At 70.9% G+C, this 115343-nt stretch carries 100 protein-coding genes (2 of these 100 only partly in view); 50 read left to right on the plus strand and 50 right to left on the minus strand.

From position 1 onward, the window contains the following. The 3 genes in view from ACWF7A_RS09430 to ACWF7A_RS09440 are tightly spaced (at most 16 nt apart) and all read left to right on the plus strand, a layout consistent with a single transcriptional unit that may run on beyond the window. Positions 1-863: the 3' portion of a cation:proton antiporter gene (locus tag ACWF7A_RS09430; protein ID WP_452249968.1), read on the plus strand. Its footprint begins 316 nt before the window's first position; 863 of the gene's 1179 nt are visible here — the last part of the coding sequence; the start codon falls outside the window, past its left edge; the stop codon is at positions 861-863. Then, positions 860-1162 (plus strand): hypothetical protein, encoded by a 303-nt coding sequence (locus ACWF7A_RS09435; RefSeq protein WP_452249969.1) that lies wholly within the window; start codon positions 860-862, stop codon positions 1160-1162. The genes ACWF7A_RS09430 and ACWF7A_RS09435 overlap by 4 nt, the downstream gene beginning before the upstream one ends. Positions 1163-1178: 16 nt before the next feature. After that, complete coding sequence (locus tag ACWF7A_RS09440; protein WP_452249970.1) at positions 1179-1343, plus strand: hypothetical protein; 165 nt, start codon at positions 1179-1181, stop codon at positions 1341-1343. Here the strand turns inward: ACWF7A_RS09440 and ACWF7A_RS09445 are convergent. Genes ACWF7A_RS09445 through ACWF7A_RS09455 form a run of 3 tightly spaced genes read right to left on the minus strand, consistent with a single transcriptional unit; the run spans position 1325 to position 5388 of the window. After that, the gene (locus ACWF7A_RS09445; protein ID WP_452249971.1) at positions 1325-2668 is read right to left on the minus strand and encodes a carboxyl transferase domain-containing protein; all 1344 of its coding nucleotides are present in this window, start codon (positions 2666-2668) and stop codon (positions 1325-1327) included. The two genes, ACWF7A_RS09440 and ACWF7A_RS09445, sit on opposite strands and share 19 nt — an antisense overlap. Continuing rightward, positions 2652-4058 carry an acyl-CoA synthetase gene (locus ACWF7A_RS09450; protein WP_452249972.1) on the minus strand — a complete coding sequence of 469 codons (1407 nt, stop codon included), beginning with the start codon at positions 4056-4058 and terminating at the stop codon, positions 2652-2654. Before ACWF7A_RS09450 ends, ACWF7A_RS09445 begins: the two co-directional genes overlap by 17 nt. 4 nt (positions 4059-4062) lie before the next feature. Continuing rightward, positions 4063-5388: an SLC13 family permease gene (locus tag ACWF7A_RS09455; protein ID WP_452249973.1), complete on the minus strand. Its 1326-nt coding sequence runs from the start codon at positions 5386-5388 to the stop codon at positions 4063-4065. A gap of 148 nt (positions 5389-5536) precedes the next feature. On the opposite strand from ACWF7A_RS09455, the gene ACWF7A_RS09460 reads away from it, so the two are divergent. Then, positions 5537-6238: a FadR/GntR family transcriptional regulator gene (locus ACWF7A_RS09460; RefSeq protein WP_452249974.1), complete on the plus strand. Its 702-nt coding sequence runs from the start codon at positions 5537-5539 to the stop codon at positions 6236-6238. On the opposite strand, the gene ACWF7A_RS09465 is transcribed toward ACWF7A_RS09460, so the two are convergent. Both ACWF7A_RS09465 and ACWF7A_RS09470 read right to left on the minus strand, forming a co-directional pair. After that, entirely contained in the window at positions 6216-9200 is a 2985-nt protein-coding gene (locus ACWF7A_RS09465) for a TIM-barrel domain-containing protein (protein ID WP_452249975.1), read from the minus strand. The two genes, ACWF7A_RS09460 and ACWF7A_RS09465, sit on opposite strands and share 23 nt — an antisense overlap. Positions 9201-9296: 96 nt before the next feature. Beyond that, positions 9297-9902 (minus strand): dihydrofolate reductase family protein, encoded by a 606-nt coding sequence (locus tag ACWF7A_RS09470; protein WP_452249976.1) that lies wholly within the window; start codon positions 9900-9902, stop codon positions 9297-9299. A 75-nt stretch (positions 9903-9977) separates the two neighbouring features. On the opposite strand from ACWF7A_RS09470, the gene ACWF7A_RS09475 reads away from it, so the two are divergent. Beyond that, the gene (locus ACWF7A_RS09475) at positions 9978-10841 is read left to right on the plus strand and encodes a LysR family transcriptional regulator (protein ID WP_452249977.1); all 864 of its coding nucleotides are present in this window, start codon (positions 9978-9980) and stop codon (positions 10839-10841) included. Here the strand turns inward: ACWF7A_RS09475 and ACWF7A_RS09480 are convergent. Further along, positions 10831-11319 carry a DUF1062 domain-containing protein gene (locus ACWF7A_RS09480; protein WP_452249978.1) on the minus strand — a complete coding sequence of 163 codons (489 nt, stop codon included), beginning with the start codon at positions 11317-11319 and terminating at the stop codon, positions 10831-10833. The two genes, ACWF7A_RS09475 and ACWF7A_RS09480, sit on opposite strands and share 11 nt — an antisense overlap. A gap of 187 nt (positions 11320-11506) precedes the next feature. Next, positions 11507-13441, minus strand: coding sequence for an FAD-dependent oxidoreductase (locus ACWF7A_RS09485; RefSeq protein WP_452249979.1), 1935 nt, complete (start codon positions 13439-13441; stop codon positions 11507-11509). 323 nt (positions 13442-13764) lie between these two features. Here ACWF7A_RS09485 and ACWF7A_RS09490 point away from each other — a divergent pair, with 323 nt between their 5' ends. Next, entirely contained in the window at positions 13765-15279 is a 1515-nt protein-coding gene (locus ACWF7A_RS09490; RefSeq protein ID WP_452249980.1) for a GMC oxidoreductase, read from the plus strand. An 18-nt stretch (positions 15280-15297) separates the two neighbouring features. On the opposite strand, the gene ACWF7A_RS09495 is transcribed toward ACWF7A_RS09490, so the two are convergent. From ACWF7A_RS09495 to ACWF7A_RS09505, 3 genes are all read right to left on the minus strand, one after another. Beyond that, the gene (locus tag ACWF7A_RS09495) at positions 15298-15777 is read right to left on the minus strand and encodes a carboxymuconolactone decarboxylase family protein (protein ID WP_452249981.1); all 480 of its coding nucleotides are present in this window, start codon (positions 15775-15777) and stop codon (positions 15298-15300) included. Next, positions 15774-16853 (minus strand): NAD(P)H-dependent amine dehydrogenase family protein, encoded by a 1080-nt coding sequence (locus ACWF7A_RS09500; RefSeq protein WP_452249982.1) that lies wholly within the window; start codon positions 16851-16853, stop codon positions 15774-15776. The genes ACWF7A_RS09495 and ACWF7A_RS09500 overlap by 4 nt, the downstream gene beginning before the upstream one ends. 67 nt (positions 16854-16920) lie before the next feature. Then, a complete protein-coding gene (locus ACWF7A_RS09505; RefSeq protein ID WP_452249983.1) occupies positions 16921-18579 on the minus strand; it encodes a discoidin domain-containing protein in 1659 nt (552 codons plus the stop codon). Between the two features lie 273 nt (positions 18580-18852). On the opposite strand from ACWF7A_RS09505, the gene ACWF7A_RS09510 reads away from it, so the two are divergent. Next, complete coding sequence (locus tag ACWF7A_RS09510) at positions 18853-19104, plus strand: hypothetical protein (RefSeq protein WP_452249984.1); 252 nt, start codon at positions 18853-18855, stop codon at positions 19102-19104. After that, positions 19101-19304: a cold-shock protein gene (locus ACWF7A_RS09515; protein WP_452249985.1), complete on the plus strand. Its 204-nt coding sequence runs from the start codon at positions 19101-19103 to the stop codon at positions 19302-19304. The genes ACWF7A_RS09510 and ACWF7A_RS09515 overlap by 4 nt, the downstream gene beginning before the upstream one ends. Positions 19305-19353: 49 nt before the next feature. Here the strand turns inward: ACWF7A_RS09515 and dinB are convergent, their stop codons facing one another. From dinB to ACWF7A_RS09530, 3 genes are read right to left on the minus strand one after another with little or no spacing between them, the layout of a single operon-like run. Further along, positions 19354-20544, minus strand: coding sequence for a DNA polymerase IV (gene dinB / locus ACWF7A_RS09520; protein WP_452249986.1), 1191 nt, complete (start codon positions 20542-20544; stop codon positions 19354-19356). A gap of 30 nt (positions 20545-20574) precedes the next feature. Beyond that, entirely contained in the window at positions 20575-21537 is a 963-nt protein-coding gene (locus ACWF7A_RS09525; protein ID WP_452249987.1) for a serine hydrolase domain-containing protein, read from the minus strand. Between the two features lie 9 nt (positions 21538-21546). Further along, the gene (locus ACWF7A_RS09530; RefSeq protein WP_452249988.1) at positions 21547-22875 is read right to left on the minus strand and encodes an MFS transporter; all 1329 of its coding nucleotides are present in this window, start codon (positions 22873-22875) and stop codon (positions 21547-21549) included. A 167-nt stretch (positions 22876-23042) separates the two neighbouring features. Between ACWF7A_RS09530 and ACWF7A_RS09535 the strand changes: the two genes are divergently transcribed. After that, positions 23043-24623 (plus strand): phospholipid carrier-dependent glycosyltransferase, encoded by a 1581-nt coding sequence (locus ACWF7A_RS09535; protein ID WP_452249989.1) that lies wholly within the window; start codon positions 23043-23045, stop codon positions 24621-24623. A 131-nt stretch (positions 24624-24754) separates the two neighbouring features. Beyond that, on the plus strand, positions 24755-26560 hold the full coding sequence (locus ACWF7A_RS09540) for a trypsin-like serine protease (protein WP_452249990.1): 1806 nt from the start codon (positions 24755-24757) through the stop codon (positions 26558-26560). Between the two features lie 75 nt (positions 26561-26635). Here the strand turns inward: ACWF7A_RS09540 and ACWF7A_RS09545 are convergent, their stop codons facing one another. Together ACWF7A_RS09545 and ACWF7A_RS09550 are read right to left on the minus strand one after the other, a co-directional pair. Next, positions 26636-28168 carry a S8 family serine peptidase gene (locus ACWF7A_RS09545; RefSeq protein WP_452249991.1) on the minus strand — a complete coding sequence of 511 codons (1533 nt, stop codon included), beginning with the start codon at positions 28166-28168 and terminating at the stop codon, positions 26636-26638. A 21-nt stretch (positions 28169-28189) separates the two neighbouring features. Then, on the minus strand, positions 28190-29752 hold the full coding sequence (locus ACWF7A_RS09550) for a S8 family serine peptidase (protein WP_452249992.1): 1563 nt from the start codon (positions 29750-29752) through the stop codon (positions 28190-28192). Between the two features lie 135 nt (positions 29753-29887). Here ACWF7A_RS09550 and ACWF7A_RS09555 point away from each other — a divergent pair, with 135 nt between their 5' ends. Next, positions 29888-32785 (plus strand): ATP-binding protein, encoded by a 2898-nt coding sequence (locus tag ACWF7A_RS09555; protein WP_452249993.1) that lies wholly within the window; start codon positions 29888-29890, stop codon positions 32783-32785. Here ACWF7A_RS09555 and ACWF7A_RS09560 read toward each other — a convergent pair. The 3 genes from ACWF7A_RS09560 to ACWF7A_RS09570 form a co-directional block, all read right to left on the minus strand. After that, positions 32762-33094 carry a hypothetical protein gene (locus ACWF7A_RS09560; RefSeq protein ID WP_452249994.1) on the minus strand — a complete coding sequence of 111 codons (333 nt, stop codon included), beginning with the start codon at positions 33092-33094 and terminating at the stop codon, positions 32762-32764. The genes ACWF7A_RS09555 and ACWF7A_RS09560 overlap by 24 nt on opposite strands. Before the next feature lie 66 nt (positions 33095-33160). After that, positions 33161-33772, minus strand: coding sequence for a TetR/AcrR family transcriptional regulator (locus ACWF7A_RS09565; protein ID WP_452249995.1), 612 nt, complete (start codon positions 33770-33772; stop codon positions 33161-33163). Positions 33773-33777: 5 nt separating this feature from the next. Further along, on the minus strand, positions 33778-35073 hold the full coding sequence (locus tag ACWF7A_RS09570; protein ID WP_452249996.1) for an MFS transporter: 1296 nt from the start codon (positions 35071-35073) through the stop codon (positions 33778-33780). A 63-nt stretch (positions 35074-35136) separates the two neighbouring features. Here ACWF7A_RS09570 and ACWF7A_RS09575 point away from each other — a divergent pair, with 63 nt between their 5' ends. Then, positions 35137-35907, plus strand: coding sequence for an SDR family NAD(P)-dependent oxidoreductase (locus ACWF7A_RS09575; RefSeq protein WP_452249997.1), 771 nt, complete (start codon positions 35137-35139; stop codon positions 35905-35907). Here ACWF7A_RS09575 and ACWF7A_RS09580 read toward each other — a convergent pair whose 3' ends face one another. Beyond that, a complete protein-coding gene (locus ACWF7A_RS09580; RefSeq protein ID WP_452249998.1) occupies positions 35908-36225 on the minus strand; it encodes a bifunctional 3-phenylpropionate/cinnamic acid dioxygenase ferredoxin subunit in 318 nt (105 codons plus the stop codon). A gap of 114 nt (positions 36226-36339) precedes the next feature. Here ACWF7A_RS09580 and ACWF7A_RS09585 point away from each other — a divergent pair, with 114 nt between their 5' ends. The 7 genes from ACWF7A_RS09585 to ACWF7A_RS09615 all read left to right on the plus strand — a co-directional run bounded on the left by ACWF7A_RS09585 (position 36340) and on the right by ACWF7A_RS09615 (position 45196). Next, positions 36340-37122 (plus strand): IclR family transcriptional regulator, encoded by a 783-nt coding sequence (locus tag ACWF7A_RS09585; protein WP_452249999.1) that lies wholly within the window; start codon positions 36340-36342, stop codon positions 37120-37122. 181 nt (positions 37123-37303) lie between these two features. Further along, positions 37304-38584, plus strand: a complete 1281-nt coding sequence (gene glyA, locus ACWF7A_RS09590) for a serine hydroxymethyltransferase (RefSeq protein WP_452250000.1) — start codon at positions 37304-37306, stop codon at positions 38582-38584. A gap of 14 nt (positions 38585-38598) precedes the next feature. After that, positions 38599-39684 carry an S-(hydroxymethyl)mycothiol dehydrogenase gene (locus ACWF7A_RS09595; RefSeq protein WP_452250001.1) on the plus strand — a complete coding sequence of 362 codons (1086 nt, stop codon included), beginning with the start codon at positions 38599-38601 and terminating at the stop codon, positions 39682-39684. After that, entirely contained in the window at positions 39681-42128 is a 2448-nt protein-coding gene (locus ACWF7A_RS09600; RefSeq protein WP_452250002.1) for a GcvT family protein, read from the plus strand. Before ACWF7A_RS09595 ends, ACWF7A_RS09600 begins: the two co-directional genes overlap by 4 nt. Beyond that, positions 42125-42418 (plus strand): hypothetical protein, encoded by a 294-nt coding sequence (locus ACWF7A_RS09605; RefSeq protein ID WP_452250003.1) that lies wholly within the window; start codon positions 42125-42127, stop codon positions 42416-42418. Before ACWF7A_RS09600 ends, ACWF7A_RS09605 begins: the two co-directional genes overlap by 4 nt. 15 nt (positions 42419-42433) lie before the next feature. Continuing rightward, a complete protein-coding gene (locus ACWF7A_RS09610) occupies positions 42434-43564 on the plus strand; it encodes an aromatic ring-hydroxylating oxygenase subunit alpha (protein WP_452250004.1) in 1131 nt (376 codons plus the stop codon). A 90-nt stretch (positions 43565-43654) separates the two neighbouring features. Next, positions 43655-45196, plus strand: a complete 1542-nt coding sequence (locus ACWF7A_RS09615; protein ID WP_452250005.1) for a BCCT family transporter — start codon at positions 43655-43657, stop codon at positions 45194-45196. On the opposite strand, the gene ACWF7A_RS09620 is transcribed toward ACWF7A_RS09615, so the two are convergent. Beyond that, on the minus strand, positions 45193-45852 hold the full coding sequence (locus ACWF7A_RS09620; protein WP_452250006.1) for a GntR family transcriptional regulator: 660 nt from the start codon (positions 45850-45852) through the stop codon (positions 45193-45195). The genes ACWF7A_RS09615 and ACWF7A_RS09620 overlap by 4 nt on opposite strands. 65 nt (positions 45853-45917) lie before the next feature. Between ACWF7A_RS09620 and ACWF7A_RS09625 the strand changes: the two genes are divergently transcribed. Genes ACWF7A_RS09625 through purU form a run of 5 tightly spaced genes read left to right on the plus strand, consistent with a single transcriptional unit; the run spans position 45918 to position 51664 of the window. Beyond that, a complete protein-coding gene (locus tag ACWF7A_RS09625; protein ID WP_452250007.1) occupies positions 45918-47150 on the plus strand; it encodes a sarcosine oxidase subunit beta family protein in 1233 nt (410 codons plus the stop codon). A gap of 9 nt (positions 47151-47159) precedes the next feature. Next, complete coding sequence (locus ACWF7A_RS09630; protein WP_452250008.1) at positions 47160-47441, plus strand: sarcosine oxidase subunit delta; 282 nt, start codon at positions 47160-47162, stop codon at positions 47439-47441. After that, positions 47438-50254: a 2Fe-2S iron-sulfur cluster-binding protein gene (locus tag ACWF7A_RS09635; RefSeq protein WP_452250009.1), complete on the plus strand. Its 2817-nt coding sequence runs from the start codon at positions 47438-47440 to the stop codon at positions 50252-50254. Before ACWF7A_RS09630 ends, ACWF7A_RS09635 begins: the two co-directional genes overlap by 4 nt. After that, on the plus strand, positions 50244-50822 hold the full coding sequence (locus ACWF7A_RS09640; protein WP_452250010.1) for a sarcosine oxidase subunit gamma: 579 nt from the start codon (positions 50244-50246) through the stop codon (positions 50820-50822). The genes ACWF7A_RS09635 and ACWF7A_RS09640 overlap by 11 nt, the downstream gene beginning before the upstream one ends. Further along, complete coding sequence (gene purU, locus ACWF7A_RS09645; RefSeq protein ID WP_452250011.1) at positions 50822-51664, plus strand: formyltetrahydrofolate deformylase; 843 nt, start codon at positions 50822-50824, stop codon at positions 51662-51664. Before ACWF7A_RS09640 ends, purU begins: the two co-directional genes overlap by 1 nt. Here purU and ACWF7A_RS09650 read toward each other — a convergent pair. Beyond that, a complete protein-coding gene (locus ACWF7A_RS09650; protein WP_452250158.1) occupies positions 51661-52287 on the minus strand; it encodes a class I SAM-dependent DNA methyltransferase in 627 nt (208 codons plus the stop codon). The genes purU and ACWF7A_RS09650 overlap by 4 nt on opposite strands. 68 nt (positions 52288-52355) lie before the next feature. On the opposite strand from ACWF7A_RS09650, the gene ACWF7A_RS09655 reads away from it, so the two are divergent. Then, on the plus strand, positions 52356-53642 hold the full coding sequence (locus ACWF7A_RS09655) for an MFS transporter (protein ID WP_452250012.1): 1287 nt from the start codon (positions 52356-52358) through the stop codon (positions 53640-53642). 122 nt (positions 53643-53764) lie between these two features. Next, entirely contained in the window at positions 53765-55774 is a 2010-nt protein-coding gene (locus ACWF7A_RS09660; protein ID WP_452250013.1) for a fibronectin type III domain-containing protein, read from the plus strand. A gap of 31 nt (positions 55775-55805) precedes the next feature. Here the strand turns inward: ACWF7A_RS09660 and ACWF7A_RS09665 are convergent, their stop codons facing one another. Next, positions 55806-56675: an XRE family transcriptional regulator gene (locus ACWF7A_RS09665; protein ID WP_452250014.1), complete on the minus strand. Its 870-nt coding sequence runs from the start codon at positions 56673-56675 to the stop codon at positions 55806-55808. Positions 56676-56872: 197 nt separating this feature from the next. Here ACWF7A_RS09665 and ACWF7A_RS09670 point away from each other — a divergent pair, with 197 nt between their 5' ends. Together ACWF7A_RS09670 and ACWF7A_RS09675 are read left to right on the plus strand one after the other, a co-directional pair. After that, positions 56873-59152 carry a M28 family peptidase gene (locus ACWF7A_RS09670; RefSeq protein WP_452250015.1) on the plus strand — a complete coding sequence of 760 codons (2280 nt, stop codon included), beginning with the start codon at positions 56873-56875 and terminating at the stop codon, positions 59150-59152. Positions 59153-59227: 75 nt separating this feature from the next. Next, complete coding sequence (locus ACWF7A_RS09675; protein ID WP_452250016.1) at positions 59228-59668, plus strand: GNAT family N-acetyltransferase; 441 nt, start codon at positions 59228-59230, stop codon at positions 59666-59668. Here the strand turns inward: ACWF7A_RS09675 and ACWF7A_RS09680 are convergent. Next, on the minus strand, positions 59614-60885 hold the full coding sequence (locus ACWF7A_RS09680; protein WP_452250017.1) for a cation:proton antiporter: 1272 nt from the start codon (positions 60883-60885) through the stop codon (positions 59614-59616). The two genes, ACWF7A_RS09675 and ACWF7A_RS09680, sit on opposite strands and share 55 nt — an antisense overlap. A gap of 149 nt (positions 60886-61034) precedes the next feature. Between ACWF7A_RS09680 and ACWF7A_RS09685 the strand changes: the two genes are divergently transcribed. After that, on the plus strand, positions 61035-61937 hold the full coding sequence (locus tag ACWF7A_RS09685) for a S1 family peptidase (protein WP_452250018.1): 903 nt from the start codon (positions 61035-61037) through the stop codon (positions 61935-61937). 3 nt (positions 61938-61940) lie between these two features. Here the strand turns inward: ACWF7A_RS09685 and ACWF7A_RS09690 are convergent, their stop codons facing one another. Beyond that, positions 61941-62675: a zf-HC2 domain-containing protein gene (locus tag ACWF7A_RS09690; RefSeq protein WP_452250019.1), complete on the minus strand. Its 735-nt coding sequence runs from the start codon at positions 62673-62675 to the stop codon at positions 61941-61943. A gap of 67 nt (positions 62676-62742) precedes the next feature. On the opposite strand from ACWF7A_RS09690, the gene sigC reads away from it, so the two are divergent. From sigC to ACWF7A_RS09705, 3 genes are all read left to right on the plus strand, one after another. After that, positions 62743-63321, plus strand: a complete 579-nt coding sequence (gene sigC / locus ACWF7A_RS09695) for an RNA polymerase sigma factor SigC (RefSeq protein ID WP_452250159.1) — start codon at positions 62743-62745, stop codon at positions 63319-63321. Positions 63322-63463: 142 nt separating this feature from the next. After that, a complete protein-coding gene (locus ACWF7A_RS09700; protein WP_452250020.1) occupies positions 63464-64582 on the plus strand; it encodes an MFS transporter in 1119 nt (372 codons plus the stop codon). After that, complete coding sequence (locus tag ACWF7A_RS09705; protein ID WP_452250021.1) at positions 64567-65406, plus strand: hypothetical protein; 840 nt, start codon at positions 64567-64569, stop codon at positions 65404-65406. The genes ACWF7A_RS09700 and ACWF7A_RS09705 overlap by 16 nt, the downstream gene beginning before the upstream one ends. Here the strand turns inward: ACWF7A_RS09705 and ACWF7A_RS09710 are convergent. After that, positions 65387-66469, minus strand: coding sequence for an acyl-CoA dehydrogenase family protein (locus tag ACWF7A_RS09710; protein ID WP_452250022.1), 1083 nt, complete (start codon positions 66467-66469; stop codon positions 65387-65389). The two genes, ACWF7A_RS09705 and ACWF7A_RS09710, sit on opposite strands and share 20 nt — an antisense overlap. Positions 66470-66554: 85 nt before the next feature. On the opposite strand from ACWF7A_RS09710, the gene ACWF7A_RS09715 reads away from it, so the two are divergent. Together ACWF7A_RS09715 and ACWF7A_RS09720 are read left to right on the plus strand one after the other, a co-directional pair. Beyond that, a complete protein-coding gene (locus tag ACWF7A_RS09715) occupies positions 66555-68168 on the plus strand; it encodes a CoA transferase (RefSeq protein WP_452250023.1) in 1614 nt (537 codons plus the stop codon). Further along, positions 68165-69661 (plus strand): class I adenylate-forming enzyme family protein, encoded by a 1497-nt coding sequence (locus ACWF7A_RS09720; protein WP_452250024.1) that lies wholly within the window; start codon positions 68165-68167, stop codon positions 69659-69661. Before ACWF7A_RS09715 ends, ACWF7A_RS09720 begins: the two co-directional genes overlap by 4 nt. Here the strand turns inward: ACWF7A_RS09720 and ACWF7A_RS09725 are convergent. From ACWF7A_RS09725 to ACWF7A_RS09745, 5 genes are all read right to left on the minus strand, one after another. Then, complete coding sequence (locus ACWF7A_RS09725; RefSeq protein ID WP_452250025.1) at positions 69642-70397, minus strand: metal ABC transporter solute-binding protein, Zn/Mn family; 756 nt, start codon at positions 70395-70397, stop codon at positions 69642-69644. The two genes, ACWF7A_RS09720 and ACWF7A_RS09725, sit on opposite strands and share 20 nt — an antisense overlap. Further along, a complete protein-coding gene (locus tag ACWF7A_RS09730) occupies positions 70373-71200 on the minus strand; it encodes a metal ABC transporter permease (RefSeq protein WP_452250026.1) in 828 nt (275 codons plus the stop codon). The genes ACWF7A_RS09725 and ACWF7A_RS09730 overlap by 25 nt, the downstream gene beginning before the upstream one ends. After that, positions 71197-71448: a hypothetical protein gene (locus ACWF7A_RS09735; protein ID WP_452250027.1), complete on the minus strand. Its 252-nt coding sequence runs from the start codon at positions 71446-71448 to the stop codon at positions 71197-71199. Before ACWF7A_RS09735 ends, ACWF7A_RS09730 begins: the two co-directional genes overlap by 4 nt. Beyond that, positions 71445-72086, minus strand: a complete 642-nt coding sequence (locus tag ACWF7A_RS09740) for a metal ABC transporter ATP-binding protein (protein ID WP_452250028.1) — start codon at positions 72084-72086, stop codon at positions 71445-71447. Before ACWF7A_RS09740 ends, ACWF7A_RS09735 begins: the two co-directional genes overlap by 4 nt. 123 nt (positions 72087-72209) lie before the next feature. Continuing rightward, positions 72210-73640, minus strand: a complete 1431-nt coding sequence (locus ACWF7A_RS09745) for an FAD-binding oxidoreductase (protein ID WP_452250029.1) — start codon at positions 73638-73640, stop codon at positions 72210-72212. Positions 73641-73745: 105 nt separating this feature from the next. Here ACWF7A_RS09745 and ACWF7A_RS09750 point away from each other — a divergent pair, with 105 nt between their 5' ends. Then, positions 73746-75113 (plus strand): alpha/beta fold hydrolase, encoded by a 1368-nt coding sequence (locus tag ACWF7A_RS09750; protein WP_452250030.1) that lies wholly within the window; start codon positions 73746-73748, stop codon positions 75111-75113. Here ACWF7A_RS09750 and ACWF7A_RS09755 read toward each other — a convergent pair. The 8 genes from ACWF7A_RS09755 to ACWF7A_RS09790 form a co-directional block, all read right to left on the minus strand. Then, positions 75086-75973 (minus strand): quinone oxidoreductase family protein, encoded by an 888-nt coding sequence (locus ACWF7A_RS09755; protein ID WP_452250031.1) that lies wholly within the window; start codon positions 75971-75973, stop codon positions 75086-75088. The two genes, ACWF7A_RS09750 and ACWF7A_RS09755, sit on opposite strands and share 28 nt — an antisense overlap. After that, positions 75958-76824, minus strand: a complete 867-nt coding sequence (locus ACWF7A_RS09760; protein WP_452250032.1) for a dioxygenase family protein — start codon at positions 76822-76824, stop codon at positions 75958-75960. The genes ACWF7A_RS09755 and ACWF7A_RS09760 overlap by 16 nt, the downstream gene beginning before the upstream one ends. Positions 76825-76827: 3 nt before the next feature. After that, complete coding sequence (locus tag ACWF7A_RS09765) at positions 76828-77592, minus strand: citryl-CoA lyase (RefSeq protein ID WP_452250033.1); 765 nt, start codon at positions 77590-77592, stop codon at positions 76828-76830. After that, the gene (locus tag ACWF7A_RS09770; protein WP_452250034.1) at positions 77579-78715 is read right to left on the minus strand and encodes a CaiB/BaiF CoA transferase family protein; all 1137 of its coding nucleotides are present in this window, start codon (positions 78713-78715) and stop codon (positions 77579-77581) included. The genes ACWF7A_RS09765 and ACWF7A_RS09770 overlap by 14 nt, the downstream gene beginning before the upstream one ends. Then, entirely contained in the window at positions 78715-80133 is a 1419-nt protein-coding gene (locus ACWF7A_RS09775; RefSeq protein WP_452250035.1) for an amidohydrolase family protein, read from the minus strand. The genes ACWF7A_RS09770 and ACWF7A_RS09775 overlap by 1 nt, the downstream gene beginning before the upstream one ends. Before the next feature lie 74 nt (positions 80134-80207). Further along, positions 80208-81014 (minus strand): IclR family transcriptional regulator domain-containing protein, encoded by an 807-nt coding sequence (locus ACWF7A_RS09780; protein WP_452250036.1) that lies wholly within the window; start codon positions 81012-81014, stop codon positions 80208-80210. Positions 81015-81041: 27 nt separating this feature from the next. Beyond that, positions 81042-83510 carry an excinuclease ABC subunit UvrA gene (locus tag ACWF7A_RS09785; protein WP_452250037.1) on the minus strand — a complete coding sequence of 823 codons (2469 nt, stop codon included), beginning with the start codon at positions 83508-83510 and terminating at the stop codon, positions 81042-81044. A gap of 119 nt (positions 83511-83629) precedes the next feature. Continuing rightward, the gene (locus tag ACWF7A_RS09790; RefSeq protein WP_452250038.1) at positions 83630-84601 is read right to left on the minus strand and encodes a TerC/Alx family metal homeostasis membrane protein; all 972 of its coding nucleotides are present in this window, start codon (positions 84599-84601) and stop codon (positions 83630-83632) included. Positions 84602-84809: 208 nt separating this feature from the next. Here ACWF7A_RS09790 and ACWF7A_RS09795 point away from each other — a divergent pair, with 208 nt between their 5' ends. The 5 genes from ACWF7A_RS09795 to ACWF7A_RS09815 all read left to right on the plus strand — a co-directional run bounded on the left by ACWF7A_RS09795 (position 84810) and on the right by ACWF7A_RS09815 (position 89738). Further along, positions 84810-85799 carry a helix-turn-helix domain-containing protein gene (locus ACWF7A_RS09795; RefSeq protein ID WP_452250039.1) on the plus strand — a complete coding sequence of 330 codons (990 nt, stop codon included), beginning with the start codon at positions 84810-84812 and terminating at the stop codon, positions 85797-85799. A 67-nt stretch (positions 85800-85866) separates the two neighbouring features. Continuing rightward, the gene (locus ACWF7A_RS09800) at positions 85867-86694 is read left to right on the plus strand and encodes a CPBP family intramembrane glutamic endopeptidase (protein ID WP_452250040.1); all 828 of its coding nucleotides are present in this window, start codon (positions 85867-85869) and stop codon (positions 86692-86694) included. Further along, entirely contained in the window at positions 86691-87815 is a 1125-nt protein-coding gene (locus ACWF7A_RS09805; protein ID WP_452250041.1) for a sensor histidine kinase, read from the plus strand. The genes ACWF7A_RS09800 and ACWF7A_RS09805 overlap by 4 nt, the downstream gene beginning before the upstream one ends. Continuing rightward, the gene (locus tag ACWF7A_RS09810) at positions 87812-88468 is read left to right on the plus strand and encodes a response regulator (protein WP_452250042.1); all 657 of its coding nucleotides are present in this window, start codon (positions 87812-87814) and stop codon (positions 88466-88468) included. Before ACWF7A_RS09805 ends, ACWF7A_RS09810 begins: the two co-directional genes overlap by 4 nt. Before the next feature lie 61 nt (positions 88469-88529). Next, entirely contained in the window at positions 88530-89738 is a 1209-nt protein-coding gene (locus ACWF7A_RS09815; protein WP_452250043.1) for a GDSL-type esterase/lipase family protein, read from the plus strand. Here ACWF7A_RS09815 and ACWF7A_RS09820 read toward each other — a convergent pair. The 6 genes from ACWF7A_RS09820 to ACWF7A_RS09845 all read right to left on the minus strand — a co-directional run bounded on the left by ACWF7A_RS09820 (position 89735) and on the right by ACWF7A_RS09845 (position 95130). After that, positions 89735-90298 carry a hypothetical protein gene (locus ACWF7A_RS09820; RefSeq protein WP_452250044.1) on the minus strand — a complete coding sequence of 188 codons (564 nt, stop codon included), beginning with the start codon at positions 90296-90298 and terminating at the stop codon, positions 89735-89737. The genes ACWF7A_RS09815 and ACWF7A_RS09820 overlap by 4 nt on opposite strands. Continuing rightward, the gene (locus ACWF7A_RS09825; protein WP_452250045.1) at positions 90298-91647 is read right to left on the minus strand and encodes a hypothetical protein; all 1350 of its coding nucleotides are present in this window, start codon (positions 91645-91647) and stop codon (positions 90298-90300) included. The genes ACWF7A_RS09820 and ACWF7A_RS09825 overlap by 1 nt, the downstream gene beginning before the upstream one ends. Further along, positions 91644-92396, minus strand: a complete 753-nt coding sequence (locus tag ACWF7A_RS09830; protein WP_452250046.1) for an ABC transporter ATP-binding protein — start codon at positions 92394-92396, stop codon at positions 91644-91646. The genes ACWF7A_RS09825 and ACWF7A_RS09830 overlap by 4 nt, the downstream gene beginning before the upstream one ends. A gap of 79 nt (positions 92397-92475) precedes the next feature. Further along, positions 92476-93234 carry an ABC transporter ATP-binding protein gene (locus tag ACWF7A_RS09835; RefSeq protein WP_452250047.1) on the minus strand — a complete coding sequence of 253 codons (759 nt, stop codon included), beginning with the start codon at positions 93232-93234 and terminating at the stop codon, positions 92476-92478. Continuing rightward, on the minus strand, positions 93234-94019 hold the full coding sequence (locus ACWF7A_RS09840) for a zf-HC2 domain-containing protein (protein WP_452250048.1): 786 nt from the start codon (positions 94017-94019) through the stop codon (positions 93234-93236). The genes ACWF7A_RS09835 and ACWF7A_RS09840 overlap by 1 nt, the downstream gene beginning before the upstream one ends. A 562-nt stretch (positions 94020-94581) precedes the next feature. After that, positions 94582-95130, minus strand: a complete 549-nt coding sequence (locus ACWF7A_RS09845) for an RNA polymerase sigma factor (protein WP_452250160.1) — start codon at positions 95128-95130, stop codon at positions 94582-94584. A gap of 119 nt (positions 95131-95249) precedes the next feature. Here ACWF7A_RS09845 and ACWF7A_RS09850 point away from each other — a divergent pair, with 119 nt between their 5' ends. Next, positions 95250-95879, plus strand: a complete 630-nt coding sequence (locus ACWF7A_RS09850) for an 8-oxoguanine DNA glycosylase OGG fold protein (RefSeq protein ID WP_452250049.1) — start codon at positions 95250-95252, stop codon at positions 95877-95879. On the opposite strand, the gene ACWF7A_RS09855 is transcribed toward ACWF7A_RS09850, so the two are convergent. Continuing rightward, positions 95876-97021 carry a helix-turn-helix domain-containing protein gene (locus ACWF7A_RS09855; protein WP_452250050.1) on the minus strand — a complete coding sequence of 382 codons (1146 nt, stop codon included), beginning with the start codon at positions 97019-97021 and terminating at the stop codon, positions 95876-95878. The genes ACWF7A_RS09850 and ACWF7A_RS09855 overlap by 4 nt on opposite strands. Positions 97022-97107: 86 nt before the next feature. On the opposite strand from ACWF7A_RS09855, the gene ACWF7A_RS09860 reads away from it, so the two are divergent. The 4 genes from ACWF7A_RS09860 to lgt all read left to right on the plus strand — a co-directional run bounded on the left by ACWF7A_RS09860 (position 97108) and on the right by lgt (position 102294). Next, the gene (locus ACWF7A_RS09860; protein ID WP_452250051.1) at positions 97108-98175 is read left to right on the plus strand and encodes a ferredoxin reductase; all 1068 of its coding nucleotides are present in this window, start codon (positions 97108-97110) and stop codon (positions 98173-98175) included. 72 nt (positions 98176-98247) lie between these two features. Next, on the plus strand, positions 98248-99369 hold the full coding sequence (locus ACWF7A_RS09865) for a fatty acid desaturase family protein (protein WP_452250052.1): 1122 nt from the start codon (positions 98248-98250) through the stop codon (positions 99367-99369). 123 nt (positions 99370-99492) lie between these two features. Next, positions 99493-101277 (plus strand): CocE/NonD family hydrolase, encoded by a 1785-nt coding sequence (locus tag ACWF7A_RS09870; RefSeq protein WP_452250053.1) that lies wholly within the window; start codon positions 99493-99495, stop codon positions 101275-101277. Positions 101278-101379: 102 nt separating this feature from the next. Then, a complete protein-coding gene (gene lgt / locus ACWF7A_RS09875) occupies positions 101380-102294 on the plus strand; it encodes a prolipoprotein diacylglyceryl transferase (protein ID WP_452250054.1) in 915 nt (304 codons plus the stop codon). On the opposite strand, the gene ACWF7A_RS09880 is transcribed toward lgt, so the two are convergent. Continuing rightward, positions 102215-105808 carry a discoidin domain-containing protein gene (locus ACWF7A_RS09880; RefSeq protein WP_452250055.1) on the minus strand — a complete coding sequence of 1198 codons (3594 nt, stop codon included), beginning with the start codon at positions 105806-105808 and terminating at the stop codon, positions 102215-102217. The genes lgt and ACWF7A_RS09880 overlap by 80 nt on opposite strands. Before the next feature lie 273 nt (positions 105809-106081). Here ACWF7A_RS09880 and ACWF7A_RS09885 point away from each other — a divergent pair, with 273 nt between their 5' ends. After that, positions 106082-106783, plus strand: a complete 702-nt coding sequence (locus ACWF7A_RS09885) for a class I SAM-dependent methyltransferase (protein WP_452250056.1) — start codon at positions 106082-106084, stop codon at positions 106781-106783. Here the strand turns inward: ACWF7A_RS09885 and ACWF7A_RS09890 are convergent. Next, positions 106771-107277, minus strand: coding sequence for a YceI family protein (locus ACWF7A_RS09890; protein WP_452250057.1), 507 nt, complete (start codon positions 107275-107277; stop codon positions 106771-106773). The genes ACWF7A_RS09885 and ACWF7A_RS09890 overlap by 13 nt on opposite strands. After that, the gene (locus ACWF7A_RS09895) at positions 107274-107594 is read right to left on the minus strand and encodes a hypothetical protein (protein ID WP_452250058.1); all 321 of its coding nucleotides are present in this window, start codon (positions 107592-107594) and stop codon (positions 107274-107276) included. The genes ACWF7A_RS09890 and ACWF7A_RS09895 overlap by 4 nt, the downstream gene beginning before the upstream one ends. A 109-nt stretch (positions 107595-107703) precedes the next feature. Between ACWF7A_RS09895 and ACWF7A_RS09900 the strand changes: the two genes are divergently transcribed. After that, positions 107704-110400, plus strand: a complete 2697-nt coding sequence (locus ACWF7A_RS09900) for an ATP-binding protein (RefSeq protein ID WP_452250059.1) — start codon at positions 107704-107706, stop codon at positions 110398-110400. On the opposite strand, the gene ACWF7A_RS09905 is transcribed toward ACWF7A_RS09900, so the two are convergent. Both ACWF7A_RS09905 and ACWF7A_RS09910 read right to left on the minus strand, forming a co-directional pair. After that, the gene (locus ACWF7A_RS09905) at positions 110384-111040 is read right to left on the minus strand and encodes a response regulator (RefSeq protein WP_452250060.1); all 657 of its coding nucleotides are present in this window, start codon (positions 111038-111040) and stop codon (positions 110384-110386) included. The genes ACWF7A_RS09900 and ACWF7A_RS09905 overlap by 17 nt on opposite strands. Further along, positions 111037-111822, minus strand: coding sequence for a sensor histidine kinase (locus ACWF7A_RS09910; RefSeq protein WP_452250061.1), 786 nt, complete (start codon positions 111820-111822; stop codon positions 111037-111039). The genes ACWF7A_RS09905 and ACWF7A_RS09910 overlap by 4 nt, the downstream gene beginning before the upstream one ends. 137 nt (positions 111823-111959) lie before the next feature. Between ACWF7A_RS09910 and ACWF7A_RS09915 the strand changes: the two genes are divergently transcribed. The 3 genes in view from ACWF7A_RS09915 to ACWF7A_RS09925 are tightly spaced (at most 10 nt apart) and all read left to right on the plus strand, a layout consistent with a single transcriptional unit that may run on beyond the window. Continuing rightward, positions 111960-112652, plus strand: a complete 693-nt coding sequence (locus tag ACWF7A_RS09915) for an ABC transporter ATP-binding protein (protein ID WP_452250062.1) — start codon at positions 111960-111962, stop codon at positions 112650-112652. Next, positions 112649-114940, plus strand: coding sequence for an FtsX-like permease family protein (locus tag ACWF7A_RS09920; protein ID WP_452250063.1), 2292 nt, complete (start codon positions 112649-112651; stop codon positions 114938-114940). Before ACWF7A_RS09915 ends, ACWF7A_RS09920 begins: the two co-directional genes overlap by 4 nt. Before the next feature lie 10 nt (positions 114941-114950). Then, a protein-coding gene (locus tag ACWF7A_RS09925) for a penicillin acylase family protein (protein ID WP_452250064.1) crosses the window boundary here: on the plus strand, positions 114951-115343 show its start. 1788 nt of this gene lie beyond the right edge of the window; 393 of the gene's 2181 nt are visible here — the first part of the coding sequence; its start codon is at positions 114951-114953; the stop codon falls past the right edge of the window.

Raw genomic sequence — 115343 nt, forward strand, 5'->3', positions numbered from 1 at the left:
TCGTCGCGTTGATGCTCGGCTGGGGCACGGTCGGTGCGCTCGCGATGGCGGGCGTCACGTACATCTCGTCGTCCGGCATCATCGCGAAGGTCCTCGGCGACCTCGGCCGCCTGGGCAACCGCGAGACGCCGGTGATCCTCTCGGTGCTGGTGTTCGAGGACCTGGCGATGGCCGTCTACCTGCCGGTCCTCACCGCCGTGCTCGCGGGCGTCAGCTTCGTCGGCGGTCTCACGTCCGTCGGCATCTCGCTGCTCGCGATCACCATCGTCCTGGTGGTGGCGCTGAAGTACGGCCGCGTCATCTCGGCCATCGTGGACAGTCCCGACCACGAGGTCTTCCTGCTCAAGCTCCTCGGCTCCGCACTGCTGGTCGCGGGCATCGCCTCTGAGCTGCAGGTGTCCGCCGCGGTCGGCGCGTTCCTGCTCGGCATCGCGATCTCCGGCTCGACGGCCGAGAACGCGACGCGCCTGCTGGAACCGCTGCGGGACCTGTTCGCCGCGATGTTCTTCGTGGTGTTCGGCCTGAACACCGACCCGCGCTCGATCCCGCCCGTGCTGGGCATGGCGGTGCTGCTGGCCGTGATCACCACCGTCACCAAGGTCGCGACGGGCTGGTGGGCGGCACGCCGTCAGGGCATCGGGCCGATGGGCCGGGCCAGAACGGGTGCCGCACTGGTGGCGCGCGGCGAGTTCTCCATCGTCATCGCCGGCCTCGCGGTCGCCTCCGGGCACGTGAGCGAGCAGCTGGCCGCGCTCGCCACCGCGTACGTGCTGCTGATGGCGATCATCGGCCCGATCGCGGCGCGCTACGTGGAACCGGTCGGCGAGTTCTTCCTGCGCCGCAAGCAGGCAGCCGCTCAGTGAGGTGGCCGGCGCTCCTGCTGGCCCTGCTGCTGGCGTTCGTCGGCACGAGCACCCGCGACACCACCGCCGACCAGCCGGGATCGGGGCTGAACGCCCCGGTCTCGGCCGTCCACGTGCACGTCACGGGGTCGCCGGACGCCTGCTGGGCACTGCCCGGCGCGCCGACCGGCCCCCGCCCGCCCCAGGGCAGGGCCGCGGTCCTCGTGGCCGCTGCCCAGGACGCCGAGGGAACGACCGAAGGTCACCGGTCGAGCCGGGCACCGCCGCGTCTGGCGGCTCCCGACTCCACGTACTCCTGACCTCGAGGACCCTCACATGTCGTATGTCGTTCTTGTGCTGCTCGTCGCGTCCGTGCTCATCGGTGTCGGCGCGCTGGCGGCGATGGTGCAGAAGAAAGAGCCGTTCTACGGCGTCGTCGGGCTCGTGACGATCTGCGTCCCGAGTTCGCTTCTGGCGTTCCTCTACATCGCTGTGGCCTGATCGGCGGACTGGTCGAGCTGGGCGATTCCCCGCGCCACGCCCAGCTCGACCAGGTCCTGCGGCCGCAGCCGCAGTTCGCCGGCCGTCTGCCGGGCCCGCGCCGGGTCCCGCTTGAGGATCGCCGTAGCCAGCTCCGGTGAGATCACCGCGAGGTAGCTGTCCGGCGTCACCCACATCCGGTCCGGCGCGGCGAACGCGAGCGCGCCACCGGACCCGCCCTCACCGATCAGCAGCGTCGTCACCGGCACGTCGACCTCGGCGATCGCGGTGAACAGGTCGGCGATCGCCGCTCCCACCCCGGCCTTCTCGGCCGCCGCGTCGTTGGCCGCGCCCGGAGTGTCGACGAGCGTCAGCACCGGGATCCCCAGCCGGTCCGCCAGCCGCACGAGCCGTGCCGCCGTCCGGAACCCGGCCGGTCTCGTCGCCGTGCCGCACTGCGCCGCGTAGGCGACGGTCCGGCCGCCGCGAAGCCCGAACCCGCACAGCACACCGGGATCGACCCCGCCGGCGCGGTCGCCGTTGATCGGCTCGCGCCAGTCGAAGTAGGCCTCGAGGTACTGCTTCGCGCGCGGCCGCCCGAGCGCGCGAGCGTTCACCACCGCGTCCCAGCCCGTCGCCGGCATCGTCGCCCGCCCCAGTGCGCCTGGCACCTCAGCGGTGTCACCGGGCGTGGTGAGCAGCCGCAGCCAGCGTTCCAGCGCGCCGCGCAGCTCGTCGGACGCCAGCAGCTGGTCGACCAGCCCGGCCGCGAACTGCTGCGTCACCGAGTACCCCGGTGGCCGCACCCGTGACCCGGCGAACCCGACCTGGGCACCCCGCAGCCCGAGCACGACGTCGGCACCCGCGCCGAGCGTGGCCCAGCCGCCCCCGGTGGTGGGGTCGCGCAGCACGGCGACGTGCGGCAGCCCGGCGGCGCGCGTCAACGTGATCTGACGGGCGATGCGGGGCAGCTGCATCAACGCGAGCGTGCCCTCCTGCATGCGGCTGCCCCCGGTCGCGACCAGGGACACGACCGCCAACCGGTGCTCACGGGCGTGGACGAAGGCCTGCTCGATCCGGGCTCCGGTGCGGGTGCCGAGCGACCCGCCGAGGAAGCCGAACTCGAACGCCACCAGCACGGCCCGCACACCGCCGATCTCCGCGACCCCGCACACGACGGACTCGTGTTCGCCGGTCAGCTCGGCCGCGCGGGAGAGCTGGGCGCCGTACCCGCGCCAGCCGAGCGGTCCGTCCACATCGGACAGAGCCGACCCGTCCGGCAGCTCCGCGAACGACGACGCCACCCTTCCGATCAGGTCGCGGGCCGTCTCACGTCCGCAGGGCACGTTTCATCACCTTGCCCATGTCGTTGCGCGGCAACGACTCCACGAACCGCACCAGCCGCGGCCGCTTGTGGGGCGTGAGCAGGCGGGCCACGTGGTCGGCCAGGTCGCCGGGGGAGGGCTCGGCACCGGCGGGCACCACCCAGGCGACGATCCGCTCGCCCAGGTCGTCGTCGGGCTCGCCGGTCACCGCCACCTCCTTGACGCCGGGGTGTTCGAGCAGGGCGTTCTCGATCTCGCCGGCGCCGATCTTGTAGCCGCCGCTCTTGATGATGTCCGTGGCCTTGCGCCCGACGATGCGGTAGTAGCCGTCCTCGTCGCGCGTGCCGACGTCGCCGGTGCGGAACCAGCCGTCCGCGAACGCCTCCGCGGTGGCGTCGGGCCGGTTGAGGTACTCGGTGAACAGGTTCGGACCGCGCACCTGGATCTCGCCGATCGCGCCGACCTCGTTCAGCGTGACGCCGGCGTCGTCGACCAGCCGCACCTCGACGCCCGGCAGCGGCAGGCCGACCGCGCCCGGCCTGCGGTCGCCGTCCGCGCGGACGCTCGTGTTCATCAGCGTCTCGGTCATGCCGTACCGCTCGACCACGCGCTGCCCGGTCGCGGCGGCGATCCGCTCGTGGTCGCGCACCGGCAACGCCGCCGAGCCCGACACCAGCAGCCGCGCCTTGCCCAGCGCGGACGCGAGCGCCGCATCGGAGCCGACCTCCTCGGCGATCCGGTGGTACATGGTCGGGACGCCGAACATCATCGTGCCGTCCCCGTCGAGCGCCTCCACGACCTGTGCCGTGGAGAATTTGCCCAGGTGGTGCACCGTGCCCCCGCGCCGCAACGGGCCCAGCACGCCGAGGATCAACCCGTGCACGTGGAACAACGGCAGCGCGTGCACCAGCACGTCCTCCGCGGTCCACTCCCAGGCCTGCGCGACCGCGTCCAAAGTGGATGTGATCGCGCGGCGCGGCAGCACGACGCCCTTCGGCGCCCCGGTCGTGCCCGAGGTGTAGACGATCAGCGCGGGAGCCTCGTCGCCGGGCTCGGCGAAGGGTTCCCCCTCGCCACCGTCGAGCGTGACGTCCCGGCGCGGCACGGAGTCCAGGCCCGCCGGCAGCTCGACGCCCGGAGCCGCGAGGACGTTCGCGGGCGCGCTGTCCGCGACGATGTGCGCGAGCTCGCGCTCGCCGACCTTGGGGTTGAGCGGCACGGCGGGCACCCCGGCGAGCAGGGCCGCGACCACCGCGACGCACGTCTCCAGTGAGGGCGTGGCCCACACCGCGACTCGGGAGAGGCCGGACAGCTGCCGCGCCAGCGTTCCGGCGCAGGCGGCGAGCTCGGCGTGGGTGAGGGAGCGGTCGCCGAAGCGGAGGGCGACGCGGTCGGACTGCAAGGCGAACATCAACTCACCAGATTCCCGGGACGACGAGGGCGAGCCACACCAGCGGCGGCGCTGCCGCGACCATGATCCCGCCGTAGACCATCAGTTGCTTGAAGAACTTGTCTCGGTCGACGTCCTGAGCGCCGGCCAGCACCAGGGCGCCGTTGGTCGAGAACGGGCTCACGTCGACCACGGTCGCCGACACCGCCAGAGCCGCGATCAAGCCGATCGCGCTGACCTCGCCCTGCAGCAGGAACGGCACGGCCAGCGGGATGAGCGCGCCCATGATGCCGACCGACGAGGCGAACGCCGACACGATCGCGCCGATGTAGCAGATCAGCAGGGCGGCGAGCAGGGGAGCGCCGACACCGGCGACCGAGTCGCCCGCCCACTTGATCGTGCCCATCGTCTGCAGCACGGCGACGTAGGTGAGGATGCCGCAGATCAGCAGCACGGTCGGCCAGGTGATCTGGTTGATCGCCTGCTTCGAGGTCTCCGGCCACACGACGCTGAGCAGCACGGCGACGGTGATGGCGGCGAGGCCGACGTCGAGGTCGAACACCAGCGCCGCCACGACGAGCGCCGCGAGGCCGATCAGGGTGGCGAGCCGGGGAGCGGTGAGCGTGACGCGCTCCTCGGGCCCGGTGCCGTCACCCGCGTCACCGCTGCCACCCGCGTCGCCGCTGCCACCTGTGGCGGTGTCTCCACCGCCGACCTTCACCAACGCGTCCGCGCCCATCGGCTGCCGCGCGAGCTTCATCCCGCCCAGCACCACGAACACCACCACGGCGATCAGCAGGTTCACGATCAGGCTGGCCAGGAACAGCACGATCTCGTTGCCCGGCAGACCTTCCTTGTCGACGATGCCGTTGACGATCGTGCCGTAGATGCTGATCGGCGAGAAGCCGCCGGCCTGCGCGCCGTGCACGACCATCACGCCCATGAGCAGCGGGTTGATCCTGTACTTGGAGGCGAAGCCCATCGCGATGGGCGCCACGATCGCGACCGCCGCCGGGCTCACCGCGCCGATCGCCGTCAGCACACCGGTGATCGCGAACATCACCCACGGCATCAGCGCGATCCGCCCGCCGACCAGCCGGATCGCCATGTGCACCAGCCAGTCCGTGGTGCCGTTGGCGCGGGCGATGGCGAACAGGAAGGTCACCCCGACCAGCACGACGAACAACGAGCCGGGGAAGCCTTTGAAGATGTCGTCGGCCTTCATGTCCGCGACCAGCGTGCCGACCCCGAAGGCGGCGGCGAAGGCGAGCGCACCCATGTTGATCGACCTGGTCGTGGCGATGACGAACACCACGACCAGCACGAGTATCGAGATCAGTTCGGCGGACATGCAGGGCTCCCGTCGTTGGGGCTGTCCGAGTGGCGGCCCGAGTGAAGTGACTCAGTGGCCGAGTGGCTCAGCCACTTTCCGCCCACGGTCCAGCCGCTGTCAAGAGGTGGCATAGTGGCTGAGCCACTTGACCGGTTATCCTGGGAAGATGTCCGAGGCACTGCGGCCGATGGTGAAGTCCCGCCTGTACGAGCAGGTGCTCGAACGGCTGCGCGCGCACGTCACCGAGGCCGGTCTTCGCTCGGGGGACAGGCTGCCCGCCGAACGCGACCTGGCCGCGAGCCTCGGCGTCAGCCGCGCGTCGGTCAAGCAGGCGATCGTGGTCCTGGAGGTCCAGGGCCTGGTCGAGGCCCGGCACGGCGGCGGCACCTACCTGGTGCGCGACACCCTCGACGTCGAGCCGGTCGAGCAGCTCGTCGAACGCCGCAAGCGCCTCCCCGAGGTGCTGGAGGCCCGCGAGGCGCTCGAGACCAAGCTCGCCGAGCTCGCCGCCGAACGCCGCACGGACGCCGAGCTGGAGACGATCCGCGAGGCGCTGGACTTCATGCGCGACGAGATCGCCGGCGGCGACAACGGCGTGGAAGGGGATCGCCGCTTCCACGCCGCCGTCACCGCCGCCGCGCACAGCTCGCTGCTGGCCGACTTCATGAAGACCATCGCCGGTCAGATCACCGAGAGCCGCACCGAGTCGCTGCGCCAGCCGGGGCGCCCGTCCCGGTCACTGGCGCAGCACACGGCGATCTACGAGGCCATCGTCGCGGGCGACGCGAAGAAGGCCGCCGCGGCGATGCGCAAGCACGTCCGGACCGTCGCGAAGGTCCGGCTGCTCACCTGGGTGCCCGAAGACTGATCACCGGCCATCCCGAGCTCTGGACGGTCCGGCTGGAGCCGTCGCGTTCGTGCACCACGACCGTCCACTTCCGCTTGGACAGCGAGGACGACTGCACGATCAGGACGTCACCGGCCTGCTTGATCCGGGTGCGCTTCCCCTTGTCCTCGTACAACGTGAACTCGCCCTTGGCGCCCGCCGTCACGTGCACGGTCAGCGCGTCGGCCGGGTTCTTCGCGTCGTTCTGGACGTCGGCACTGCGCTCGACGAGCATGCCGCCCGACCTCATGAACACGGGCATGGTGTCGAGGCCCGCGCTGACGGTCGCCCAGGTGTTGCCCTGGTGGACCTGGCCGGTGAAGTAGTCGGTCCACTGGCCCGGCGGGAACCAGACCCTCGTCGAGCCGACGTCACCGGGCGTCGTGATCGGCGCGACCAGCAGGTCGGGTCCGAGCAGGAACTGACTGTCCACTGTGGTGTAGGCCTCGGGGCTGCCCGGGTACTCGAGCCACGCCGGCCGCTGGAGCGGCACACCGGTCCGCTGAGCCTGCTCGGCCAGCGAGTAGATGTACGGCACGAGCCGTTCCCGCAGGTTCAGGAACTTCGTCGCCGACGCCTGCGCGGCCGGACCGTACTGCCACGGCAACCGGTCGCTGTGGTTGCTGTGCAGCCGCGTGATCGGCTGGAACGCGCCCAGCTGCACCCACCGGGCGTACATGTCGTCCGGCATCTTGGTGGTGTAGCGGACCTGGCCGTTGTCGAGGTACGTCTCCGAGCCGCGCAGCCCGGTGGTGTCGTTGTGGCCACCGATGTCGTGGCTGATGTTCGACATCCCGGTCGACACGCCCTCGGCGGACGTGTAACCGATGGTCGCCTTGAGCGTGCCCCACGTCGACGAGGTGTCACCGGTGAAGTGCAGGGTGGTGCGCTTCTCCGCCCACGGACCGGTCGGCAACGGCCCGGAGCCGCTGTACCCGCCCGCCTGCAACGACCCGAACCCGCGCGAGAACGCGAACGCGCCCATCTTCGAGTACTGCTCGTTGATCCACGAGTCCGCGGCCACGCCGCGCAGCGAGGAACCCGAACCGTCGCAACACCAGTCGAGCCACCAGAAGTCGGTCGGCATCTTGCGGTGCAGCTCGACGTAGGCCCGCAGCTGGTCCGGGTCGCCCCAGTCGAACACGTAGCAGTTCGTGCAGGAACCCTTGGCCAGCTTGCCCTTCGCGGTGGCCTGGGCCTGCGCGAAGTCCGGGTCGTCGCCCTGGATGCTCGGGTGGATGTTGAGCGTGCTGTGCAGGCCCTCGCCGTGCGCCCAGTCGAGGAACCCCTGCGGGTCCGGGAACTTCTGCTGGTCCATCCGCCAGCCGTTCCACAGGTTGTGGCCCTTGAAGTCGGTGTCGACCACCAGGACGTCCAGCGGCACACCGTGCTGCCGGAACGCGGGCAGGATCCGGTCGCGGAAGTCGGCCGCGGTCCGGTCGATGTACTCGGAGTACCAGACGCCGTAAGCCCAGCGCGGCAACAGCTTCGGCCCGCCGGTCAGCGCTGTCAGGTCACCGAGCGCCGCCTTGTGGTTCGTGCCGTAGCCGAACACGTAGCCGTCCTGGTACGGCTGCGCGCCCCGGTCCACGCGCGGGGTCCCGTTGCGCAGAGCCGAAGGGGTGTCGTCCAGCAGGTACCAGCCGTCGCGGTACATCAGGCCGGGCGTCAGCTGCGGGTCGCCGTTGTTGCCGGTGTACCCGTCGAGCGAACGCCGGTAGCCGCCGAGTGCCAGGTGCTGCACGGAGTTGTTGATCCCGACGGTGTCCAGGTTGACGTGGCACCCCGCGTCCGGGCAGGTGACCGTGAGGTCGGACGTGCCCGCGGGCAGGGACACCTGCGCCGTCGCCGTGGCCCACGTGTCCCAGTTCGCCGTGACGGGCAGTGTGACCGGCTGCCCGTTGACCAGCACCGTCCGGGCCTCGTGCCTGCCGTCGCCGCCGACACCGTTGGCGTAGCGCAGCACCACGGGATGAGTGCCCGCCGCCGGCACGCTCGTCACCCGCTGCGTCAGCCTGGTGCCGCCGACCAGTTCCGCGACGAACCCGGTGCCCGCGAACCCCGCGTGGTCGACCGCGATCTTGGCCGCGCCGCCCACCACGCCGTCCTCGGCCTCGCACGTCGTGCCGAACCGGCAGTCGTCCACGGCCCTGGTGCCGGGATAGGCCTGGCCCGCGGTCAGCAGGGCAAGGCTGTCAACGTTGACGTTGCCCGAGTCGCCTCCACGCCGCGTGAGCGCGATGCGGTGCTCACCGGCCGAGAGGTCGACCTCGGTCTCGACCTGCTTCCAGTCGTTCCACCCCGCGGTCGCGGGGAGGGTGATCTGACGGGCGGCCTGCCCGTCGACGGCGAGCCCGAGCGTGCGGTTCTCGTGCCTGCCGTCGCCGCCCTGCCCGTTCGCGTACCTCACGACCACCCGGTGCCTGCCCGCGCTCGCCGCGCGCACCGTCGCCGTGATCCCGTTGTTGGTGTAGGAGAACCCGGCGATGAACCCGGCACCGGAGTGACCGGGGTGGTCGGCCGCCACGAGCACGCCCTCCCGCGCCTGGTCCTCGGCCTCGCAGAGCTGCCCGGTCGCACAGACCACCCGCCGCCACGGGGACGCGGTCGTGCCACCGGTCTTGACCTCCAGGTTGTCCGCGCGGAACGGCCCGGAGCCCACGCGGTACCGCAGGGTCATGGCCGACGTGGTGATCGTCAGCCAGCCGTCCCGGACGGCGGATGTGTACGCCGTGCGCGGGAAGGTGCGGTTTACAACGTTGTAAGTCGCCTGGTCCTCAAAGCGCTGGTTTCCGGCGAACTCGGAGCGCACCAGGGTGGGGGAGAGGATCTGGAACCTGGCCTGCCCGGAGACGACCGTGCCGTTGGGCTGGGCGGTCGCGGGTACGGGGAGGGCCAGGCTCAGGAGGGCTAGCAGAGGGACGATCGTCGTGCGTTTCCGCATTCGTGCTCCTCGTCTGACGCCGTCGGCTTCCGAGGTGTTCAGGTAGCTGAACCTTCCTCACCTTGGCGTGACGTTGTGGAGCGATCAAGACGCCAATCAGCGCACCACGCGATACGTCACATGCGTGAAGCCGTGGCCCGAGCGCGACGACACCTGCTCCAGTGCCAGCCCGGGAACGCCGTCGAAGAGCCGCGTCCCGGCGCCGAGCGTGACCGGCACGATCCGCAGCCGCAGCTCGTCGATCAGGCCCGCGGCCAGGTACTGGTTGACGGTCGACGCGCCGCCGTGGATCGAGATGGTGCCGTCGCCGGGCACCTCGCGGGCGCGCTCGAACGCCGACGCGGCGCCCTCGGTCACGAAGTGGAACGTGGTGCCGCCCTCCATCGGCTGCGGCTCGCGCGGGTGGTGGGTGAGCACGAAGACCGGCCCGTGGTAGGGCGGGTTGTCGCCCCACCAGCCGTTCCACGGACGGTCCCACGAGCCGCGGACCGGGCCGAACATGTTGCGCCCCATGATGAACGCCTTCGTCTCGGCCAGGCGGTCCCTCTGCCACCTCTGCTCGTCGGCGTCCTCCATCCACGCGTGCAGCACGCTGCCCCAGCCGTCGCCGCCGTCGTCCCCGAACGGACGGTCCTCGGTCTGGCCGAGCCCCGCCGCGTAGCCGTCGAGGGAGATCGAGAGATCGCACGTCACCTTGGTCATGTCCCCAGCGTGACCCCGCCGGATCCATGACGTCCAATGCCAAAAAGACAGCTCATTCATTGATATCGTTGATGAATGCTCAGCCTGGTGCACCTCGAGGTGCTGGCGGCGGTGGCCCGGTGCGGTTCGGTGACCGAGGCCGCGAAGCAGTTGCACTACTCCCAGCCGTCGGTGAGCCACCACCTGGCGAGGCTGGAGGCGGCCACGGGTGTGCGGCTCGTCCAGCGCGTCGGCCGGGGCATCCGCCTCACTCCGGAAGGGCTGCTGCTGGCCGGAAGGGCGGCGGAGATCGTGGGCCGGGTGGACGCGGCGGCTGAGGAACTGGCCGCCCACGCCGGGCTGCGGGCGGGACGCGTGAGGGTGGCGGCCAACGCCTCCGCCGCCGCCACGATCGTCCCTCGGGCGGCCAGAAGGCTGGCCGACGAGCACCCCGGGCTGGAGCTGAGCCTGGTCGAACGGCACCCCGCCGAGGCGATGGAGCTGGTGCGCCACGGCGAGGTCGAGATCGCACTGGTGTTCCGCCACGCCGGCACGCCGCCCGAGGAAGGCTTCCGGTTCGTCCACCTCGGCGACGACCCGATCCACCTGATCAGCAGGCGGCCGGACGACAGCCTCGCGCACCACCGGGAGTCGGCCTGGATCGGCGGCTGCGACGCCTGCCGGGCAGAGCTGGAGACCGTGTGCCGCAGTGAGGGGTTCGCGCCGCGGATCGTCTCGCACAGCGACGACATGGTGGTCGTGCAGGCTCTCGTGGCGGCCGGTGCCGGTGTCGCGATCCTCGCGGGGCTCGGGTTGCAGGCGCATCGGCGGCCCGACGTGGACGCCAGCGAGATCACCGGCTTCCACCGCGAGATCCACGCCGTGACGTACGGCGACCCGCCCGATCCTCCGGGCGTGGCCGCCGTGCTCACCGCGCTCGTTCAGTCGTTCAGCGCTTGAACGTGAAGGTGAAGTCGCCGGACACCTTGCCGGCCAACCGGATCGCCGACACGACCTTGCCGTCGGCGATCAGCCGTTCGACCTCGCCGCGGGTGAGGCCGAACCCGTCCGCGATCAGCCGGATCGGCCTGATCGGGATCCGCGCCTCGAACCGCACCGCCACGTCGGCCACCTCCAGGTCGAGGTGAGCCGACCCGCCGGTGTCGAGCCGCCACGCGCCCTCCCAGTCGAGGGCGACGTGGTTGCGGCGCTGCAGAACGGCGTCCTGCAGCAGTTCCGCGACCAGTGACGAGTCGTTGTCGTGCAGGCGGTCCAGCAGCGCGGGCCGGATGGTGCGGACGTGGGCCCGCTCGAAGATCGTGAGCTTGGCCGTGTCCCCGCAGCCCGCGCAGAGCACGAGCAGCCAGGCGTCGAGGACCTTGTGGTTGGCGTTGACCCGGAACTTGCCGCTCGCCCGGAAGCGGTCGGCGGCGCACACGTGGCAACGACGGTGGACAAGGGGAAGGCAGGTGGGCACGACGGCCCAGGTGTTGAGCACAGAGGTACACCGTTCGGTGAGAAATCCGCAGCAAAGGGAGCGCGACGCTCAGAGAGCGACGCGCAACGAAGACCAGCGCTTGGGAGAACTCACGCGATGTACAACGGCACGTCCCAGCCTCGACGACTCAGTCGGGCAGGAAGGTAACGGCCTGCGGCGGCACGACTCCACTCAATTTCGGCAGGGGCGCCACCCCGAGCACGGTCTCCAGCTGCTCCCACCGCGTCACGAGGTCCGAGAGCATCAGCATCATCACGTCCGGGAAGGCGTACAGGAAGCTCTGATAGCGGTAGTGGTCGAGGTAGAACACCGCCACGTCGTCGGTCAGCGCCGTCACCGAGGTGGTGCGGGCGTTGAAGAACAGGTCGTAGTGGCCGAGCAGCCCGCCGCGGCCGAGCACCGACCGCGCGTAGATCCCGCCGAAGTCGACCTCGACCCGGCCGGAGGCGACCAGGAACACGCCGTGCGCCTCGTCGTCCTCGCGGAACAGCGTGTCGCCCGCCGTGTAGGGGATCTCGTCGAACATCGACGCGAGCGTCTCCAGTTCGGCGTCCGCGAGCGCGCCGAACAACCGCACGCCGTGGGGGTCGACGCTCTCCCGCAGACACGCCACCCGTTCGGTCAGCTCGCGTTCGGTGATGTGGTTCATCCGCATCCGCACGAACCGCAGCATCCGGTCGGTGTTGCGGGACTGGGCGCGGGACTTCCCGGCGCTGGGCGGGGTGTAGAGGTCGGACCGGCCGCTGATCCGGGCGGCCTCCCGGCGGCCGGACTCGTAGGCGCTGTGCACGCAGCCCCAGTGGTACGGGTTCGTCCCCTCGCCGGCGAAGAACAGCCCGTCCCCGACCGGTTCGGCGAGCGTCGCGACGTCCTTGGACGACGAGCCGACGCCGATGCAGGTGTACGAGCCCAGCGCGTACGGATCGGACGACCACGTGGTGCGCGAGACGCCGGACGGAGCGGGCGAGTCCTCCCCGAAGAGGTCCTGGACGACCTCCGTCGCGTACTCGGAGACGGCCTCCGGGGACCAGGTCTCCATCTCACGGCCGAGGGAGGCGCCGAGCAACATCACCAGGATCGGCTTGCCGTGCGACTTCCACATGCTGATGACGACAGTGGGGTAGCGGTCCGTGTCGCGGCAGAGGTAGCCGAACACGTACTGGTCGCGCGGCCAGAACGGCTCGTCGTAGTGCAGGGCGATCTTGTTGAGCGTGCCGAAGCCGAGCCGGGTGATCGCGGACCGCTTGTCCGGCGGTAGCGGCGGCACGAACTCCACCGTGCCCGCCTTCAGCACCCCCAGCGGCAGCGTGACGAGCACCTTGTCCGCCTCGAACACGCCGCGGTTCGTGGTGACGCGACCGGCCTCGACGCGCGTGACCACGTGGCCGAGCCGGACGTCGAGCCCTTCGGCCAGAGCGTCCACAACGGACTGGTAGCCCTGGTGCAACGTGCTGTCGCCGTAGCCGTAGACGAGATAGCCCTCTTCCCAGTGCTTCAGGGAGAGCTTGTCCGGGTCCTCCGCCGCGTCCTCGCGCAGGATCACGTTCAGGTGGTACCGGACGGCCTGTTCGTCCTCCGCGGACAGTCCGCGTTCGGAGAGGACCTCCTTCATCGCCTGGCCCAGCGGGACGTCCGGGAGATCTCCCTTGCGCGCCACGTCGGCGCGGTGCTCGAGCGCGTGCAGGATCTCGTCGGCCAGCTCCATCGTCCGGCTCTTGTAGCGGTGGTTCACCGCGCGCCGGTCCGCTCCGAAGAGGTCGAGGCTGTCGAACCCGCCGGTGTACGCGCTGTCCCCGCCCACGTAGCTGTACGGGATCCCCAGGTCCTCCACCAGTTCGGTGATCGGGTTGCCGTCCGTGCCGTGGATCCAGTGCGCGCCCAGGTCGACCCCGTGCTCGTCGGTCCAGATCCGGCCACCGGCGCGATCCCGTGCCTCGAGGACGGTCACGGGGTGCCCGAGGTCGTGCAACGCCCGTGCCGCCGCGAGGCCGGAGATCCCCGCTCCCACCACGAGGACGCTCGGTCTCGCGTCCTCACCACCACCATCCGATACCGAGGGCATCGCTCGATTGTCGGGCAACCATCCGAGCCCGAACATTCCCGGATCGTGTGCTCGCGCTGGGCCGTCCGGGTTGTCCGCGCGCGTCCCCGACCACCGCGCCGAGGCCGTCACCTGCGCTGCGCTCGCCGGGGGAACCGGGACTACCAGGTAGTGACTTGATCTACAAGCGCCGGTATAACTTGTTCTCATGCGCCCACAGTGAGGAAGATCACATGACCCACACAATGACGTGTGACAACGGTTTCGAGGGTCCTTCACGACGTTCGTTCATAGCTGGAACAGGTTCTATTCTCGGGGCTGTCGCCCTGGGAGGCGTCGCTCCGGTGGCACGGGCGGCGACGTCGATCGCGGACGCGGCGGTCGTTCCCGCCCTGGTGATCGGCACCGGGTACGGCGGCAGCGTGGCGGCCCTGCGGCTCGCTCAGGCGGGCGTCGACGTCCACATGGTCGAGATGGGCATGGCGTGGGACACCCCCGGCGCGGACGGGAAGATCTTCGCCAACACCACGACCCCGGACCAGCGGTCGTTCTGGCTGCGGACCAAGACGAAACAGCCGCTGAGCAACTTCCTGGGTTTCCCGATCGACAAGACGATCCCGCGCTACACCGGCATCCTCGACGCCGAGGAGTTCGCCGGCATCACCGTCTACCAGGGACGCGGCGTCGGCGGTGGCTCTCTCGTGAACGGCGGCATGGCCGTGACGCCGAAACGGGAGAACTTCGCCGAGGTCCTGCCGACGGTGAACCCCGACGAGATGTACGGCACGTTCTACCCGCGCGCCAACGCGGAGCTCGGCGTCAACATGATCAGGTCGGCCTGGTTCGACACGACCGACGCCTACCAGTACGCGCGGGTCGGCCGGAAGCACGCCCAGCGGTCGAACTTCCCGTACGTCTTCGTGCCGACCGTGTACGACTGGAACTACATGGAGCAGGAGGCGGCGGGGACGGCGCCGAAGTCGGCGTTGGTGGGGGAGATCCTCTACGGCAACAACTACGGCAAGAAGTCGTTGCAGAAGACCTACCTCAGCAAGGTCCGGGCGACCGGGCGCGTCACCATCTCGCCGCTGCACCGGGTCGTCGACGTCCGGCCGGCGACGGGCGGTTACAAGGTCACCATCGAGCAGCTCAACACCAACGGTGACCCGGTCGCGGTCAAGGAGGTGACCGCGGCGAAGGTGTTCTTCGCGGCGGGCAGCGTCGGCACGAGCAAGCTCCTGGTCAAGCTCAAGGCCACGGGCGCGTTGCCGGGGCTGAACGGCGAGGTCGGCAAGGGCTGGGGCGACAACGGCAACGTGATGTGCGGTCGCGCCAACCACCTGTGGGACCCGACCGGCGCGTTGCAGTCGTCGATCCCGACCCTGGGCATCGACAACTGGGCCGCGGGCGGCGCCTTCGCCGAGGTGGCTCCGCTGCCGACCGGGATCGAGACCTACGCGTCGTTCTACCTCTCGATCACGAAGACCCCGAACCGCGCCCAGTTCACCTGGAACGCCGCCGCGGGCAAGGTCGACCTGAGCTGGCAGACCGCGTGGAAGAGCGTCTCGATCAACGCCGCGAAGTCGATCTTCGACAAGATCAACTCAAAGGAGGGGACGATCTACCGGACCGACCTCTTCGGCGTCTACAAGATCTGGGGCGACCACCTCACGTACCACCCGCTCGGCGGCGCGATCCTGAACAGGGCGACCGACAACTACGGCCGCCTGCACGGGTATCCGGGCCTGTACGTCATGGACGGGTCGCTGATTCCCGGCAGCACCGTGGTGAACCCGTTCGTCACGATCACGGCGCTGGCCGAGAGGAACATCGAGAAGATCATCGCGACCGATCTCTGACAGTCCTTTCCGGACCGGTCAGAACTTCGGGAGCACGCACATGGCGTCGAGGCCGAACACCCGGTTCAACCTGCCGAACACGAGCCAGGCCCCGATGCTCATCGTGAGCTCGACGATCTCCGTCTGGCTGTAGTGCGCGGTCATGCGGGACCAGAACTCGTCGTCGAGACCGTGGTGATCCAGTGCGTACCGCTCGGCGTACTCCGCGGCCAGCCTCGCCCGGTCGTCGAAGGCGTCGGTGGTGCGCCACTGGGTCACCGCGTCGATGAAGTCGTCCTCGACCTTCTCGCCCTCGCGGTCGGTCCGCCACTCCAGGCAGAACATGCAGCCGTTGATCTGCGCGATCCGCAGCCGTGCGGCCTCGAACTCACGCAGCCCCAGCGTGGTGTGCTGGTAGACCGACAGCGAGAGGTTCGCGGCGGCCATGCCGATGCCCGGCACGAGCTCGCCCCACACGTACCCGATGGGGTCCTTGCCCTCGGGGATGTCGATGTTCATGGCCTGCCCCTTCCGAGCTTGCCGGCCGCGTGCCGCAGCGGGACGTCGAGCGCGTCGTAGAGTCCGGGCTCGGCCTGCGCGAGCCAGTCGATGGCGTTCACGATGCGGCCGACCGCCGTCGCGTTGCCGCCCGCGGACCGGTTCTCGCCCTCGTCCGCGGACTCGACCGAGACCTCGATGCGCGGCCGGCCCTCGATGATCACCTTGTGCGAGCCGTCACCGGACGCCGGCATCGGCCAGTCTGTCGCACACGACTCGTGGATGCGCGTGACGTGCTCGATGACGATGAGCGGTTCGCCGCCGACGATGCCCTGCACCTCGAACCGGATCGCGCCCTGCGTGCCCTTCTCGAACTCGCCCATGGTCCGCGTCGTCACGGTCTCGTCGAGCGCGCGCCGGTCGACGGTCTCGCGGATCTCGTCGAGCTCGACGCCGAACGCCCGCGCCATCAGCCGGATCTGCCCGCCCCACACCATGGTCGGCACCGTCGGCATCAGCATCGGCGCCTGGTAGTCGAGCGGCTGCCCGAACCCGATCAGCCACCGCACCGCGTCGGGCTGGTCGTAGGTGGAGTAGTCGAAGATCTCCTGGCAGCGCACCACGTCGATGGTGTGGCCGAGCCCGCTGACCAGCAGCGGCAGCACGTCGTTGCCCCAGCCGGGGTCGACGCCCGAGACGAACAGCGACCCGCCGCCCTCCTTGATGGCGGCTAGAACCGGTTCTCGAACTTCCGGCGGCGCGCTCTGCGGGTCGTACAGCGCGTACAGCGACGGCGTGACGACGACCGCGCCCGCGCGGATCGCCTTGGTGATGTCGGCCAGCGCGTCGTCCGGCCTGATGTCCCCCGACGCGGCGTACACGACGGCGCGCGGGCTCGTGGCGAGCACCGCGTCGATGTCGTTAGTGGCCGCGACTCCCAGGTTCTGGTCGACCCCGGCGAGATCGCCCGCGTCGCGGCCGACCTTCTCGGGGTTGTGGACGACCACGGCCGTCAGTTTCAGCGCCGGATGGGCATCGACGGCGCGAATGGCGGCACGGCCGACGTTGCCGGTGCCCCACACCACTGTGGCGATCATGTGGTGCAGATTACCTAGAACACGTTCTAGTTGTACAGCGCCCATCCGGCGAGAAACCGCAGTTCGATCAGGTGTGGAGCCGCAGGCCCGCCAGCTGACCCGCGGGCCAGCCCGTGTTGCCGGTGAACGTGAGGCGGACGTACCGGACCTGCGTGCCGGGCAACGTGGCCGTGGCGGAGTTCCCGGTCGCGGGGTCGAAGACGTAGCCCGTCGAGGGGACGAGTGGACTGAACGACTGGCCGTTGGTGCTGCCCTCGATCGTCACGGTCTGGGTGCGCCGGCCCCACGCCGGGTTCGGCGGGAGCGCGAGCACGGCCCGTTTCAGGGCGGCGGCGGTGCCGAGGTCGACCTGGATCCACTGGGGGAACGCGTTGTTCGCGCTCTCCCAGTAGGAGTGCGGGTCGGCGTCGACGGCGAACCCGCTGCCGTAGTGCTGGGTCTGCGAGCTCTGCGTCGTCGGGCGCCCGGCGGCCAGGTCGACGTCCGGGGTGGGCGGTCCGCCTACCCACGGCCGGGTGGGCCGGACCGTGGTGAGCGCGATCTGCCCCTTGAGCATCCGGCCGCCGTCGCCGGTCAGCCTCATGTAGTAGTCGGCGGAGCAGCGCGTGCCGTCCTCGTCGAGCGCGAGGTAGCCGGAGCCGGCGGGGACGTCGGCCAGCGTCTCGGCGGTCTTGCAGATCTGGTTGCCCTCGTTGAACTCGTCGAACATCGAGATGTAGATGCCCTGTGCGCCAAGGCGGACCATGTTGTAGAACTGCCGCCACATGAAGTCGCCGTGCAACCGTTGCCGCGAACCGACGTCACCGGGCAGCACGCACGGCTGGTAGTCGATCCCGCGCGCGTTGCACTCGGCCTGGTCGGGCGTGTTCACGTTGGCGTAGAAGCGATCCGTGTCCGCCGGTGTGCCGATCCGCCCGACCATCCACGGCGAGAGCATGTCGAAGCTGCGGTAGACGCCGCCGAACCCCTGGCGCGAGTCCTCGATCTCCAGCCGCCAGTGCGTCGGGACGCCGCCGATCACGTAGCACCCGCGAGCCTTGAACCAGTCGACGACGTCCTGGCAGGCGGCGGGCGTGAAGGGCCGGCCGGGGTCGTTGAAGCCGAAGCCCCAGACGCAGACGACGGGCTTCCCGTTCTGCCGCGCGTAGGCGGGCGACGACGTGTACGCGGACATCTTGTTCACCCAGTCGGTCTTGATCTCCGACTGCATGTTCGTCCAGTTCGTGACGTCGTACATGATGTAGAACTTCCGGCCGGTGGCCTCCGCGGCGGGCCGGACGTGCGCGGTCACGGCGTCGCGGATCGGACCCTCGCCGCCCGTCGGGTCGAAGCGCTGCAGCGCTGCCGTGTCGATGTTGTTGTCGCGCATCCACTGGAAGTGGACGTCGACGGTCTGGCGGTCGTAGTTCGAGAAAAGGGTCGCCGGCCGTCCGTCGCCGAGGTCGGCGAACGCGGTCTGGTAGGTACGCGCGTAGTCGCGGACGTCCGGCCACGCGACGATGGAGCTGGTGGGCGGCGCGGGCGGCTGGCTCCAGTCGTCGTTCCAGTGCCACCAGCCGTCGAGGGGGGAGCTGTCGCCGCGGCAGGCGAACCAGCCCTGGTACCCGACGGTGATCTTGCCGACGACGTCGCCGGGAGGGCTGGCCGCGTGCGCCGGGGCGGGCAGGAGCCCCAGTGCGGGGGCGGCGAGGGCGGTGCTGAGCAGTGTTCGGCGTGACAGGGACATCGCGAACTCCTTTGTCGGCGATCCGACCCCAGAGTGCAAGATGTCGACAGGATCGCGCAATAAGTTGACGAACCGGTCTTTTGGTCGTCGGGACGGACAGGTCGGTGAGCCGCCGCACCTCGCCTCGTCGACGGCGCGCGGCGCGCGTGGCCGCCGCGCGCCGTCCGTTGGGCTACTGTGTGACGGGTCAGGGCTCCAGCCGACGGCAACCAGCCGCTGCGGTCCCCGATCCCGTCCGGTCCGGTGTCTCCGGCCGGAGAACGGAGCACCGGCTTGCAGCCGGAATTCCAGGCTTCACCTCCTTCCCTCTCTCCCCGGTTCGGCAAGCCGCGTCACGCGGCACAGGACTTCGCGCAGGCGAGGCTGGCCTTCGAGACCGCCGAGATCCACCATCAGCGTCAGGCCGCCAAGCGCGTCGCGGAGCACTCCCGCGACGCCGGTGACTGCCGCGATCTGTTGTCCATGCTCGGCCTGGCGAACCTGCCGGTGTCGACCGCAGTCGGCGTCGAAGGAGCTCGCAGGTGACTCGAGGAACTGTCAAGTGGTTCAACGGCAGCAAGGGTTTCGGCTTCATCGCCCCGGAGGGCGGCGGGCCTGACCTCTTCGTGCACCAGTCCGAGGTGCAGGAGTACGGGTTCCACGGGATACCCGAGAACCAGGCCGTCGAGTTCGAGATCGGTGAGGGGCAGAAGGGGCCACAGGCCCGTTCCGTTCGCCTCGTCTAGAGGGTCCACTGTGGAGTGAGCGGCTCGGTCGCTCGCTCCACGGCCAGGCCTAGTCCGGCAGCAGTGGCACGGAGATGCCCGGATCGCGGCCGGGCAGCGTCGCCCGCGTCACCGACCTGGACCCGAACCGGTCGCGCACCCCGTCCAGCGCGGCGTCGAGCGCCGCCGGTCTCCGCTCCTCGAACGGCAGCGCGAGCTGCATCGGCGCGTCGTTCTGCAGGTTCGTGAGCGACACCCCGAGCAACGTGATGCCCCGGCTCTCGATCAGAGGCATCGCGCCGCCGAGCAGGTCTTTCGCCGCCGCCAGCACCACCTCGGTCTCCGTCGTCGGGTGCCGCAGGGTGTGCGAGCGGGTCGCGCGCGTGAAGTCGGCGAACCGCAGGCGCAGCACCACGGTCCGGCACGCGCGCTCGGCCGTGCGCAGGCGCCGGGAGATGCCGTCGATCAGCGACGCGAGGATGGCGTCCAGGTCGTCACGGGTGCGTTCCCGGCGGCCCAGTGCGCGTTGCGAGCCGATCGAGCGGCGGCGCCGTCCTGTTCGGACCGGACGCGGGTCGTGGTTGTGCGCCAGCGCGTGCAGGTGCCTGCCTGCCGCCCGGCCGATCATCGACACGAGCGCGGCCTCCCCGAGCGCGGCGACCTCGCCAACCGTCCGCACGCCCAGGGCGTGCAGCTTGGCCGCCGTCACGTCGCCGACGCCCCACAGCCGTTCGACCGGCAGCGGGTGCAGGAACTCGAGCTCGTGGTCCGCCGGCACGACCAGCAGCCCGTCCGGCTTCGCGACCCCGCTCGCGACCTTGGCCAGGAACTTCGTCCGCGCCACGCCGACCGTGATCGGCAGGCCGACCTGTGCCAGCACGTCCGCCCGCAGTCGTGCGGCGATCACCTCCGGCGGCCCGGCGATCCGGTGCAGACCGCCGACGTCGAGGAACGCCTCGTCGATCGACAGGCCCTCGACCAGCGGCGTCGTGTCGCGGAACACCTCGAACACCGCCTTGCTGGCGGCGGAGTAGGCCGACATCCGCGGCGGCACCACGATCGCGTTCGGGCACAGCCTCCGTGCCGTCGCGCCGCCCATCGCCGTGCGCACGCCGAACGCCTTGGCCTCGTAGCTCGCGGCCAGCACGACGCCGCCGCCCACGATCACCGGGCGTCCCCGCAGCCGGGGCTCGTCCCGTTGCTCGACCGACGCGTAGAACGCGTCCAGGTCGGCGTGCAGGATCGGGGTGCTCACGAACACATGTTCGCATCCATCACCCGTTCAGAACAGTCACATCAGCGCACGAGCGATCGGCCAGGCTCCGCGGGAGGTGTTCGACAGGACGGTGACGGTGGTGCCGGTGTGCGGGTCGTGAGTGGACTTGAACGACGCGCCGGCGTCGTAGCCCGCGAGGATCACGGTGTCGTCGGTCTCGTGCAGCCAGAACCCGAGCCCGTACCGCAGCGACTCCTCCGGGACGTGGTGGCGCGGCTTCGTCACCACCTCGGCGTCGTCGCCGGCGAACAGCGCGCGCCAGAACTTCGACATGTCGCCCGCGGTGGTGTGGATGCCACCGTCCCCGGTCGCGAGCACCGGCAGGTGGAAGACGTTGGACCGGTCGCCGCCCTCCAGGTATCCCACGGCGGCGTCGGCGGGCAGCTCGTCGGACCGCAGGAAGGCGGTCCTCGTCATGTCCGCCGGTTCGAGCACCCGAGAGCGGACGAGGTCGTGGTAACCCTGCCCGCTGGCCCGTTCGGCGAGCAGCGCGAGCACCACGTAACCGCCGTTGCAGTAGCCGAACCGCTCGCCGGCCTTGAACTTCGTGGGGATCCCGTCGAGCAACGGCAGGTACGCCTCGGTCGTGGTCAGCACGTGCACCGCGCCGATCACGTAGTCGTCGGCCTCCCAGTCGCCTTCCTCGTCGAGGTAGTCGCCGATGCCGGACGTGTGCGTGAGCAGGTGCTCGACCGTCACGTCGTCGGCGATCAGCGGCAGGTCGTCGCCGAGCAGCGAACGGGCGGTGGTGTCGAGCGCCAGCTTTCCCTCGCGGACCAGCGAGAGCACGGTCAGCGCCGTGAACCCCTTGCCGCCGCTGGCGATGCCGAACCGGGTGTCCGGGGTGGTGGGCACGCCGTACGTCCGGTTGGCGAGCCCGTAGGCCTTCACGAACTCGATCTCCCCGGCGCGGTCGATCTGGACCACGCCGGAGAATCCGGTGTCCGAGGCGATCTTGTCGATGTCTCCCAACGGCATTCGCGCAGGCTAGCCCTGCGGCACCGGCTCGCCGAAACGGATTTTCCGCTGCAGCGCGAGAGGGAGCAGCACAATGATCGCGGCGAGCACGAAGCCGAGCTGGAACGAGCCTCCGGCCACGAGCAACGCCGCCGCGACCTGAACGCCCAGTGCCGCGCCGATCGCCCTGGCGATCCCGCACGTCGCCGAGGCCACGCCGGTGTCCTGCTCGCCGACCGAGGCGATCACGGCGGTGTAGGTGGCGGTCGCCGCGGTCCCGACACCGAGCCCGAGCGTCACCAGCATCCCCGCCGCGATCTGCCACGGCGTCTCGTGCCACCCGGCCAGGAACACCGTCCCGGCGGCGGTGAGCACGAGCCCCGCCACCAGCACGGCACGAGTTCCGGCACGCCGCACGAGCACCCCGGACAGCGGCCCGACCACGATCGCGACCAGGACGGTCGGGAAGAGGTGCAGGCTGATGTCGCTGGCCGACGCGCCGAGTCCGGAAAGCAGCTGTGGCACCAGGAAGTACGTCGCCGAGTAGCTCGCCCCCAGCGCTCCGGCCGTGATGCTCGCCGTCCACACCCCGCGGGTGCGCAGGATGCCCAGATCGACCATCGGATGCGCGGACCGCCGTTCGACCACCACCCACCCGGCGCCGAACGCGAGTGCCAGTACGAGCAGCACCCCGGCGGCGAAAAGTCCCTGCGGTGCCAGGAAAAGCGCCAGCATGAGCGTCGCGAGCGCCAACGCCAGCAGCGCTCCGCCCGGCCAGTCCAGCCGGGTGCGCCGGACGGTCTGCGGTCCGGGCAGCGCGAACGGCGCGACGAGTGCCACGGCGGCCACCGCCAGGGCGGGCAGCAGGAACATCCACTGCCGCGAGAAGGCGTCCGCGAGCGGTCCGGCGGCGAGCACGCCCAGACCGGTGCCGACGGTGAACAGCCCGGTGAGCACCCCGACCGCGACCGGTGTCGAGTCGCGGAAGAGCTGCCGTGCCAGGACGAACGCCACCGGCAGCACACCTCCGCCGAGACCTTGCAGGAACTGTCCCAGCAGGATCGCCGGGAACGACGTCGCGAACGCCGACAGCACGGCTCCGGCGACGATGCACCAGGTCAGCACGAGCAGGGTCCGCCGCGCGCCGCGGTCGTCGGCGATCTTCGCGACGATCGGCATGGTGATCGCCGACGTGATGATCAGCGTGGTGGACAGCAGGCCGGCCTGGGCCGGGTCGAGGCCGAGCTCGCGTTGCAGCAGGGGCAGCGCGGGGAACGGGATGCTTTCGAGCGCGCCGATCGTGACGGCCAGGGCGGCCAGGACCGTCATCGCGGGTCGGGTGGAGCTGAGAGTGGTCACGGCTGGTCTCCCTCGTCCGGGGGCCAGTAAAGCTACAACGTGTAGCTGAAATCCGACAGGGTCTTCCGCAACAATCTGTAGCGGAAGTGGTCGAGCAACCAAACCGGCGAGCGGCCCGTTTCGGGAAGTGTCGGGCTCGTCCACCCCCGTGAAAGGACCGAGCGGACTTGTCGCTCGCCACGATCCAGCGCCCTGCCGAGGTGCCCCTGCCGCCAGAGCGGGCACGCGCACCTCGGCGGTGGCTGTTCGTGCTGGCCGCCGCCGTGCTGCTGGCCCAGATGGCGATCGCGATGATCACCACCGCGGTGGAGCAGACGCCGACCGTCGACGAACCCGTCTACATCGGCGCGGCGGTCGTCCACCTGGAGGAGCACAGCCTCCGCTACAACCCGGAGCACCCGCCGCTCGGCAAGCTGATCATGGCGACCGGCCTCGCGTTCCTCGACGTCCGTCTCGACCCGGGATTCCAGGGCGACCAGGGTGAGCTGGGCCGGCACCTGCTCTACGAGTCGGGCAACGACCCCGGCGCGCTGCTGCTGGCGGCCAGACTGCCGATGATCGTGCTCACGCTGCTGTTCGGGCTGGTGGTGTTCCTGTTCGCCACGGACGTCACGACCCGATCGGGCGGCCTCGTCGCGCTGGCCCTGTACGCGTTCTCGCCGGACGTCATCGCGCACGGATCACTGGCCACGCTGGACGTTCCGGCGGCCGGGTTCCTGCTCACGTCGGTCTGGCTGCTCTGGCGGGCGCGCGCCGACCCCGCGCTCTACCTGCCCCTGGCGGGACTCGCGCTCGGCGCCGCACTCGCGACGAAGATGAACACCCTCGCCGCCGTCCCGGTGCTGCTGTTCCTGGTCTTCTGGCACGCACGGGTCAGGGCCGCGCTCGCCATGGTGCTGATCGCGATCGCCGTCGTGTGGGCGTCGTACCTCGCAGTGGATCCGTTGCTGCGCTGGGAGACCCCGCCCGACCTGCCCGGCGCGCCGCTCTGGTGGCTGCCGTTCCCGGAGCCCTACCTCGACGGGATGCGCGTCCAGCTGGGGTTCGAGCACCGCGTCTGGGGCGGCTACCTCTTCGGCACGCACTACGAGGGTTCGCACTGGTACTACCTGCCGGCCGCGTTGCTGGTGAAGACACCCGTGGGCGCCCTGCTGCTCTGGGCGGCGGGATCCGTCGCGATGATCAGGCGACCGGAGGCGGCGTACGTGCTCGCCCCCGCCGCCGCGCTGCTGCTGTTCGCGATGACGAGCGACCGCGACCTCGGCGTCCGGTACGCGATCTTCGTGCCGATGTTCCTCGCGGTCGCCGCCGCCGTGGTCGCCCACCGGCGCTACGCCGCGATCGCGGTCGCGCTGGTCGCCGCCAGTTCACTGTGGACGTTCCCGTTCTACCTGCCGTACTCCAACGAGGTGTTCGGCGGCCCGTCCAAGACCCACCTGCACCTGCACGACTCGAACGTCGACTGGGGCCAGGACCTCGGCAGGCTCGCCGACCGGCTGAAGCGCTACCCCAGCGAACGGAAGTGGCTCGTCTACAAGGGCTCCGGGGTGCCCGAGCACTACGGGATCCGCGCCGCCGACCCGCGCAAGGTCGCGCGGGACCAGGTGCACGGGCTGCTCGTCGTGTCCAACACGGCCATCGCCAAGGCCGACGACGCGTTGCGGGAGCTGATCGACACGAGCACGCCGATCGACGTGGTCGGCCACTCCATCACGATCTTCCGGAGAGCGCCGGCCAGCCCTAGGTAGCGAAAGTTCCGTACCCCTACGGATGCGGACCCTGATTGTTCCGCACGTGTCCTGCTCCGACAGTGATCGCAGCGAACGGCCCCCGTCCCTGCCCTGAGGTGGGCCGTTCCGAGATCCGGAGAGGAACCAACGTGACGAGAACACGGTCATGGGGCCTGGTGGCCCTGGTCGCGGCCTCGGTGCTGACGCCCGTCGGCATCGCGAACGCCGCACCGCCGAACGCCCCTGCGGCGAACTACCTGGGGGACACCGTCCCCGCCAACCTCGGTGACGCCTCGCCCATGTTCGTCGGCGGGCAGAACGCCACCGTGAGCGAGTTCCCCGGCATCGTCGCCGGCATCCGCGCCGGTGGCACCCGGCCGCAGGGCCAGACCTGCACCGGCACGGTCGTGGCGCCGCGCAAGATCCTGATCGCGGCGCACTGCGCCGACGCCCAGGGGGAGAAGAAGTTCGTCTACGGGCTCGACGACCTCAAGGACTACGACAACGGCAACGGCACCGGTTTCGCCGTGAACGTCGTCAGCTACAAGAAGCACCCGAAGTACGTCAACTTCGACCAGGGCTTCGACGTCGCCGTCGTGACCGTGGACCGCGACATCGCGCTCAAGGGCGGTGCCGCGTACCCGAAGTTCGCCACCTCCGCCGACGCGGGCGGTGCGGCGCCGGGCAAGACGGGCCTCGGTTTCGGCTACGGCAAGAAGGACTTCAACGACAACTCCGCCGACGTCACGCTCGACAAGGCGAGCCTGCCGGTCGTCAACGGCGACAGCGTCTGCCAGGGCGTCGGCGCGGGCTTCAAGTCGGCGACCATGATCTGCGCCGGGTACTCCGACGGCCGCATCTCGATCCTGCCCGGTGACAGCGGTGGCCCGCTGATCTTCGACGGCAAGATCTACGGCGTCGCGTCGTGGAGCCGGTCGGACTTCAAGTGGTACTCGATCTACGGCCGCCTCGACAACGAGATGGGCGACTGGGTCAAGACCGAGGTCGGCGAGCAGCCCCCGGTCGGCGACTTCGGGCTGACCGTCGCTCCGGGCAGCGGTTCGGTGGCGGCGGGCAGGACGATCTCCGCCGGCATCACCACCACCGCGGGCTCGGGTGGCGCGGAGAACGCCACGCTGTCGGCGAGCGGCCTGCCCAGCGGGGTGAAGGCGGTCTTCCAGCCGACGTCGGTCACCACCGGCAACTCGGCCAAGGTCACCTTCGACGCGAGCGCCTCGGCACCGAACGGCACCTACGAGGTCTCGGTCACCGGCACGACGTCGAGCGGCAAGACCGCGTCCGGCAAGTACTCGCTGACCGTCACCGGTGGTGGCGACCCGCAGCCGGGCGACTTCACACTGGGCGCCTCGCCGAGCAGCGTCAAGGCGGCCAAGGGCAAGTACGTCTCCACGACGATCTCGTCCGGCGGTGACGGCCAGACGATCACCCTGTCCGCGTCGGGTGTGCCCAGCGGCGTGAAGGCCGCGTTCCAGCCGGCGAGCATCAGTGCCGGCAGCTCGGCCAAGCTCACGCTGGACGTCTCCACCACCGCGACCGCCGGTACCTCCAGCATCACGGTCACCGGTACCGACGCGAACGGCAAGACGGCCACCACCACGGTGTCGCTGACGGTCGAGGGCTCCCAGGAGCCGCCGACCGGTGAGGTCACCGTGACGGCGACCCCGTCGTCCGCCACGGTCAAGCAGGGGCTGCTCGGCCAGACCCTGGTGAAGGCCTTCGGCGGCACCGGGAACCTGACGCTCACCGCGTCCGGCGTGCCCACGGGTGCCCAGATGTCGTTCAACCCGGCCACGGTCGGCCAGAACGGCAGCAGCAACGTCTGGATCTTCACCAACTTCTCCACCCCGCCCGGCACCTACCCGATCACCATCAAGGCCACCTCGGCCGACGGGAAGACCGGCACGACGACGTTCACGCTGACCGTCACCCGATAGCTCCCCTGGCAGGGGGAACGGGGAAGAGCCCCGGAGCCGAAAGGCTCCGGGGCTCTTCTCGTGCGCGGCAACCGGCTAGACCGTGAGGGTCCAGGAGTCGATGTTGCCGATGTCGTACGTGTAGACGTCCTTCACCTGGAGCTTCCAGGTGCCGTTGCGCGCCTCCGAGGACAGGTCGACGGTGTAGGTCTCGTGGACCCCCGCCGAGGACGAGGCGCCGCCCGCCTTCTTCAGCACGTACGACTTGCCCGACGGGCTGACCAGGTCGATGGCCAGATCACCGGTGTAGGTGTGGTTGATGTCGACCTTGACGGACGCCGAGGCCGTGGAGTTGCCGGTGCAGCCCGAGATCGTCACCGACGACGAGACCGCCGAACCGGTGTCCGGAATGGACACGTCGTCGCCGTTCGTGCCGGGACCGCACTGCGGGTCGGGGCCGCCGCCGACGAAACCGCTGTACAGCAGCTTGTTCGGCGAACCGGAACCCGGGTTGGTGACCTTGCCGGAGGTGGCGTTGTTCACCAGGGCGTCGCGCAGGGCCTGAGGGCTCGCGGACGGGTTGGCCGACAGGTACAGGGCCGCGACTCCCGCGACGTGCGGGGTGGCCATGGACGTGCCGGACATGTTCGTGCTGCCACCGTTCAGCCCCAGCGAGGTGATGTTGTCACCGGGGGCGAAGATGTCCGTGCAGGTGCCGTAGTTCGAGAACGAGGCACGCGCGTCGTTGGACGAGGTGGCGTTGACCGTGATCAGCGACGAGACCTTGGCAGGACCCGTCGAGCAGGCGTCGGTCGAGCTGTTGCCCGACGCGACCGCCATCTGCACGCCCGAGGCGACCATGCCGGCGATGGCGTCGTTGCCGATGTCGGCGGTGTCGAAGGTCCAGGAAGCGTTGACCACGGCGGGCTTCTGCGCGTTCGCCGTGATCCACTCGATGGCCTTGACACCGGCCGAGTCGGGGCCGCTGGTGCCACAACTGGTGCCGAGCATGCGGACCGAGACGAGCTTGGCCTTCTTGGCCACGCCCCAGGTCTTCGAGCCGACCGTCCCGGCCACGTGCGTGCCGTGACCGGAGCAGTCCTGACCGTTCTGGCCGTCCTCGATGAAGTCGGCGCCCACGGACGCACGTCCCTCGAAGTCGGCGATGTTCGTCTTCACACCGGTGTCGGTGATGTAGACCGTCACGTTCGACGCGCCACCGCTGGGGTAGGTGAACTTCTTGTCCAGCGGCAGGTTCGCCTGGTCGACGCGGTCGAGGCCCCACGTCGGGTTGGTCTGCACGTCGAGCGCCCGCGCGGTGCCGTCCTGGTAGACGGCCTTGACGGCCGGGTCGGCCGCCAGCCTCCGCGCCGCGGCCTCGGTCAGGTTCTTGACCTGGAAACCGCGCATGGCGTGGGAGAACACGGCGTCCAGGGAGCCGCCGTACTTCTGAGTGAGTGCCTGGGACGACGCCTGGATGGCGGCGCCGGGCTTCAACGACACGATGAAACTGCCGCCGGCCACGGGGTTCCCGGCCTTGACGAAGTCGCCCTCAGCGGCCTGTGCGGGGGTGACCAGCACGGCCGAGGCGAGCGCGAGAACGGCGAGCCCGCAGGTGGTGCGGTGCATGGGAAGTCCTTCCGGTGCTCGTCAGAACGTCAGGGTCCAGGTGTCGATGTTCCCGGCGTCGTAGGTCCAGACGTCGGTCACCTGCAACTTCCACGTGCCGTTGCGGTTCTCCGCGGAGGCGTCGACCGTGAAGGTCTCGTGCACACCGGCGGACGAGGTCGCGCCCTTGGCCTTCTTGAGGCTGTAGGTGGCGCCGGACGGGCCGACCAGGTCGATGGCGAGGTCAGCGGTGTAGGGGTGGTTGATGTCCACCTTCACCTTGGTGGCGGTCGAGGCCTTGCCCGTGCAACCGGTCACGCTGACGGACGAGGACACGGCGGTGTTGGTGTCCGGAATGGACACGTCGTCGCCGTTGGTGGCCGCGGCACACGGCTCGGGGTCGGGGCCACCGCCGCCGATGAAGCTGATGTTGAGCAGCTTGTTCGGCGAGCCCTGCAGGTCGGTGATCTTGCCGGTCGTGGCGTTGTTCACCAGTGCGTCGCGAACCTGGGCAGGGGTTGCGGACGGGTTCGCGGACACGTAGAGCGCGGCGGCACCCACGACGTGCGGGGTGGCCATCGAGGTGCCGCCCATGGACGTGGTGCCGCCGCCGTTCTTGGTCGACGTGATGTTCGAGCCGGGCCCGAAGAGGTCGACGCAGGAGCCCCAGTTCGAGGCCTGCCCGCCGGTGTAGATCGAGCGCTTGTCGGCCGAGTCGCTGGCGGCCACCGTGATGCCCTCCGGCACGCGGGCGGGCGAGGTCTGGCAGGCGTCGCCGTTGTTGTTGCCGGCCGCGAGACCGAACGTCACGCCCGCCGAGATCGCGCGCTTCACCGCGTTGTCCACAGTGGAGTCCGCACCGCCGCCGAGGCTCATGTTCGCCACCGCGGGCTTCTTGGCGTTCTGGGCGACCCAGTCGATGCCCTTGATGATCTGCGAGTACTGACCGTTGCCGGAGCAGTCGAGCACGCGGACCGCGACGAGGTTGACCTTCTTCGCCACGCCGTACGTCTTCGAGCCGACCGTGCCGGCGACGTGCGTGCCGTGGCCCTGGCAGTCCGACGCGTCGGCGTCGTTGTCGATGAAGTCGTAGCCGTCCTTGGCCCGGCCCTCGAACTCGGTGTGCTGCTTGTAGATCCCGGTGTCCAGGATGTACGCGGTCACGTTCGAGGCGGTGTTCGGGTAGGTGTACTTCGCGTCGACGGGCAGGTTCGCCTGGTCGATCCGGTCGAGGCCCCAGGTCGGGTTCGTCTGGGTGTCCGACATGCTCGCCCAGCCGTCCTGCTGCACGTAGGCCACCGCGGGGTCGGCGGCCAGGCGCTTCGCCGCCGCCTCGTCGAGCTTCACGGCGAAGCCGCGGACCGACGCGACGTAGGTGTTGCTGACCTTGCCGCCGTGCTTGCGGGCGAGGTCGAGCGCCTTCGCGTTGGTGGTGGGAGCGTCGCTCGCGCCGTCCTTGAACACGACGATGTAGCTGCCCGGGACGGGCCTGTCGGTCTTCTGGATCGACCCCGTCTGAGCGGACACGGGGCTGCTCACCGCCGCCGCGACGGCCAGACCGATACCGGCCGCCGCGAGCACGCGTGTTGTGCGATCGAGTCGCATCTCTGGTTCTCCGTTCTCGGCCGCCTCGGCAGGGGTGGGCGACCACGTGCCGATCACCATCGGTCGGCCCGGAACGACGAACAATCCGGATATCTCTACGTAGGGATACCCGTCTTTCACCTACCATCGGTGCGGATGAGCCGGACACCGAAGTCCAGGGCGCGGCGCTGCGACCCCAGCGGACTGATGCGCACGAGCTCGCCGGTGCTGGTGGGGCGAGGTGACCAGCTCGGCGCGCTGCGCGCCGCCGTGCCGAGCCACCCCGCGGTGATCATGATCGAGGGCGAGGCGGGCGTCGGGAAGTCACGCCTGGTGCGCGAGCTGCTGGACGCCGACCTGGGGCCGATCTCCGTCCTCATGGGCCACTGCCAGCCGGTGGGGGAGCCGTTCCCGTACGGCGCGGTGCTGGAGGCGTTGCGCGGCTGCACGGATCGCCTGGCGCGCAACCACTCGCGGCTGAGCCCGGTGGCGGGCGTGCTCGGCGCGCTGTTGCCGGAGCTCGCCGAGTACCTGCCGGAACCCCCTGCGCCGACCGGTGATCCGCGCGCCGACCGCCACCGGCTCTTCCGCGCTCTGCGTGAGCTGCTGGGCGTGCTCGGGCCGGTGCTGCTGGTCGTCGAGGACCTGCACTGGGCCGACGACGGGTCCCGGCAGTTGCTGCGGTTCCTGATGGGCGATCCGCCGGCCAATCTGTCCATCGTGGTCACGTACCGGCGCGAGGACGTGCCGGGCGGGATGCCGCTGGGGTCGGCGTACCGGCCGCCCACGGGGATCACCAGCGCGTTGCTCGAGCTCGAACCGCTCGACGTGGCCGAGGTGCGGGCGCTGACGTCCGCGATCCTCGACGGCGAGCCGGTGTCGGCGGAGTTCGCGGCCAAGCTGCACGAACGCACGGCGGGCATCCCGTTCGTGGTCGAGGAGACCTTGCGGGCATTGCGGAATCCCGCCGGTGCCGTGCACGCCGACGGTGCCACGGCGCGCCGGTTGCTCGACAACGTGGACGTGCCGGTGCTGCTGCGCGACGCCATGGCGGAGCGCCTCGCCGCGTTGCCCGAGGCGGCGACGAGGCTGGTCCAGGCCGCCGCCGTGCTGGGCGCGCCCGCGTCCGCCGAACTGCTCGGCGAGGTGGCGCAGATCAGTGAGAGCAGGGCGGCGTTGACGCACGCGCTGAGTGGGCACGTTCTGCACGAGGTCGACGCACGGCGGTACGGCTTCCGGCACGCGCTGGCGCAGCAGGCCGTCTACGACACTCTCAGTGGTCCCGACCGGCAGGAGCTGCACCACCGCGCCGTCGAGGTGCTGGACCAGGTCGAACCCCGTCCGCTCGTCCAGCTCGCCGAGCACAGCGAACGGGCCGGGCAGACGTCCGCGTGGCTGCGGTACGGCGAGGCCGCCGCGGACCGGGCCGTCGAGAACGGCGACGCCGGCACCGCGACCGCCCTGCTGCAACGCCTGCTGCTCGACCCGGCCGTGCCCGCCGCGGACGTCGACCGGCTCGCGATCAAGCTCGGCCAGGTCGCCCACCAGGGCCTCGACCAGCTGGACCCGACCGAGACGCTCGAACGGCTGTTGTCGGACCGGCGCCTGTCGACGTCCGCCCGCGGGCAGGTCCGCCACTACCGGGGCGTGTTGCTGATCCGGCAGGCGGGCGGCATCGAGGAGGCCCGCTCCGAGATCGAGCGGGCCGTCGCCGACCTGACCGAATGCCCGGACCTGGCCGCGCGGGGTGAGGCCGTGCTCGGCCTGTCGTACCTGGGCATGACGCCGATGAGCGAGGTCCAGCCCTGGCTCGACCGCATCAGCCGGGCCCGCGCGGCGGAGACCGACCTCGAGCAGAAGATGGCGCTCTACGCCAACGAGGTCGGCTCCAAGATGCACACCGGCGACCCGTCGGTGCTGGCGGAGTGGAGCTACGAACCCGCGACGACGTCCGGTGAGCTGCGTCAGCTGGCCCGCGCCCACTGCAACCTCGCCGACGCCATGACCACGACGGGCCACTTCGGCCAGTGCGCCGACCTGCTGCGCGACGGCCTGCGGTTCGCCGCCGAGTGCGGTGCCCCGTTCACCGCGAGCACCGCGCACGCGACGAGGGCCCGCCTCGACTGGCTGCGCGGCGACTGGGACGGTCTGGCCGTGCTGGCGCAGACCCTGCTCGACGAGTACCGGGACCTGTTTCCGCTGGCCAGCGAGCTGTGTCTGATCCTGGGGTCGCTCGCGACGGCGCGCGGCGAGTGGGCGGAGGCGACCGATCACCTGACCGAGACCGGAGCGTTCGCCCCCGAGGAGTCGATCGTCCCGGTCGCCGTCGCGGGCTGTGCGGCGCTCGCGCGGACCATGCTCGCGCAGGACGAGATCACCCGTGCCTGCGTGGACGTCGACCGGGGCCTGGCGATCGTGCGGGCCAAGGGCGTGTGGGTGTGGGCGACCGAGCTGGGCCCGGTCGCCGTGGCCACGTTCCTCGCGGCCGGGCGGGAGACCGACGCGGAGTCGCTGATCGACGAGATCGCCGCCGGGATCGAGGGCCGTGACGCGCCGATGGCGTTCGCCGCCCTGGCCTGGTGCCGCGGTCTGCTGGCGGAGGCACGCGGCCGGCTCGACGCCGCCGTGGCGCTGTTCCGCGAGTCCGTGGACCGCTACACCGCGCTGCCCGCGCCCTACTACGTCGCGCTGGTCGCCGAACGCGAGGCCGCCTGCCTGCTGCCGTCCGACCAGGAGAAGGCGGCGGAGATCCTGTCGGCGCTGGTGGACACGTTCGACGGCCTGGGTGCTACCCGGGACGCGGCCCGGTGCCGCCACCAGCTGCGCAGCATCGGCGGAGGCAAACCGTCGCGGCGCGGCCGGCGCGGGTACGGCGACGAGCTGTCGCCTCGTGAGCAGGAGGTCGCCCGGCTGCTGGTCGCCGGGCACACCAACCGCAAGATCGCGGACGTGCTGTTCCTGTCGCCGCGGACCGTGGAGCAGCACGCGGCACGGGTGCTGCGCAAGCTCGGGGTGTCGTCGCGGGCCGAGCTACAGGCCGAGGACCTCGCCTAGGTCGAGCCCGGTCGGCTCGCAGCTCTGGCGCCGCAGTTCGGCGGCGGTCCGCTCGTCCGTCACGGTGCCGACCGGGTCGGTGGACCCGATCGACGCGATCGCCGACCTGCGCGCCGCGGAGGACCTGTGGCTGCACGTCGACGGTGCGTACGGCGCGCTCTTCCTGATGCTGGAAGAGATGCGCGGGCCGACTCGGTCACCTTCGACCCGCACGAGCTGCTCTTCGCCTCGGTGGAGGCGGGCTGCCTGCTCGTGAGGGACTGCCGCTGCCGCACCCGTCACGCGGACCGCGGCGGGGAAACGGGGCATCCGCGCCTGCATCACCCACCACCGCACGACCGAGGCCGACGTCGACCTGGTCCTCGAACGGCTCCGCTAGTCGCGCCAGACGTCCGCGAGGTTCCGGTCGAACATCGTCGCGATCGACACCAGCGCGGCGCCGAGGTCGACGGTCTCCGGGTCGACGAGGGCCTGCAGGTGGATGCCGAGGAGCGCGCCGTTCAGCGCGACGGCGGCGGTGCGCTCCTGCTCGGTGGCCCTGCCGGGATCGACGCCGGCGGGCCGCTTCAACCGCAGCAGTTCCTCGATGCCCTCGCGCCTGCGGGAGAAGAACTCCCGGTACTGGTCGTGCACGACACCCCGGTCGCCGAGCGCCTCGACCAGGATCATGAACACCAGCGCGGAGTTGCCGGTGCGCAGCAGTTCCGCGGTCTCGCTGAACACCTCCGTCAACGACGGCGCGGTCTCGTAGCGCCCGGCTGGCCAGATGCGCGCGACGGCCCGTTCGACGACGGCCATCACGAGGCCGTCCTTGTTCTTGAAGTGCCACGGGATCGAGCCGCGGCTGATGCCCGACCGCTTCGCGATGTCCACAAAGGACGTCCGGTCGAACCCGCGTTCGGCGAAGAGCTCCTCGGCGGCGTCCAGGATGCGGCGGCGGCTCTCGTCGCCGATCTCGTCGATCCGGCGCGTCCCAGGGGAGGTCACGGCGATCATCGTACGACCCGCGCGATGTCGGCCGGCACGTGACGAGCCGTCGCGACCAGCACCAGCCCGGCGGCCACCGAGGCCGCCGGTGCCACCAGGGCCACGGCGACCTGGACGCCCCAGAGCTTCTCGGCCACGCTGGTGACGACCGCGCCACCGAGTCCGCCGACCGCCGCCGTGAAGACCCCGACGAGCCCGAAGGCCGTCGACCGGTGCTCCGCCGGCGTCACCGACGCCACGACCAGGCTGAGCGGGACGACGCCCGCGAACGTCATGGCCTGCACGACCACCCCGATCACCACGTACGTCGAGACGTCCGACGCGTACGCCTGCGCCGCGAACCCGATGCCCAGCACCGAAAGCGCACCTGCCGCGAGGTGCAGGCACGCCCGGGGACTGCGCCGGAACAGGCGATCGCTCGTCACCCCGCTGACCACGGCCCCCAGCAGCCCGCCGGCCGCGCAGGCCGACATGATCAGACCGCGGGCCACGGCGTTCTGCCCGTGGTGCTCCTCGAGGACGACGTTGAGGTAGATCGGCACGGTGATCACGGAGACGCCGAACGCGCCGAGTGCCACCACGACACCCACGAGCGTCGGGATCTTCCTCAGTTCCTTCACCGCGCCGCGCGGTGTCGCCGTGGAGTGCTCCCTGGCCGGTTCGGGCAGGCGCAGCGCGGCGAGTCCGAGCAGCAGCGCCGGCACGGCGAGGAACGCGAACGCCCATCGCCACGGTTCGTGCTCCTCGGGAACCAACGCCGCGAACGCCACCGCGAGCAGGGGACCGGCGACGATGCCGAGCGGCTGCCCGCCGCGATGCAGCCCGAGCACCCGCCCGCGCACCGCCGGTGGATAGGCGTCGACCAGCAACGACGACTGGATCGGCCCCTCGTTGGCCTTGCCGGCGCCCGCGATCACGCGGACCGCGACGGCCTGCCAGAGGTTCTGCACCAGACCGAACACCCCGGCCGCTGCGGCCCAGACGAGGGTCGCCACGCCCACGATCGACGTGCGGCGGTGCCGGTCGCCCAGCAGACCGAGGGGAAACGCGGCGACGGCCACCATCACGCCGGCCAGGGAGCCGACGACGCCGATGGCCCCGGTGCTGATGCCGAGCGACTCGCGGATCTCCGGCGCGAACACGACGAACATCACGCCGTCGGCGCTGTCCACGACCTGGAGGCCTGCCAGGACGCCGATGGTGGCCCGCCCGCCGGTGGAGAGGACCTGCCGGAGCGGCACCGAGGACCGCGGGTGCGCTGCTGGGCTCGCGGATTGTCCTTCGCGTGCTCTTGATGACATGCTGACCAGGCTACTGTGTCAGTCAACATAGAGATGTCAGATCAACATAGAGAGGGGGACCCCATGCGGGACTGGGCGGACTCGACGGCCTTCATCACCGGCGGGGCCAGGGGTATCGGCCTCGGCATCGCGCGGGCCCTGGCGAAGCGGGGAGTGCGGCTGGCGCTGGCCGACGTGCACGGACCCTCGCTGGAACGCGCCGCGCGGGAACTGGCCGCGGAGACCTATCTGCTGGACGTGCGCGACCGCGAGACGTTCGCGAAGGTCGCCGACGAGGCCGAGCGTGCGCTGGGGCCGGTGGACCTGCTGTTCAACAACGCCGGCATCGTGCCGCACGTCGTGGTCACCGACCTGACCTACGAGAAGTGGGACCTGGCCATGGCGGTGAACCTGACCGGCGTGATCAACGGGATCCAGACGTTCCTGCCGCGCATGATCGAACGCGGCGCCGGCTACGTCGTGAACACCGCGTCGGGGGCGGGCCTCGTGTCCGATCCGAACGTGCTCTACGCGACGGCCAAGTTCGCCGTCGTCGGCCTCTCGGAGTCGTTGCGGCTCACCACGTCCAAGCACGGCATCGATGTCAGCGTGCTGTGTCCGGGGCCGGTCGACACGGACATCGTCGCGAACACCAGGGCGTCGAGCTCCAGCGTCGGGTTGCGGGACGAGTTCGTGCCCGCCGTCGAGGAGTTCCTCCGCGGCGGGCCGGGCATCGACGAGGTGGGGGAGATGGTGGTGGCAGGTATGGAGAAGCGCTCGCCGTGGATCTTCACGGGCGACGACGTGCGGCCGCATCTGGAGCAGCGCATGGCGGCGCTGCTCGACGCGTTGTGATCAGGCGACGGCCTCTCGGCTGCCCGTGTCGATGTAGATGACGCCGTCCCGCACCACGACCGGATACGTGCGCACGGCCTTCTTGGCCGGCAGGCACGTCGGCACGCCGGTGCGCAGGTCGAAGAGGGCGGCGTGCAGCGGGCACTCGACGAAGCACCCCTCCAGCCAGCCCTCGGACAGCGAGGCGTCCTGGTGGCTGCAGGTGTCGTCGATCGCGTAGTACTCGCCGTCCGCGTTGAAGACCGCGATGGCGGGGTCGCCGGAGATGCGCAAGGACTCACCCGCGGGGAGTGCGTCCACGGCGCATGCGGTGATCATCAGAGAACCCTCCGTTGCGTATTACGGAACTATGTGTGCGATACGCAACAGCAGAATGGCTCAGGATCATGAACATCGTCAAGACGGGTTGCGCCAATCGGATACCGTTGCGTGATGAGCAACAACGGGGAGTTGCGCGACCCGGCGCTGGTGCAATCGGTCGATCGGGCGGTGGCGGTGCTCGAGCTGCTGGCCCGCAACGGGGAGGCGGGCATCACCGAGATCGCCGCCGAGCTCGGGGTGCACAAGTCCTCCGCGTCCAGACTCGTGTACACGCTCCAGACCCGTGAGCTGGTCGAACAGGACGGCGAACGCGGCCCCTTCCGGATCGGCATCGGCATGCTCCGCTTCGCGGGCGCCGTGACCGGGCAGCTCGACTACGTCCGGGTCGGCGGGCCGGTCTGCACCGAGCTCGCGGACCGGCTGGGCGAGACGGTCAACATCGCGATCCTCGACAGCGACGTCGCCCTCAACGTGAGCCAGGCGCGGGGCAGCTCGGCGGTCGCCGCGCAGAACTGGATCGGGCAGCGGACGCCGTTGCACGCCACGTCGAGCGGCAAGGTCCTGCTCGCCGCCGCGCCACCGGCCGAGCAGGAGCGCCTGCTGTCGGGGGAGCTGGAGTCCTGCGCGCCGCGCACGATCACCGATCCCGTCAAGCTGCGCTGCGTCCTGCGGCGCACGGCCGAGGACGGGTTCGCCACCTGCATGGAGGAGCTGGAGGCCGGGCTGCACGCCGTCGCGGTGCCCGTGTTCGGCTCGCAGGGGGACGTCGTGGCGGCGATCAGCGCCGCCGGTCCGGCCTACCGGCTCTCGCAGAAGCGCATGCCCGCGATCGTCGAGGAACTGCGCGTGGCGTCCCGCGACCTGTCGGTCCGCATGGGGCATCCCGTGCTGTGAAAGACCTTCACGAACGAAGAGCCCCCGGCCGCGGCCGGGGGCTCTTCCTCGTTTCGGATGCCTCCGTCCGTGCGACAAGGGCTTGACAACGGTCCTGCCGGGTCGCACCGTGATGCGCGCTGCAGTTGCATAATGCGAACCTGGTTGCGTATTACGGAACTCGCTCGGAAGGGTTGGCCCGTTGTCACTCTCCGTTCCCACCACCACAGTTCTGGACCAGCACCTGGACGACCTCGCCCCCGAGGTCGCCGCCGAGATCCGCGCCGAGCTGCGCCGCCAGCAGTCGACGCTGGAGATGATCGCCTCGGAGAACTTCGCGCCGGTCGGCGTGCTGCAGGCACAGGGCTCGGTGCTGACCAACAAGTACGCCGAGGGCTACCCCGGACGCCGCTACTACGGCGGGTGCGAGCACGTCGACGTCATCGAGGCGCTCGCGATCGAGCGCGTGAAGGCGTTGTTCGGCGCCGAGCACGCCAACGTCCAGCCGCACTCCGGCGCCCAGGCCAACGCGGCGGCGATGGCGGCGGTGCTCCAGCCCGGCGACACGATCATGGGCCTCGACCTCGCGCACGGCGGCCACCTCACGCACGGCATGCGGATCAACTTCTCCGGCCGTCTCTACAACGTCGTGGCCTACCACGTGGACCGCGAGTCCGGCCGCGTCGACATGGCCGAGGTCGAACGGCTGGCGCGCGAGAACGAGCCGAAGCTGATCATCGCCGGCTGGTCGGCCTACCCGAGGCAGCTCGACTTCGCCGAGTTCCGCCGCATCGCCGACCTCGTCGGCGCCAGGCTCATGGTCGACATGGCGCACTTCGCCGGTCTCGTCGCGGCGGGCCTGCACCCGAACCCCGTGCCGTTCGCCGACCTCGTCACGACCACCACCCACAAGACCCTCGGCGGACCGCGCGGTGGCGTGATCCTGTCGACCCGGGAGCTGGCCAAGAAGGTCGACTCGACCGTGTTCCCCGGCCAGCAGGGCGGGCCGCTCCAGCACGTGATCGCGGCCAAGGCCGTCGCGTTCAAGGTCGTGGCGGGCGAGGAGTTCCGCGAACGCCAGCAGCGCGTCCTCGAAGGCGCCGCCATCCTCGCCGCACGCCTCTCGCTGCCCGACTGCGCCCAGGCCGGCGTGAAGGTGCTCTCCGGCGGCACCGACGTGCACCTGGTGCTGGTGGACCTGGTCGAGTCCTCATTGGACGGCAAGCAGGCCGAGGACCGCCTGCACCGCATCGGGATCACCGTCAACCGCAACGCCGTCCCGTTCGACCCGCGCCCGCCGATGGTCACGTCCGGCCTGCGCGTCGGCACCCCCGCGCTCGCCACCCGCGGCTTCACCGCCGGCGACTTCACCGAGGTCGCCGACGTCATCGCTTCCGCGTTGCAGCCCGAGTTCGACGAGGGCGACCTGCTCGCCCGCGTCGACGGCCTGGCCGCGAAGCACCCCCTCTACCCCCACCTCTGACAGGAGCATTCGACGTGGCACATGCGGTGAACGGTGTCGTGGCCAGGGGGCGTGGGGCCAGGGTCTCGGTCGAGACCGTCCTCGTGCCGGATCCCGGCCCCGGCGAGGCGCTGGTGAAGGTGCGGGCCTGCGGGGTCTGCCACACCGACCTGCACTACCGGGAGGGCGGGATCAACGACGAGTTCCCGTTCCTGCTCGGGCACGAGGCGGCCGGGGTCGTGGAGGCCGTCGGCGAGGGCGTGACCGACCTCGAGCCCGGTGACTTCGTGATCCTCAACTGGCGCGCGGTGTGCGGGTCGTGCCGCTCCTGCCTGCGCGGCCGTCCGCAGTACTGCTTCAACACCCACAACGCCTCGCAACCCATGACGTTGCAGGACGGCACACCGCTGTCGCCCGCGCTGGGCATCGGCGCGTTCGCGGAGAAGACGCTGGTCCACTCCGGACAGTGCACGAAGGTGAACCCCGCGGCACCGGCGGAGGTCGCGGGCCTGCTCGGCTGCGGCGTGATGGCGGGCATCGGCGCCGCGATCAACACCGGCGGCGTCACCCGCGGCGACAGCGTGGCCGTGCTCGGCTGCGGCGGTGTCGGGGACGCGGCCATCGCGGGCGCCCGGCTCGCCGGTGCGCGCACGATCATCGCCGTCGACCTCGACGACACGAAACTCGAGTGGGCGCGGGGCTTCGGCGCCACGCACACGGTCAACGCCCGCGAGAAGGACGTCGTCGAGTCGATCCGCGAGCTCACCGAGGGCAACGGCGCCGACGTCGTGATCGACGCCGTCGGCCGTCCCGAGACCTTCCAGCAGGCGTTCTACGCCCGTGACCACGCCGGCCTCGCCGTGCTGGTCGGTGTGCCGACACCGGACATGAAGCTCGAACTGCCGTTGATCGACGTGTTCTCGCGCGGTGGTGCGGTGAGGTCGTCCTGGTACGGCGACTGCCTGCCGTCCCGCGACTTCCCGATGCTCATCGACCTCTACCTGCGGGGAAGGCTCGACCTCGGCGCGTTCGTCTCGGAGACGATCGGGCTGGGCGACGTCGAGAAGGCGTTCGAGGACATGCACCACGGCCGCGTCCTGCGTTCGGTGGTGGTCCTGTGAGCCAGCCGAGAGTCGTCCTGATCGGCGCGGGCATCGTCGGATGTGCGCTCGCCGACGAACTCACCGCGCGGGGCTGGACCAACGTCACCGTGCTCGAACAGGGACCGCTGTTCGCCACCGGCGGCTCCAGCTCGCACGCACCGGGCCTGGTCTTCCAGACCACCGGCTGCAAGACCATGACGTCGTTCGCCAAGTACACCGTCGAGAAGTACACGGCGCTGACGATGGACGACAAGTGGTGCTTCCAGCAGGTCGGCGGGCTGGAGGTCGCCACCACGCCGGAACGCTGGACGGACGTCAAGCGTCGCCACGGCTGGGCGACGGCGTGGGGCGTCGAGAGCTTCCTGCGCGACCCCGAGGAGTGCGCGCGGCTGCACCCGCTGCTCGATCCGTCGAAGATCCTCGGCGGCTTCCACATCCCGACCGACGGCATCGCCAAGCCGTTGCGCGCAGCAGAGGCCCAGGCACGCCGGGCGATGGAGCGCGGCGCGAAGTTCCTGGCACACCACAAGGTCACCGGCGTCGAACGCAACGGCCGCCGCGTGAAGGCCGTCGTCACCGAGAACGACACGTTCCCGGCCGACGTCGTCGTGTCGTGCGTCGGCATGTGGGGCCCGCGGATCGGCCGGATGGTCGACCTCGACATCCCGCTCGTCCCGATGGCCCACCAGTACGCGAAAACGGCGCCCCTGCAGGCGTTGAAGGGCGTCAACACCGAGCTGTCCGAGATGTCGAAGCCGTTGCTGCGCCACCAGGACGCCGACCTGTACTTCCGCGAGCACGTCGACCGCGTCGGCATCGGCGCCTACGGGCACCGGCCCATGCCGATCTCCGCGGACGACATCCTCGACTTCGACGTGGCACCGACCATGCCGTCCGAGATCGCGTTCACCCCCGAGGACTTCGAGACCTCCTGGGAAGCCGCCGTCGACCTGCTCCCGGTCCTGCGCGACTCGAAGGTCGAGGAGGGCGTCAACGGCCTGTTCTCCTTCACCCCCGACGGCAACCCTCTGCTCGGCGAACACCCCGGCCTGCAGGGGTTCTGGGTCGCCGAGGCTGTGTGGATCACGCACTCCGCCGGTGTGGCGAAGGCGATGGCCGAGTGGCTCGTCGACGGGCAGCCGGAGATCGACCTGCACGGCTGCGACCTCAACCGGTTCGAGGACGTCCAGCGCTCGCCCGGATATGTGCACGAACGCAGCTGCCGGGCGTTCGTCGAGGTCTACGACGTGCTGCACCCGTTGCAGCCCGCCGAGAACCCGCGGCCGCTGCGCACCAGCCCGTTCTACGAGCGGCAGCAGGAGCTCGGCGCGGTGTTCCTGGAGGCCTCGGGCTGGGAGCGGCCGCACTGGTACGAGGCCAACGCCTCACTGCCCGAGGTCGCGGAGATCCCCGAGCGCAACGAGTGGGCGTCGCGGTTCTGGTCGCCGATCGCCGGTGCCGAGGCTCTGGTGGCGCGCAAGCGGGTCGCGATGTTCGACATGACCGCGTTGAAGCGGCTGGAGGTCACCGGCCCGGAGGCGCTGACGTTCCTGCAGACCATGACCACCAACCAGCTCGACCGCAAGCCCGGCGCGGTCGTCTACACGTTGCTGCTCAACGAGGACGGGGGAGTGCGCAGCGACCTGACCATCGCCCGGCTCGGCGAGAACCGGTTCCAGGTCGGTGCGAACGGCCCGCTCGACCTCGACTGGCTGCGCCGGCGCATGCCCCCCAACGGCGGCGTGCACATCACCGACATCACCCCCGGCACCTGCTGCATCGGCCTGTGGGGACCGGAAGCGCGCAACCTGCTGCAGCCGTTGACGAAGACCGACTTCTCGCACGAGGGCATGGGCTACTTCAAGGCCAGGGAAGCCTTCATCGGCGAGGTACCGGTCACTGCGATGCGCCTGTCGTACGTCGGTGAGCTCGGCTGGGAGCTCTACACGACGGCCGACATGGGACGGCGTTTGTGGGACACGCTCTGGGAGGCCGGGCAGCAGCACGGCGTCATCGCCGCCGGCCGCAGCGCGTTCACCAGCATGCGGCTGGAGAAGGGCTACCGCTCGTGGGGTGCGGACGTGACCACCGAGCACGACCCGTTCGAGGCGGGGCTGGGCTTCGCGGTCCGGATGAACAAGGGCTACTTCCACGGCCGCCAGGCCCTGGAGGGAAAGTCGGAGGAGACCGTCACCCGCAAGCTCACCTGTCTGGTCATCGACGACGACCACCAGGTGGTGATGGGCTCGGAGCCGGTGTTCGCCGGTGGCCTGCCCGTCGGGTACGTCACCAGCGCGGCACGGGGCTACTCGATCGGCAAGAACATCGCGTACGCCTGGCTGCCCGCTGAGGTAGCGACCGAGGGAACGGCCGTCGAGATCGAGTACTTCGGCGACCGCGTCCGGGCCGTCGTGGCGTCCGAACCGCTCTTCGACCCCAAGATGACGCGGATCCGCTCATGACCCACGACGTGATCGTCATAGGGCTCGGCGACCTCGGCGGGGCGGCCGCACACCGCCTCGCCGCGCGCGGACTGCGGGTGCTCGGGCTCGACAGCCGGTCGCAGGCCGAGCTGCCGAGCTCCGACGACGCCTTCCGCGCCGGTGCCGACCTGCGCTTCGAGGAGACGGTGATCGACTTCCACGTCGAACCGTCCGGAACGGGTGCGCGCGTGCTGACGCGGTCGAGCACCCACGCCGCACCGCTGCTGGTCATCTGCGCCGGCACCGACGCGCGATCTCTCCTCCTCTGACCTCACGGAGCCACCATGACCGCGACCGAACTGCCGGGAAGCCTGATCCCCACGCTGCCCGGCCACACCTACACAGACCCGGCGATCTTCGAGCTGGAACAGCAGAACATCTTCGAGCAGATGTGGTTCTGCGCCGTCCGCAGCGCCGACCTGCCCGACGCCGGCAACTTCCGGACCGTCCAGATCGGCCGCGAGAGCGTGCTCGTGACCCGTGCGCGTGACGGCTCGCTGCGCGCGTTCCTCAACATCTGCCGGCATCGCGGCGCGAAGCTCTGCGTCGAGGAGACCGGCACGGTCAAGCGCAACTTCCAGTGCCCGTACCACGCCTGGACCTACGGCCTCGACGGCAAGCTCGTCGCCGCGCCGAACCTCACGTCGATGCCGGACATCGACCGCGTCGAGTACGGCCTCAAGACCGTGCACCTGCGCGAGTGGCTCGGCTATGCGTGGATCTCGCTCGCGGACGAGCCCGCGTCGTTCGAGGAGACGGTGCAGCAGGACGTGCGGGAGCGCCTGGGCAACCTCGACGCGATCGGCAACTACCAGGTCAGCGAGCTCGACCTGGGTCGCCGGATCACCTACGACGTCAAGGCCAACTGGAAGCTCATCATCGAGAACTTCATGGAGTGCTACCACTGCGCGACGATCCACCCCGAGCTGACGGAGGTCCTGCCGGAGTTCGCGGACGGGTACGCCGCGCAGTACTACGTCGGGCACGGGGCGGTGTTCGGCGAGGAGATCAAGGGCTTCACGATCGACGGCGGCGAGGGCTTCGCGAACCTGTCCGGAGTGGACTCCGAGCAGGATCGCCGCTACTACGCGATCACCGTGCGGCCGCAGGTGTTCATCAACCTCGTGCCGGACCACGTGATCATCCACCGGATGTACCCGATGGCCGCCGACCGCACGATCGTCGAGTGCGACTGGCTCTACGCCAAGGACGTCGTCGCCACCGGCAAGGACGTGTCGCGGTCCGTCGAGCTCTTCCACCGCGTCAACGAGCAGGACTTCGAGGCCTGCGAACGGTGCCAGCCCGCCATGTCGTCCCGCGCGTACCGGGACGGCGGGGTGCTGGTGCCGTCGGAGCACCACATCGGTGAGTTTCACGACTGGGTGCAGAAGAAGCTGACCAAGGGGAACGCGTAGAGGGGCAACTCGACGAAGAGGTGGTAGCCAGTGACCGTCAAACCCGAACAGACGTTCTTACCCACCACGAGATCCCACACCGACCGTGTCGTGTTCACGGTCTCCGCGGCGGTCGCCTCGGCGTTCCTCGCCTGGGGGATCATCGGCACGGACAGCCTCGGCACCGTCTCCAAGGCGGTGCTGGGCTGGGTCATCCGCAACACCGGCTGGGCGTTCCTCACCGCGGCCACCGGGTTCGTGATCTTCGCGCTCTGGCTGGCCTTCAGCAAGTACGGCAGGATCCCGCTCGGCCAGGACGGCGAGCGGCCGGAGTTCCGGACGATCTCGTGGGTCGCGATGATGTTCAGCGCGGGCATGGGCATCGGCCTGATGTTCTACGGCGTCGCGGAACCGCTGGCGCACTTCGTGAAGCCACCACCCGGCTCGGTCGAGGGCGGCACGGACGCGGCGATCGACGTCGCGATGGCCACGTCGCTGTTCCACTGGGCGATCCACCCGTGGTCGATCTACGCGGTCGTCGGGCTCGCCATCGCCTACGGCACGTTCCGGCGTGGCCGCAAGCAGCTCATCAGCGCCATGTTCGCCCCGCTGTTCGGGGACCGCGTGTCGGAGAGGCCGCTGGGCCGGCTGATCGACGTGCTGGCGATCTTCGCGACGCTGTTCGGTTCAGCCGCGTCGCTGGGCCTCGGCGCGTTGCAGATCGGCAGCGGGCTGAAGGCGGGCGGGTTCGTCCGCGAGAACCCCGGTGTCGGCGTGCTGATCGGCATCATCGCGGTGCTGACGGGGGCGTTCGTGGCGTCGGCCGTCTCCGGTGTGGCCAAGGGGATCCAGTGGTTGTCGAACATCAACATGGTGCTCGCGACCCTGCTGGCGGTGTTCGTGTTCGTCGTCGGGCCGACGGTGCTGATCCTGAACCTGGTGCCCGCGGCCGTCGGGGACTACTTCCGGGACATGGGGGAGATGGTCTCCCGTTCGGCGGGCACAGGCGGGAACGCCATGGAGACGTGGCTGTCCGGCTGGACGATCTTCTACTGGGCGTGGTGGATCTCGTGGACGCCGTTCGTCGGCATGTTCATCGCGCGCATCTCCCGCGGCCGCACGATCAAGCAGTTCGTCAAGGGCGTGATCCTCGTGCCGTCGGTCGTGAGCCTGGTCTGGTTCGCGATCATGGGTGGCACGGCGATCTCGGTGCAGCGCGAGGGCACCGACCTCGCGGGCGCGGCGAACCCCGAGTCCCAGCTCTTCGGGGTGCTCGGCCAGTTCCGGCTCGCGGCCGTCGCCGGGGTGGTCGTGATGGTGCTCGTGGCGATCTTCTTCGTCTCCGGTGCCGACGCGGCCTCGCTGGTGATGGGCACGTTGTCGCAGCGCGGGGACGGCGAACCGCATCGGCGGCTGGTCGTGTTCTGGGGCGTGGCGACCGGTGGTGTGGCGGCCGTGATGCTGCTCGTCGGCGGGGGAGGAGCGACCGCGCTGACCGGGTTGCAGAACCTCACGATCATCGCCGCGGCGCCGTTCGCGGTGGTCATGGTCGTGGCGTGCGTCGCGCTGGTGAAGGACCTGCGCAGCGACCCGCTCGTCCAGGGGGTCGTGGCTCGGAACGTTGACGGGCAACGTTCCGAGCCACGCCCCTAGATCAACGCGCGGATCGCCCGCTCGAAACCGACGACGTGCTGCGAAGCCAGCTCGCTCGCCTTCTTCGCGTCCCCCTCGATGATCGCGGTGAGGAGTGGCACGTGTTCGTCGACGTGACCGGCCATCCCGGACAGCCGGGGCAGGAAGACGCACCAGATCCGGGTGGCCAGGTTGTCGTAGGAGATCAGGGTGTCCTCGAGGAACGGGTTGTGCACGCACCCGTAGATCGCGCGGTGGACGCCGACGTCGGTGCGCAGCAGTTCCGTGTTGTCACCTGTCGGCGCCGCCGTGTCGAGCTGCGAGCGCAGTTCGGTCAGGGCGGTCCGGTCGGCGGGCGTGGCGCGTTCGGCCGCCGCTGCCGACGCCAGGGGTTCCAGCGTCCGGCGGACCTCGGAGATGTGGGAGAGGTCGGAGATGTTCACATCGGTCGCGAACGTGCCGCGGCGCGGAAAGGCGACGACGAGCCGTTCCTGCTCCAGTCGTTTCAACGCCTCGCGGATCGGGGTGCGGCCGACGCCGAGCTCGGTGCGCAGCCGCTCCTCGTTGATGGGCTCACCGGGCTTGATCTCCAGCATGACCAGGCGGTCTCGCAGGACGGCGTACGCCTGCTCGGTGAGTGAGACGGAGGCGGGCTCGTCGTTGACCCGTGCGTTCATGTGACCTACTGTAACGCACAGACTGATATATCAGGAGTCGACCAGATGATTTCGCTGGAGGCGTCGTGGTGACCAGCCCGCCCGGAGCAGATCTGCCCGAGCATCCGGACTTCCTCTGGGACAACCCGGAACCGAAGTCCTCCTACGACGTCGTGATCGTCGGCGGTGGAGGGCACGGTCTCGCGACCGCGTACTACCTCGCGAAGGTGCACGGCATCACGAACGTCGCGGTGCTCGAGAAGGGCTGGCTCGCGGGCGGCAACATGGCCCGCAACACCACGATCATCCGGTCGAACTACCTGTGGGACGAGAGCTCCGGCATCTACGAGCACTCGCTCAAGCTCTGGGAGGGCCTGGAGGAGGACCTCGGCTACCCGATCCTGTTCGACCAGCGCGGTGTGCTGAACCTGGCGCACAGCCTGCAGGACGTGCGCGACAGCGTCCGGCGGGTCAACGCCAACCGCCTCAACGGCATCGACGCGGAGTGGGTCGATCCGGCCGGGGTCAAGGAGATCTGCCCGATCGTCAACACCTCGCCGGACGTCCGCTACCCGGTGCTCGGCGCGACCTACCAGCCGCGCGCGGGCATCGCGAAGCACGACTACGTGGCGTGGGGCTACGCGCGGGCGGCGCACGCCATGGGCGTCGACCTCATCCAGAACTGCGAGGTCACCGGTCTGGAGACCTCAGGTGGCCGGATCACCGCCGTGGAAACGAGTCGTGGGCGCATCGCCGCCGGGAAGGTCGCGTTGTGCGCGGCCGGCCACAGCTCGGTGCTCGCCAAGATGGTCGGGCTGCCGTTGCCGATCGCCTCGCACCCGTTGCAGGCCCTGGTGTCCGAGCTGCTCGAACCCGTGCACCCGACCGTCGTGATGTCGAACGCCGTGCACGTCTACGTCTCCCAGGCGCACAAGGGGGAACTGGTGATGGGCGCGGGCATCGACAGCTACAACGGGTACGGGCAGCGGGGTTCGTTCCACATCATCGAGCAGCAGATGTCGGCGGCGCTGGAGCTGTTCCCGGTCTTCGCGCGGGCCCACCTGCTGCGCACGTGGGCGGGCATCGTCGACGTCAGCCCGGACGCGTCGCCGATCGTGGGGCTGACCCCCGTCGGCGGTCTGTACCTGAACTGCGGCTGGGGCACCGGCGGCTTCAAGGCCACGCCCGGTGTCGGTGACTGCTTCGCGCACACCATCGCCCACGACAAGCCGCACCCGTTCAACGAGCCGTTCACCCTCGAGCGCTTCACCACGGGCGCTCTCGTCGACGAGCACGGCGCTGCCGCCGTGGCCCACTAGGAGCCTGCGATGCAACTCATCCCGTGTCCGTGGTGCGGACCGCGTGAGGAGGCCGAGTTCCACTACGGCGGCCAGGCCCACGTCGCGTACCCCGAGGACCCGTCGGCTCTGAGCGACGAGGAGTGGGCCCGCTACGTGTTCTTCCGCGAGAACCCGAGCGGCCCGTTCGCCGAGCGCTGGAGCCACAGCGCCGGGTGCCGCCGCTGGTTCAACGCCGTCCGCGACACCCGCACCCACGACCTGCTGGCCGTCTACCGCGTGGGTGAGCCCATGCCCGAGGTGACCGCATGACCCTCCGCACTGAGACCGGTGGCGCGATCGACCGGAACACCTTGCTGCGCTTCACCTTCAACGGCGCCGAGTACACCGGGCACCCCGGCGACACGCTCGCGTCGGCGTTGCTGGCGAACGGCGTGCACGAGATCGGCCACAGCGTGAAGCTCGGCCGGCCGCGCGGCGTCGTCGCGGCGGGCTCCGAGGACCCGACCTCACTGGTGCAGGTCGAGGCACCGTTCTCCGAGCCGATGCTGCCGGCCACGACCGTCGAGCTGTACGACGGGCTGGTGGCGCGTGGTCTGGCGGGCCAGGGCCGGCTTTCGAGCGAACCCGACCCGGCTCGGTACGACGCCAAGCACGAGCACTGCGACGTCCTCGTGGTCGGCGCCGGGCCCGCCGGTCTCGTGGCGGCGCTGACCGCGGCGCGCGCCGGTGCCCGCGTGGTGCTGCTGGACGAGCAGAACCAGGCCGGCGGCGCGCTGCTGGGCGTGGACGAGTACCTCGACGACCGGCCGTCCGCCGAATGGGTCGCGGACATCGTGGCGGAGCTGAAGTCGACACCCGGTGTGCTGGTGTTGGAGCGGACCACGGCGTTCGGCATGTACCAGGACGGGTTCGTGCTGGCGTTGCAGAAGCGGACCGACCACCTCGGCTTCGCCGCGCCCGCTTCCGCCGCCCGGCAACGGGTCTGGCGCATCAGGACCAAGCAGACCGTGCTCGCGACCGGTGCCCACGAACGGCCGGTGGTCTTCGCCGACAACGACCGGCCCGGGATCATGCTGGCCTCGTCCGCCCGCACGTACCTGCACCGCTACGGCGTGCTTCCGGGTGCGCGGGCGGTCGTGTTCACCACCAACGACAGCGCCTACTGCGCGGCGATCGACCTGGCCGAGTCCGGTGTGGACATCGCGGCGGTCCTGGACGCACGCGCGGAGGTCCCGGCGAAGCTGGCGACCGAGTGCGCGGCGCGGGGGATCGAGGTCCGCGCCGGGCAGTTCGTCACCGGAACCGAAGGATCCTCCCGCGTCGAGGCGGTTCTCGTCGGGGCCGACCGGATCGCGTGCGACACCCTTCTCGTCTCCGGTGGCTGGAACCCCGTCGTCAGCCTGTTCAGCCAGGCCCGGGGCACCCTCCGCTACGACCCCGAGCTCGGCGCCTTCGTCCCTGGCGACGCGCTCGACACCGTCCGCGTCGCCGGGTCCGCGACCGGCGAGCTCGACCTGACCGCGTGCACCCGCCAGGGCCGTGACGCCGGTGCCGAAGCCGCCCGGGCCGCCGGGTTCACCCCGGGCGGCCAGGTCCCGCTGCCCGCCTCGGACTCGCGCTGCACGGCGCGTTCCGGCCTGGTCCTGTGGCGCGTCCCAGGTGACGACGACGCGAGCTTCGTCGACCTGCAGCGCGACTCCACCGTCGCGGACGTCCTGCGCGCGACGGGTGCGGGCCTGCGCTCGTTGGAGCACATCAAGCGCTACACGACCATCGGCACCGCGCACGACCAGGGCAAGACGTCCGGCATGATCGCGGCGGGCATCGTCGCCGAGGCGCTGGGCGTGGAACTGGCCGAACAGCGGCCCACGACGTTCCGCCCGCCGTACACCTCGGTGTCGTTCGCCGCCCTGGCCGGACGCGACCGCGGCGACCTGCACGACCCGGTGCGCGTCACGGCGATCCACCCGTGGCACGTCGAGCACGGCGCGTTGTTCGAGAACGTCGGCCAGTGGAAGCGTCCCTGGTACTACCCGCGGCCGGGCGAGGACCTGCACACGGCGGTGCTGCGGGAATGCCGGGCCACGCGCGAGAGCGTCGGCATGATGGACGGCTCCACGCTCGGCAAGATCGACGTGCAGGGCGAGGACGCCGGCAAGTTCCTCGACATGCTCTACACGAACCTGATGAGCACGCTGAAGGTCGGCAAGATCCGCTACGGCGTGATGTGCGGCGTCGACGGCATGGTGATCGACGACGGCACGGTGATCAGGGTCGGCGAAGAGCGCTACATCGTCACCACGACCACCGGCAACGCCGCGAAGATCCTCGACTGGATGGAGGAGTGGCTGCAGACGGAGTGGCCGCACCTCGACGTGCACTGCACGTCCGTCACCGAGCACTGGGCGACGATCCCGCTGGTGGGGCCGCGTTCCCGGGACGTGCTCGCCGCGGTGGCGCCTTCTCTCGACGTGTCCAACGAGGCGTTCGAGTTCATGACCTGGCACGACACCGAGGTCGCGGGTGTGCCGGCGCGGGTGTGCCGGATCAGCTTCTCCGGTGAGCTCGCGTACGAGATCAACGTGACCGCCTGGCACGGCCTCGCCGTGTGGGAGGCGCTGATGGCGGCGGGGAAGCGGTACGGGATCACGCCGTACGGCACCGAGACCATGCACGTGCTGCGCGCCGAGAAGGGCTACCCGATCATCGGGCAGGAGACCGACGCGACCGTCACGCCGCAGGACCTGGGCATGTCGTGGGCGGTGTCGAAGAAGAAGCTCGACTTCATCGGCAAGCGTTCGTTCGCCCGTGCCGAGAACAACCGCACGGACCGCAAGCAGCTCGTCGGCCTGCTGCCCGTCGATCCCGCCGTGCTGCTGCCGGAGGGGTCGCAGATCGTCGAGACCGACCGGCTGCCCGAACCGCCGGTCCGGATGCTCGGCCACGTCACGTCCAGCTACCCGAGCGCGGCGCTGGGCCGGACGTTCGCGCTGGCGCTGGTGCGTTCCGGCCACGAACGCATCGGCGAGACGTTGTACGTGCCCGTCGAGGACTCCCTCGTGCCGGTCACCGTCACCGAATCCGTTCTGTACGACAAGGAAGGAGCCCGTCGTGACGGTTAGTCCCCTCGCTGCCTGGCGCGACCGGCTGGCGGCACTGGCCCCCGTGCTGGACGCCGCCGAGGTGCCATTCCGCTCGCAGCTCACCGTCCGCGTGTCCGACCCGGACGCCATCACGGCCATGGGATCGATGCTGGGTGTGCTTTTTCCTTCCGTTGCTTGCACTTTCACCTCGGGAACCGGACGATTCGGGGACGTCGAGGTGCTCTGGCTCGGCCCGGACGAGTTCCTCGTCACGGCCTCGCCCGACCTGCAGATCACGATCGAGGAGGTGTTGCGTGGCGCGCTCGGGACTGCCAGAGGGTCCGTTGTGGACACTTCGGCTCAACGCACGACCGTGGTTCTTCAGGGGCCGCGGAGCAGAGAAGTGCTGGCTCACGGATGTTCCGTGGACCTGCACCCGTCTGCGGCTCCCGTCGGCACTTGCGTGCAGACACTCCTCGCCAGGACGGGAGTCGTCCTGCAGGTGACCGGCGAGGACGCGGTCACGCTCCTGGTGCGGTCGTCGTTCGCCGAGTACCTCGCGGCCTGGCTCGCCGACGCCTGCACCGAGTACCTGGCGGTGCCGTGATGCCCCAGTTCACCCTGACCCTGCACTGCCCGGAACGCGCGGGCATCGTGCACGCCGTCACGTCGTTCCTGGTCGACCACGGCTGCGACATCGTGCAGCACCAGCAGTTCGACGACGACGTGCGCGGCAAGCTGTTCCTGCGCACCGCGTTCTCCTGCGCCGACGCGACGGTCGGCTCCCTGGCGGGCGAGTTCGCCGCGGTGGCCACGGAGTTCCAGATGGAGTTCGCGCTGCACGACGAACGGCCGCCGCGCCTGCTCGTGATGGTCTCGAAGGCCGGCCACTGCCTGAACGACCTGCTCTTCCGCTGGCGCGCGGGCAGCCTCGGCGGCGAGATCGCCGCCGTCGTCTCGAACCACGAGGACCTGCGGCCGATGGCCGAGGCGGCCGGGCTCGACTTCGTGCACGTCCCGAACACCGCCGCCACCAAGGACGTCGCCGAGCAACGCCTGATCGAGCTCGTCGAGGAGTACCAGGCCGACCTGGTGGTGCTGGCCCGCTACATGCAGGTGCTGTCGAACGCCCTGTGCGCGAAGCTCGCGGGCCGGGTGATCAACATCCACCACTCGTTCCTGCCGGGCTTCAAGGGCGCCAAGCCCTACCACCAGGCCTACGACCGCGGCGTGAAGTACGTGGGCGCGACGGCCCACTACGTCACCCCGGACCTCGACGAGGGGCCGATCATCGAGCAGGAGGTCCTGCGCGTCGACCACTCCTACGACCCGCGCGCCCTCACCGCAGCCGGCCGTGACGCGGAGGCCCTGGCCCTGTCGCGGGCGGTCCGGTGGCACTGCGAGCATCGGGTGTTGCTCAACGGCAACGGGACGGTGGTCTTCCGCTAGTCCTTCCGCGCGATCAGCTGGCCCTGCAGGAACCGTTCGCCCTCGACCGGTTCCCGCACCAGCCTGCCCACCTCCGCGAAACCGGCCTTCCCCAGCAGCTCCACCAGACCGGCCGGCGACCAGCGGTACGCGAGCGCCACCTTGTGGTCGAACTCCTGCGGCTCCGGCTCGTCGCCAGCGTAGAAGCCGAGCATCAGGTGGCCTCCGGGCTTCAGCACGCGGAAGAACTCGGCGAACACCGCCGGCAGTTCGTGCGGCGGCATGTGGATGACCGAGTAGAACGCCAGGATTCCGCCGAGAACCCCGTTCCCGAGGTCGAGCGCGGCCATCGATCCCTGCTCGAACCTGAGGTCCGGGTGCGCGTCGCGGGCGAGGGCGATCATCGCGGGGGAGAGGTCGAGCCCGAACACGTCCAGCCCGAGTGAGCGCAGGTGCGCGGTGAGGTGGCCGGGGCCGCACCCGAGGTCGGCGACCGGGCCGTTCGTCAGTTCGGCGAACGCGGAGAGCATCGCGCGTTCGAACGGCCGGGTGTCGAGCATGTCGCTGAAGAGTTCGGCGTAGAGAGGCGCGACGGAGTCGTAGGGGGTCACGGCGAAAACCCTACATTCTTTTGTTGTCAGCATTTTGCTGTTGCCAGTGTTCTGCTGTTGCACCGTCGACGCAAACCTGTTCCCGTGCATATAGTTCCGCCGTGATTTCCGTGCTGCGCGATCCTGTCTACCGGAATCTGTTCGGTGCCCAGGTCGTGGCGCTGACCGGAACGGGACTGGCGACCGTCGCGCTCGGCCTGCTGGCGTACGACCTCGCCGGGCCGCGGGCTGGTGCGGTGCTCGGCACGGCGCTCGCGATCAAGATGATCGCCTACGTCGCGGTGGCGCCGATCGCCACGGCCCTGCTCGGCGCGCTGCCCCGCCGGGCGGTGCTCATCGCGCTGGACCTCGTACGGGTCGCGGTCGCGGCGGTGCTGCCGTGGGTGGACGAGGTGTGGCAGGTCTACGTGCTGATCTTCCTGCTGCAGGCGGCATCCGCCGCGTTCACGCCGTTGTTCCAGGCGACGATCCCGGACGTGCTGCCGGACGAGCGCGAGTACACCCGCGCGATCACGTTGTCGCGCATGGCCTACGACCTGGAGAGCCTGCTCAGTCCCGCGCTCGCCGCGGCGGCACTGGCGTTGGTGGGCTTCCAGCAGCTCTTCCTCGGCACCGCGCTCGGGTTCGGGGCGTCGGCGCTGCTGGTGCTGTCGGTGGTGCTGCCACGCCCGAAACCTCTGCCGCGCAACGGGAGCCGGTACGACGCCACCACCCGTGGCGTCCGGATCTACCTCGCCACCCCGCGGCTGCGAGGGCTGCTCGCCGTCCACCTCGCCGCGGCGGCCGCCGGATCGATGGTGTTCGTCAACACCGTGGCGCACGTGCGGGACGGGCTCGGCCGTGACGCGTCCGACGTCGCCGTCGCCTTGGCCGCCAACGGGATCGGGTCGCTCGTCGCGGCACTCGCGCTGCCGGCGTTGCTCGACCGGTTCGTGGATCGAGTGGTGGTGCTGCGCGCGGCGACCTTGCTCGTCGGGGTGTTGTTCGCCGGGACGGTGGTCGCCGGGCACTGGCAGACCTTGCTGGTGCTGTGGGCTCTGATCGGCGCCGGCTGTTCGCTCGCCCTCACGCCGGGTGCGCGTCTTCTGCGTCGTTCGGCGGACCCGGCGGATCGCCCGGCGTTGTTCGCCGCGGACTTCGCGCTGTCGCACGCCTGCTGGTTGCTCTGTTATCCGCTCGCCGGGTGGGTGGCGACGTCCGCGGGCACGGGCACCGCATTCCTCGTCCTCGGTGCGGTGACCGCGGCGGCCGCGTTGATCGCTTGGCGGTTCTGGCCCACGCACGATCCCGAAGTCGTCGAACACGAGCACTGTGACGCCGCGGGTGTTGTGTGGAGACACTCCCACGAGTTCCGCATCAACGACGACCACGTGCGCTGGCCGCGCTGACTGAACAGTTGAACAATGCGCCTTCGAGGCGGGTCGGAATACCGTTTCCCCACCCTGCCTTTGAAGGAGTTCCTCTCATGCGAATGCGCAGCAAAATAGTCGCTGCCGCGTGCGGATCGGTCATGGCGATCGGTGCGTTCCCGGCCGTTCAGAGCGCGGCCGCCGTCCAGCCGGACGTCAGCGCCCAGCAACAGCAGGACGAGGCGCACCAGCGCTTCGCGAGCCTGTCCTCGGACCTGCGCGGCCAGCTCGCGGGCCACTGGTTCGACGCGTCGGCGGGCAAGCTCACCCTCGCCGTCCCGACCGAGAACGCGGCACGGCAGGCCCGCGCCCAGGGCGTCAACGCCGTGGTCGTGCGGCGCAGCGCCGCCGACCTGGACGAGCTGCTCGCCGAGGTCAGGAAGCTGATCGGCGACGGCGTCCCCGGGGTGTTCAGCTGGGGCGTCGACGTGCGCGACAACCAGGTCGACGTCACGATCAACACCACGCGCAAGACCGAGGCCACCGAACGGTTCCTGGAGAAGGTGCGCGCGCTCGGCGACGGTGTCCACATCGCCGAGACCCGGTCCCAGCAACGCCAGCAGGCAGGCACCGTGCAGGCCGGCAGCCCGTGGTGGCCGGGGTCGGAGACGTACTGCTCGGTCGGGTTCGCGGCGACCGATGCCAACGGCGGCAAGCACTTCCTGACCGCCGGGCACTGCACGAACGACGCCAACCAGGCCGCGTACGGGCAGTCCGGGCAGCAGAACCGGCTCGGCACCTCGAACGTCGGCGGCACCCGCAGCGTGAACGCCCGCGAGGGCGACATGGGCGTGGTCGCGGTGACCGAGCCCGGCTGGACCCTGTCCGCCACGGTCAACACCTACGGCTCGCCCGCGGTCACCGTCACCGGCTCGGCCGAGGCGATGGTCGGCGACCGGGTCTGCCACTCCGGCAACACCTCGAAGTGGCAGTGCGGTGAGGTCAAGTACACGAACAAGGCCGTGGACTACGGCGGCGGCCTGGTGATCGAGGGGCTCACCTGGACGACCGCGTGCTCCAAGGGCGGCGACTCCGGCGGCGCGTGGCTGCTCGGCGACAAGGCGGTCGGCCTGCACGACGGCGGTCCGTCGCAGTGCGTGCAGAACCCGACCAACGACGCCGACCTGTCCATTTTCCAACCGGTGAACGAGGCCCTGAGGAAGTGGAACCTGACGCTGGTGACCGGGTCCGGCGACACCACCGCGCCGAGCGCCCCGGCCAACGCGCGCTCGACCGGCACCACCGCGTCCAGCGTCTCGCTCACTTGGGACGCCTCGAGCGACAACGTCGCGGTGACGGGGTACGACGTCTACAACGGCAGCACGCTCGCCACCACGGTCACGGGCACCACCGCGACCGTCAGCGGCCTCAAGGCGGACAACGACTACACGTTCACCGTCAAGGCCAAGGACGCCGCCGGCAACACCTCCGCCGCCAGCGCCGCCGTCACCGCCCGCACCCAGCCGGGCAGCGCGGACGAGGAGGCACCGACCGCCCCGAACAACCTCCGGTCGACCGGCGTGACGACATCGAGCGTCTCGCTGGCCTGGAACGCCTCGACCGACAACGTCGGCGTCACGGGCTACGAGGTGCTCAACGGCGGCACGGTCGCCACGACGGTCACGGGCACCACCGCGACCGTGACCGGCCTGACCGCCGACACCGCGTACACGTTCTCCGTGCGTGCGGTGGACGCGGCCGGAAACCGGTCGAAGGTGTCGGCCGAAGTCAGCGCGCGTACGTCCGGCAACACCGGCGGGCGCACGTTCACGAATGACACGGACTACCCGATCCGTGACTACCAGGTGGCGGTGAGCGCGGTGCGGTCCACCGCCACCGGCTCCGCCCAGAACCCCATGACGGTCAAGGTGGACGCCACCCACACCTGCCTGGAAGACCTGAACGTCACGCTCGTCGCGCCCAGCGGCCGCTCGTACCCGCTGATGCGCACGCCCGGAGGCGGCTACAGCTGCCACGCGTTCCCGGCGGGCAGGACGTTCTCCGTGGTCCCTGGTGCAGGGGAGACCGCGAGCGGCACGTGGACGCTGCGCATCGGGGACAACGGTCCCGGTGACACGGGCGTCCTGAGCGGCTGGTCGCTCACGGTCTAGCGAGAAGGTGGGCCTGGTGGGCGATCCCCGCTCACCAGGTCCACTCGAAACCGTAGGAACCCGGCCCGAACTTCAGCGCGACCCCCAGCACCGAGCCGCCCTCGTCCAGCTGGACACCGAACGACCGGTGCGTCCCGTCCGCGTCCTGCACCACCCGCCGGCACGTCCGGGGCGGCGCGCCGAACACGACCTCCAGGACGTACTCGTGCACCGGCCGCCGGAACTTGCGGGAGTAGTTGGTGGCCAGCGGACACGGCGCCTGGTTCACCAGCTCGTGCTCGGTGATCACGGTCTGCCCCCTCCGCAACGGCGCCCGGAAGAGCAGCTCCGCCACCAGCAACCCGTCCTCCGGCCGCGTCACCACCCGCCCGAGCCGGCAGTTGTGCAGCGGGCGGATCACCGGCAACGCCCGGTCGTGCTCGTCGATGTGCAGGATCACCACCCAGCGGTCCGGCCCGTCCTCCTCGGCCCGCAACACCTGGCGCGACAGGAAGGACCGCTCGCCGCGGTCGGACCCGACCGTCACGCGGTCGTGCTGGCTGATCCGGGTCAGCCGTGAGTCCCAGCGCGTGTCGACCCCGCCGACAACGTCGTCTATCACCGAGGGCACCGGCCAGAACGCGCTGATGCTGCTCTGCAGGCGACCGCCTCGCAACGCGGGCGCGAGCAACGCCGACAACGCACCGGCTTCCAGGTCCAGCACCTCTTCGAGATGCGCGACGGCTGTCAGCGAGGCACGGCGTTCCGGCCTGCTGCGCCCCGTCTGCCAGTAGCTCAGCGTCGCGAGGCTGACCGACACCCCGCGGCGGGCGAGGTGCTCGCGGATCCGTTCGAGCGACAGGCCCCGCGCGGCGACGGCCGACCGCAGGCTCTCCGCGAAGTCGGGCAGCGGGAGCGACATCGATGTCTCCTTCCGGCCGGGTGCCCCGACGCTATCCCTCTGATGGCGCAACGAAAGCCGGGACTTAAAAGTGAAAACGGACATCGGCGGATCACCGCACGTCAATCGTGACGACAACCATCCGAAAGGCCGGATGTCGGCAGGGATTCCGGCGGCTACCGTCGCGTGACCCTGCAGCCCTGCGAAGGAGCCCGAAAGTGCGAAGAAGAAGATCCTTGCTCGCCACGGCACTGGTGGCTGTCACGACGGCAGCGCTCGCTCTCCCTGCGAGCGGCGCGTCCGCCCTGGCAGCCGGGTGTTCCGGCACCAACGACAGCGACGTCGCGATCGGCGACAACCAGACGGTCGAGTCGTCCCTCGTCATCTCCGACTGCCCGTCGGCTCCGTCCGCCACCGCCACGGTGCCGGTGAAGATCGTCCACACCTACGTCGGCGACCTCCAGGTATCGCTCGTGGCACCGGACGGCTCCGCCTACGTCCTGCACAACCGCTCCGGCGGCTCCGCGGACAACATCGACCAGACCTACACGGTCGACCTGTCGGGCGAGACCTCGAACGGCACGTGGAAGTTGCGGGTCAACGACAACGCGAACAACGACACCGGCCGGATCGACACCTGGTCGCTGAACCTCGGCGGGTCGACCCCGGCGAACGACTTCTCCGTCGCCGTGTCGCCCACGTCCGGTTCCGTCGCGGCGGGGTCCTCCGCCTCGACCACCGTCCAGACCCAGACCACGGCGGGCCAGGCGCAGACCCTGGCGCTGACCGCCACCGGCCTGCCCTCCGGCGCGACGGCGTCCTTCAGCCCGTCGTCGGTCACGTCCGGCTCGAACTCCACGCTGTCGATCGCCACCACGGCATCGATCTCCTCGGGCACCTACCCGATCACCGTGCGGGCCGCGGGCACCACGACCAAGACCGCGACCTACACGCTGACGGTCACCGGCGGCACCGGCCCGCAGATCCCGGACATCGACATCAACGCCGTCAAGGCGCACCTGTCCGCGTTCGGCACGATCGCCTCGCAGAACGGCGGCAACCGTCGCTCGACCTCGGCCGGCTACCGCGCGTCCGTGACGTACGTGAAGGACAAGCTGACCGCGGCCGGGTACTCGGTGACCGAGCAGCCCTGCACCTCGGGCTGCACCAGCGGCGCCGGTCCGAACGTCATCGCGGAGTGGCCCGGCGGCAACGCGAACAACGTCTACATGTTCGGCGCCCACCTCGACGGCGTGTCCGCGGGCCCCGGCATCAACGACAACGGCTCGGGCTCGGCGGCGTTGCTGGAGACCGCGCTCGTGCTCGCCCAGCGCAACCCGTCGATGCTGAACAAGGTCCGCTTCGGCTGGTGGACCGACGAGGAGCAGGGCCTCAACGGCTCGCGCTTCTACGTCTCGCAGCTCCCGTCCGCCGAGCGCACGAAGATCAAGACCTACCACAACTTCGACATGGTGGGCTCGACCAACGGCGGCTACTTCATCAACAACATCACCTCGGCGCAGTCCACGCACATGAAGGCGTACTGGGACTCCCTGGGCCTGCAGCCGGAGGAGAACACCGAGGGCCGCAACCGGTCCGACGACGCGTCCTTCACCAACGCGGGCATCCCGGCGTCCGGTTACGCGATGGGCGCGAGCGCCCGCAAGACCGCGGCGCAGGCGACGAAGTGGGGCGGTACCTCGGGTTCCGCGTTCGACCCCTGCTACCACGCGTCCTGCGACACCACCGCGAACATCAGCGACACGCACCTCAACCGCGCGGTCGACGGCATCGCCTACACCCTGTGGAAGTCGGCCGTCGGCACCGGTACGCCGACCCAGGACTTCTCCGTGTCGGTGTCGCCGGCGTCCGGTTCGGTGGCGGCGGGCTCGTCCGTCTCGGCCAGCGTCGGCACCGCGACGGTGAGCGGTGACCCGCAGACCGTCGCGCTGTCCGCGTCCGGTCTGCCCTCTGGCGCGACGGCGTCGTTCAGCCCGGCGTCCGTCCAGACGGGATCGAGCTCGACGCTGACGATCAGCACCTCGGCGTCCGTCGCGGCGGGCACCTATCCGGTGACGATCACCGCGACCGGTTCGAGCACCCGCACGGCCAGTTACTCGCTGACCGTCACGGGCGGCGGTGGCGGCAGCTGCAGCGGCTCCAACCCCAACGACGTCGCCATCCCGGACGCGGGCGCCGCGGTCGACAGCGACGTCGTGATCTCCGGCTGCTCCTCCACGCCGTCCGCCGCCTCGGTGGTGACGGTGCGGATCGTGCACCCGTACGTCGGTGACCTGACGGTGGCCCTGATCGCACCGGACGGCTCGTCGTACACGCTGCACAACCGCACGGGTGGTTCGGCGGACAACATCGACCGCACCTACACGGCCAACGTGTCGGGCGAGGGAGCCAACGGCACGTGGAAGCTCCGCGTCCGCGACCTCGCGGCGTCCGATGTCGGCACCATCGACACGTGGGGCATCAACCTCGCACCGTGAGCCGGAAAGTGGTCTCTTGGTTTACGCCTTGACTGGGTATTCTGAGAGGCCACTTCGCGGGTGACCATCAGTTCCGTGACCACTCAGAACACCATCACGATCGCCGAGCTGGACGCCGGTGACACCGCCGACGCGTTCGAGGTGATGCGTGAGCTGCGCCCGCACCTCGCCGACGCCGAGGAGTTCGTCGAGCGGGTGCGGGAGCAGCGCCGCGAGGGATATCGCCTGGTCGTGTCCTACGACGAGACGGGCCGTCTCGTCTCGTTGGCCGGGTTCCGGCACCTCAACAGCCTGTACGCGGGGTCGCACCTGTACATCGACGACCTGAGCACCCTGCCGTCCGCCCGCGGCCAGGGCCACGCCGGTGCTCTGCTGCGGTGGGTCGACGAGGAGGCCCGCCGTCTGGGCTGCGCGGGCGTGCACCTCGACTCCGGTACGCCCCGGCACAACGCGCACCGGCTCTACCTGGCGTCGGGCTTCGTCATCCCCGCGTTCCACTTCGCCAAAAGTCTCTGAAACGGCGTCGCGCCCACCCCGTGCAGGGCGACGCTGCCCAGCACGCAGCCGACCGTGATCGTCAGGATCGTGTCGGCGGCCTCGCCCTCCGGCAGCCGGTTGAACGCCAGCAGGCCGAACACGATCGTCGTCGTCCCGCGCGGGCCGAGCGCCCCGACGAGCAGGCGTTCGCGGCGGCGCATGCGTGACCCGGTCAGGGCGAGGAACACCGGCCCGAGCCGGACCACGGTGAGCACGGCCGCGCAGAAGAGCACGACCTGCCACGAGACGCCCAGGTAGAACGTCAGCACGGCGGCGATGCCCACCACGAACCACATGGTCATCGTCAGCAGCCCGGTGACGTCCTCCAGCAGGTGCAGGTCGGTGTTCAACGCGTCCGTGCGCGCCTCGGCCCGTCCGGTGCGGACCCGGCGGGCCTTGAGCAGCCGGTGCACGTACCGGAACGCGATGCCGCAGACGAACGAGGCGACGAACCCGTTGCCGTCGATCGCGACCGTCGCGGTGTAGGTGAGCAGCGGCGCCAGCAGCACGGCGACGCGGGCGGACTGGTCGCTCACCCAGCCCGCCTGGTGCGCGAGGTCCATCAGCCAGCCCAGCAGAGCACCGATCACGACACCGGCCACCAGGGCCTTCACCGCGAACGGCAGCACCGTGCCCAGCGCCTCGAGCGGCGTGCGCTCCTGCGAGTCGTCCCCGGCCAGGATCAGCGCGAACAGGAACAGCGGCGTCACGATGCCGTCGTTGTAGCCGCTCTCGACGTTCAACGTGCCGCGCACCCGCACCGACAGCGCGCGGTCGCGCACCACCCGTTCGGCCGGGGCGAAGTCGATCGGCACTGTCACGCACGCGACCAGCAGCAGGACCGCCCACGGCAGCGTCGGGAACAGCAGCCAGCCCAGCAGCGCGGCCACGGCGATGCTCGTCGGCATGGCCACCAGCAGCACCCTCGCCACGAGCCCGGGGTAGGCGCCCCACAGCCTGCCCGCGCGGACCTCCGTCGCGTCGACGAACAGCAGCACCGCGAGGATGATCTCGGCGGCGTGCTGCACCGACTCGGTGTTGAGGCCCTCCGCGATGGCGGACGGCTCGAACAACCCGACCGCGACCCCGGCCAGCACCATCACCAGCGGTGCGCCGAGGAGCCAGCGGTCCAGGCGGTTCGCGGCCAGCGACCTCACGACCATGGCGAACGCGGCGGCGAGCAGCAGCGAGTTCATCCGCCCATCTTGGCCTGTGTGTCCTAAGAGGACATCCGCAGGCGACCCGACGATCGTCTGGACTCCGGCGATTCACCTAAACCGGAACGCGGCGCTGTACGTACACCCAGACATGAGCGGATCTCAGTCCGGTAACGAGAGGGCGCCACATGGGCAAACACCACGATGACAACCGCCGCGCCAAGGTGATCGCGGGCGCCGTCGGGCTGGTCGCCGTGGCGATCACCGCCTCGACGTTCACGGCGAGCCAGGCGGCCCCGGAGCAGCGCGCGGACCCCGCGAAGGCCACCGAGACGTTGCGCGAGAAGGCGTCCGTGCCGGGGACCGCGTGGGCCGTGAACCCGTCGACGAACGAGGTCCTCGTCACCGCGGACAGCACCGTGACCGGCGCCAAGTGGGACAACCTGGTGTCGACGGTGAACGCCATGGGCTCGGGCGTGAAGCTGCAGCGCACCGCCGGCACTTTCACGTTGTTCGCCGAGGGCGGGGACGCGATCTTCGCGGGCAACAGCCGCTGCTCGCTCGGCTTCAACGTCGTGACGAACGACAACCGTCCCGCCATCCTCACCGCCGGCCACTGCACGGCCGCGGGCAGGCAGTTCTCCCTCACACCGGGCGGAAGGGCCGCCGCCACCGTCGCGCGCTCGACGTTCCCCGGCGCAGGCGACTTCGCCCTGCTCACCTACAACAACCGCGACACCGCCGCGCCCAGCGAGGTCGACACGGGCAACGGCCGCAAGGTGCGCATCCAGCGCGCGGCCGAGGCGCGGGTCGGCACGCAGGTCCAGCGCATGGGCAGCACGACGGGCCTGCGCTCGGGCCGCGTCACCGGCCTCAACGCCACCGTGAACTACCCGGAGGGCCGCGTGACCGGCCTGATCCAGACCACGGTGTGCGCCGAGGGCGGCGACAGCGGCGGGCCGATGTTCACGGCCAACGGCAACGCGATCGGCCTCACGTCGGGCGGGAGCGGCAACTGCCGCCAAGGCGGCGTGACGTTCTTCCAGCCCGTCACCAGGGCGCTCGCCGCGGTCGGCGCGCGCATCCCGTAAGACTCAGGCGGCGTCCCGCCTGCTCACGGGACGCAGCCTGATCCGGCGCCGCACGCGACGCCGTCCAGCACGGTCCACCGCGCTGGAGGTGTCGCGTGCGGTGTCGCCGTCGTTGTGCGCCAACGGAGTGCGGTCGCCCGGATCGCGTTCGCTGAAGTGCACGAAAGCGAGCAGCACCAGCCCGACGAGCAACAGCGAGTGCGAGAAGACCCGCGCCGCCGTCGCCGTGCCGCTGACGAGGTCGCTGGCGGAGTAGGGGATCAGCACGGCGACGAACGCGGCCGTGACCGGCAGCATGCCCGCCACCGCGGACGGGCGCAGCGCCGTCCACAGCAGACCGAGACCGAGCGCGAGGTTCCACGCCGTGCTCTCGTTGAACAGGTGGCTGCTGTCCACACCGGTCGTGTGACCGCTGTGCGCGCCGCTGACCCCGAGCACCTGGGCCAGGCCGAGCGTGAGCTGCGCGACGGCGACGCCCGTGAGCAACCCGCGCGGCAGCCAGCCCCTGGGCGGCGGCGGGCTGATCGGCGGGGCTGCGTCGAGGATCGCGGCGGCCAGGTCGGGGACCTGCGTGGCGGGTCTCACGCGGAGGGTGCGGGTGAGCGCGGCGGCGCTGTCGTGCCACTCCCGGCAGGACGCGCAGCTGTCGAGGTGCGCGTCCACCTGGTCGGCGGGCACGCCCTCTGGTTCCCCGTCGAGCCTCGCGGACAGGGCTTCGCGGCAGATGTTGCACTCCACACCCCCATTGTCGGCTAGTGGCCGTTCACAGTTCCCAGCGATCTTCGAGGTTGGGTTACTCTGCCGAATCGTGTCGACTTCGAGGGGTGACGACGAGGCGGTCACGGCGTGTGCGCTGGCCGCCGGTGCCGGTGATCGCGAGGCGCTGGAGCGGTTCATCCGCCTGACGCAGCGCGACGTCTGGCGGCTGGTCGCCCACCTCGCCGGCATCGGGGTCGCCGACGACCTGACGCAGGACGTCTACCTGCGCGCCCTCCGTTCGCTGCCGGGTTTCGAGGCCCGTTCCTCGGCCCGCACCTGGCTGCTGTCGATCGCCCGCCGCACCGTCGTGGACCACATCCGCGCCGCCGTCGCGCGCCCGTCGATCGCCTGGTCGGCCGACTACCAGCTGGCCTCGGACGCGGACCGCTACGCCGAGCACGCCCGTTCGGCGGGGTTCGAGGACGTGGTGGAGCTCAACGTGCTGCTCGCGGCCCTAGCGCCCGAACGCCGCGAGGCGCTGCTGCTGACCCAGGTCCTCGGCCTGTCCTACGCCGAGGCGGCCGAGGTCGTCGGCTGCCCGATCGGGACCGTGCGGTCGCGGGTGGCCCGTGCGCGGGAGGACCTGATCAGCGGCCAGGACCACGAGGACGTCGGCGTCGTCTAGGCCCTGTCCTGCAGGTCTCGGCCGCGACAGTCGCGGCCGAGGGCCGTGACTCTCGTCGAACAGACCTGCAGGACAGGGCCTGGCGCGAACGCTCTTCGGTTCCCCGGGGAACCGAACGGGTCCCGCGTCCGACTAGTCGGGCGTGGAGAAGGTTCACCTGCGCTCGCGGGCAGCGGTGCCGGTGCTGACGACGGCGGCGATGACGGCCTCGATGCTGCCGTTGTTCCTGCTGGGAGCGCTGTCACCCGCGCTGGTGCGGGAGTTCGGCATCGCGCGGCCGTTGCTCGGCGTGCTCGTGACGGCCGGGTTCGGGGTGGCGGTGGTGCTGTCGCTGGTGATCGGGCCGGTGGTCGACGCCGCAGGGCCGCGCCGGTCGGTGATCGCGCTGTTCGCGACGAGCGCGGTGGCGCTGACCGTCTTCGCCTCGGCGCCGCACTACGCCGTGCTGGTGCTCGCGGTCGCGCTCGGGGGCGTTCCGCAGGCGCTGGCGAACCCGTCGACCAACAAGCTGATCGCCTCGTCCGTCGCCGCGCCGCGACGGCCCGTGGTGCTGGGGATCAAGCAGTCCGGGGTGCAGCTGGGCGCGTTCGTCGCCGGACTGCCGCTCGCGTGGCTGGCCGACGGCGTGGACTGGCGGCTCGCGGTGGGCGTGGCGGCCGCTCTGGCGCTGGTGGCGGCGTTCGGGTGCCTGGTGCTCCCGGCCGACCCCGCACCCGCCAGGCCTGCCCTGCGGATCTCGCTCACCGCGGACCCGGTGATCTGGCGGCTGGCCGGGTTCTCCGTGCTGCTCGGCTCCGGCATCGCGGCGGTCAACACCTACGTGGCGCTGTTCGCGACGGAGGAGCTCGGGTTCACCGCGCCGGTCGCGGCCGGGCTGGTCGCGGTGCTCGGTGTGGTCGGCATCGCGGGCCGGATCCTGTGGACGCGGGTGGCGGGGGCGGGTCCGCTGCTGGTCTGGTTGTCCGCCGCCGCTGTGCTGTCGCCGGTGCTGATGCTCACCGAGGTGCCCGCGCTGGCCTGGGTGGCGATGGTGGTCGTCGGCGGATGTGCCGTGGCGGCGAACGCGATCTCGATGGTGCTGGTCGTGGCCGCGTCCCGCGGACCAGAACTGGGGCGCAGCTCCGCGCTGGTGTCGGCCGGGTTCTTCGCCGGGTTCGCGGCCGGTCCGCCGCTCTTCGGGCTGCTCGGCTACACCGGCGGGTGGGTGCTGGTGGCGGCCGAGTTCGCCGCGGCGGCGGTGGTCGCGTGGCGGGCGAGGTGAGGGAACGGCGCGAGGCGACGCCGGCGGTCGAGTCGGCCGCGGTGGAGGCTGCTGTGGAGGCTGCGGTGAAGGAGCGGGTGGAGGCGACGCTGGCGGAGGTCGGCGACCGGTTCCCGCTGCACGCCGATCCCGTGTCAGGCCGGTGGCGCACCACCGCTCGCGGTTCGTGGGCGGGCGGGTGCTGGGCGGGGTTGCTGTGGCTGACCGGACACCCCGCTGCGGCGCGGTGGACGGCGAAGCTCGACCGCTGGCACGACAGCGACACCGTCCTGCAGGGCCTGATCTTCTGGTACGGCAGGGGAGACGTCTCGCGTGCCGCGTGCTCGCTCGCCTCCCGCGCCGTGGACGGCGTGATCGGGTGGGGCACGGCGTTCGGCCCCGACACCGGTCTCCGGGCGGACGGCGCGGCCGGGGTCGTGCCGCTGCTCGCGTCCGCCGGCCTGCACGAGCTGGCGCGGTCCCATGTGGACGCTCACCTGGACCTCGACGAGACGTGGCCGCGCGGCCGGGCCTGGCTGATGCTGGCGGCGGCCGACGCGGTGCAGTGGCTGGGAGAGGACTATCGCCCGCGGGCGTTGGCCAGGGCAGGGGAGTGGAGCGCCCCTGGTGACACGGCGGCGGACGCGATCGCCGCCGTCGCGATGCTCAAGCTGGGCCTGGACGCGACGCCGGTTCTCGATCGTCTGAAGAGCGCCGTGCGCGACGGGCGGCTGCTCGGCGGCACCTACGACGACCTGCGCGACCACGAACTGGTCTGGGGCACCTTCTTCTACGCCCTGGCCCTGGCGATCGCGTCCGGGGAGGTCAGTTCGCGCGAGTTCTGAGCACTCGCCGCGCGGTGTCGGACACGTGCATCTCGTCGGCGCCGTCGAGGATGCGGGCCGCCCGCCCGATCCGCGCGAGCCTCGGCAACGCGGTGTCGGGACCGAGCCCCTCCGCCCCGAACACCTGGATCGCCGCATCGGTCACCTGGTGCAGGGTGCGTGCCGCCGCGACCTTCGCGAGCCCGATTTCAGTGCGCGCGTCCTGCTGCGCCACAACGAGATCGGCCGCCTGGCGGGTGAGCGCCCGCGCCGACCGGATGGCCAGCAGCGACTCGAAGACGTGCTGCTGCACCAGCTGGCGGTCGGCGAGGACGCTGCCGCGCACCTGGCGTTCGCTCGCGCGTGAGCACATCAGCTCGAACGCGCGCTCCGCCATCCCGACCCACCGCAGGCAGCGCAACGTCCGGCCGAGCGCGAGCCTGGTCCCGGCGATCGCGAGCCCGTCACCACCGTCGCCGAGCAGGTGGTCGTCCGGTACGAAGACGTCGTCCAGCGCGATCTCGAACTGACCGCCCACGCCCAGCACCGGGATCTCCCGCACCACGCGGAAGCCGGACACCACGAACAACGACCCGCTCGCCAGAACCGTGACGTACGAGGCACTCCCGGCCCCGGTCGTGAACCACTTCCGGCCGTTGAGTACCCAGCCACCGCCGGTCCGGACGGCGGTCGTGCGCGCGGCGGCCGGATCAGAGCCCGCCACCCCCGGCTCGGTCATCGCGTAGCTGCCGGAGATCTCCCCGGCCACCAACGGCTCGAGGTACTTCGACAAGGCCGGACGGCCGAACCGCTGGAACATCCGCACGTCGAGCAGGCAGGCCGAACCGAGCGCGGCCGGGCCGTGGTCGCTGCTGCCTTCCTGTTCCGCCAGCGCGAAGTACTCGTCGAGCCCCAGCCCGCCACCGCCGAGCTCCCGCGGCAGTGGCAAGGCCCACAACCCCGCGGACCTGGCGTGCTCCCGCAACCCGGCCAGTTCCCCGCGGCCCGCCTCACCACCTGCGTCGAGCACCGCCTCGCTGGGCTGCACCCGTTCCCGGACGAACGCGGAAACCTGTTCCCGCACCGGCGTTCTCCTCCCCGCTGGGAACTCGGGCGGTGTCCCGCCCGACTGGTGGACGACCGACCGCCACCGCCAGGAGGAGGCCCGCGTGACCCTGCACCTCGACCGGACGACGAGCGATCCGCCGTTGTCCGCCACCGAGATCACCGTCCGCGGCGACTCGGCCGCGTCCGACGTGCTCGGCGCGCTCCTGCACCAGTCGGGCGCGAGCGTGTCCCGGTTCCCGGACAACGGCGGTGAGCCCGCCCACGTCGAGGCCGCCGCCTCGCTGACGGTCACCTGGGCGGGCCCGCTGACCGGCGTCACCGACGAGGCGAGCGCTCAGGCCTTGTGCGGACTGATGCACGTGCACGGCCGCAGCCAGGGCTCACCACGGGGCCTCGGCCTCGACTACTGCGCCACCGCGGCAGGTGTCGTCGGCGGCACGGGGCTGCTCGCGGCGTTGTTCGCCGGCCGGTCGAGCGTCACGACGAGCGTCGCGCAGTCCGCGCTGATGACGGTCTCGCAGTACCTCGCGGCCGCCGGTGCGCCGGAGGCGGAGGCCACGGCGCTCGAGCCGGGCGGGCCGCCGTTCCGGAGCGAGGACGGGGTGCTGTTCGAGGTCGAGGCGCTCGATCCGGCGGTGTGGCAGGCGTTCTGGACGCGGCTCGGTGTGCCGGGGAAGGTGATCGGAGCGGGCTGGAGGCCGTTCCAGTTCCGGTATCCGACCGCGACCGCGCCGCTCCCGGCGGAGCTGCACGCGGCGGCCGAGGCTCGGACGTTCGCCGAACTGACGGCGCACGCCCACGCGACGGCGATGAGCATCTGCCACCTCCACGAGCCGAACTCGGTGCCGGGACCGGCTTTTGAACTGTCCGTTGTGGACTCGGCAGGATCGCCCAGGACCGTCTCGGCACCGGGTGACCTGCCCCTGACCGGACTGGTCGTGCTGGAAGCGGGCCGTCGCGTCCAGGCGCCCCTGGCGGCGCACCTCCTCGGACTGCTCGGCGCCACGGTCGTGCGCGTCGAACCGCCGGGCGGCGACCCGTTGCGCGGCATGCCACCCGTGTGCGGCGACACCTCGGCCCGCTGGCTGGCCCTGAACCGCGGCAAGTCGGCCGTCGAGATCGACATCAAGGACCCGGCGGATCGCGACCGGCTCCGCGACCTGGTCCGCACCGCCGACGTCTTCCTGCACAACTGGGCTCCCGGCACCGCCGAACGCCTGGGGCTGGGCGCCCACGACCTGGCCGCGGTGAACCCGTCCCTGGTGTTCGTCCACACCTCGGGCTGGGCGGGCCGAGTCCCGGACGCGCCGCTGGGCACCGACTTCATGGCACAGGCCCGCACCGGTCTCGGCGCGTTGCTCAGACCGGCCGACGAACCCCCGGCGCCGTCGCTCATGACACTGCTGGACGTGCTGGGCGGCCTCCTCGGCGCCTACACGACCGTCGCGGCGCTGCTCCAGCGCGACCGCACCGGCCAGGCGATCCGCGCGGAGTCGTCCCTGCTCGCGGCGGCCGAACTGCTGCGGCTGCGTGCGAACGGCCGTCCCGCTCCGGGATTCCGCCGCCCGCTGCTCGGCGACGGCGGCTGGACGCACGACGGCGTTCCCGTCACCGAGGACCTCGCCTCGATCACCACCGACCCGCGGTTCTTCCGAGCCGTGGCGTTCGACTCCGCCGGATGCCCGGAAGTCCTGACACCCTGGAGGTTCAGATGACGACGACCACCGTCCACGACCTCGTCCCCGCCGCGCTGCGTCACGAGTGGGCCGAGCGGGGCCACTACCCGGACCGCGACATCTACGACCTGTTCGCGGTGAGGGTGTTCTTACATCCTTTGCGCGCAGCCGTGATCGACGACGAGGGCGAGCTGACCTACGCGCAGCTCAACGAACTCGCGTTGCGCATGGCCGCGAACCTCGACGAACGCGGTGTCCGGCAAGGCGACGTCGTCGCCGTGCAGCTGCCCAACGGCCGGTACGCGGTGGCGGCCGACCTCGCCGTCGCCGCGGTGGGCGGGGTGGTGCTGCCGTTCCCGGTCGGCCGCGGCGAGCACGAGGCACGGTCGCTGGTCGCCCGCAGCGGCGCGGTGGGTGTGATCGCCGACGATCTGCCGGACGCCTGGACCACCGCGGAGCTGCTGGCCCCGGCCGGGGTGTTCGAGCCGGTGCGTCCGGACCCCAACGGTCCGGCGCGGATCCTCGTGTCGTCGGGCTCGGAGGCCGAGCCGAAGATGGTGCTGTACTCGCACAACGCCTTGCTGGGCGGGCGCGGGGCGTTCGTGGGCAGGCTGATCCCGCCGGGCGAGGAGCTGCGGGCGTTGTTCCTCGTGCCGCTGGCGTCGTCATTCGGCTGCAACGGGACCACGGTCACGCTCGCCCGCCACGGCGGTACCTTGGTGTTGCAGGGCAGGTTCAGTCCTCAGTCCACTGTGGAACTGATCGAACGGGCGCGGCCGACGCACCTGTTCGGCGTGCCGACGATGTTCAAGATGCTGCTCGATCTGCCTGGAGACTTCTCGTCCATCCGCGTGGTCGCCCCCGGCGGCGCCCAGCTCGACGAGGCGACGGCCGCGGCGTGCCGCGAGGTGTTCGGCGCCGTCGTCGTCAACGTCTACGGCTCCGCCGACGGCGTCAACTGCCACACCGCCCTCGACGACCGGCCGGGCCGCGGCGCCGGACGCCCCAACCCCGCCGTGGCCGAGATCCTGGTCGTGGACGACGCACTGCGTCCCGTCCCCGCTGGTGCGGTCGGGGAGATCGTCGCGCGGGGACCCATGAGCCCGTTGCGCTACGTCGACGACGACCTCAACGCCCGCTACCGCACGCCCGACGGCTGGGTCCGCACCGGTGATCTCGGGGTGTTCGACGCGGAGGGCTACCTCTCGGTCGTGGGGCGCCGCAAGGACATCGTGATCCGCGGTGGTGCGAACATCAGCCCGGCGGAGGTGGAACAGGCGCTGGCCGCCCACCCGTCGGTCCGCGACGTCGCCTGCGTCGGCGTGCCGGACGAGCTGATGGGGGAGCGGCTGTGCGCGTGCCTCGTGGTGAGCGCGCCGGTGACCGTCGCGGAGCTGGGGGAGTTCCTGGGGGAGCTCGCGCGGTACAAGCACCCGGAGCGCCTGCTGGTGTTGCCCGAGTTCCCCCTGACCCCGGCGGGCAAGGTCGACCGGGACGCCCTGCGCGAGATCGCTAGGCGAGAGCGTCGCTGATCGTCTTGGCGTTGGCGCGGTAGACGCCGAGCAGGTCGTTGTCGTCGTCGGGATAGTTGACGAGGTCGACCTGCTCGGCGTTCGCGTCGGGCAGAACGGTGCCGGTGCTCATGTGCGAGTTCTCGAAGACGAACTGCGGCGCCTTGTTCTGGAGGTCCACGAGCTGGGACGGGGTCACCGGCTCCGGCCCGTAGACGCCGAGCAGCTCCGCTCCCGCGAGGTCGGCGGCGTACCCGACGAACATCTGCGCGACGACCTTCGGCCGCTGCCCGCCCGGCCACTTCGCCTTCACCTCACCGGCGAGCTTCGCGTACTCCGCGTCGAACCCGTCGATCCACTTCTTCGCCGCGGCCTGCGTCCCGAACAACTCCCCGAGCCGCGTGACCTCGGCCTTGACCTTGTCGCGCGAGTTGTCGAGCGCGACCTCGACCTTCTTCGCGTTCGACCCGGCCGCGTCCGTGATCTTCGGCGCGAACGACTCGAACGGCGCGTACAGCACGTAGTCCGCGTCCGCCACGGCCTTCAGGTCGGACGGCTTCGGGTCGTAGTCCGGCGCGTGCAGCACGGACCTGGGCACGATGACGGTGACGTTGGTGGCCCCGGCCGCCTTGGCGAACCCGGCCTCCCAACTGGTCGTCGCCACGACCTTCGGCCCGTCCTGCGGCGGAGCCTGTGCGGTCGTGCCGCACCCGGCCAGCGCCAGGACGGCGGTCAGTGCGACGAGGCGGACTGCCATGCGGGAGTTCTCCGTTCGGGAAGGAGGTGGGCGGCGAGCGCGACCGCGCCCGCCAGGAGCACGAGGACCGGACCAGGCGGCTGGTCCAGCAGCAGGGCCAGGGCGAACCCGGCCAGGTTGACGACGACACCGATCCCGACGGCCCACAACGCCATGCCGGTCAACGACTGAGCGAGCCGCCGCGCCGCCAGAGCCGGCAACAACGTCAGCGCGTCGACCAGCAACGCCCCGGTCAACCGGATGGCGCCGGCGATGGCGACCGCCACCAGCACCAGCAACACGAGCGTCAACCGGTCGACCGGCACACCGGAGCACGCGGCCAGCTCGCGGTCGTGCAACAGGAGCGCGAGCTGCCTGCGCCGCCACACGAACAACCCGGGCACGACGACCGCGAGCACACCGAGCAGGACCACGTCCCCCGTCCTGGTGGCGAGGATCGAGCCCCACAGCAGCTCGAACGCCGCCGACGCGTTCACGCCGGAGATCGAGAGCACGAGCAGCGCGGCGGCGATCGCGAGGCTCATCAGCAGGCCCATCGCCCCGGACAGGCCGGACCGGCTGCGCGCGAGCGGGGTGAGGCCGGCGCCGGACAGTCCACACGCGACCACCGCGCACAGCAACGGGTCCAGGCCTGTCAGCAGGCCGACCGCGATGCCCAGCAACGCCGTGTGCATCATGGCGAAGCGGACCGGCATGATGTCGAGGCCGATGATGACGACACCGACGATCGGCAGGGCCACGGCGCCGAGCAGGAGGGCGAAGGCCGCGCGCTGGACGGCGGCCAGCTCGAGCAGCTCGATCACGTGAGCTCCCGCGCGGTGGCGGGACAGGGGGCGTGCGCGACTACGAGGTCCCGTGAGGTGGTGGGACGAGGGGCGTGCGTGATCACGAGGTCCCGTGAGGTGGTGGAGCGTGGGGCGTGCGTGATCACGAGGTCCCGCGCGGTGGTGGGGAAAGGGGCGTGCGCGACTACGAGGTCCCGTGAGGCGGTGGGACGAGGGGCGAGCTCGATCACCAGCTCCCGCGAACGGCGTGAGACGAGCCCGGTCACGTGATCTCCCGCAACGACCCGGCCGCCATCTCCAGCACCCGCCCGCACCGCTCCACCACGGCCCGGTCGTGCGTCACGACCACCACCGTGGCGGGCAGCCTCGCCAGCAACCCGGCGACCGCCGCCTGCCCCTCGAAGTCCAGCGCCGCGGTGGGTTCGTCGGCCAGCACCACCCCGGCCCCGGCCTCGATGCACCCGATCGCCCGAGCCAGGTAGGCCCGCTGCAACTGCCCGCCGGACAACGTGTGCACCGGCCGCCGTCCCAGCTCACCCACCCCGAGCTCGAAGGCGGCCTCACGGGCGCGGGCCACCGCGCCGCTGCTCGCCAGCAGCTCGTCCACCAGCAGCGGGAACCGCCCGGCGGCCTGCCGTTGCGGGATCCACGCGACCTCCCGCCGGCGCCGCGCCCAGTCAGCGGCTGTGCGGGCCTGCCGCGAGCCGACCGCGACGACCCCGGACGCGGCGCGGTGCAGGCCCAGGACGGTGCGCAGCAGGGTCGTCTTGCCGGAGCCGTTCGTGCCGGTCAGCGCCACGCACTGGCCGGGGGCCACGTCGAGGGACACGTCGCGCACGACGGTTCTGCCGCCGTGCGCACAGCTCACCCCCGCCAGCTGGACCGGCAGACCTGTCGTTTCCACGAGCATCTAGTCGGGGCGCGCACCCGATCAGTTCCCTCGAAGGGGTGAGATCGGGAACTTCCGCGCGGCACCGTCCGACCAGTGGACGGGTCACGCCGGACCGGTCAGCTCACCTGTCCGGCGTCACCGGGAGATCGCCTGCGCGAAGGCGAACACGTGGTCCGGGTCGTACTGGGCGGCGACGTCCTTCAGACGGGCGAGGTTGCCGCCGTAGTACGCCTGGGCCCACTGCGGCATCTGCGGGTCGATGTAGTTCACGTACCCGCCGTCGCCCACCAGCGCGCCGAGGCCGTCACGGATGCCCGCCAGTGCGACGCGGGCCTCCGCGGCGGCCTCGGGCGGTGTCTTGAGGTAGATCTGCACGTTCGCGAGAGCCGTGCGGTGCGGGAACGCGGTCGCGTCCGGCGCCACGTCGGCCACCGCGCCGCGCAGGCCGTCGAAGATCAGGTACGTCTCGTCGGACTGGCCCGCCAGCAGTTGCACGGCCTTCGCCGGGTCGCCGATCGGTTCCCGCACGATGCGCGACGACGCGACGGCCGACTCGCGGGTGATCGGACCGCCCGCGAAGTACTGCGTGGCCTCCGCGTAGGTCTGGGGCTGGATGAACCGCTGTGCCGGGGCGGGCAGCCGGTTCACCAGCGACGCGAGCTCGCCGACGGAGCCCACGAAGCAGCCGCCGATCTTGCAGCTCGGCTGAGGGCCGCCGCGCACGACCGCGTTGGACCACAGTGCGTTCGGCGCCTCCGCGATCCAGCCCTGCCACGCGGCGAGCGCGTCCGCCGCGTTCGGGTACGACAGCGAGAACACGGTCACGTCCGGGGCCGGCACGGTGGAGAACACGAACTCGGTGACGATCCCGAAGTTGCCCCCGCCACCGCCGCGCAACGCCCAGAACAGGTCCGGCTCCTGCTGCGCGGACGCGGTGACCAGCTGCCCGGAGGCCGTCACCACCGTCGCCGACACCAGGTGGTCGCACGTCAGCCCGTACTTGCGCGAGAGCACGCCGATGCCGCCGCCCAGCGTCAGGCCCGCGACGCCGACCGTCGGGCACGTACCGGTCGGCAGGCACCGGCCGGAGGCCACCAGAGCTTTCGCCACGTCCCCCAGGGCGGCGCCGGACCCGATGCGCACCCGGTCGCCCGGCAGGACCTCGATGCCGGCCAGCCCGCGCACGTCGACCTGCAGGCCGCCGGCGGGCGACGAGTACCCGGCGTAGCTGTGGCCGCCGCTGCGGGCCGCGATGGCCACGCGGCCCCGTGCGGCCTCGACGCACGCCTGCACGTCCGCGGCCGAGGTGACCTTGGCGACGGCGGCGGGTTTCTGGCCGTCCCAGACGGGGTTGAAGCCCTGGTAGGCGAAGCCGTCGTCCCCCGCGAGCACGAGCCGTCCGGACAGCTTGGTGCGCAAAGCGGTCCAGTCGGGCGGTCCACTTGAAACGGACGAACTGGACGGTGGCGCCACCGGGGTGCTGGGAGTGGTGCAGGCCGCGAGCGCGGCACCGGCGCCGGCGAGCCCCGCGACCTTCAGAAACCTGCGTCGATCCACTCGGCCCATGGTGGCACGCCATGATCAGCCGCGCACTCCGTGCTACCTCAGGAGGACATCGGCCCAGTCCACAGCGTGATGCGAGCTGACGTGCCGCACATCCACGCTGCAAAGGTGGCACTACTTCGAACAACCGCACTCGTGGCCGTCGTGGGACTGATCCCGCTCGCACCCCAGGCCCACGCAACCCCGGACCTCGGCTGGGGCGCGTGCGACAAACCCGTCGCGCAAGGAGTCGAATGCGGCACCCTCACGGTGCCGGTCGACTGGGCGGAACCGGCCAAGGGCACGACAGGTCTGCGCGTCTACAGGTCGAAGGCCGAGCACAGCAGGGGAACGATCCTGGGCTTCCCGTCAGGCCCCGGACAGCCCGGCGACTTCACCTTCGGCACCCTGCGAGGCGCTCTGCCCGGCTACGACCTGATCGCGCTGGACCCGCGCGGCGTCGGGGAGAGCCACCCGACGACCTGCGACTTCGACAAGATCCTCAAGATCCCGTACGTCCCGCCGACGGACGCGGCGGCGTTCGAGACGCTGAAGCAGAACCAGAAGGCGTTCTGGTCCACGTGCACGACCGGTGTGCCGGGCCTCGACGACCACCTCGACGCCTACAGCACCGCGAGGGACGCGGACGCGCTGAGGAAGTCCGTGGGCGCCGAGAGGATCAGTGTGTACGGACTCTCCTACGGCACGTTGCTCGCCGAGCGCTACCTGGAGAGGTTCGGCCGGCACGTCGACGGCTCGATCATCGAGGGCGTGATGAACCCGGACCAGAGTCGCAGGGAGTTCATGACCACGGCCGCCGCGGGAGTCGAGGCGATCTTCACGAGGTTCGCGCAGTGGTCCGCCGAGACGCCGGAGAGCGCGCTGCACGGCCGGAACCCGGCCGACGTGTTCCGCGAGGCGCAGCAGAACGCGGGCAGGCTGCCCGGCACGTTCTTCGGCTTTCCCTGGTCCGAAGCCATGATCACGCGCTACTTCGAGATCTTCGCGCCACGCGACTTCGCCGAGGTGGCGAAGGGGCTGCGCGACCTGGCCGACGGCCGCAACCCCTTCCCGGACGAGCCGGGCGGGGAGGAGCCGCCGGAGCGGTTCGAGTACGCCGACCCGAACACCTGCTCGGACTGGCCGTTCGCCGTGCCGAACGTGCACGAGGCCCGCGAGGACCTGAGGTCGGCGAGGAAGGCCGCGCCGGTCGTCGGGTTCTCCACGAACTCCAGCAACTACTCGTCGATCTGCGTGGGCGGCCCGAGGACCGGACGGCCGAAGCCCGTGTCCTCGCGCAGCAAGAACCCGACGCTGCTGCTGAGCAACACGCTCGACCCGGCGACGCCGAAGGCCTGGGCGGACGCGGTGCAGAAGCAGTTGGGGCGCAAGGCGATCCACGTCGTCACCGACCGCGTCGGGCACGGCGGTGGCATGGACGACCCGGTGACACTGCGGAAGGTCCGGGACTACATGGACAGCACGACCCGGCCGTGAGTGGTGCGGTGCCAGGCCTCCGCGACGTCCGCGAGCGGCACCACCTCGTGGTCGACGGTGAGCGCACCCGCCGCCGCGTGCCGGGCGATCACGGAGATGGCGTCGGCGCGTTGCTGCGGGGTCAGCTCGTTGTTCGTGTACCCGGTGAGCCGCAACGACCTGCTGCGCAACGTGGACGACGTGATCGGGCTGGTCTCGCCCGCCGACCCGCCGAGGTTCACCCACCGGCCGCCCGGGCGCAACGCCTGGGCGGCCGCGGCGGCGGGAGGCCCGAACAACGGGTCGACCAGCAGGTCGGCGCCCTGGGCGGCTTGAGCCACGTCCTCCAGTGCGACCACGACGTCCGCTCCCGCCCGTACCGCGCGGTCACGGCCCTCCGCCGACCGCGCGGCGGCCACCACCCGTCCGGCACCGGCGAGACGCGCGAGCTGGATCGCGGACTGGCCGACCGCCCCGCAGCCGAGCACGACGACGGTCTCGCCGGGCGCGAGCGACTCCAACGCCCTGTGCGCGGCGACGGCCGACAACCCGAGCGCGGCCATCACGACCGGGTCGACGTCCGGCAGGAACACCAGGTCCTCCGGACGTGCCAACGCCTTCACGGCCATGCTCCCGTCACCGGAGGCCATCCCGGCGGAGGTCGGGAACCACACCATGCGCCCGTCGACTGTCCCGATCCCCTGCACACCAGGCACATAGGGAGTGGCGGGCACGCCGAAGTACGACGTACCACCGGCGCACAAGCGGTCCAGCGGCGTGACGGGCGCGGCGAGGACGTCGACGACGACCTCGCCGGAAGGCTCGTCCCGGTCAACGAGCGACGGAGGCTGACCGGGACGAACGACTACTGCGGCGCGCACGGCTGCAGGACGAAGTCGTACACGGCCAGAACCCAAGGCGCGGCGGAGTTCCCGCCGTCCGGCGTCGGACCGGGCGCGTGCTGCTCGAAGCTGACGACCAGCTCCTGCTTGGTGCCGAACACGACGTCGCTGTCGAGGTACTCGGCGCCCTCCTCGAACAGGTGCGTGATCAGCGGTTCGAAACCCTCCGCGGTGAGCAGGAAGTGCACGTGCGCCGGCCGGTAGTGGCTGATCCCGGTCTGCCCGATCAACGCGCCGACCGGCCCGTCCATCGGGATCGAGTAGCCCTTCGGCGTGATCGTGCGGACGCAGTAGGAGCCGTCCGGCTCGGCGTGGTACTTCGCCCGCAACCGCGCCTCGTCCACCTCGAGCTGGGCCTCGTACGCGCCTTCGGCGTCGGCCTGCCAGACGTCCAGCACCGCGCCGGGCACGGGCGAGCCGTCCAGCGAGCGCACTGTTCCGGTGAGGTAGAGCGGGGTTCCTTCGACGTCGTCGGACATGTCACCGCCGAACCCGAGCTCGGGGGAGCCGTCGATGTGGAACGGCCCGAGCACGGTCGCCGGTGTCGCGCCCTCCTCGAACCGGTGGTTCATCTGCACGACCAGCATGCTCAGCCCGAGCACGTCCGACGCCAGGATGAACTCCTCGCGCTTGGCGTCGCTGATCTGGCCGGTCGCGGTGAGCCACCCGATCGCCGCCATCCACTCGGCCTCCGTGAGCCGCACCTCGCGTGCGAACTCGTGCAGGTGCCGGACCAGCGCGGTCATCAGCAGCGCGGTCCGCGGGTCCTTCGCGGTGGCCCAGCGCTGCTCCGCGAGCGCGGTGATGTTGTCCTCGGTGACGAGCTGCATTGCTCACTCCTCGACAGGTGCTACGGACCTGGTGTTCTTGTCTACAGAAAGGAAGATCTCGTTGGCCACGGGGTTGCGCAGCTCTTCGGCGAGCTGCCCGATCAGCCCGGCGGTGCGGGCCAGCAACGCGAAGCCCCGCAACAGCTCCAGTGGCAGGCCGAGGTCGGCGAGGACCGCGCCGCACGTGCCCGCCCCGTTGAGCGGCAACGTCTTGCCGAGCACCTGCGGGTGCATCCGGCCGATCGCGGCGAACAGCGAGAGGTGCGGCCCGACCAGGCCTTCCTCCTCGGCGATCTCGAACAGGCGCGGGGTGCGGGGATCGCCGTTCTTGTGCACGTGGTGGCCGAGCCCGGGGATGCGCGCTTTGCCTTGCGCTCGCACGGTGTCCAGCGCGAGCGCGTCCCAGTCTGGGTCCGGGTTCGCACGCACGACCGCGTTGAGGAAACGGCCGGCGTCCTCGGTGACCCCGAGGAACCGCGAGCCTCCCCCCAGCAGCCCGGCGGCCAGTGCGCCCTGCACGGAGTCCGGCGCGGACAGGAACGTCAGCCGGCTGACGATCGCGGTCGGCGTGAACCCGTGGTCGGCCAGGGCGGCCAGCACCGCCTCGAACAGCCGCGTCTCGCCGGGACTCGGCCGCCGCTGGGTCGCGAGCCAGAACGCCAGCTCACCGAACCCGACGGTGCCCATCACGTCGCGGGCGAGATCCTTGCCCAGCAACGTGATCGTGTCGGGTGTCGACGCGCCGAGCGCCGTTTCATAGGTCGTCACGATTCTCCTCCAACCACGTCCGCAGCTCCTCCCCGTGCTCGTCGAGCGCCGGCGGCGGCAGCCGGTAGACCGCCGGGGTCTCCGAGAAGCGGATCGGGTGCCGCGTCGTCGGCACGTCGCCGACCACCACGACCGGGTCGAGCCCGAACCGTTCGGCCATCGCGAAACCGCCGTCGATCGTGTTGATCGGCCCGCACGGCACCCCGGCCGCGACGAGCAGGTCGAACCACTCGTCGGCACCCCTGGTGCGCAGCCGTTCCACCAGCACCGGCCGCAGCTCCTCGCGGTTGCGGGTGCGGTCGGCGTTGCGGGCGAACCGCGGGTCGTCCGGCACCTCGGCCAGTTCCAGCACCTCGCACAGCCGCCGGAACTGGCCGTCGTTGGCCGCCGCGACGATCAGGTCGTTGTCGGCGGTCGGCAGCGGCTCGTACGGGAACACGCTGGGGTGCGCGTTGCCCATCCGGAACGGCACGACATCGCCCGCGACGTACGCCGAGCTGTGGTTCACCAGCCCGGTCAGCGCCGACGACAGCAGGTTCACCTCCACGAGCTGGCCCTGTCCTGTGGCGTCGCGGTGGCGCAGCGCGGCGAGGATGCCGATCACGGCGTGGTTGCCCGCCATCACGTCGAACACCGAGATGCCCGCGCGGTACGGCGGCCCGTCCGGGTCACCGGTGAGGCTCATCAGCCCGGAGATCGCCTGCACCATCAGGTCGTAGCCCGGGACGTGCTTTCCCCCTCCGGAGCCGAAACCCGTGATCGACGCGTAGACCACCCGCGGGTTGTCCGCGCTGACCGAGGCGTGGTCGAGCCCGTACTTGGCCAGGCCGCCGGGCTTGAAGTTCTCGATCACCACGTCGGCGCGGCGGGCGAGCTCCCGTCCCAGTGCGGCGTCCTGCTCGTCGCGCAGGTCCAGCGCGATCGACCGCTTGCCCCGGTTGATCCCGAGGTAGTAGGTCGAGACGTCCTCGCGCACGGGCGGTGTCCACGTGCGCGTCTCGTCCCCGGCCGGCCCCTCGACCTTGACGACGGAGGCGCCCATGTCCGCGAGCAGCATGGTCGCGTACGGGCCCGCCAGCACGCGGGAGAAGTCGGCTACCAGCAAGCCTTCCAGCGGACCCATCAGACGGACGTCCGGGTGTCGCCGCGGTACTCGGTGTAGGTGTAGGGGTTGTCGAGCACCTTGGACTCCGGGATGTCGGGGTTCATGCCCTTGTGCCACGCCTCCTCGCCCAGCTGGGAGCGCAGGTGGTCGACGGTGTCCAGGACCTGGGAGCGGATCGAGCCGAGGTCGACGCCGACGAGCTTGTGGTCGCGCTTCACGATCCGGCCGTTCACGACCACGGTGTCCACATCGGACCGTTGCGCCTGGAAGGCGACGTGCCCGTAAGGGTTGAGGATCGGGAACATCGCGGGGGAGTCCTCGTTGCGCAACAGTACGACGTCGGCCTTCTTGCCCACTTCGAGGCTGCCGAGGTCCGCGGCGCGTCCCAGCGCCCGCGCGCCGCCCATCGTCGCCCACTCCACGACCTGCTCGGCCCGCAACGACGAGTGCGTGACGGTGTCGTTGTTGCCGTGCGCGGACATGTGCTCACGAGCCCGGTCGGCACCCAGCGTCGTGCGCATCGCGGAGAACAGGTCGCCGCTCCACCACACCGACGTGTCCATCGACAGCGACACCGGGATGCCGTGCTCGCGGATCGCCCAGGTGGGCGGGTAACCCTGGCCCGCGCTCTGCTCGCTCTCGGTCGACACGGAGATCGACCCGCCGGTGGCCGCGATGCGGTGGTAGGAGTCGGCGGACAACGTCGCCGCGTGCACGTAGATCGACTGCGGCGTCATGAACCCGTTTTCGTACATGAGCCTGATGCCGTCGTCGTTCGTCGCGCCCCACACGCCCGCGTGCGTCGTGACCGGGACGCCGAGCTCCCGCGCGACCTCGAAGGCGGGCTTCTCGGGGAACGACGGGTCGCCCGTCACGTCGAACGCGAGCTGGAAGCCCAGCATGTCGTCGCCGGTGATGCGGCGGGAGACGAAGTCGCGGAACTCGGGCCTGGCCGTCCACGAGGCGGGGCTGTCCTGGATGTTCCCGTACGCCAGCACGAACCGGCCCGGCACCGCCCGCAGAGCGTCGACCGCGGCGTCCGCGTGGTCGGTGGTCTGCAGGCCGTGCGACCAGTCGACGGTCGTGGTGACACCCGCGTCGAGCGCTTCGGCCGCCCCGAGCAGGTTGCCCGCGTGGATGTCCTCGGGCCGGAAGACCTTGCCCCACTCGAGGTAGTACCAGACGAAGTACTGCGTGAGCGTCCAGTCGGCGCCGTAGCCGCGCATCGCGGTCTGCCACATGTGCCGGTGCGTGTCGATCATGCCCGGCATGACGATGCCGTTCGTGGCGTCGATCTCCACGGTCCCTTCCGGCACCTCCAGCCGCGGTCCGATCGCGGCGATCCGGTCGCCGGCCAGCAACACGTCGTGGTCGACCAGGGGCTGACGGCCGTCCATGGTGAGGACGGTGCCGTTTCTGAGGACGATGGAACTCATCGGGGAACTCCTAGACCGTCTAGCGGACAGGTGTCCGTTGAATCCTCAACCTTCGGCGCCCGCCGGTCAACCCCTCAGGACGCGACGACCTCGTGCGGCACCGTGCCGAGCCGGGCGAAGTCCGCGCTGATCTCGCCCGCGACCTGCAACAGCAGGGGCAGGTGGTGGTCGAGCATGTGCTCGACCGACGTCTCGGACGCGTGGCAGTTGACGTTGATCCCGGCGACGACCGCACCGGTCCCGTCCCGCAGCGGCGCCGCGACCGACCGGATGCCCAGCGCGAGCTGTTCGTCGGTCATCGCCCACCCGCGCGCCCGCACGTCCCGCAGCACGGCGTCGCGCTCGGCCGCGTCCGGCTGCCACCGCGACGTGAGCCCGGACCGGGTCGGCTGCGCGAGCACGGCCTCCAGCTCGTCCGGCGGCATCGCGGCGAGCTGCACCTTTCCCAGTGACGTGGAAAGAGCCGGGAACCGGGTGCCGATCTGCACGGACAGCGTGACGATCTTCGGCACGGCGACACGGGCGACGTAGACGATGTCCGACCCGTCGAGCTGCGCGATCGACACCGACTCGTTCGTGCGCGCGCAGAGCCGTTCCATGTGCGGGCGGGCGACGTCCCACAGGCCCATCGACCGCACGTACGCGACGCCGAGGTCGAGCACCCGCGGTGTGAGCGCGAAGCCGGCCTCGCTCTGCCGCACGTACCCCAGCTCGACCAGCGTCAGCAGGATCCGGCGCGCGGTCGGCCGCGCGAGCTCGGTGGCCGCGGCGACCTCGCTCAGCGTCATCACCGGGCGCAGCGGCCGGAACGAGCGGATCACGTCCAGGCCGCGGGCGAGCGCCTCGATGAAGTCGGGGCCGGTGTCAGAGCGAGCAGGCATGGGCCCACGATAACGGACACCTGTCCGTCAGAGGTGTCGAGCGAGGTACCGCCCGGTGACGCTCTCCGGCGACGCGGCGATGCGCTCCGGGGTCCCGGAGGCGACGATCCTGCCGCCCGCCGCGCCGCCGCCCGGTCCGAGGTCGACGACGTGGTCCGCGTTGGCGATCAGGTCGAGGTCGTGCTCGATCAGGACGACCGTGGCGCCGCGGTCGGTCAGGCGCCCGATCACCGACAGCAGCGTGCGGACGTCGAGCGGGTGCAGGCCGACGCTGGGCTCGTCGAGCACGAACACCGCGTCGGCCTGGTCGCGGTCGAGCTCGGAGGCGAGCTTGAGCCGCTGGGCCTCACCGCCGGACAACGCCGTCGTCGCCTCGCCGAGGGTGAGGTAGCCGAGGCCGAGGTCGACCAGTGACTGCAGACGGGTGCGGACCTTGCGCATGTCCTGCACGTGATCGAGCGCCTGGCACGTCGTGAGCGCCAGGAGCTCCGGCAGCGCGGTCCCGTTGCGACGGTGCTCGCTCGCGGCGGGGGAGTAGCGGGTGCCGCCGCAGTCCGGGCAGGCGATGTCGACGTCCGGCAGGAACTGCACGTCGAGCGAGATCTCGCCGGTCCCCTCGCACCGCGGACAGCGCAACGAGCCGGTGTTGTAGGAGAAGTCGCCGGCGGCGAGACCGTCGGCCCGGGCCGCGTACGCGCGGCGCAGGTCGTCCATGACCCCGCTGTAGGTGGCGACGGTCGAGCGGACGTTGACGCCGATCGGGGTGGCGTCGACGACGTTGACCCGCGTGATCGCCCCGGCGTCGACCTCGGCGACCCACGCGGGCGGCCGTTCGCCGGAGGTCTTGGCCCGCAACGCCGGCACCAGGCTCTCCAGCACCAGCGTGGTCTTGCCCGAGCCGGACACGCCGGTGACCGCGGTGAGCCGCCCGTGCGGCAGGTCCAGGTCCAGGGCGTGGACGGTGTGCACCGGTCGCGTGGCGAGGTGGATGCGGCCGTGCGCGAACATCTCGGCCTCACTGATCCGCGCGCGGGTCACGACGGGTTCCCGGCCCGCGAGGAAGCCGCCCAGCAGGGACTCGGAGCTGGCCGCCAGGTCGGCGACCGTCCCCGTGGTCAGCACCCGGCCGCCCTCCGCACCGGACCCGGGACCGATCTCGATCAGCCAGTCGGCTTCTCGCAACACCTGCACGTCGTGGTCCACCAGCACGACGGAGTTGCCGTCCCGCAACAGGTCCCGCACCACGCCGAGCAGTCCGTCCACGTTGGACGGGTGCAGCCCGATCGACGGCTCGTCCAGCACGTACAGCACGCCGGTGGTCTCGTTGCGCACCGCCCGCGCGAGCTGGACGCGCTGCCGTTCGCCGGTCGACAGCGTGGAGGACGCCCGGTCGAGGCTGAGGTACCCGAGCCCGAGCTCGACCAGCCGTCGCGCGGTGTCCAGCAGCTGCTCGGTGATGCTCCGGGCCATCGCGCGCATGTCGGACGGCAGCGACGTCTCGATCTCCGGCACCCACGCGACCAGGTCGTCCAGCGTCTGGGCGGTCGCCTCGGCGAGGGTGATCCCGCGGACCAGCGGCGCCAGCGCGGCGGGGCTGAGCCGGGTCCCGTGGCACGTCGGGCAGGTCTGGGTGCTGATGAACTTGTTCACCCGGCCGAGGCCGCGTTCGGTGGTGGCGTTCTTCAACGCCTCCCGCACCGCCAGCCTGGCGTTGCGGTAGGTGAAGTTGAGATCGAAGACCCGGCCTGCCTTGGAGGGCACCCGGATCTGCCTCTTCTCCGCCGGTCCGTTCATCACGAACTCGCGTTCGGAGTCCGTCAGCTCCGCGTACGGCACGTCGGTGCGCACGCCGAACTCACCGATGACCTCGGGCATCACCGACAGCCCGAACATCCCCCACGGCGCGACGGCGCCCTCGGCGATCGTGAGCGACGGATCAGGCACCAGCCGGTCGTCGTCGATCTCGCGCACCACGCCCGTGCCGGAACAGTGCGGGCACGCGCCGTCGGAGTTGAACGCCAGCATCTCCGCGCCCGGCGGGGTGAACGTGACACCGCAGACCGGGCAGGTCAGGTCGAGCTCCTGCGCCACGGCGATGGTCGGTTCCTGCTGGTGGCCGTTGGGGCAGCGGTGCGAGGCCAGCCGCGAGAACAGCAGCCGCAGGACGTTGAGCAGCTCGGTCGAGGTGCCGAACGTGCTGCGGACGCCCGGCACACCCGGCCGTTGCCGCAGGGCGAGGGCGGCCGGGACGTGCCGGACGCTGTCGACGGCCGCACGCGGAGCCTGGGACATCCGGCGCCGGGTGTACGTCGACAGCGCCTCGACGTACCGCCGCGAGCCCTCCGCGTACAGCACGCCCATCGCGAACGACGACTTGCCCGAACCGGACACGCCCGCGATGGCGACGAGCTGCCGCAACGGCACCGTCACGTCGACGTCGCGCAGGTTGTGCACCCGCGCTCCCCGCACCTCGATGGCCAGAGGCTGTTCCCGCATGCGTCGAACCTACGGTCTGGAGAGCAGCACCGCGCACGCGATCACCAGTGCGGTCAGCACCAGGAGGGTGACGCTGACGTCCACGAGGAAGTCGATCAGGCGCGCGGTGGCCATGGTGATCAGTCCAAACTGGCTGGTTCCCTGCGGTTGGCACGGAGGCTGGTCAGCGTCACGACGCCCAGGGTCGCCACGATGACGCCCAGCGAGACCGGGGTCGGGATCGTCGGCACGGACGGCCACACGCCGTGCGCCCAGTGCAGCACCAGCTTCAGGCCGATGAACCCGAGGATGATCGCGAGACCGTGGTTGAGATGCACGAGCTTGGCCAGCACCGACTGCAGCACGAAGTACAGCGCGCGCAGGCCGAGCAGCGCGAACGCGTTGGTGGTGAACACGAGGTACGGGTCCTCGGTGATGCCGTACACGGCGGGCACGGAGTCGATCGCGAACACGACGTCGGTCGCGAAGATCGCCACGACCACGATCGCGAGCGGCGTGAGGGCCCTGCGCCCGTTCTCGCGCACGAGCATCTTCGTGCCGCGGTAGTCGTCGGTGACCGGCATGAGCCTGCGCAGCAGCCTCACCGAGCGCATCTTCGAGGTGTCCTTGGTCTCGGGCTGACCCGAGAGGGCGGAGTGCAGGATCTTCAGCGCCGAGGCGAACAGGACGAGACCGAACACCAGGAACGCCCACGTGCCGGCGGACAGCATCGCGGCACCGGCCGCGATGAAGATGCCGCGCAGCACCAGTGCGCCGACGATGCCGTAGAGCAGCACGCGTTGCTGGATCTCCGACGGCACGCTGAATGCCGCGAGCAGCAGCATGAAGACGAACAGGTTGTCCACCGAGAGGGACTTCTCGACCACGAACCCGGTGATGAACTCCAGCGACTGACCGCTGCCGAACTCGAACCACAGCCAGAGTCCGAACACCAGCGGCAGCGTCAGGTAGAAGACGGACCAGCCGGCCGCTTCCTTGATCGACACCTCGTGCGGGCGCCGCGTGACCAGGAAGTCGACGACCAGCAGACCGAGCAGCACCGCGATGCTGATGAACCACAGTGCGGGCGATGCCACGGATGCCACGGGCACAGGACCTCCTCGAACAACGATCGTTCGAGGTCTCCTTCACCCGCGGACGGGTGGCCTCCCGGGGACACCTTGGGGATGTCCGTACTGACCGGGCAGACGCTTGGGAAGTACTCCCCTCGCCGGACAGCATAGGTAAAGGGATGGTAATGCTCAAGTAAGCCGTTTTGTGGCTTGCATCTCAAGCGGCTTGAGGTTCGATGGTGTGCGTATGGACGACACCAGGCTGTACGCGATCGGTGAGGTCGCGCGCCGGACGGGGCTGAGCGTCAGCGCGATCCGGTTCTACTCCGACGAGGGCGTCGTGCCGCCCGTCGAGGTCACCACGGGCGGGCATCGGCTCTACGACGTGCACGCCATCGCACGACTCGAGTTCGTCAGCACGTTGCGCGAACTCGACGCGGGCCTCGACGACATCCGTCGGCTGCTCTCCGGCGGCCTGACGCTGACCGACCTCGCGACGGCGCACCTGGCCCGGCTGGACGACCAGGTCCGCCGCATCCGGTCGCGCCAGGCCGTGCTGCGCACGATCGCGCGGCAGAACTCCGAGGCCGAGCAGGTGGTCCTCCTGCACAAGCTCGCCGGGATGTCCGACGAGGACCGCGACCGCCTGATGGACGACTTCTGGGACGAGATCAGCGAGGGCCTCCAGGTCAGCCCGGACTTCCTCGGCCTCATGCGCAACGGTCCGCTGGTGCTCCCGGACGAACCCTCCACGGAGCAGCTGGAGGCGTGGATCGAGCTGGCCGACCTCCTGCAGGACACGGGCTTCCGCCGCGAGGTGCGCGCGGCGTTGCACGAGACCTTCTCCAGCCCCACCGCGGCGATGATGACCTCGACGGCGATGGTCGAGGCCTTCGAACGGGGCGGCGCGATCATGGTGCGCGCACAGGAGGCACAACGGGCCGGCGTTCCCGCGGACTCGCCGCTGGGGCGTGAGATCGCAGGGGACTACACGGCGTACCTCGGGGAGATCGCCGAGACCCCGGACAGTCCCGGGTTCCGCGAGAAGCTGGCGGCCGACGTGCTCGACATCGAACGGCTGCACCTGGAGGCGATCGAGGAGGCCGTCGCGCCGACCGACCCGTACACCCGGTACCAGTCGCTCGTGGCGATCATCGACGGGACGGCGCAGCAGGCCGCGGAGTTCATGCCGTTCGCGTGGTTGTCCGCTGCGCTGAAGGCGTCCGTGTCCCCCTAGCGAGCTACACGGGAATGTCCACCTCGGGGGAACGTCGGCGACGCACGAGATCCATAGCGTTCCGGTCATGCGATTCCTGAAGCAGTTGGCCGTCGTGGCGGTCGTGTCGTGGGCCGGTGGCAACGGTGTGCGGGCGCTGGGGTGGAACTGGCCTCTCACCCTGGTCGCCGGGTTCCTGGCGGCGGCGCTGGCACTGGCCGCGTACGCCTGGGTCGTGCGCAGGACCGAGCACCGCGACCCCACCGAGGTCTCGCTGAGGACCGCTCCCGGCGCGCTCGGGCGGGGTGTCCTCATCGGACTCGCGATGTTCGGGGCGGTGATCGCGAACATCGCGTTCCTCGGCGGGTACGAGGTGCGCGGGTGGGGGTCGCTGACCGGCACGCTCGCGATCCTCGGGTTCATGGTGGCGGTCGCCGTCACCGAGGAGCTGTTGTACCGGGGCGTGCTGTTCCGGATCATCGAGGAGAAGATCGGCACGTGGCTCGCCCTGGTCCTGAGCGGACTGGTGTTCGGCTTCGCGCACTTCCCCAACCCCGGAGCCACGGTGTGGAGCTCGCTCGCCATCGCGATCGAGGCGGGCCTGATGCTCGGCGCCGCGTTCGTGGCCACGCGCACCCTGTGGGTGCCGATCGGCGTGCACTTCGCGTGGAACTTCGCCCAGGGCGGCATCTTCAGCACCAGCGTCTCCGGCCAGGACGCGCCGCAGGGCCTGCTGGACGGCGTGACGTCCGGTCCGGCGATCCTCACCGGGGGCGACTTCGGGCCCGAGGCGAGCGCCTACTCGGTGGTGGCGGGCGTCGTGGTCACCGTGGCGTTCCTGTGGCTGGCGCGGCGGCGGGGCACCATCGTGCCCCGCCGTGGCCGCACCGCCCCGGCCGCTACGCTCGGCGCGTGATCAGCCTTCAGCGGTGGCGCGGCTGGGACGTTCGCGTCCAGGACGCGCCGCTCGCGCTGCTCCTCGCGCTGGGCTCGCTGGTGCCCGCGTTGCACGACAAGGGAACCCAGCTCGGCGGGTTGCCGAACCGGCCGTTCGACCTGCTCGCGATCGCCGTCATCGCACTCGAGTGCCTGCCGCTGGTCGTGCGCCGGAAGTGGCCCCTCGTCTGCCTTGCGCTCGTGTCGGTCGCGTTCGCCGTGGACCAGCTGCGCGGCTACCACACCGTCGCCGGCACGGCCCTGCCGATCGCGTTGATCAGCGCCGGTCTGCACCTCTCGCACCACCGGCGCGGCACCGTGATCGCGCTCTCCGCCGGGTACACCGGGCTGGCCGTCGCGCTGGACCTGAACGGGGCGACCGAGGGCGTCGCCGGGTTCGTCACGTTCTACCTGGCGCTGGCCGCCGCGTGGGCGGTCGGCGCGTGGTTGCGGCTCTCCCGCAGCGCCGAGGCCGAACGCCGGCAGCACATCGCCGTCTCCACCCGTGTCGCGGAACGGACGTTGATCGCCCGCGAGCTGCACGACGTGGTGACCCACCACGTGACGGCGATGGTGGTGCAGGCCGAGGCCGCGCGGTACCTGACGGCGGCCCCGGAACGGCTGGACCAGACGTTGCAGGCGATCACGGACACCGGCCGTCGGTCGCTGACCGACCTGCGGCACCTGCTCGACCTGCTGAACCCCGACCACAGCACGGAGTCTCCCGGCGACCTGCGCACGCTGGTCGAGCAGACCCGTCTCGCCGGGCAGCCCGTGGAGTTCGCGGAGGAGGGCGAGGCGGCGCGGGACGCGGGCAGCGCCGAGGCCGTCGCGTACCGGGTGGTGCAGGAGGCGTTGACGAACGCGCTGAAGTACGCGCGCGGCAACCCGACGAACGTGCGGGTGCGTTACGGCGAAAGGGAAATCACCGTGGAGGTCGGCACCGAGGGCGCGAGGTCGTCCACGACGGTCGGAGGCAGCGGTCGCGGCCTCGCCGGGCTGCGCGAGCGCGTCGACGTGCTGGGCGGCGAGTTCTCGGCGGGCCGGCACGACGGCGGGTTCGTGGTCCGGGCGCGCATCCCCGCGGGGAACCCGGCGTGACCGCACCGGTTCGCGTGCTGGTGTGCGACGACCAGGCGCTCATCCGCACCGGCTTCGCCACGATCATCGACGCCCAGCCGGACCTCGAGGTCGTGGGGGAGTGCGGGGACGGGCGCGCGGCGGTCGAACTGGCCAGGAGGCTGAACCCGGACGTCGTCGTGATGGACGTGCGGATGCCGGTGCTCGACGGCATCGGGGCGACCCGGCTGCTGGCGGGCGCCGGGGTCCCCGATCCCGTCAAGGTGCTCGTGGTGACGACGTTCAACCTGGACGAGTACGTGTACGAGGCGCTGCGGGCCGGTGCGAGCGGGTTCCTGCTCAAGGACGCGCCCCCGGCCCAGCTGCTGCACGGCATCCGGACCGTGGCGAGCGGCGCCGCGTTGCTCGCGCCCGAGGTGACGCGGCAGCTCGTCGGCCGGTTCGCGGCGCGCATCCGGCCCGCGGGCGAGGTCGCGGAGCCCCAGCTGGCGCCGCGCGAGCTGGAGGTGTTGCGCCTCATCGCGGAAGGCCTGTCCAACAGCGAGATCGCCGCGGCCCTGGTGATCAGCCAGGAGACGGTGAAGACGTACGTGTCGCGCATCCTGACGAAGCTGGACCTCCGCGACCGGGTGCAGGCCGTCGTCTACGCGTACCGCCGCGGCCTGGTGACCTGACCCCTTACCGGGCGATCACGAGACGTGACTGATCGATCACGGACCGGTAAGAAGACAGGACATGAGAATCCCTGCGCTTGTTCCTGTCCTGTCGGTGATGATCGCGCTCCTCACGCCGGCGGCCGCCGCCGAACGGCCCGTCTGGTTCACGTCGTGGGCGCAGTCGCAACAGCACCTCGCCCCTGTCACGCTGCACGACCAGTCGATGCGGATGATCACGCACCTCAGCCAGGGCGGCGGTGCGGTCCGGATCCGGGTGCAGAACACGTTCGGCAAGCAGCCGTTGACGATCGACCGCACTACCGTCGCTCTCAGCGCCGGCGGCGCGGCCGTGGAGGGCACGCGCGACGTGACGTTCGGGGGCCGGCGCGCCGTGACGATCCCGGCGGGTGGCGAGACGTGGAGCGACCGCACGTCCCTGAAGACCGAACCGGGCACCGATCTCGCCGTCAGCCTGCACGTCGCCGGTGAGGTCGTGCCCGGCCGGCACGAGTCCGCGTTCCGCGAGAACTACCTGACCCCGCCCGGCTCCGGCGACCACACCACCGGCGACGGCACCGCGTACACGCAGACCGTCCAGTCGACGTACGTGGTGAGCGCGGTGGACGTGCTCAACCCGAGGCTGAAGGGGACGGTCGTGCCGTTCGGCAGCTCGGTCGTCGACGGGGTGGGCAGCACCAACTGCGGTCCCGGCTGCACCGAGCTCGGCACCAACAAGCGCTGGAGCGACGTGCTGGCCCGCCGGATCGTCGCCTCGCCCGGCCCGCAGCACGCGGTCGCCAACGCCGGCATCAGCGGCACCACGAGCGCCGTCTGCCCGAACACCCCGGCACCGTTCTTCGGCCTGGATGCGGTGGCACGACTGGAAAGGGACGTTCTTGCACTGCACGGCGTCACCGACGTCATCTACTACTACGGCACGAACGATGTCGCGAACGGCTGCACCGCTGCGGACATCGTCGCCAGCTACCGCGCGGTGTTCGGGCGGCTGCGCCAGGCCGGGATCGCCGTGCACGTCACGCCGATCACGCCCCGGCCCGGGTACAGCGACCAGCAGAACCTCGTGCGGCACGCCGTCAACGACGTCGTGAAGCGCGGTGGCGACTGCTCGGACACCTGCGCCTCGGTGCAGGACCTCGACCAGGTCCTGGAGGACCCGATCAGGCCGAACAGCGTCAACGCCCAGTACGACACCGGTGACGGCGTGCACGCGAACATCAAGGGACAGCAGGCGATCGCCGACTACATCGCGGTGGAGGACCTCGGCTAGCGCCGGCCGCCGCGCACGCAGTAGGCGGCGACCCCGCCCACGAACAGCACCCCGGCCGTCCAGATCGTCGCGGCGTCGTCCGGGGCTCCGAGCGGCCACGAGACGACTCGGCCCAGCGTCGACTCCGAGGGCGGCATGATCGCCGCCACCGCCCACCACAGCACCGGCGCGGCGGCGGCGAGCCGGGCTCCGGCCACCGTGGCCGTGAGCCCGGCCAGGCCGATCATGCCCGCCGTGTCGCGCACGACGAACGCGGCGTCGAACGGTTCGCTGCCGAGTTTCTGCACCAGGAGAACGCTGATGGCGGCGGTTGTCGTCGCGAGCAGGAGGTGGCCCAGGCGCCACAACGGCCAGGGGACGGCGGTCGACCTGTCGAGCTCCGGGTCCTGGCCCGCGAGGCCGGTCGTGGTCACCACCACGGCGGCCAGCGTGGTCAGCGACGCGCTGAGTGCGGTCCACGGTGAGTGCAGCGCCGACCAGGCGATCAGCACCACGACCGGCAAGAGCACCAGTGCCGCGGGGACTCCGCGCGCTCGCGCGTACAGCGCGAGCGGCCTCATCAGCCCGCCTTCAGCACGTCGAGCACGCGTTCGGGATCCTCACACGTCAGCAACATCTGCCGGGTCTGGGCGACCCGCTTCAGCTGTTCGGCCGGGGAGTGCCCGCGGAACTGCTGCCACGCCTGGTCGATCTCGGTGCGCAACCGGCTGCTCGACCACATGAAGGCCTCGGACGGCAGTTCGGCCAGCTCGCCGTGGAAGTATCCGGCCGTCACGTAGCGGACGACGGCTCCGTAGGTGTTGAACGTGTTCGGCGTCGAGCAGGTCGGGACGCCCGCGCCGGCGAGCAGTTCGAGCCGCACCTGGGCCTCGGTCATGGTCAGCACGCCGGGACGGCCCTGCGACGGCAGGTAGACGACGCGCTGATCCCGTTGGGGCACGGTGAGATGCGCCATCGCCGACGTGTCCTCGCGGATCTCGGTGGGCGCGCCGGGCAGCACCGCGAGCTTCGCCAGCGCGTCCCTCCCGGCCGCGGCGACGGTGGGCAGGCTCGCCGCGTGCACCTGGCTCACGCAGACCTTGTCCTCGCACACGAGCTTGCTCGCGATCGAGTCCGTGACCAGCATGTCGGAGTACTTGGAGGGCATGACCGAGAGGGCCAGCGCGACGGCCAGCCCGGCCGGGACGAGCGCGGTGAGACGTCCGAGATGCGTTCGTGCGACGAGCAACAGGAACGCGGTGATGCCCAGGCCGGTGAACCACACGATCTGGCCCAGGTCCACGGACGTCGAGGTCGTGACGAGGTCGGAGGTCGGCGGGTCGAAGACGGGCGTGAGCAGTGCCAGCCGGGAGATCTCGCCGCCCGGTTCGTCGGCTTCGAGCGCCCGGCCCGCCGTGGTCGCGACCATGAACGTGGCCACCAGCGCGACCGGCGCGGTCAGCGGGTGGGGCAGGAGCCTTCCGATGGCGAGTCCCAAGAGGACACTCGACGCCAGCGCGAGCACCACGGTCACCATGAGCGGGACGAACCCGATCGAGATGAACCCGCCGCCGAACGCGACCTTGGCCACCAGTCCCGTGCACAGCACCGCACCCGCGACGGCGACCGTGCCCGCCATCGCCGTGGCCAGCGTGCCGAGCCTCACCCAGCCGGGGCGGGAGGTGGCGTCGAACAGCTCGGTCACCCCGGCGCGGCTGTCGCGCATGCCCTGGAAGACGGCCAGCCCGACCGCGAGCGCCCACACGTAGGCCAGCGGCAGGCGGAGCACGAGCACCGCCGTCGTCGAGTTGGCCGCCCAGCGCGGGCTCGCGGACGTGATGAGCAGCAGCATTCCCGTGCCGGAGACCAGCACGAGCAGTCCGGCCCAGAGCGCGGTGGAGCGCCGCAGCTCGATGCGCAGTCCGGTCACCAGGCACCTCCGGCGGACTTCGCGCTGATCAGCGCCGAGTAGCCGCGTTCGATCGGGCTGTCGCCGACGTGCGCCGTCGTGCCCGCTGTCGCGAGATCGGCCGGAGTTCCCTGGAAGACGAGGGAACCCTCGTTCACGAGCACCACGTCGGTGCACGCCGCCGCGACGTCCTCGACCAGGTGGGTGGAGATCAGCACGCAGGACTGCCGGCCCAGCTCGACGACGAGCTCGCGGAACCTGAGGCGTTGCGCGGGGTCCAGGCCGACCGTCGGTTCGTCCAGGAGCAGGAGCTCGGGCCTGTTGACGATGGCCTGCGCGATGCCGACCCGGCGGACCATGCCGCCGGACAACGACTTCATCCTGTCCTCGGCGCGGTCGGAGAGCCCGACCCGGTCGAGCGCGTCCTTCACGGCGTCCGGGATCTGCTTCTGCGGCATCTCCTTGAGCCAGGCCAGGTACTCGACGAACTCCCGCACCTTGAACCGCTTGTAGTAACCGAAGTGCTGCGGCAGGTAGCCGAGCTTCTTCCGCACGGGCTTGAGCCTGCCGTTCGACGGCGTGCCGAGCAGCGACAGCGTTCCCGCGCTGGGCGACTGCACCGTCGCCAGCGTGCGGATCAGCGTCGTCTTGCCCGCGCCGTTCGGGCCGAGCAGCCCGTGCACGCCCCGGCCGAGCCGGAGGCTGAGCCCGTCGACCGCGTTGCGCCTGCCCATGCGCACCACCAGGCTGTCGGCTTCGATCGCCTGCATCCTGTTCTCCCTCAAGTGTTTTCCGCTCTTGACGGGCAAGACGGCGGCAGGGCTCACGAGGTTCTCGTTGTGACGACCGTCACCAGGTGCCGGGCCGGTTGGGGATGCCGAGCAGCGCGCTGTAGCCGCGTTCGATGGGGCTGTCGCCCGCGTGCTGCTCCGTTCCTCGGGCCGCCAGTTGGTCCGGCGTGCCCTGGAAGACGAGTTTTCCCTGTGAGAGCAGGACAACGTCCGTGCACGCGGCGGCGACGTCCTCGACCAGGTGGGTCGAGACGACGACGCACGAGTCCGTGCCCAGCTCGGTGAGCAACTCGCGGAACCTGAGGCGCTGGGCGGGATCGAGGCCCGCGGTGGGTTCGTCGAGCAACAGGATCTCGGGGTCGTTCACGATCGCCTGCGCGATGCCGACCCGCCGGATCATGCCGCCGGACAACGTCTTCATCCTGTCGTCGGCCCGGTCCGCGAGCCCGACGCGTTCGATCGCGCGCTGCACGGCCGCCGGGATGTCGCGCATCTCCTTGAGCCACGCCACGTACGCGACGAACTCCCGCACGGTGAACCGCCGGTAGTGCCCGAACTCCTGCGGCAGGTAGCCGACAACTCGGCGAAGGCGCCGCAGCTCCATGCCGCCCAGGAGCGTCAACTCCCCGCTCTTGGGCGCGAGGACGGTGGCGAGCGTGCGGATGAGCGTCGTCTTGCCGGCACCGTTGGGCCCCAGCAACCCGTGCACACCGCGCCCCATCGTGAGCGTGACCCCGTCGACCGCCATCCGCCGCCCGGCCTTGATCCTCAGATCGCGGGCCTCGATCTCCCACGCGTAGGTGGTGGGTGCCGTCATCAGTTCCCCTCCAGTCGGGTGAACGCCATCCTGCGCGCCGCGAGCACGACCAGCCCCACGCCCAGCGCCGCGGCCCACACCGGCGTGGCCTCGGGCCCGAGCGCGACAGCCGTGCGGCTGAACGCGATCGTCGGCGCCACGATCGCCACGGCCCACACCGAGATGAGGCCCACGGCAGCGCGGGCGACGCCGGTGTAGGTGCCGAGCGCCAGCGTTCCGACGGTGAACGCCAGACAGGGCAGGAGCCACAGCGCGTACCCGACGTCGGTGAGCAGGCTCGCCATTGCCAGCCCCGGCACCACCACGCCCAGCACCGCCGCGGTCCGCCGGAACACCAGCGGCAACCCGGCGCGGGGCGTGGCGGCGGTCAGTTCGAACGCCGGGTCGAGCGCCCTGCCCCACGACGCCGCGACCCCGAGGACCGGGAGGACCGGCGCGACGAGCAGGACGAGCGAGACCCGGTCACCGACCGCGACCCCGGCCCGGTCGAGTGCGATGGCCGCCGCGGTGACCAGCAGGATCATCGCCAGCCACGGCCCGGCCGCGGGGGAGACCCAGCTGTGCACCCGCCGCCACGGCCTGGCGCGGGGCATCTGCGGGGTGCGGTCGAGGAGGGGGGAGAGGCCGGCCCACACCGCCTCGGCGGTCGGGTCCGGGGCGAGGCGGGCGCGGCAGGGGGCGCAGGTCTCGAGGTGCGACTCGACGGCCCAGAGCTCGTCGGCCGCGATGGCGTCGCCTCGGGAGTAACGGCGCAGCAGGGGGTCGCCGGGGTGGTGGGTGGTCATGGTCGCGCCTCCTTCGTCGCGCTGGGTCGGGTGGTGGGCAGCTCGGTGTGGAGCGTGGCGGTGGTTCCGCCTGGGTGGGGCGTGGTTGTGGTGCTCTCGGCGGGGCCTGGTCGGTGGGTCGTGGCCAGGTCTGGTGTCTCGCGCGTTGTGGCGCGGTCTTCGCCGAGGTTTGGTGGGCGAACTGTGGCGAGGTCTGGTGCCTCACGCGTCGTGGCGCGGTCTGCGCGCGGGTTTGGTGGGTGGACCGTGGTCAGGTCTGGTGTCTCACGCGCCGTGGCGCGCTCCCCGTGCGGGTTTGGTGGGGGGACCGTGGGTAGGTCTGGTGTCTCGCGCGTTGTGGCGCGCTCCCCGTGCGGGATCGGTCGGTGAACCGTGACCAGGTCTGGCGCCTCACGCGCTGTGGCGCCGTCCCCGCGCGGGCTTGGCCGGTGAACCGTCGCCAGACTTCGTGCCTCACGCGCGGTGGCGCCGCCCTCGCGCGGGACCGGCGGACGAGTCGTTGCCAGGCCTTGCGCGTCGTGGACCGCGACCCCGCGCCCGTGCGGACCTGGTCGGTGTGCCGTCATGCCAGCGCCTCCCTCATCGCGATCCGAGCCCGCCGGGCGCGGGTCTTGACGGTCCCCTCGGGCACCCCGAGCAGCACCGACGTCTCCCGCACCGACAACCCGTCCAGCACCATCGCCTGCAACACCTGCCGCAGCTCCGGCGCCAACCGCCGCAACGCGTCCCCCACCTCGTCCCCGACCACCCCGTCGAGCACCTCCTCGTCGGCCCCGCCGGCCACCGGGGGCGCGGCGGCGACAGGAGGTGCGGCGTGGTGCGCCCGGCGGCGGAACGCGTCGATCAGCCGCCGGGCCGCGATGGTCCACAACCAGCCGACCGCGCTGCCGCCAGCGGCCGCTCCGGCGAAGGCGTCGGCCGCTCGCCACACCGCGAGGTAGGTCTCCTGGAGCACTTCGGCGACGATCTGCTCGTCCGAACAACGCCTGCGCAACCGCACGGCCAGCCACGGTGACGTGCGGCGGTACAGCTCCTCGAACGCGCGCCGATCGCCCCGTGCGACTCGGCGCACGAGCTGTTCCTCGTCCAGGTCGGCCGGCTCAGCCCGGATGGCTCTCACACTCCGCAAGACGTCGAGATCGCGCGTCAGGTTCTCGCGCCGCTGTGTCGTGCGTCACGGCGCCGCGCCGGGTAACGGCCGCGGACGTGTCGCGATGCAGCGGTATGCCGATGACGGACCTCTCGACGCTCACCCTCCCGGCGTGGGAGACGCCCGACCAGTGCCCGGTCGAGATCAACCCAGGATGGTGGCACGACGAGATCAGCCGGCGTGGCCTGCCCGGCACGCCGCCGTCCGAACGGCTGCTGACCAGGGACGACGTCCGGGGAGCGGGCGACGTGTTCACCCTGCTCTGGTGGAGCCTGGCCTGGGGAGCGGGCCTCCGCCTGCGGTTGAACGCGCGGAGGCTCGACAGCATCGCCCGCGACCTACCGCGCTGCGAGGAACTGCTGACCAAGGCCGCGGACCTGTCCCGGCACGACCCGTTCGCCGCGTACTCGCTGCTCAGGCCCGGTCACAGCAACGCGATCCGGTATCTGGGCCCGGCGTTCTTCACCAAGTTCCTGTACTTCGCCGGCAGGGGAGCGCCAGGCCATCCGTGTCTGATCCTCGACAGCCGGGTGGCGACCGTGCTGCGCGAGCGATGCGGGTGGGACTCTCTGCATCGCACGGGCCCCTGGCCTGCGGAAACGTACGAACGCTACTGCGGACTCCTGGCGAGATGGGCCCAGGAGTCCGGACGCGCCGCCGACACCATCGAGTTCATGCTCTTCTATAGCTTCAGCGTTGACAGAAACTAGTCCGAACTAGCTGGTAGCGCCACCGCCAGGGTCAACTCCAGAACCCGCTGCGGAGACCCCAGATCCGGGAACAGGTCACGAAGCTGCCCCATCCGGTACCGAACGGTCTGCGGATGCACGAACAACGCCGCAGCCACCTCCTCCCGCCGCCCGTGATGCAGCAACCACGCGCGCAACGTCTCCTCGAGCCGTCGGGCAGTGGTCGTGGGGAGGGCCAGCAACGGAGCGAGAGCGCGCGCACGCAAGTCGGCGTACGCGTCCGGGTCCGCGCCCAGGACCAAAGAGGGCAGGTGCTCCTCTGTGTCGCGGATGTCGGGGGAGAGGGTGCGCGCGCGTACGGCCCGTTCGTACGAGGCGGATGCACGCACCCAGGGGCGTGCGGGGCCGACGACGGCGTTACGGCCGATGAGCTGCCGCAAGAGATGGGCGCGGTCGGCCTCGGGAACCAGGAGCACGCCCGTGGAGTCCGGCAGGTCGTCCAGCACCAACGTGCCGGGGTCGAGCAGGCGGTACGCCGGGCGGGCCTGGAACGCGGGGAGCAGGACCACGGTCAGCGCGGTCGGCGGTTGCCAGGCGGCTCGCTGGGCCGAGGCCAGGAGAACCTCGGTGCTCGCGCCGGCCAGGAGGTCTCGGGCCAGTTGTTCCAGGTGGCGCTCGTGGGCCAGGCCTCGGGCGGCCAGTTCGTCGGCGTGGCCCGCGGCGGAGGCGGCGGACAGCTCATCGATGTAGGCGAAGGTCAGCTCGGCGAACTTCGCCACCTCGGCGGCGGGCAGACCTGCTGGTACGGCGCCTGCCGCCAGGCCTCGCCAGGCCACTCGGGCGCCTACTCGGTACGCGCTGAGGAGTGCGTCCATCGAGCGGCCGTCCCGCACCTCGCCCCGGCCCAGTTCGTAGGCCGCGTCGCTCGCGTCGCCACCTCCTCCTGTGCCGCTGGCCAGATCCAAGTAGTGTCCCAGCGCCGTGCGAACGGCGCGGCGGATCGTGCCACCCATGCGGCCGGATAGTGCGTTCGCGTACGACGGCACCTCGGTGATGATGGCGCGGACGACCTCGTCGGCCGTCGGCCTCAGGACCGCCCGCAGCGCGGTCACGGTCTTCTCGTCGAGGGCCAGTTCGGTGGCCCTCCTCATTGCGTGTGTCACGATTTGTTCCCTGCGAACAATCTGAAGGTTCAGATTCACGTCCTACGGACAGGACTTTACGCCCTGGGGCGCATCAAGCTGGAGTCATGACGAGTGCCGCCCTCCGCAGCAGGGCGTGGAAACTGCTAGAGCTGGTCACGACGCCGCTGCTGCCGTCCGACTACCTCGACCTGGTGAGCCCGCTTCGAGCGGGCGCTGACCTGCGCGGCCGCATCGAGGCCGTTCACCGTGAGACAGACGACGCCGCGACGATCGTGATCAAGCCCGGCAAGGGCTGGCGCGGTCACGTCGCGGGCCAGTACATCCGGATCGGCATCGACGTCGACGGCGTGCGCCTGTGGCGTGCGTACTCGGTGACGTCGCCGACCAACCGCGCCGACGGCCGCATCACGATCACCGTGAAGGCCATCCCCGACGGCAAGGTCAGCAACCACCTGGTCCGCAGGGCGAAGCCCGGCACGATCATCCAGCTCGACCAGGCCACCGGCGAGTTCGTGCTGCCCGCCGCCCAGCCCGCGAAGGTGCTCTACCTGACGGCCGGCAGCGGCATCACGCCCGCGATGGGCATGCTGCGCGACACGAGGTTCGCCGACGTCGTGATGGTGCACTCCGCACCGCGCAAGGAAGACGTGATCTTCCGCAACGACCTGCACGACCTGGTCGCGGACAAGGCCCTCACCCTCAAAGAGCTGCACACCGACGCCGACGGCATGCTCGACGTCAGCAAGCTGCACGAGCTGGTGCCCGACTGGGCCGAGCGCGAGACCTGGGCCTGTGGCCCGGCGGGCCTGCTCGACGCCGCCGAGGCGCACTGGGCCGAGCACGGTGTCGCGGAGAAGCTCCACACCGAACGGTTCCGGCCGACGGTCGTCGTCGCCGGAGAGGGCGGCGTGGTCACGTTCGGCAAGACCGGCAAGACCGTCGAGGCGGACGGTGCCACGCCGTTGCTGAACGTCGGCGAGGAGGCGGGCGTGCTGATGCCGTCCGGCTGCCGCATGGGCATCTGCTTCGGCTGCGTGACGCCGCTGAAGTCCGGCGCGGTGCGAGACCTGCGCACCGGCGAGATCACCGAGGCCGAGGACAGCCCCACCGCCCACGTGCTGGTCCAGACCTGCGTGTCCGCGGCCGCCGGGCCCTGCGAACTCGAACGCTAGCCCCACCACAGACCTCTTCTCCCCCCGCGAAGTGGCCCACCCCCAGCCACTGCTTCCCGGAAAGCGAGCCCCATGACCGCCATCGATCCCACCGCCCACCTCACCGACGAGCAGATCGAGGAGCTCGGCCGCGAGCTCGACGCGATCCGCGACGAGATCATCGCGAGCCGCGGTGAGAAGGACGCCGCGTACATCCGCAAGGTCATCTCGGTGCAGCGCAAGCTGGAGCTGACCAGCCGGGGCATCCTGCTGTTCTCGCTCTTCCCGCCGGCGTGGATCATCGGCACCGCCGGCCTGTCCGTGGCGAAGATCATGGACAACATGGAGATCGGGCACAACATCCTGCACGGCCAGTGGGACTGGATGCGCGACCCGAAGATCCACTCCACGACCTGGGAGTGGGACCACGTCTCGCCGGCCGACCAGTGGAAGCACTCGCACAACGAGCTGCACCACACGTACACCAACGTGATCGGCAAGGACAACGACCTCGGCTACGGCATCATGCGCGTGGACGAGGACCAGAAGTGGCACCCGATGTACCTGGCCCAGCCGCTCTGGAACTTCATCAACGCCTGCTTCTTCGAGTACGGCATCGCCGCGTACGACCTGGAGCTCGGCAAGAACCTGCACAAGCGCCGCCGCAACAACCCCGAGTTCCGCGCGCGGGCCAGGGCCGTGGGCCGCAAGATCCGCAAGCAGGTGCTCAAGGACTACGTGATCCACCCGCTGCTGTCGGGCCCGTCGTTCCTCACCACGCTCGCCGCGACGTTCACCGCGAACCTGGTCCGCAACCTCTGGTCGCACTCGGTGATCATGTGCGGGCACTTCCCCGAGGGCGTGCAGACCTTCGAGCGCCGGTCGATCAAGGGCGAGACGCGCGGCCAGTGGTACCTGCGCCAGATGATGGGCTCCGCGAACATCAGCGGCAGCAAGGCCATGCACTTCATGACCGGCAACCTGTCGCACCAGATCGAGCACCACCTGTTCCCCGACCTGCCGAGCAACCGGTACGCCGAGGTCGCGGTGAAGGTGCGCGCGCTGTTCGAGAAGTACGAGCTGGACTACGTGACCGGCCCGCTGCCCAAGCAGGTCTTCTCGGCGTGGCACAAGGTGTTCCGCCTGTCGCTGCCGAACAAGAAGCCGAAGGCCAAGAAGACCTCGGACCGGGACAAGGAACTGGTCGCCGCCTGAGACAGGTAATGGTTTAGATCTTTCGGCCGTACCGGCGACACCGCCGGAACCGGTGAGATTCCTTCGTGGGGCCCGAAACGCTGTACCCCTGCTGCTCGATCGGGCCCTCCGACGGAGGAACCTATGCGAAGGGTCTACCTCGTCACGGCCACCCTGCTCATGGCCGCGACGATCTACACGCCTGCCTCGAACGCGGCTCCGGCCGCCGTGGCGGCGATCACCGAGACCGTCTACGTCGAGTCCACGATCGACAGTGACTCGGACGGCAGGCTCGACCGGATCGCCGCCGACGTCATGCGGCCCGACACCACCGAGCGCGTGCCGATCGTGATGGAGGCCAGCCCCTACTACGGGCTGGGTGCGGCGGCCGCGTCGTCCACGACCGTGCCCCGCGGCTTCGGCCGTTGGTACGACGAGTACTTCGTGCCGCGCGGGTACGCCGTCGTCGAGATGGAGATGCAAGGCACCTCCCGCTCGACCGGCTGCCCGACGACGGGCGGTCCCGAGGACACCGCGAGCGTGCGCGCGGTCGTGGACTGGCTCAACGGCCGTGCCAAGGCGTTCTACGCGGACGGCCGTGCGGCGGTCGCGAGCTGGAGCACCGGCAACGTCGGCATGCTCGGCGTCTCCTACAACGGCACGCTGCCCAACGCGGCGGCCGCGGCGAACATCCCCGGCGTGAAGACGATCGTCCCGATCGCGGCGATCTCCAGCTGGTACGAGTACGCCCGTGACCAGGGCATCGGCTACAAGGGCTGGGAGTCCAACTACCCGACCTACCTCGCCAACTACGTCGTGAGCGCGGCGCAGAAGGCGAAGTGCAAGCCGGTGTTCGACAAGCTGACCGCGGACGACGGTGACGAGTCCTGGGACTACACGTCGTTCTGGAAGGTCCGCGACTACCGGCCGGGCGCGAAGAACACGAGCGCGTCGGTGTTCGTCGTGCACGGTCAGGCGGACTGGAACGTCAAGCCTTCGCAGTTCGGCCGCTGGTGGAAGGAACTCGCGGACAACGGCGTGCCGCGCAAGATCTGGCTGCACCGCGGCGGCCACCTCGACCCGATCTCGTTCCGCCAGGCCGAGTGGCAGCGCGTCATGGGCCTGTGGATGGACCACTGGCTCAAGGGCGCCGACAACGGGATCATGGACGAGCCGATGGCCGACGTGCAGAAGCCGGACGGCAGCTGGGAGCAGGCTGCGGCGTGGCCGAGGCCCAACACCCAGGACACGACGCTGTACTTCGGTCCCGCGGCCGGCGGCATGTCCGGTTCGCTGACCACCGCGCCGTCTCCCAGCGGCACGCACACGGTGGGCGCGAACGCGAACATCAGCGAGGCGAGCATGATGGCCAACCCGGAGACGGCGAACGCCAACCGGCTGGCCTACGTGACGGCACCGCTGACGAAGGACGCGCGGTTGTCCGGTGAGGTCAGCCTGACCGTGCGGATCGCCTCGAACCGGGCGTCGACGCCGCTCACGGCGTTGCTGGTGGACTACGGCCCGAGCACGCAGGCCGTGCTGTCGGAACGCAGCCCGCTGCAGCTGTCCACGGAGGTCTGCGGCCGCAACGACCTGCGGGACAAGACCGGCTGCGCGCGCCCGCCGGACGTGTCGATCCAGGCGGTCACGGCGACGATGCTGACCAAGGGTGCCGTCGACGCCAAGAACAGGCTGTCGCTGGAGTCCGCGACCCCGTTGCCCACCAACGGGACCACCGCGGACGTCACCTGGAAGCTGCACGCCAGGGACGCGCTGATCCCGGCCGGGCACCGGATCGGCATCGTGCTCGTCACGAACCACAGCGCCTACCTCGCCACGGACACCGCGGCGAGCGGCACCTCCCTGAAGGTCTCGCTGGGCGTCAGCAAGGTGGTGCTGCCGATCGTCGGCGGTGCGCTGAACAAGTAACGCCGAACAAGTAACGCCGAACAAGTAACGCCGAACAAGCAACGACGGCCGGGGCCTGCGGACTTCACAGTGCGCAGGCCCCGGCGTCGTTAGGGTGGCGCGATGCTGCTGGCCGCGATCCCCAGTCCGACCCAGGGCGTCTGGCACCTCGGCCCGGTGCCGATCCGCGCCTACGCCTTCTGCATCATCGCCGGCGTCCTGGTGGCCGCGTGGCTCACCGAACGCCGCTACGTCGCGCGCGGAGGCAGGCCCGGTGTCATCAACCAGATCGCGACCTGGGGCGTCCCGTTCGGCATCGTCGGCGCCCGGCTCTACCACGTGGCCACGTCGTGGCAGCCGTACTTCGGCCCCGGTGGCAGTCCGATCAAGGCCCTCTACATCTGGGAGGGCGGGATGGGTGTCTGGGGCGCGATCGCGTTCGGCGCGCTCGGAGCGTGGATCGGCGCGAGGCGCGCGGGTGTGGCGCTGCCTCCGCTCGCGGACGCCGCCGCGCCGGGAATCCTTCTGGCACAAGGCATCGGGCGCCTGGGCAACTGGTTCAACAACGAGGTCTACGGCGGCCCGACGGATCTGCCGTGGGCGCTCACGATCCACCAGTGGGACCTGGAGGCCGGACGCGCGGTGCTCGGCCCGGACGGGCAGCCGGTGGTGCTGGGGACGTTCCACCCGGCGTTCCTCTACGAGCTGCTCTGGACCTTCGCGGCGGCGGCCGTCGTGATCTGGGCGGACCGCCGCTTCCGGCTCGGGCACGGGCGCGCGTTCGGTCTGTACGTGGTGCTCTACACGCTGGGCAGGCTGTGGATCGAGGCGCTGCGGATCGACGAGGCGAACACGATCCTGGGCCTGCGCCTCAACATCTGGACTTCGGTGCTCGTGGGGCTGAGCGCCGCCGCGCTGACTCTCTGGTCGGCACGGCGGCACCCGGGCCGGGAGGACCTCAGCTCAGCTTCGGCGCCGAGTTGTACGCCTCCGCCAGCAGACGTGGCGTCCGCACGGTCCGCTGAGGATCGATCGTGACCGTCCGGCTCTCACCCGGCAGCAACCAGAAGTAGTTGTCGCTGTACAGGGTCGGCAGCACGCGGTCGGTTCCGTTGCGTTCGCGCAGGGACAGCCGGACCATCGCGGCCACCGTCTTGCCGGTGTTGCGGACGATCGCGGTGTAGCCGTTCTTGTTGGACGTCAACGTGGTCGTGAGCTGCGTGTACGCCAACTGGTTGAGGGCGTGCATCGACGCCTCGGTCCGGTAACGCCAGTAGGTGTTCTCGGACAGCTGCTTGCCCTGGGCGTCGGTCAGTGTGAGGCGCAGCAGGTGGAACGCGGGCAGCGCGGCGTCGAACGGCACGGTGAACAGGTGGCTGGCCGAGGTCGCGGCGACGTCGAGCTTCTGCTCCTGCGCTTTGCCGATCGCCTTGCCGTCCAGGCCGTGCAGCTGCGCCTTGACCGTCACGCCGGTGAGCGCGGACGCCGTGTGGTTGATGGCCGAGACCTGCCAGGTGGTCAGGTTCGCCTGCACGTGCCGTTGCTCGCAGCCCTTGCGGGAGCCGTAGTAGCTGCCGTTGACGTCCATGTCGTAGTCGTAGGTCTGCCACACCGTGCTGTGCCACGCCGGGTGCGACATCCACAGCAGCACGCCGGTCGCGTCGTTCCACAGCCTGGCGTTCCACGCCTCGAAGATCGCGCGCATGCTCTCGTAGTTGACGAACTGCGCCTTGCGGCAGAACTCCTCCATGCTGCTCGACGGCGCGAGGCGCGCGTCGATCGCGGCTTGGTAGCCCTTGGGCTGCTGGTTGCTGTTCTCCGACCAGTCGTGCATGTACCAGGCGTCACCGATGGGCCAGCCCGAGTTGCCCTGTCCCACGAGGTTGCGCATGCTCTCGACCACGGACACGGTCGGCAGGCCGATCTCGCTCCAGAACCCGAACCTGCCACCGGTGGCCTCGCCGGTGCCGTACGTGCGCGGGTCGACCCACCGGTACGTGCCGTCGCCGGTGATCACGCCGGCCGCGGAGTTCGGCTGGTACATCAGGTCGGTGTTGGTGTGCACGATCTCCCGCAGCACCTTGTCCACCGCGTACGGCGGGCTGCCCTCGTTGCAGCCGAACCACACCACGCAGCACGCGTGCGAGCGGTAGCGCAGCACGGTGTCCTTGGCCTGAGCGAAGAACTGCTCGTGGTTCGCGGGGTCGGCGGACCAGCCGAGCCAGAACTCGTTCCACAGCAGGATGCCGTACTTGTCGCACGCCTCGAACAGCTCCTCGCGGTACGACGAGCCGACCCAGTTGCGGATCACGGTGAAGTTCATGTCCTTGTGCAGCGCGACGGCGGCGTCCGCGCGGGAGCCGGGCATGCGGCGCAGCAGCTCGTCCCAGCCCCAGCTGCCGCCGCGGGCGAAGATCTTGACGCCGTTGACGTGGATGACCAGCGGCTTGGGGGAGTTGTCCTTCGACGCGACGTCGGTCCAGGTCTGCCCGTCCTGCGAGACCTGGATCTTGTAGGTGGCCGCGTAGGCGGTCTCCCAGCGCAGGACCACGCGGTCGAACGCCGTCGCGGCGCCGAGGTCGACCTGCACGTACTCGTTGTCGCGGTACTCCGAGCTCCACCGCGACCTGGGGTCGCCGTCGACGACCGCGTTCGGCGAGGTGCCGTCGGAGTTCGAGGACGAGCTCGCGGTCTTGCCCAGCGCCAGGTCCGTGCCGGGTGACCCGCTGTCCACGACGGACAGCGTGTAGAGCGAGAAACCCCAGCTGGTGGCGCGCTTCCCGCCCTGCATCCGGACGTAGCGGGCCTGCTGGGCGCCGACGTCGACGGTCTGCTCGGCGAACCCGTCGACGATCGTGATCGGCAGGTCGTAGGAGTAGGTCACCTGCCGGATGCCGAACTTGAGCTTCTTGCGGTCGCTGACGGCGTTGCCGACGGAGGCCGTCAGCGTCAGGTCGTGCAGCGTCGGCTCGCCGTACCCGTTGGGCCACCACAGCTTCGGGTTCCTGATGCGCATCTGGGAGTGCGTGGCGGGCTTGAACACCGCGCCGGCCTCGGAGTTCGCGGGCACGGTGACGGTGCTGGTGACCTTCACGCCGTCGAACTCGGCTGTGACGGTCACGGTCTTCGCACTGGACTCGACGTTGCGGACCGGGACGGTGAACGTGACCTCGGCGGTCGTGGCGTCGGGCAGCACGGTGTCGATGCGCGGGTCGCCGACGACCACGGCACCGGTCGAGCGCAGGCGGACGTGGTTCCAGATGCCCGAGGCGCGGTCGCGGACGGCGGGCATCCAGTCCCAGCCCGACACCGCGAGGTAGGTGGGGGAGTTCTTGAACATCGTGCTGTTCGCGCCGACCCACGCCTCACCGCGCGGCCCCTTGTCGCCAGGGCTGCCGGGGAACGGCATCGGCGCGATCTTGACCGCGAGGTTCTGGTCACCGCTCCTGCGCAGCGCCGGCGTGATGTCCAGCGCGGCGCGGCCGAACGGGTTGCTGACGGAGCCGATCCTGGCTCCGTTGAGCCAGAACTCGGCGTCGTGGTTGATGCCGTCGAACTCCAGCCACACGTGCCGGCCCGCGCCCGTGTCGAGCCCGCGCGGCACGCCGAACGTGCGCCGGTACCACCACACGTGCCGCGACAGCGCTTCCGGGATCTCGAGGTTGTTCATCCCGTACACCGGGTCCGGCAGGTGCCCCTGCTCTACCAGCGACGCGAGCACCGTGCCGGGCACGGTCGCCGGCACCCAGCCCCGCGTGTCGACGTCCGGCCCGGACAGCGCGGCACCGTCCTTGACGGGGGAGAAGTCCTGCATCGTCAGGACCCAGCCCGACTCGAGCGGCACGGAACCGTCGGCGGCCACGGTCAGCGCGGGGCTCTCGTGGTTCTGCACCGGCCAGTTGGTCCAGCCCTTCACCGCGGGCCGGTTGTCCCTGCTGGTGCCGTAGACCTGGAGACCGTTGAGCCCCAACGGGTTCGACGTGGACCGGCGCGAGGCGGAGAACCGGACCCAGCGCGCCTTCACCGCGGGCGTGAACGGCACCGTGATCACACCGCCGGCACCGGACTCGGTGGCGTGCACCGTCCGCCAGACCTTGCCGTCGTCGGACACGTCGAGGTCGAAGACCGTCGCGTAGCTCGACTGGATCTCGGTGCCGAGGGTGTCGGCGCGCGACCCGTCGGCGTCGAACGCCGGGTCGCCCGGCCTGGCCTCGAACGTGAGCACGACGGAACTGACCTCGCACCGGCCCTGCAGGTCGACGATCATCCACTGCCCGTCGCCCTGCCCGGCCCGCCAGCCGGACCCCTGCACGCCGACCTGTGCGAGACCGTCCACGGCGAACTTCGCCGGCGTCGCCGCGTAGTCCGTGGAGGACACGGCGACCGGACGGAACAGGGCGAGGTCCACGGCCTTCTGCTGGGCCGCTGCCTGCTCCGGTGCCGCCGCCGCGCTCCCCTGGAGCAGGCTGCTCACGCCGAAGCCGGCGAGCAGACCGCCGCCCAGGGTGAGTGCCCGTCTCCGCGAGACGCCGCTGCCGAAGTCCTGCTCCATCGCGAGCTCCGATCACCTGTCCTGACAACGTTGCCAGGAAGCTTCGGTCGCGGTGGCCTGCTGGTCAACAAGACAAACGAGACAGGAATTCGCGGGGAAGACATCGATGTCATGGCTTCGGGATCGAGTCATGTGGCTCTGCCAGGCAGAACGGTACTTCGCTTCGGGCGTCCCGGTCGCGCCCGTGTAAAAGACCGGTCCAACGAGTGGGCCGGTCTCTCACGGTTCCTTGGGGTCACTTCGGTGACCGGGGCGGTCGGGCAAGATCGATTCATGAGCGACTACGACCTCGTGGCCGAGGCATACGCCGCTGACAACGAGAGCAGCTACGCCAACGCCTACTACGAACGTCCGGCGACCCTGGCGCTCGCGGGCGACGTGGCCGGTCGGCGGATCCTCGACGCGGGGTGCGGTGCGGGTCCGTTGTTCGCGGCGCTCAGGGATCGGGGCGCCGTCGTCAGCGGGGTCGACGTGAGCGCCGGGATGCTGGCGCAGGCGCGGTTGCGGCTCGGGGCCGGGGCGGACCTGCGGGTCGCCGACCTGGCCGGCCCGCTGCCGTTCCCCGACGCCGAGTTCGACGACGTCGTCGCGTCCCTGGTGCTGCACTACCTGCGGGACTGGGGTCCGGCCCTCGCCGAGGTGCGGCGCGTGCTGCGGACGGGCGGGAGGCTGATCGTGTCGGTCAACCACCCCGCCGCCGCCTTGCGCGACGAGCTCCGGGCCGGCCGCCGGGCCGACTACTTCTCGACCTCGCCCGGCCTCGCGCGCTGGCCGGTCGGGGACCGGATGGTCGAGGTGACCTTCTGGAACCGGCCGCTGCACGCCATGACCGACGCGTTCGTGGCGGCCGGGTTCCGGATCTCCTCGATCAGCGAGCCGCAGCCGTTGCCGGAGGCCCGCGACCTGTTCCCCGAGCAGTTCGCCCACTACGAGGGCGCCCCCAACTTCCTGTTCTTCGTCCTTCAGGCCGAGTGAGCGACCACCGCGGTCACGGTGATGTCGACGTACCGTCCGATCAGGAACCCCGGCGCGCGGATGCCCAGCGTCCGGCGGTCGAGCCGGGCGGTCGCGGTCATGACCACCTGTCCGTCCCGCGAGGACAGTGCGACGGTGCCGTCGAGCACGGTCTCGGTGCCGCGGGCGGCCAGCGCCCCGGTGACGTGCCACCCGCCGCCGACGGTCCGCACCGATGTCGAGGTGAACGTCATCGTGGGGTACCGGTCGAGGTCGAGCAGGCCGGGTTTGCGCAGGTCCAGATCGCGCTTGGCGTTGCCGGTGCTGATGGCGCCGAGGTCGAGGACGCCGTGCACGGACAGCAACGCGCCGTCCGTCCCGACCTCGACGGTGCCCGCGGTGACCGGCACGGTGCCGTGGGTCTTGCGCCCCAGGTTGCCGACCTGGAACGACGCGGTGCTGCGGCGGACGTCTGCGTGCCAGACGCCGGCGGCGAGTGCTCGGGTGGCGGTCATGACCGGACCCCGTCGTACTCGACGACCTTCAGGACCGGGTAGATCTCGACGCGGTCCGCGCCCCGCAGGAGCGCCGGGTCCTCGCCGGGGAGGAGCGTGGTGCTCATGATCGCCTTCTGCGTGTCGATCAGCACCTGCTCGGACTCGGCGATCGTCAGCACGACCTCGGAGCCGTCCTCGCGGCGCAGCACGTAGGTCCTGATGTTGCCCGGCACCGCCATGGCCGCGGGTGCGATCCGCTCGACGGCCGCGAAGTCCGCGGCGGCCAGCTGTTCGGGGCCACGGGGTCCGTCGAAGTAGGTGAGCTGCGCGTACATGGTCGCCTCCTTTGTTGGTGCACCGAGTCTCTGCTCGCGGGACGCGACGCGGATCCGTGCCAGCACGGAGTCCGGTACTGAACCGCCACCGGTCGGCGATACTCGCGGTGTGGAGGAGCACCCGATCTTCGGCCGCGACCGCGAACTGGCCTCGCTGAGGGCGAGCCTCGTCGCGGCAGGGGGCGGTGCCGGTCGGCTCGTGCTGGTCGGGGGCGAGGCGGGCATCGGCAAGACGCGGCTGGCCTCCGCCGTCGCCGAGATGGCCGGGACGTACGGCGTCCCGGTCGCGCGCGGCCACGCCGTCGACGATCCCGGGATGCCCCCGCTGTGGCCGTGGCGGCGCCTGGCCCGGTCGTTGCCCGCGTTGCACCGCGTGCTCTCGGTGGCACACGACCCCGACGACTCGGCGCGGTTCGCCCTGTTCGCCGACGCCGCGGACGCGCTGGTGGCGGAAGCCGCGCCCAGCGGGCTGCTGCTCGTGCTGGAAGACCTGCACTGGGCCGACCGCACGTCGTTGCGGCTGCTGACCCACCTCGCCACCGAGCTGCCCGGCGCCCGGATCCTGGTCGTCGCCACCTACCGCGAGGCCGAGCTGTCCGATCTGATGCGCGCCCCGGCCACCCGCACCCTGCGCCTCAGCGGCCTGACCAGCGGTGACGTGGCCGGGTGGGTGCGTACGGCGACGACGGCCGCGGACCCGGAGGCGCTGGCGACCCGGCTGGTGGACGGCACCGGCGGCAACCCGCTGTACGTGCGGATGCTGCTCGACAGCGGTGAGGTGGCGGGGCAGCCGGAGCTGCACAGACTGGTGCTGTCGCGGCTGGAACGGCTGAGCCCGCACGCCCGTGAGGTGCTCGGCGTGGCCAGCGTCCTGGGGGAGCGGATCGACCCCGCTCTGCTCGCCGCCGTCACCGGGGCCGACCCCGCGACCACGCTCGACGACGCCGTCGCCGCCAGGGTGCTGCAGACCGACGACGGCTCGCTGGCGTTCACGCACGCCCTCGTCCGGGACGCGGTCTACGAGGACCTGGCGCCATCGGTCCGCGCGGACCTGCACCGGCGTTGCGCGCTGGCCCTCGCTCACAGCGGTGGTGCGCCGGGACAGGTGGCGGCGCAGTGGCGACGCGCGGCCGGGACGGACGCCGCCGCGGAGTGCACCCGGTGGGCGACCGAGGCCGCGCGGGCCGCCACAGCGGAACTCGCCTACGACGAGGCGGTCCGGTTCGCGGAGCTCGCGCTCGCGTCGTCCGGGGAGAAGACCGCGGAGCTCACCCTCGACCTCGCCCGCGCCGAGTTCCTCGCGGGTGACACCGACTCCAGCCTCGGCCACTGCCGCGACGCCGCCCGCCTCGCCCAGCGGTCCGGGACCCCCGAGCTGCTCGCCCAGGCCGCCCTCGTCATCACCGGCCTGGGCGACCGCGCCCTGCTCTCCGCCGTCGACCAGCTCTGTGCGACCGCCCTGCGACACCTCCCGCAGGACGCGACCGCGACGAGGTCCCGGCTCCTGGCCCGCCGGGCGATGGCGGCCACCACGACCGGCGAAGGCGGGCGGGCGCGCGAGTTGTCCGCGACGGCGTTGGAACTCGCCGTGCGCAGCGGCGACCCGGACGCGGAGCTGGACGGCATCCACGCCCGCCACCTCGCGTTGTGCGCGCCGCAGTTCCGCACCGAACGGGTCGCGCTGGCGAACCGTGCCGTCGAACTCGCCGCGACCGCACGGCAGCCGCACGCCGAGCTGTGGGGGCACGTCTGGCTCGTCGACGCGGCGATCCAGGCCGGCGACCTGGCCGAGATGGACCGTCAGCTCGACCTGGTCGAGCAGTTCGCGACGGCACGGCAGCACGGCGTGGCCTGGTGGCACCTGCACCGCCTGCGCGCCACGCGGGCGTCGTTGACCGGGCAGCTCGCGAAGGCGCGGGAGTGCAACGAGACCGCTCGTGCCGTGGCCGAACGGATGGGTGCCACGGCGACCAAGGGCATGTACTACGCGTTCCAGCACGGACTGGCACAGCTCGAGGGCGGCATCGCCGAGGCGGCGGCGCGAGAGGCGTTCGAGGTCATCGAACGGGTCGGGGACATCCCGCTGGCCCGCGTGTACGTGCCGTTCCTGCACGCGATGCTCGGCGAGACCGACCAGGCACGCGCCACGTTCGAGGAGTTCCGCGCGATGCCCGCGACGCTGGAGGTCGGCCCGACCTGGGCGCCTCTGGTCGGGCAGATCGGTGTGGTCGCCTGCATGCTCGGCGACGCCGAGACGGCGGAGAGCGTATACGACGTTCTGTCCACTTTGGAGCCCCACTTCGCCGCGGACGGGTCCGGCGCGGTGTTCTCCACCGCCGCCACCCCGCACCAGCTCGGCGACCTCGCCATGACCTGCGGCCGCACGGAGGTCGCGGCGGAGCACTACCGGCTCGCCCTGGAGATGAACGCCAGCATCGGCGCCCGGCCGTTCGCCGCGCTGAGCCGTCTCGGACTCGCCCGTGCCCTGACCGACCACACCGCGGCCCGGACGCTCGCGACCGAGGCGGCGGCCGAGTTCCGCGCGCTGGACATGCCGATCCGGCTGGCGGAGGCGGACCGGTTCCTCAGGCGGCTCCAGGCGGAGGAACGGGCGCTGGATCCGTTGTCACCGCGCGAGTCCGAGGTCGTGGACCTGGTCGCGCAGGCCCTCACCAACCGCCAGATCGCGACCCGCCTGCACCTGAGCGAACGCACCGTCGAGACCCACGTCCGCAGCGTCCTCGCGAAGCTCGGGCTGCGCAGCAGGACCGAGATCACCGCGTGGGAGCTCACCCGCCGGGCGTGACCAGCCCCGTCTCGTAGGCGAGGACGACGGCCTGCGCGCGGTCCCGCAGCTCCAGCTTGGCGAAGATCCGCGCCACGTGCGTCTTCACCGTCGCCTCGCTCAGCGTGAGGTGGCCCGCGATCTCGGAGTTCGACCGCCCGCTCCCGACCAGCGTGAGCACCTCGCGTTCCCGTGGTGTCAACGTGGCCAGATCGCGGTGCACGGCGGGAGCGGAGACGCCGGACGCGAACCGTTCCACCAGCCGGCGGGTGATCGACGGCGCGAGCAGCGCGTCCCCGGTCTCGATCAGCCGCACGGCTGCGACGAGGTGTTCCGGCGTCACGTCCTTGAGCAGGAACCCGCTCGCCCCCGCCGCGAGCGCCTCGTAGACGTAGCGGTCGAGGTCGAACGTCGTCAGCATCAGCACCCGGCACCCGCCCGGCTCGCGCATGATCCGACGGCACGCCTCCAGTCCGTCCATCCCCGGCATGCGGATGTCCATCAGCACGACGTCCGGCCGCAGGTCCCGCACCGCCGCCACGGCCTCGGCGCCGTCCGCCGCCTCGCCGACGACCTCGACGCCGCCGGTGCCCAGGATCATCCGGAACCCGATGCGCACGAACGCCTGGTCGTCCGCGATCACCACCCGCGGCGCGCTCACGGCCGCTCGACCGGGATCTTCGCCCGGACGCGGAACCCGCCGCCGAGCCGCCGCCGGGCGTCCAGATCGCCACCCAGCGCCGCCACCCGTTCTCGCAACCCGAGCAACCCCCGTCCCTGTCCGTCCTCAAAGGACACCCGGTCGCCGGTCAGCGTGCTGGGCCCGGAGTTGAGCACCTCGACGCGCAGGTGGTGCTCCGCGTACCGCACCGTCACCTCCGCCTGCCCCCCGTCGCCGTGCTTCAACGCGTTCGTCAGCGCCTCCTGCACGATCCGGTACGCCGTGAGGTCGACCCCGGACGGCAACGGCCGCGGCTCACCGGAGATCCGCACCTCGACAGGCAGCCCGGCGAAGCACATCCGGTCGACGAGCGAGCTCAGCCGGCTCAGACCCGGTTGTGGCGCCAGCAGGTCGTCGCTGTCGGCCGACGGTGCGAGCAACCCCAGCATGTGGCGCAGCTCGGCCATCGTGTCGCGGCCCGCGCTCTCCACGGCCAGCAACGCGTCGGTCACCTCCTCGGTGCCGGTCGACAGGACCCGCCGCGCGGCTCCGGCCTGCACCACCATCACGCTCACGTTGTGGCTCACGATGTCGTGCAGCTCCCGTGCGATCCGGGCCCGTTCGGCGTCGACGGCGCCGCGTGCCGCGGACTCCCGTTCCCGTTCCAGCAGCCAGCCACGTTCCTCCATCGCACGGGTGTACGCGCGTCGAGCCGCGACCAGCCGCACCGCGAAGTACCCGGCGGCCAGGCAGGCGACGACGGCCACCACCAGCTCCCACACCCCGTCACTGTCCCAGAACGCTCCTCGTCGGCACATCAAACCCCGGATGCAGGCACTACATCCCCGGGATGACGCCGCGGGCGAGTTACCCCCGCAGGCTGACGCTCCCGCGGCCGCCGATCAGCAGGATGGCCGCCATGCAGAACGCAGACGCCGTCGTCGAGCTGACGAACGTGCGCAAGGAGTACAGCGACTCGACCGCGCTGGACGGGGTGTCGCTCACCGTCCACGCCGGGGAAGCAGTGGCGGTGATGGGACCGTCCGGCAGCGGCAAGTCCACGCTGCTCAACATGATCGCGGGCCTCGACCGCCCGTCGTCGGGTCAGGTCGTCGTGCACGGCACCGACCTGGGAGGGCTGAGCGAGACCGGGCTGGCGCTGTTCCGCCGCCGGGGCGTCGGCATGATCTTCCAGTTCTTCAACCTGCTGGACGACCTCTCGGCACTCGACAACGTCGCCCTCGCCGCCCAGCTCACCGGCACCAAGGCGGGCCAGGCACGGGCGCGGGCACTGGAGCTGTTCGGCGAGCTCGGCATCTCCAGCCGGCGCAACGTCCACCCCGCGCAGCTCAGCGGCGGCGAACGGCAGCGCGTCGCGGTGGCGCGGGCGTTGATGAACCGCCCCGCCCTGCTGCTCGCCGACGAACCGACCGGCGCCCTCGACAGCAGGTCCGGTGAGCAGGTCATGGATCTGCTGCTGGACCTCAACCAGATCGGCCAGACGCTGCTGCTCGTCACCCACGACGAACGCCTCGCCACCCGGTGCGCGACCCGGTTGATCGAGGTCGCCGACGGCCGGATCGCCCGCGAGAACAGCCTGGAGCGGGCATGACCGCGGTGTGGTCCGCGGCCTGGGCGGCGGTGCGCCGCCGCAAGCTGCAGACGATCGTGATCGGTGTCGTGGTCTGCGCGGCGAGCGCGACGCTCGTGATGGCACTGGGCCTGCTGGACGCGGCGGCCGCGCCGTTCGACCGGGCCTTCGCGACGCAGCGGGGCGCACACCTGGCCGCCGAGTTCGACCCGGAGAAGGTCGACGGGGCCGAGTTGGCCCGCGGAGTGTCGGCCGGTCCGTTCCGGCAGGCCACAGTGGACACCGCGGACGGCGACGTCTTCCTGGGCACCCTGAACATCGTCGGACGCGCCGAGCCCGGCGGCCAGGTCGACCGCCTCACGGTCTGGAAGGGGAACTGGGCCACCCGGCCCGGCGAGATCGTCCTGCACCGCACGCCGGACACCGAGGGCCGCATCGACGTGGGCTTCCGCCTCGAGCTCCCAGGACTTCCGGCGCTGACCGTCGTCGGGTTCGCCCGCTCGGTCACGGGAACCGCCGACGCCTGGGTCACGCCCTCGCAGATCGAGGCCCTGAAGCCGAACGCGGTGCAGATGCTCTACCGGCTCGACAGGGCCGGCGCGGCGGACGTCGCGGCGTTCACCGCGACCCTGCCGCAGGACGCGCTGCTCGGCACGCTCTCGCACCTCACGGTCAAGGACAGGGCGACGTCCGAGCTGGGCGTGTTCATCCCGTTCCTGCTGATCTTCGGGATCCTCGGCCTGGTCGTCGCGGTCCTGATCGTCGCCAACGTCGTGAGCGGCGCGGTCGTCGCGGGACTGCGGCACATCGGGATGCTCAAGGCCATCGGCTTCACCCCGGACCAGGTGATGGCCGTGTACCTGGTGATGGTCTCGATCCCGGCCGTCGCGGGCTGCCTGCTCGGCACGGTGGCCGGGAACCTCGTCGCCAAGCCGATCGTGCAGGACGCGGTCGAGGGCTTCGGTGTCGACGAGCTGAGCTTCGCGCCGTGGGTGAACCTCGTCGCCGCGCTGGGAATGCCGGTGCTGGTGGCGTCGGCCGCGCTCGTCCCGGCCCTGCGTGCGCGCGGACTCCCGGCGGCGCGGGCGATCAGCGCGGGCACCACCGTGCACACCGGCCGGGCGTTGCGGATCCAGAGGTGGCTGAGCGGCACCAGGTTGCCGCGCTCGGTCAGCCTCGGCCTCGGGATGCCGTTCGCCCGCGCCGGCCGCAGCGCGCTGACCCTGGCGTCGATCGTGCTGGGCGTCATGGTCGTGACGCTCGCGACCGGCCTGACCACGTCGGTCACGGCCTACAACGAGGCCGTCCGCCCCGACTACACCACACCTGGCAACTTCGAGCTGCTGGCCGGTCCTCCCGCCGGTGCTCCACCTCAGCGTCTTCCGCGGGAGGACCGTCCACAGCCGGCACTGGGCGACGCCGAAGCCGAGGCGATGCTGCGCGCACTGCCCGGGGTCGAGGCGGTGCTGGCGACCACCCGCGTCGACGCCGAGGTCGCGGGCGGCACCCAGGAGACCACGATCCACCTCCACCGCGGCGACGCGCTGTTCCGGCCTCGCGTGCTGAGAGGGCACTGGCCGGACGGGCCTGGCCAGGTCGCGGTGCCGTCGAGGTTCCTGAACCAGCGGGGGTTCGAGCTGGACGACACGATCACCGTGCAGGCCAGGGGACACCGGACCCAGATGAGGATCGTCGGGGTCGTGCTGACCAACAACGCCGACGAGATCTTCGCCGACTGGTCCACAGTGGACGTTCTCGCTCCCGGTGCCCGCGCCAGTTCCTACGTCGTGCAGACGACCGCCGAGCGTGACGCGTTCACCGCCGCGGTGGAGGCCGCCGATCCGGGACTGCACGTCCTGCCCCCGCGGGACGGCACGTCGTCCACCGCCGTGATCATCGTCAGCGCGTCGGTCGTGCTGACGCTCGTGCTGGGCGGGGTCGCGGCGCTCGGGGTGTTCAACACCGTGGTGCTCAACGCCCGCGAACGCCGCCGCGACCTCGGCATGCTCAAGTCGATCGGCATGACACCGCGCCAGGTCACCGTGTTGCTCGTGACGTCCATGGGCGGGCTGGGCGTGCTCGGCGGGGTGATCGGCGTGCCCGTGGGCATCGCCGCGCACCAGGTCGTCGTGCCGCTGATGGCGGCCGCCGGCCAGTCCGACGCCGTCGACATCCTCATGAACGTCTACCACGCGCCGTTGCTCGCACTGCTGGCTGTGAGCGGCGTGGTCATCGCCGTGCTCGGCGCCGTCGTGCCGGCCAGGGGAGCGGCGCGTCTCTCGATCGCCACCGTCCTGCACAACGAGTAGGGGGATTCTCATGCGCCGGTTGTTGGCGTTGTCGCTTGTGGTCGCTGGGGTTCTGGCCACGAGCCCACCCGCTGTCGCCTCCGGCGGCACGGTGATCAGGCGGACCTCGTACGGCATTCCGCACGTGCTCGCTCCGGACCACCGCGGCGTCGGGCAGGGCCTCGGGTACGCGTTCGCCGAGGACAACGCGTGCGTCATGGCGGAGATCGTCGTGACGCTCGCGGCGGAGCGGTCCCGCTGGTTCGGGCAGGAGGCTCTGGCCGGCGACCTGTACTACCAGCGGCTCAACCAGTCCGGAGTGGTCGAACGTGCGCTGGCGCACGGCCCGTCGAAGCAGGCACGCGACCTGGTCCGTGGTTACGTGGCCGGGTTCAACCGCTTCTTGTCCGAGCGGGGCCTGCCC

Source organism: Lentzea sp. NPDC055074 (assembly GCF_053608005.1).

What these genes read in the sequence shown, in the direction of transcription:
- ACWF7A_RS09440 (WP_452249970.1), top strand. Translation starts at nt 1,179, where the DNA reads ATGTCGTATGTCGTTCTTGTGCTGCTCGTCGCGTCCGTGCTCATCGGT.
- ACWF7A_RS09450 (WP_452249972.1), bottom strand. Translation starts at nt 4,058, where the DNA reads ATGTTCGCCTTGCAGTCCGACCGCGTCGCCCTCCGCTTCGGCGACCGC.
- ACWF7A_RS09455 (WP_452249973.1), bottom strand. Translation starts at nt 5,388, where the DNA reads ATGTCCGCCGAACTGATCTCGATACTCGTGCTGGTCGTGGTGTTCGTC.
- ACWF7A_RS09460 (WP_452249974.1), top strand. Translation starts at nt 5,537, where the DNA reads ATGTCCGAGGCACTGCGGCCGATGGTGAAGTCCCGCCTGTACGAGCAG.
- ACWF7A_RS09465 (WP_452249975.1), bottom strand. Translation starts at nt 9,200, where the DNA reads ATGCGGAAACGCACGACGATCGTCCCTCTGCTAGCCCTCCTGAGCCTG.
- ACWF7A_RS09470 (WP_452249976.1), bottom strand. Translation starts at nt 9,902, where the DNA reads ATGACCAAGGTGACGTGCGATCTCTCGATCTCCCTCGACGGCTACGCG.
- ACWF7A_RS09475 (WP_452249977.1), top strand. Translation starts at nt 9,978, where the DNA reads ATGCTCAGCCTGGTGCACCTCGAGGTGCTGGCGGCGGTGGCCCGGTGC.
- ACWF7A_RS09485 (WP_452249979.1), bottom strand. Translation starts at nt 13,441, where the DNA reads ATGCCCTCGGTATCGGATGGTGGTGGTGAGGACGCGAGACCGAGCGTC.
- ACWF7A_RS09495 (WP_452249981.1), bottom strand. Translation starts at nt 15,777, where the DNA reads ATGAACATCGACATCCCCGAGGGCAAGGACCCCATCGGGTACGTGTGG.
- ACWF7A_RS09500 (WP_452249982.1), bottom strand. Translation starts at nt 16,853, where the DNA reads ATGATCGCCACAGTGGTGTGGGGCACCGGCAACGTCGGCCGTGCCGCC.
- ACWF7A_RS09505 (WP_452249983.1), bottom strand. Translation starts at nt 18,579, where the DNA reads ATGTCCCTGTCACGCCGAACACTGCTCAGCACCGCCCTCGCCGCCCCC.
- ACWF7A_RS09525 (WP_452249987.1), bottom strand. Translation starts at nt 21,537, where the DNA reads ATGCCGTTGGGAGACATCGACAAGATCGCCTCGGACACCGGATTCTCC.
- ACWF7A_RS09545 (WP_452249991.1), bottom strand. Translation starts at nt 28,168, where the DNA reads ATGCACCGCACCACCTGCGGGCTCGCCGTTCTCGCGCTCGCCTCGGCC.
- ACWF7A_RS09550 (WP_452249992.1), bottom strand. Translation starts at nt 29,752, where the DNA reads ATGCGACTCGATCGCACAACACGCGTGCTCGCGGCGGCCGGTATCGGT.
- ACWF7A_RS09555 (WP_452249993.1), top strand. Translation starts at nt 29,888, where the DNA reads ATGAGCCGGACACCGAAGTCCAGGGCGCGGCGCTGCGACCCCAGCGGA.
- ACWF7A_RS09560 (WP_452249994.1), bottom strand. Translation starts at nt 33,094, where the DNA reads ATGCCCCGTTTCCCCGCCGCGGTCCGCGTGACGGGTGCGGCAGCGGCA.
- ACWF7A_RS09570 (WP_452249996.1), bottom strand. Translation starts at nt 35,073, where the DNA reads ATGTCATCAAGAGCACGCGAAGGACAATCCGCGAGCCCAGCAGCGCAC.
- ACWF7A_RS09575 (WP_452249997.1), top strand. Translation starts at nt 35,137, where the DNA reads ATGCGGGACTGGGCGGACTCGACGGCCTTCATCACCGGCGGGGCCAGG.
- ACWF7A_RS09580 (WP_452249998.1), bottom strand. Translation starts at nt 36,225, where the DNA reads ATGATCACCGCATGCGCCGTGGACGCACTCCCCGCGGGTGAGTCCTTG.
- ACWF7A_RS09585 (WP_452249999.1), top strand. Translation starts at nt 36,340, where the DNA reads ATGAGCAACAACGGGGAGTTGCGCGACCCGGCGCTGGTGCAATCGGTC.
- ACWF7A_RS09605 (WP_452250003.1), top strand. Translation starts at nt 42,125, where the DNA reads ATGACCCACGACGTGATCGTCATAGGGCTCGGCGACCTCGGCGGGGCG.
- ACWF7A_RS09610 (WP_452250004.1), top strand. Translation starts at nt 42,434, where the DNA reads ATGACCGCGACCGAACTGCCGGGAAGCCTGATCCCCACGCTGCCCGGC.
- ACWF7A_RS09620 (WP_452250006.1), bottom strand. Translation starts at nt 45,852, where the DNA reads ATGAACGCACGGGTCAACGACGAGCCCGCCTCCGTCTCACTCACCGAG.
- ACWF7A_RS09630 (WP_452250008.1), top strand. Translation starts at nt 47,160, where the DNA reads ATGCAACTCATCCCGTGTCCGTGGTGCGGACCGCGTGAGGAGGCCGAG.
- ACWF7A_RS09635 (WP_452250009.1), top strand. Translation starts at nt 47,438, where the DNA reads ATGACCCTCCGCACTGAGACCGGTGGCGCGATCGACCGGAACACCTTG.
- purU (WP_452250011.1), top strand. Translation starts at nt 50,822, where the DNA reads ATGCCCCAGTTCACCCTGACCCTGCACTGCCCGGAACGCGCGGGCATC.
- ACWF7A_RS09650 (WP_452250158.1), bottom strand. Translation starts at nt 52,287, where the DNA reads ATGCTGACAACAAAAGAATGTAGGGTTTTCGCCGTGACCCCCTACGAC.
- ACWF7A_RS09660 (WP_452250013.1), top strand. Translation starts at nt 53,765, where the DNA reads ATGGCGATCGGTGCGTTCCCGGCCGTTCAGAGCGCGGCCGCCGTCCAG.
- ACWF7A_RS09665 (WP_452250014.1), bottom strand. Translation starts at nt 56,675, where the DNA reads ATGTCGCTCCCGCTGCCCGACTTCGCGGAGAGCCTGCGGTCGGCCGTC.
- ACWF7A_RS09680 (WP_452250017.1), bottom strand. Translation starts at nt 60,885, where the DNA reads ATGAACTCGCTGCTGCTCGCCGCCGCGTTCGCCATGGTCGTGAGGTCG.
- ACWF7A_RS09685 (WP_452250018.1), top strand. Translation starts at nt 61,035, where the DNA reads ATGGGCAAACACCACGATGACAACCGCCGCGCCAAGGTGATCGCGGGC.
- ACWF7A_RS09720 (WP_452250024.1), top strand. Translation starts at nt 68,165, where the DNA reads ATGACGACGACCACCGTCCACGACCTCGTCCCCGCCGCGCTGCGTCAC.
- ACWF7A_RS09725 (WP_452250025.1), bottom strand. Translation starts at nt 70,397, where the DNA reads ATGGCAGTCCGCCTCGTCGCACTGACCGCCGTCCTGGCGCTGGCCGGG.
- ACWF7A_RS09745 (WP_452250029.1), bottom strand. Translation starts at nt 73,640, where the DNA reads ATGGGCCGAGTGGATCGACGCAGGTTTCTGAAGGTCGCGGGGCTCGCC.
- ACWF7A_RS09760 (WP_452250032.1), bottom strand. Translation starts at nt 76,824, where the DNA reads ATGCAGCTCGTCACCGAGGACAACATCACCGCGCTCGCGGAGCAGCGC.
- ACWF7A_RS09770 (WP_452250034.1), bottom strand. Translation starts at nt 78,715, where the DNA reads ATGGGTCCGCTGGAAGGCTTGCTGGTAGCCGACTTCTCCCGCGTGCTG.
- ACWF7A_RS09775 (WP_452250035.1), bottom strand. Translation starts at nt 80,133, where the DNA reads ATGAGTTCCATCGTCCTCAGAAACGGCACCGTCCTCACCATGGACGGC.
- ACWF7A_RS09780 (WP_452250036.1), bottom strand. Translation starts at nt 81,014, where the DNA reads ATGCCTGCTCGCTCTGACACCGGCCCCGACTTCATCGAGGCGCTCGCC.
- ACWF7A_RS09785 (WP_452250037.1), bottom strand. Translation starts at nt 83,510, where the DNA reads ATGCGGGAACAGCCTCTGGCCATCGAGGTGCGGGGAGCGCGGGTGCAC.
- ACWF7A_RS09795 (WP_452250039.1), top strand. Translation starts at nt 84,810, where the DNA reads ATGGACGACACCAGGCTGTACGCGATCGGTGAGGTCGCGCGCCGGACG.
- ACWF7A_RS09800 (WP_452250040.1), top strand. Translation starts at nt 85,867, where the DNA reads ATGCGATTCCTGAAGCAGTTGGCCGTCGTGGCGGTCGTGTCGTGGGCC.
- ACWF7A_RS09815 (WP_452250043.1), top strand. Translation starts at nt 88,530, where the DNA reads ATGAGAATCCCTGCGCTTGTTCCTGTCCTGTCGGTGATGATCGCGCTC.
- ACWF7A_RS09820 (WP_452250044.1), bottom strand. Translation starts at nt 90,298, where the DNA reads ATGAGGCCGCTCGCGCTGTACGCGCGAGCGCGCGGAGTCCCCGCGGCA.
- ACWF7A_RS09830 (WP_452250046.1), bottom strand. Translation starts at nt 92,396, where the DNA reads ATGCAGGCGATCGAAGCCGACAGCCTGGTGGTGCGCATGGGCAGGCGC.
- ACWF7A_RS09835 (WP_452250047.1), bottom strand. Translation starts at nt 93,234, where the DNA reads ATGACGGCACCCACCACCTACGCGTGGGAGATCGAGGCCCGCGATCTG.
- ACWF7A_RS09840 (WP_452250048.1), bottom strand. Translation starts at nt 94,019, where the DNA reads ATGACCACCCACCACCCCGGCGACCCCCTGCTGCGCCGTTACTCCCGA.
- ACWF7A_RS09850 (WP_452250049.1), top strand. Translation starts at nt 95,250, where the DNA reads ATGACGGACCTCTCGACGCTCACCCTCCCGGCGTGGGAGACGCCCGAC.
- ACWF7A_RS09860 (WP_452250051.1), top strand. Translation starts at nt 97,108, where the DNA reads ATGACGAGTGCCGCCCTCCGCAGCAGGGCGTGGAAACTGCTAGAGCTG.
- ACWF7A_RS09865 (WP_452250052.1), top strand. Translation starts at nt 98,248, where the DNA reads ATGACCGCCATCGATCCCACCGCCCACCTCACCGACGAGCAGATCGAG.
- ACWF7A_RS09870 (WP_452250053.1), top strand. Translation starts at nt 99,493, where the DNA reads ATGCGAAGGGTCTACCTCGTCACGGCCACCCTGCTCATGGCCGCGACG.
- lgt (WP_452250054.1), top strand. Translation starts at nt 101,380, where the DNA reads ATGCTGCTGGCCGCGATCCCCAGTCCGACCCAGGGCGTCTGGCACCTC.
- ACWF7A_RS09880 (WP_452250055.1), bottom strand. Translation starts at nt 105,808, where the DNA reads ATGGAGCAGGACTTCGGCAGCGGCGTCTCGCGGAGACGGGCACTCACC.
- ACWF7A_RS09885 (WP_452250056.1), top strand. Translation starts at nt 106,082, where the DNA reads ATGAGCGACTACGACCTCGTGGCCGAGGCATACGCCGCTGACAACGAG.
- ACWF7A_RS09890 (WP_452250057.1), bottom strand. Translation starts at nt 107,277, where the DNA reads ATGACCGCCACCCGAGCACTCGCCGCCGGCGTCTGGCACGCAGACGTC.
- ACWF7A_RS09895 (WP_452250058.1), bottom strand. Translation starts at nt 107,594, where the DNA reads ATGTACGCGCAGCTCACCTACTTCGACGGACCCCGTGGCCCCGAACAG.
- ACWF7A_RS09915 (WP_452250062.1), top strand. Translation starts at nt 111,960, where the DNA reads ATGCAGAACGCAGACGCCGTCGTCGAGCTGACGAACGTGCGCAAGGAG.
- ACWF7A_RS09920 (WP_452250063.1), top strand. Translation starts at nt 112,649, where the DNA reads ATGACCGCGGTGTGGTCCGCGGCCTGGGCGGCGGTGCGCCGCCGCAAG.